Consider the following 115343-nt stretch of genomic DNA (forward strand, 5'->3'; position numbering starts at 1 on the left):
GAATCTTTTCAATAAAATTGCCACACCTGCCAATAAGCAACTTTGTCTACTGTTTTCAAGTGTTCGTTCACAGTTTTTCCACAGTCTGCGGTAATTTTCCAACCAAGCAAAAGTTCGCTCTACGATCCAGCGTTTGGGTAACACAACAAACTTGTGAAGTTCCGAGCGTTTGATAATTTCAACTGAACAATGAATCGTTTCTTTTATCGATTGTGCAAATGATGGGCCCGTATATCCACCATCACAAAGTATATTTGTCACTTTGTCCAATGATTTTTTATGCTTTTCACACATTTGGATAGCACCTTCTCGATCTGTTATATTCGCAGTTGTTACTTCAATCGCATGAATGAGACCATTGGTGTCTACAGCGATATGTCGTTTGATTCCTGATACTTTCTTTCCCGCATCGTAGCCTTTTTCACTCGCTATCCATGTGTTTTTTACACTTTGTGCATCTACGATGCAGAAGCTTGTCTGTTTTTTTCGACCCTCTTGTTCACGATAGGTTTCGATCAATTTTTTTATGCACTTTTTCAAGAAGACTTATGCCATTCTCGTCTACTTTCCGCCAAATCTGGTAGTAGGAATAGACGGTTTTCCAGTTTGGAAAGTCCCTTGGCAGATTACGCCATTGACAACCTGTCGTAAGCAAATATAGTACACCGCAGAATACCTCGTACAAATCAACTGTGCGTGGGCGCGTCGTTTTCCGTGCATTTTCTAAATCTTCACGAATCAGTTCAAACTGTTTACGAGTAATATTACTGGTATAATCATGTATCATTAGGAAACATCCTTTTTTGTATAGATTATATCATAGATTTCAGACAGGTTCTAAGGTAAAGATATATTTTGTAACAGTTGATATAAAAATGAAGAAATAGGTACGTTTTTGTTTGTCTGACTATTTTAAATATACGAAAAACAAGACTGGTTTGAGTTTTGACGAAGTTAAATTCTAGGTGAGATGTCAATAATGATTAATTAGGTTTAATAAAGAGGTACCTTATACGCAAAAGCGTTTATATTAGTAACCTAAGGAGCTTGCTTTTATGAAAACTACTGATTCAAAAGGCCTATTAGGAAATAGGGTTTATTTACAAGTTTTCTCTGCCTATTCATTGCTTATGCTTGGTGTTTTTATTGATATGTTAGCGATTATGACTATAGTTGGGTTTGAATGGGAAGTAGATCCTACTATGATTGGATTGATTCCTGTTGCATATGCACTTCCTGGAATTATTTTTGGCTCATGGGCAGGCGTTATTGCAGATCGTTTTAGAAAAATTCCAATTATGATGTTCTGTAATCTAATGGTTGGTCTAATAACAATTGCTCTTTTATTTGTACAAGATATCCACTGGCTCTTAGTGGCATTAATGATTCGTTCCATTTTTATTGTTTTCTATTATCCTGCACAGCAAACACTAACAAGACAGATTGTATCCCCGGACTTGCTTACTAAAGCAGTAAGTATCAACGGAATAGTAGAGCAGGGTACCAAGATAGTAGGCCCACTTATAGGGGGCATGTTGTTGAGCTGGTTTCAACCAGAGTTCTGCCTCATTATAAGAGCTATAAGTTGTTTATTAGCTACCTTAGTTCTCATACCCACAATAAAATTTAAAGAAACTATATCGAAAGAATTTGTTGAACAGCAAAAACAAAGTACTTGGACCGCTTGGGTACAAGGGTGGGGTTATGTGTTATCTAATCGGATAATATTATCAACCATGATTTTCGTTACAATAGCCATGGCAGTATTACAATTAGTAGACTCACAATTCCCAACTTTATTTAAGAGCTTATTCCCACATGATAAAAGTAAAATGGGATATATCATTTCTATTATTGGTCTTGGCGGAATACTTGGTGCATTACTAACTCAGAAATTAAAACAGTTTCAGTATGGCTGGGTAGTATGTGGAGGTATGGTTTTAATGGGAATTGGTTTTGGGGGGATTGGTTTGATAACGCCCGGTACGGTCTTCGTTTTAGCCTATTTAATTAGTTTTATCGCTGGTATTGGAAGTGGGCTGATGCTTGTATCTAATCAAGTCATATTACAAATAGAATCCGATCAAGATCAAGTAGGAAGAGTATTTGGTATTCAAAGCAGTTTAACAAACGCAGTTTTAATTATTTCTCCTGCTATGAGTGGCCCATTAGTACATTTGTTTGGAGTAACTCAACTCTATGTTTATGGAGGGATTGGGCTTGTTATTATTGGAGTAATTGGAGTTTCACTGCAGAAATATTTATGGGGTAAATATAAACACGAACCTATAAGAGCAAATAATTTTTGAAGGGAAGATTTTTATGACCAATGAGGAATGTTATCCATTAAGCCATCCGCAGCGAAGAATATGGTATACAGAAGTTATTCATTCTGATAAAGGAATATGTAATTTAAGATTTTTATTTAAACTTCATCGGAAAATGAATTATTCAAAATTAAACCAAGTTGTGAATCGCGTTATCAGTGAAAATGACGGTCTGTGCATTAGGTTAAAAGAAAATGGGCATCAGGAACCGAAACAATATTTTATTAAACATGAAGAACAAGAATTTGAGTTTTTTGATTTCAGTAATGTGGAGAATACAAATTTGCTTGAGGAATGGATTGAGCAGAAAACAAAAGAAATGTTTACATTATTTAATTCGAATTTATACTATTTCGCTTTAATAAAATTAAACGATAATGAATGTGCAGTCTTTGGAAATGTTCATCATATTATTATGGATGGTTTATCAATTCAAATATTTACTGAGCAGATTGCAAAATATTATTATGACATGCATAACGAGAATGAGGAAGGCGAAATTAAAAATTCATATGTTCAATTTCTGACTAATGAACAAACATACTTGAATAGTAGTCGCTTTCAAAAAGATCAAAAATTTTGGTTAGAGGAATTTAAAACACTGCCATCTGTGACTGGATTGAAGCCTTATAATACGTACCAAGTTAGTACCAAAGCATCACGCGAGACGTTTATATTAACGGAGCATTTGAAGAGAAAGATAGAGAGGTTTTCTGAAGATTACAAAATTAGTTTATACACCCTTTTTGTTGCTGCTTTCTCGTTGTCCATGTATCGGTGGACCTCATCGCTTGATATTGGTTTAGGAATGGCTTACGGCAACCGTATGACTAAAATGGAACGAAAATTGATTGGAATGATGGTGAGTACAGTTCCTTTAAGAATGGATATTGATCCAGAAGAAGAAGTACTTTCATTTATTAGTAGGGTGTCCAGAAAACAAAGTAAATCATTAAGACACCAGAAATATCCATTTGATTTGTTATTAAAGCAGATTAATAAAGAGAATAACAGTAATGTGAGACTTTTCGGAACTACGATTGATTATAGGGATCGTGATGAAAGTGGTGACTCACTATGGATTCCAAACCGTGAAGAGGTACAAGATTTTGCAGTGCATATTGAAAATCTAATTGATATAGACTCTATACATGTACATATTGATTATCGTGAGGAGCTATTTTCTAAGGAAGAGATAGAACGATTCTTTAACGTTATGTTAGTGATACTGGAAAATACTTTTGAAAACCCAAAGCAGAAGGTGGCTGAAATAGAAATCATTTCTGAGGAAGATAAAAGAATAAGTTTAGTTGAGTTCAACAATCCTAAACTGGATGTCCCACCTCAAGTAACTATTCATGAAATGTTCGAACGGCAAGCGATGATTTATCCAAATACTATTGCAGTTACGTATGAAAAAGAAAAAATTACTTATAAGGAGCTTAATGAACGTGCAAACCAGTTAGCTCATTATTTGCAGAAAAAGGGAGTAGGACCTGATACTTTAGTTGGAATATGCTTTGAACGTTCCCTCGAAATGATTGTAGGTATTTTAGGGGTTTTGAAGGCTGGTGGGGCTTATGTTCCACTGGATCCAACATATCCAGAGCAGCGACTTCAATATATTTTAGAAGATGCTAGCATTCAGTTATTCGTAACGCAAGAAAGTTTAAAAGAATTGAAATGGTTACCAGAAAATGTTGAGTCGATTTGCCTGGATTGTGATCAAGATGAAATTGGGAAAGAAAGTAAGACTTTGCCGGTTTCTAATGTTGGTCCAAAAAATCTGGCATATGTAATCTATACTTCGGGTTCAACGGGAAATCCAAAGGGCGTTATGATAGAGCATCACAATGTCATTCGGTTATTTAAATCAACGGATTGTTGGTATCAGTTTAATGAAAAAGATACTTGGACGCTTTTTCATTCGTATGCATTTGATTTCTCAGTATGGGAAATTTTGGGAGCATTATTATATGGTGGAAAATTAGTTGTTGTTCCGTACTGGATTAGTCGATCACCTAAGGATTTTTATCAATTATTGGTGGAGGAAGAAGTCACAGTTCTAAATCAGACACCTTCCGCATTTAGACAATTAATACGAGTGTGTGAACAGGAAGATAAGAATAAAAATTTGCAGCTGCGTTACGTAATATTTGGCGGAGAAGCGTTAGAACCTATTAGCTTGTTACCGTGGTTTAAAAGGTATGGGGAGAAAAAACCACAGTTAATTAATATGTATGGAATTACAGAAACTACAGTTCATGTTACATATTATCCAATTACTTTAGATGATGTGCAGCATGCTTCAAGAAGTAATATTGGAAAGCGGATTCCCGATTTAGAAGTGTATATACTAGATGCTTATCAACAACCTGTTCCTATAGGTGTTGATGGTGAACTTTATATTGGTGGAGCAGGATTGGCACGTGGGTATTTAAATAGACCTGAATTAACAGCAGAGCGTTTTATATCTCATCCATTTAGTAGTGATCTGAAAGCAAGATTATACCGGACAGGAGACTTAGCGAGGTATTTGCCAGATGGGAATCTAGATTATCGTGGAAGAATTGATCATCAGGTTAAAATACGTGGTTTCCGAATTGAGATTGGGGAAATTGAGTCTACTTTAAATACATATGCATATGTAAAAGAGGCAGTTGTAATTGTAAGAGAAGATCAGCCGGGCGATAAACGATTAGTAGCATATGTTGTAGGAGATGGAAATGTAGATGCGTGGAGAGAGTATCTTAAAGCGAAACTACCAAGTTATATGGTTCCTTCGGGATTTGTGGCGATGGAAGCTATTCCACTTACAGCTAACGGTAAAGTTGATCGTGAGGCCTTACCTATGTCGGAGGAAAAGCAGATTAATAGTGAATGTGTTGGCCCTCGGAATAGTAACGAACAGATACTAACTACCATTTGGAAGAGAGTATTAGGTGTTAAAAAGGTGGGAATCTATGATAATTTCTTTGAAATTGGTGGCGACTCAATTCTCAGTATTCAAATTATATCTCAAGCAAGTCAAGTGGGGTTAAAACTTACTCCAAAGCAAATGTTTGAATGCCCAACTATCGCTGAGCTGGCACAAGTGGCTATAGAAACGCAGGGAGTACAAGCGGAGCAGGGAATTGTGATAGGTGATGTGCCTCTTACTCCAATTCAGTGCTGGTTCTTCGAGCAAGAACATCCACATACAGAGCATTGGAATCAATCAATGCTTTTAAGAGTAAAAGAAAGATTGGATGTGAAATTACTAGAGGGAGCGATATTAAATTTACTGAAACATCATGATGCTTTACGTTTCCGGTACGAACAGTTACCAAACGGAACGTGGAGGCAGAGAAATGAAGGGACTGATGAGCTGTCAGTACTCCATGTTGTAAAACGGAATCAAGTTAATGAAAAAGAGTGGAATAAAATAATACAAGAAGAGATGAATATTCATCAAGCTAGTTTCAATTTAATTACTGGTCCGTTAATGAAAGTAGTGTACTTTGAAGATAACTTGACTGAAAATGATCGAATATTCTGGGTGATACATCATTTAGTAGTAGATGGAGTGTCATGGAGGATTCTATTGGAAGATTTACAGGTGGTATATAACCAGATGAAACAAGGTCAAGAAATTCGCTTACCTGCGAAAAGTACATCTTTTAAAGAATGGTCTGAACGACTTCAGACATACAGTGATTCGGGTATTTCAAAAGAAGTAAAGGATTATTGGAATGAACAAGTAGAAAAAGAAACGATGAAAATTCCCATGGACTATCCAATACAAGAAACGACAGAAGAATCGATTGATCAAGTGACGAGGACTTTAGGAATAGAAGAAACACAAGCATTGTTACACAAAGTTCTAGTCACTCATAAGACAAGGATTGATGAGGTACTATTAACGGCATTAGGACAAGCTATCGTCGATTGTACAAATCAGCAAACCGTTTCTATTCATCTAGAAGGACACGGAAGAGAAGAGATGATTGAAGGTATTGATTTATCAAGGACAGTGGGCTGGTTCACGAGTATTTATCCCGTTCATCTCAATTTTCAAGGAACTCAGACACCTATTGAAGGGTTAAAGGCAGTCAAAGAACAATTGCGTCGAATCCCAAATCGCGGAGTAGACTATGGTATTTTACGTTACTTGAATAAAGGATTACTTCCGTTTTATCAGCAAAAGCCTTCAATAAGCTTTAACTATTTGGGCCAATTTGATCAGGTGTTTTCAAGGGACTCTTTGTTTATGCAAGAGACAGGATTTACATTTTTAGATCATGCTCCAGATTCCAAACCATCTCATCTAATTGATGTTATCGGAATGTTGAAGGATGAAAAGTTACATTTTATTTGGCTGTATAGTAGGGAACAGTTTTCTAAATTAAAAATTCAAGTGATAGCAGATGGTATGTTGAGGCATCTTCGTCAACTTATAAATAAACCAACAACAGAGTCTGCTTTTACGGTATCAGATTTTGCTGATGCAGAGGATCTTACGGAAGAAAGCTTGAGCAAAGTATTACTTAAATTAACAAAGAAGAGGGTGTAAAAATGGGAGACGTTATTGATATATATGGTTTATCACCTTTGCAAAAAGGAATACTGTTTCATACTTTATACGATCAAGATGATGAATATTCTTTTTCCTATATTGTACAAGTAGGTTTCTTGCTCGGGGGGCAATTGGATGTTGCTACTTTTGAAAAAGCTTGGGAATATGTTATTCAACGACATGAGGTTCTGCGCTCAGTATTTGTTTGGGAGGAAGTAGAAAAACCTCTACAAGCAGTTTACGAACGTCTTCCTTTTACTATTCATCAAGAGGATTGGAGTACCCATTCGCATGAGGAGAAGGAGAAGGAGAAGAAATTACACCAGTTTTTGACTGCAGATCGTAGCAAAGGATTTTTATTGGATGAAGCACCATTGATGAGAGTCACTGCGATTAAAGAAGCAGAAAGGGAAACGAGAATTATTTGGACACATCATCATATTTTGCTAGATGGATGGAGTGTGTCATTGGTCTTTAGTGAAGTGATGGAAGTTTATCTCAAGATGATAAAGGGAGAATTGTTGAATCTTCCTAAATCTCTTCCTTATAAAAAATATATCCAATGGATAAATAAACAAGATCAAAGTCAAGCAGAGGAATTTTGGAAAGAAGAATTAAAAGGGTTCTATGCACCTACTCCATTAGCAATGGAAAGAAAGGATCAAGGACAAGAGAAGGGTTATGGGGAGTTTGCTTATCAAGTATCTGAGGAACTTACTGAGAATTTACAAGAGTGGGTACGAAATAGTCGATTAACGTTGAATACGTTAGTACAAGGTGCATGGGCTTATTTGATGAGTAGGTATAGCGGTGACAGTGACGTCGTATTTGGCGTAACTAGCGCTGGACGTCCTACTGATTTAATAGGAGCAGAGAATATGGTGGGGCTATTTATTAACACATTACCTACCAGAATTCGATTAACGGATAATACATCAGTAGTAGATTGGCTTCGTAAAATACAAATGAAAGAAATGGAACGAAGACAGTATGAGTATAATTCGTTGATAGATATTCAAGGCTGGAGTGAGGTTCCGCGAAATAGCTCCTTATTTCATACCTTGTATGTGTTCGAAAATTATCCAATTCAAGGTGAGAGAAATGATGATTTAAGATTACTAGATGTTAAAAGCACGGAACAAACAAATTATCCTTTAACACTCATTGTAATGCCCGGTAAGAAAATTACTTTAAAGTTGATGTATGATCGAAGCTATTTTAATGAAGAAACAATAAATCGGATTCAGAATCACTTATTGCAAATATTAATTCAGATGACGAAGAGCCTAGATTCAAAACTATTTGAAATTACTCATTTAACAGAAGAAGAACAGATACAGTTACTAGAGGAATGGAATCATACTCAAGTTAATTATTCGGCTGAAGGCATGATTCATACGATGTTTGAGGAGCAAGTTAAAAAAACACCGGAAGCAATCGCGGCTAGTTACGAAAATGAACAAATTACCTATAAAGAGTTGGAGAAGCGTGCAAATCAGCTAGCTCATTATTTACAAAAGCATGGTGTAGGCCCAGAGTCTCTAGTTGGGGTATATATGGAACGTTCATTACAAATGATGATAGCGTTATTAGGTATTCTAAAATCAGGAGCAGCGTATGTTCCACTTGACCCTACTTATCCAGAGAGTCGACTTCGATATATATTAGAGGATGCTGGAATCGAAGTACTAGTGACGGAAGAGAATTCTAAAAATTTGTTTGTATCTGAAAATATTGAAACGATTTGTATGAATAAAGATTATACTGCAATTGAAAAAGAAGAAACAACCCCATGTATAAGTGGTGTAACAGGAGAAAATTTAGCGTATGTTATGTATACTTCAGGATCTACAGGGAATCCAAAGGGAGTAATGATTGAGCATCATTCAGTAATTAATTATCTAGAATGGATGCAACATAAATATCCGCTCTCTGAAAAGGATGTGGTCTTGCAGAAAACGCCATTCTCATTTGATGTCTCTGTTTGGGAATTGTTTTGGGGCATTCACGTTGGTGCAAGTGTATCTTTCCTACCTCCAGGTGGAGAAAAAGATCCTTCTATTATAGCTGAAGTGATTAAACAACATCAGGTTACTATAGTTCAATTTGTACCTTCGATGTTATCTGTTTTCTTAGATCACTTCAATCATATTGAAATGAACATGAATTGTTCGTCCGTACGCCATGTATTTTCTGGTGGAGAAGAACTAAGTTCAGGGTTAGTTAGACGATTTCAACAGAAATGGAATTATAGTGGACAAGTGAAATTAACCAACTTTTATGGACCAACTGAAGCCACTATTTATGTGAATGCATTTGATATTCAGCCTAATCAAGAATTTGTTTCTATTGGGCAGCCAATACAGAACACGCAATTATATGTATTAGACCAAAATCAACGCTTGCAATCAATAGGAACTGAGGGTGAGTTATATATTGGTGGTGCTGGTTTAGCGCGTGGATACTTAAATCGTCAGAATCTTACTACTGAAAAATTCATTTCGCACCCATTTCGATTGGGGGAACGACTATATCGAACAGGAGATTCAGTAAGATATCTAACTGATGGAAATATAGAATTTATAGGTAGAATGGATCATCAAGTCAAAATGCGTGGTTTTAGGATTGAATTAGGAGAAATTGAAGCCACTTTAGAAAAATGTTCGTTTATTAAAGAGGCTGTCGTATTAGTTAGAGAAGATCGTCCAGGTGATCAACGATTGGTTGCATATGTAATAAGCGATGGAAATACCGAGGAGTGGAGAGAGTATTTACAAAACCAATTACCGAATCATATGATTCCAGCGCACTTTATAGAGTTAGAACACTTCCCGCTTACTCCGAATGGGAAAATTGACCGAAAGGCCTTGCCAGCACCTGATGAGCAAGCTATTGAAGATTTAAATGTGCTACCTCGGACGCCATCGGAAGAGCTTATTGCCTCGGTTTGGAGCCAAGTGTTAGGAACAGAAAATATTGGTATTCAAGATTCCTTCTTTGAACGTGGTGGGCACTCACTACTTGCTACTCAAATTGTCTCTCGATTGCAAGAACTGTTCCAAATTAAAATTCCATTACGTGAACTTTTCAAGCACGATACAGTGGAAGCATTGGCGAAACGGGTGGATCAGTTACGAAAAGAAGATAAAAAACGAGAGGTTGCTCCCCTTGTACCTATGAAACGAGAAGAAATTATCCCACTTTCCTATGCGCAGAAACGTCTATGGTTTATTGATCAATTAATGCCAAATAGTGCTATGTACAATATTCATGCAGCGTGTCGCTTAACAGGTGAATGGTCAATTGAAGCATTGGAGGCCGGATGGAATCAATTGTTGGAGCGTCATGAATCATTAAGGACGATAATTCTAGAACAAGAGGGTGAACCTTTTCAACAAGTTCAATCTCATGTATTCAGACATATTCCTCAAACGAATCTAACAGATCTCTCTTTGGAAGATAGGGAAAGAGAAATGAAACGGCTCATTCAAAACGAAGCTGAGGAACCATTTCATTTTGGACAAGATCCTCTGATTCGAACACGAATATTGAAAGTGGACAGGGAAGAATGGATTCTCATTTGTACGATGCATCATATTATTTCAGATGGATGGTCAATGGGAATCTTACTTGAAGAATGGATGGCTTTTTATGAAGGAGCATTAAGCGGCAAACCGGCGGAATTGAAGGAATTATCTATCCAATATGCAGATTTTGTCATGTGGCAGAAGGAATGGCAAAAAGAAGAAAATTTGAATCAGCACCTTCAATATTGGAAGGAAGAATTATCTGGGGAACTACCGGTTTTACAATTACCGATGGATCGTCCTCGACCTGCAGTTCAAACCCATCGTGGTGCAAGTCAGTCCTTAATAGTAGCGAATTCCCTACAGGAAAAGCTCAAAGATTTAAGTCTGCAAGAAGGATGCACTTTATTTATGACACTGATGGCAGCGTATCAAAGCTTCCTTTCTCGTTATACAGGACAGGATGACATCTTGGTTGGAAGCCCAATCGCTAATCGAAATGTGAAAGAGATTGAGGGATTAATAGGTTTCTTTGCAAATACGTTGGTTTATCGAGCTGATTTCAGTGAAAATCCGTCGTTCCAAGAACTTTTGTCGCAGGTAAGAAAAAAAGCACTAAAAGCATACGAGTATCAGGACATCCCATTTGAGAAAGTGGTAGAATCCGTAAAACCTGAACGGAATACAAGTCATTCACCAATATTCCAAACTATGTTTACTTTACAGAATACGAAACAAGAGTTTCTTCAGCTATCTGAAAGACAAATGGAACTCATGGAAAGCCATGTTTCTGTTGCCAAATTTGATTTGAGTTTATTTGCTTCTGAGACGGAAGAAGGATTATCACTAACCTTTGAATATAATACTGATTTGTTTAATGATACAACCATTGAACGTATGGCAAGTCATTTTAAACATTGGTTAAATCAAATTGTCTCTCATCCAAAATGTGTATTATCAGAACTGGATATGTTATCGAAAGTAGAATATAAGCAACTACTAGAGGAATGGAATAAATCGCGTGTTATAGATATGGAAGAAAGTACGATTCATACAATGTTTGAAGAACAGGTGAAAAAAACACCAGAAGCAATTGCAGTAGTGTGCGAAGATGAAGAACTAACATATCGAGAGTTGGACGAACGCTCGAATCAGTTGGCACATTATTTACAAAAAAATGGTGTAACATGCGAATCATTGGTTGGGATTTGCGTTACACGTTCATCCGAGATGATTGTCGGTCTCTTAGGAATTATGAAGGCGGGAGGAGCATATGTCCCAATTGATCCAGCGTATCCAGAAAGTCGACTGCAGTACATTTTAAAAGATGCTCAAATAAAGGTACTGGTGACACAGGAAAAGTTACGACAAAAAATGGTTATACCTAAATTCGTTGACGTGATTTGTATTGATTGTAATCGAGCAGAAATAGAACAAGAAGTAACTACGGTATGTATGAGTGAAGTAACGGGCGATAACTTAGCCTATATTATCTATACTTCAGGTTCCACTGGAAATCCAAAGGGAGTAATGATTGAGCACAGGAATACAGTAACAATGATTCATTGGGCGCATCATACGTATTCCCGAAAGGAATTAGCGGGAGTGTTAGCTTCAACTTCGCTATCTTTTGATTTATCCGTTTTTGAAGTATTTGTTCCCTTAACGATGGGTGGTAAGGTGATTGTCACTGAAAATGCTCTACATCTAGAGAAGTTGTCTATCAAAGGTGTAACTTTGGTTAATACTGTACCATCGGCAGCGAAGGAACTGGTTCGAGCAAAAACAATCCCTTCTTCGGTAAAGGTGATGAATTTGGCTGGAGAACCATTGCCATATTCGCTTGTTCAAGATTTATACGAGAGAAGTACGATCGAAAAGGTGTACAACCTATATGGACCGTCCGAAGATACTACGTATTCCACGTATATGGAATTAGAAAAGTGTGACATGCATAGGGTACCACCAATTGGTAAACCAATATTCAATACAGAAGTATATGTACTGAGTGCCGAACAAAAAATGGTTCCAATTGGTGTAGTTGGTGAGCTATACATTGGTGGATCAGGGTTAGCGCGTGGATATTTAAACCGCCCTGACTTAACGCAAGATCGTTTTATACCGCATCCGTTTAAAGAAGGAGAGCGAGTATACCGGACTGGAGATCTAGTAAGGTATTTACCAGATGGAAATTTGGAGTATGTTGGACGAATCGATCATCAAGTGAAAATTCGTGGGTTCCGGATTGAACTAGGAGAAATTGAAGCGATATTACAAAGGCATACACTAGTTAACGAAGTTATTGTGATGGTGCAGGAAGATTATCCTGGCGATCCGCGTTTGATCGCCTATGTTGTAGGAGACGGGGATGCTCAAAAGTGGCGTGATTATCTCAAGGATCAACTACCAAATTATATGATTCCAGCCTATTTTGTTGGATTAAATGCATTTCCACTCACTCCTAATGGGAAAATTGATAGGAAGGCCTTACCAGTACCAGAGAGACAGGAGATAGCGAGTTGTTATATTGCTCCTCGTACGTCTACGGAAAAAACAATCGTTTCGATATGGCATGAAGTTTTAGGTATGGAAAACATCGGAATTCAAGATTCATTTTTTGAAATTGGTGGCCATTCATTACTTGCTACGCAAGCTGTTTCCAATCTTAAAGAGGCTTTTAGAATCGAGATACCATTGCATGATTTATTTATGTTTCATACGGTGCAGCAATTGGCAGAACAGATTGATCAATTGCTCGATAACAAAAATCAAGAAATGCAGAATGATAGTAAGGAGAATGTAAGTCTTCAAGACTATGTTCAAAAAGAAGCAGAAGTGAGTAATGATGAAGAATTATTGGAACTACTTAAGCAATTAGAGGAGCTATCAGAGGAAGAAGCACAAGGGATATTCGAGAGTAATTTGATTGAGGAAGGGGTAAAAAAATGAGAAGTGATTTACTTGCAAAGCTGAGTTCACTTTCTCCTGAGAAGAGAGCATGGCTTCAGAAGCAAATGCAAAAAAAGGAGAATAAAGAAGCACTCCCGTTGTCTTATGCACAACAACGCTTGTGGTTTATGGACAGATTTAATCCAAACAGTTCTTTATATAATATTCCAACGGTTTGGCATCTAAAAGGAAATTGGATACCTGAAGCATTAGAAAAGGGATTCAATCGACTCATTGAACGCCATGAATCATTACGAACTGTTTTTAAAGAAATAGGAGAACAACCTGTGCAACAAATTGTCGAATTCCTTCCTAGAGCATTACCTGTAAGAGATTACTCTCAACTTCCTCTAGAAGTAAAAGAAAAAGAGGTAGATAGTTTAATTGCGAGAGAAGCGCAAGAACCATTTGATTTAATGAATGGTCCTTTAATTCGTAATCAGCTTGTTCAATTAGAGAAGGATGAATGGTTATTACTGTGTACGATGCATCATATTATTTCTGATGCTTGGTCCATTGGTATATTCATGAATGAATTACTTGCTTTCTATGAAGAAGAAATGGGTGGAAATCCTGCTAAATTAAGTTCATTATCCATTCAATATGCAGACTTTGCGAAGTGGCAAAAGGAGTGGTTGCAAGGTGATGTGCTAAATCGTCAGCTTACGTATTGGCAGGAAGAATTGTCTGGGGAGCTTCCTATCTTACAACTGCCAGTGGATCGACCTCGGCCGGTTAAGCAGACTTACTCTGGGGCTACGCATCATGTGATTTTTCCTTATAAATTGCTCAGTCAATTGAAGGATATAAGTCGACAAGAAGGATCTACTTTATTTATGACTTTAATGGCCGCATACCAGAGCTTTCTTGCTCGTTATACGGGACAAAAAGATATTCTAGTTGGTAGTCCGATTGCAAATCGAAACCATAAGGGAGTAGAAGGATTAATTGGTTTCTTTGTTAATACGTTGGTTTACCGATCAGATTTGAGTGGCACCCCTACTTTTCGAGAGATTTTGAACCAAACAAAGAAAAAGGCGTTAAAAGCTTACGAATATCAAGATATACCATTTGAAAAAATAGTAGAAGCTGTGCAACCTGAACGAAGCATGAGTCATTCCCCTATATTTCAGACCATGTTTACGCTACAGAATATAAAACAAGAACGACTAGATTTGCCTGATAGAAGTATTGAAATGGTAGAAAGTAATATGTCTATTGCTAAATTTGATTTGAGCTTAACTGCCTATGAAGTGGAAGAAGGTCTATTCGTCTCATTTGAATACAACACGGATTTATTTGATAGTAGTACCATTGCACGTATGGCAGGACATTTTGAGAACTGGCTAAATGAAATCACGTATCATCCAGATGAATCATATGCAAAGCTGTCAATGTTATCGGATAATGAGCAAAAACAACTCCTAGAAGAATGGAATGATACGGACGTAGTTTATGGTCACGATTGTATGATTCATGAGCTATTTGAGCAGCAAGTTGCACGGACACCTGATGCAGTGGCGGTAGTTTATGAGGGGGGAAAGCTAACGTATCAAGAACTTAATGAAAAATCGAATCAATTGGCACATTTTCTACAAAAACGAGGTATCGGACCTGAATCATTGGTTGGTATATGTATTGAACGTTCTCCTGATATGATTATCGGTCTCTTTGGGATTTTGAAGGCAGGTGGGGCTTATGTCCCACTGGACCCAAGTTATCCCGAAAACCGCCTGAGATATATTTTGGAGAATTCACAAATTCAAGTGCTGTTAACAAAAGAAACACTACAGGACTGGTTACCTAAAGATATTCAAGCAATTTGTTTAGACCGGGATCAAGTGATGATTTCTAAAGAGAGTAATTTAGCTCCGGTAAGTGGAGTAACAGCAAATAACTTAGCCTATATCATATACACTTCGGGTTCGACGGGAAATCCAAAGGGGGTAATGATTGAACATCATTCCGTTATCAACCGTCTACAGTGGATGCAGAAAAAATACCCATTGTCCGAGGAGGATACAATCCTACAAAAGACACCGTTCTCATTTGATGTTTCTGTCTGGGAATTATTTTGGTGGTCATTTGTAGGAGCACGTGTTTGTTTACTTCCACCAGGAGGAGAGAAAGATCCTGCGGTGATTGAGGAGTATATTGAACGATATCGTGTGTCCACCATGCACTTTGTTCCGTCGATGTTATCTACTTTTTTAGATTATATGGAACTATATAATTCGAAAAGGGATGTATCGTCTTTAATTCAAGTTTTTACTAGTGGAGAAGCGTTAAACACTGAGCAGGTTCGCCGGTTTAAGGGGATCTTTTACAATGTTCAGCAAACAAAGTTAATTAACTTGTATGGTCCTACTGAAGCAACTGTGGATGTGACTTATTATGATTGTGATTTAGAAAAAGAAGCAATGCTTATTCCAATTGGTCGTCCGATTGATAATACAGAGTTGCATGTGCTAGATCAATATCAACAATTGGTCCCGATTGGTGTGGCAGGGGAACTTTACCTTGGAGGAGTAGGATTGGCACGTGGCTACTTCAATCGACCGGATTTAACTACTGAACGTTTTATTCCGCATCCTTTTAAGGACGGGGAACGATTATATCGAACGGGTGACTTGGTGAGATATATGAATGATCGTAACTTAGAATATATTGGAAGAATAGATAACCAAGTTAAAATTAGAGGATTCCGAATTGAATTGGGAGAAATTGAAGCAGCTTTACATGATCACTCATCTGTAAAAGAGGCAGTCGTGTTGGTGAAGGAAGATCGACCAGGAGATAAGCAGTTAGTAGCTTATGTAGTGGGTGAAGGGGATACTGGAGAGTGGCGTGAATATCTCAAGAAGCAACTGCCACATTATATGGTTCCGGCATACTTTTTCAAAATTGAAGGTATGCCACTCACTCCAAATGGTAAGGTGAATCGGAAAGCCTTACTGGAATTAGAAGAACAGTTCATAAGTGAAGATATTACGTCATCACGAACACCAGTGGAGGAGCTTATCGTTTCCGTTTGGAGTCAAGTGTTAGGAATAAAAAATATTAGTGTTCAGGATTCCTTTTTTGAAATCGGTGGTCATTCACTACTAGCTACTCAAGTAGTGTCACGTTTACAGGGAATTTTTCAAATTGAATTACCAGTACGTGAACTATTTGAATATACAACGGTGGAGTCACTGGCAAAGCGATTAGATCAGTTACGTAAAGGAGATAAAAAACGAGAGATTCCGCCGCTAATACCAATGAAACGAGGAGAAGCTATCCCACTATCTTATGCCCAACAACGCTTATGGTTCATTGATCAATTTACACCTAATAGTGCCCTTTACAATATGCCAATGGTATGTCGCCTTACAGGGAATTGGCTACTTGAAGCATTGGAAACGGGATGGAATCAACTAATAGAACGTCATGAATCACTGCGGACGGTCTTTCACGAAGTGAACGGTCAACCCGTACAGCAAATTGAACCGTATGCTTTTCAATCAATTCCGAAAACGGATTTAACTATGCTTTCTTCTGAAGATCAAGAAGAAGAAGTTAAACGTTTAATTCAACAAGAAACAGAAGTGCCATTTGATTTAACAGAGGGTCCATTAATCAGGACAAGTATTTTGCATGTGGGAGAGGAAGAATGGATACTCCTTTGTACTCTACATCATATCATTTCAGATGGATGGTCAATGGGAATCCTACTTGAAGAATGGATGGCATTTTATGAGAAAGCAACGGATGGAAAGGTAGTGGAACTTGAACCATTACCGGTTCAATATGCAGACTTTGCTCAGTGGCAAAAAGGATGGCTAAAGGAGGAGGTGCTTAATCAACAACTCCAATATTGGAGGGAAGAATTGTCTGGGGAGCTTCCTGTACTCCAACTTCCTATGGATCGCCCGCGTCCCGCAATACAAACTCATCACGGGTCGACATACACTCTGGTTCTGCCAAGCAGGCTACATGATAAATTGAATGAACTTAGTCGAAAAGAAGGGGCTACACTCTTCATGACGCTTTTAGCTGCATATCAAAGTTTTCTATCTCGTTATACGGGACAAGAAGATATTCTGGTCGGAAGCCCAATTGCGAATCGGAATTATAGAGAAATTGAAGGACTAATTGGTTTCTTCGTTAACACGCTGATTTATCGAGCTAATTTGAGTGGTAGGCCGACATTTCAAGATGTACTATATCAGGTTCGTCAAAAGGCATTGAAGGCGTATGAATATCAAGATATTCCATTTGAAAAAATTGTAGAAGTTGTGCAACCGGAACGAAGTACAAGTCATTCGCCAATCTTCCAGACTATGTTCATCTTGCAAAATATGAAACAAGAATTACCGGTGTTGTCTAGTAGAAGTATTGAAATGATAGAAAGCCATAGTCCAATTGCAAAGTTTGATTTAAGTGTAATGGCAGCTGAGACGGAAGAGGGATTACTTTTTACTTTTGAGTACAATAAGGATTTATTCAATGCTACTACTATTGAACGGATGGCAGGACACTTTGAGAAATGGCTACATGAAGTTTCTCATCGCCCACAAAATCCGTTGCATGACCTGAGCATGCTATCAGAACCCGAGCGTACTTTGTTATTAGAAACATGGAATGACACTGTAATGGAAATGTCTCATCAGGGTCTTATTTGCGACAGATTTGAGGAGCAAGTAGCAAGGCGTCCGGATGCGATTGCGGTAGTTGATCAAACAAAACAGTGGACTTATGGTGAACTGGATGCACAAGCAAATCAGTTGGCAAATGTTTTACAGCGAAAGGGAGTAGCCCCAAAGTCAGTGGTAGGAGTTTATCTTCCGAGGTCAGCTGAGCTGATGGCAAGTTTACTAGGCATTTTAAAAGCTGGTGGAGCTTATGTCGTTTTAGATCCGTTGTATCCAAAATCAAGGTTAGAATACATGATTGAAGATGCAGGAATTCAATTTGTAGTGACGGCGGAAGGACAAGAAGGACATTTCGCACACGTCGAAATGGTGAGGTTAGAAGAATTAACGGTGGAAAGCGTAATCGCACCTACACGTCAAATAAATCCAGAGAACTTAGCCTATATTGTCTATACCTCTGGTTCTACAGGAAAACCGAAGGGTGTCATGGTTGAATATCGCTCATTAATGAATATGGTTTCTTGGCATCAGGAAGTTTATCATATTTCAGCAGAGGATCGTGCGACTCAGATTGCAGGGGTTGCTTTTGATTCGGCTGTTCAGGAGATTTGGCCGTATCTAACTGCTGGTGCAGCACTCTACTTGTCAACAGAGGAACTGAGAGTTAATCCAGAAGCACTAAGGGACTGGCTCATTAATTCACGAATAACAGCTAGCTTTGCACCTACGCCTATTCTGGAAAGGCTCTTGAAATTATCTTGGCCAGATAAAACGGATCTTCGTTTTATCATTACTGGTGGGGATCAATTAACACAGTATCCATCTAACGATATTCCTTTTGCGGTAATTAATCAGTATGGTCCATCGGAAAATACAGTCGTTACCACAGATAGTTATGTACCTATAGGAGTGACAACAGGTACGCCATCGATTGGTCGACCGATTGCGAATACAGAAGTTTATGTATTAGATTCTCATCTTCAGCTAGTACCAATTGGGGTAATTGGAAATCTCTATATTGGAGGGAAGAGTCTTGCACGTGGATATGTTAATCGTCCGGATCTTACAAAGGAAAAATTTATTCCACATCCTTTCAAGTCAGGAGAACGTCTCTATTACACAGGAGACAAAGCAAGTTATCTTTCTGATGGTAATCTCCAGTTCCATGGTCGTATAGATGACCAAGTGAAAATTCGTGGTTTCCGGATTGAATTGGGAGAAATAGAAGCTGTTTTGCAGTCACATTCCTCTGTAAAAGAAGCAGTTGTATTGGTACGAGAGGATAATCAAGGTGATAAGAGATTAGTAGCTTATGTAGTTGGTGAAGGAAGTGTCCATGAATGGCGAGAACATCTACAAACACATTTACCAAATTACATGGTTCCAACAAACTTTATTGAGATGGAATTTTTACCACTTACACCGAATGGAAAACTTGATTTGAAGGCATTACCTATACTTAGTGAACAATCCGCTGAAAATACTGTATACCCACGAACTCCGCTGGAAGAACTTATCGCTTCAGTGTGGAGTCAAGTGCTAGGAATAGGAGACATTGGTGTTCAGGATTCTTTCTTTGAGCTTGGTGGTCACTCTCTACTTGCTACACAAGTGGTCTCACGCTTACAGGAAGTCTTTCAAATCAAATTGCCAGTACGTGAACTGTTCGAATATTCAACGATCGAGGCATTAGCGAAACGAATGGATCAGTTACGTAAGGGGAATGAAAAACGAGAAATTCCACCATTGGTGCCGATGGAACGCGGAAATAATATTCCACTATCTTATGCCCAACAGCGCTTATGGTTTATTGATCAATTTGCACCTAATAGTGCCCTTTATAATATGCCAATGGTATGCCGCCTTACAGGGAATTGGTTACCTGAAGCATTGGAGTTGGGATGGAATCAGTTGATAGAGCGTCATGAATCTTTGCGGACGGTATTTTATGAAGAGGATGGCCATCCTGTGCAGCAGATTCAACCGTATATTTTCCGTTCTCTGCCACAAATGGACTTAACTAAGCTTTCATTAGAGGAGAGAGAAAGAAAGTTGGAGCAATGGATTCAAACTGAAGTCGAATCTCCATTTGATTTAGAACAAGGGCCATTGTTCCGTGGACAAATTATAAGAATTTCAGAAGAAGAATGGGTTCTTCTGTGTAATATGCATCATATTATCTCAGATGGATGGTCGATGGAAATCTTACTTCAAGAATGGATGGCATTTTATGAGAATACGATTGGTGAAAAACAAGCAGAACTGGAACCACTACCAGTTCAATATGCCGATTTTGCTCAGTGGCAAAGAGAATGGTTGAAAGATGAAGTACTATATCAACAACTTGCATATTGGAAGGAAGAATTATCTGGTGAGTTACCAGTCTTAATGTTACCAATGGATCGTCCGCGTCCGCCAGTGCAAACCCACCATGGATTAACTCATAATGTTTTGTTATCGCGCCCATTACTGGATAAATTAAACGAACTAAGTCGTCAAGAAGGGGCCACACTTTTCATGACCTTATTGGCATCGTATCAAAGTTTCCTTGCTCGTTATACGGGACAAACGGATATTATTGTTGGCAGCCCAATTGCAAATCGAAATTATCGAGAAATTGAAGGGCTGATTGGTTTCTTTGTCAATACATTGGTTTATCGAGCTGATTTAAGTAATGCACCGGCATTTCAAGAGTTGTTGTCTCAAGTGCGGATAAAAGCATTGAAGGCGTATGAGTATCAAGATGTTCCGTTTGAGAAAATTGTAGAGGTTATCCAACCTGAACGAAATACAAGCCATTCTCCGATTTTCCAAACCATGTTTACTTTGCAAAATACGGGACAGAAGCAACCAGAACTACATGGAAGAAATATAGAAGTAATGGAAAGTAATGCTCCAATCGCTAAGTTTGATTTAAGTTTAACAGCTGCAGAAGTGGAAGAGGGTTTATTACTTACTTTTGTTTATAGAACTGATTTATTTGACAGCGTAACTATTGAATCCATGGCTGAACATTTTGGAAACTGGTTGAATGTAATCGTGGAGAATCCTGATAAATCATTGGCTAAGTTGCCTATAGTATCAGGATTACAGCAAAAACAGTTGAAAGATTGGAATAATAATGCTGTAGCATATCTACGGGAAAGTACGATTCATCAGATGTTTGAAGAGCAAGTAAATCGTACACCTGATGCGGTAGCAGTGGTAGATGAAAAACAGCAGTTAACATATCGAGAGCTTAATGAAAAAGCTAATCAATTGGCCCACTATCTTCAGCAATGTGGGATTAGGAATGAATCATTAGTTGGAATTTGCTTTGAGCGTTCAGTTGAGATGATTGTTAGTATTATGGGAATCTGGAAGGCTGGAGCAGCATACGTTCCATTGGACCCATCATATCCAGAAAGTCGCATACGATATATTTTGGAGGACACTGAAATTCAAGTATTAGTTACGAATGAGTCATTAGAAGGTTGGATACCCAAAGAAGTCAAGGCAGTTTGTCTAGATAGGGATCAGGCAATGATTTCAAAAGAAAGCATTCTTTCACCAAAATGTGAAGTAACAGGAGAAAACCTAGCGTATGTTATCTATACTTCGGGATCGACGGGGAACCCAAAGGGTGTCTTGATACAGCATCATTCTGTAATAAACTTGTCGCATGGTTTACAAAAAGAGGTTTTCGAACATGAGATACCATCTAACATGCATGTCGGTTTAAATGCTTCAATTGCCTTTGATGCATCTATTCAGCAATTACAAATGTTGCTTTATGGTTCAAGTTTGTATATTATTCCAAGCGAAGTACGAAGTGATCCGGAGCAGTTTGTAGCTTATATTAGGGAGAACAAGTTAGAAATCTTTGATATAACACCTTCATTGCTTCAATTACTTATAGATGTCGGATTGTTAGAAACGTGCGATGGCGTTCATGTTCCAAGTAAGGTACTGGTTGGTGGTGAAGCAATTATGCCGTCATTATGGGAACAGCTAGTAGAGACTGATAAAATCCAGTTTTATAATGTATATGGTCCTACAGAATGTACGGTTGATGCAACATGCTATCATATCAAAAAAGATAGTAGGAGAGTAACAATTGGGCGTCCATTGCCTAACATCCAAACTTATGTATTAGATAGAAATAGGTTGCCAGTTCCAGTTGGTGTGATGGGGGAACTTTATATCGGAGGAGCAGGTCTAGCAAGGGGGTACTTGAATCGTCCAGAGTTAACATCCGAACGATTTATTTCTCATCCATTCAAAGAAGGCGAGAGGTTATATAGAACAGGTGATCTTGTGAGATATCTTCCTGATGGTAATATAGACTACTTAGGAAGAATGGATAATCAAGTGAAGATTAGAGGATTTCGAATTGAACTTGGAGAGATTGAGTCGACTTTACAAGAGCATGACTTGGTAAAAGAGGCAGTTGTAATGGTTAGGGAAAATCAGTCGGGAGATAAGAGGCTGGTAGCTTATGTAGTGGGCGAAGGCAGTTTAGAAGAATGGCGAGAGTATCTTAAAACAAAACTGCCAATCCATATGATACCTTCCTACTTTGTCGAAATGAAAGAATTACCGCTAACCATAAATGGAAAGATTGATCGGAAATCCTTACCTATACCAGATTATCAAGGAACACAAGAAGGATACGTGGCCCCAAGAAATGAACGTGAACATAAGCTTTCTATCATTTGGGAACGTGTGCTAGGTTCAAAACGTATTGGTATGAATGATAACTTCTTTGAAATTGGTGGAGATTCAATTCTTAGCATTCAGATTGTCGCGCGCGCGAAGCAAGCTGGTTTACAATTGACACCAAAACAAATATTTGAACACCAAACGATTGCTGAGTTGGCGCAAGTAGTCAAAGAAGAACAAGGTGTACAAGCTGAACAGGGAATTATAACTGGAGAGACGATACTTACACCTATTCAGCAAAGGTTTTTTGCACAAAATCATCCTAACCCACATCATTGGAATCAATCCATGTTCTTTAGAACGAAAGAGAAATTGGACATAGGATCACTGGAAAAGGCGGCAGGTAACCTTCTACTTCATCATGATGCTCTGCGTTTAAGATATGAACGTTTACCTAATGGGGTTTGGAAACAGTGGAATGAAGGAATAGAAGAACAATTGATGCTTACTGTCATTTCATTAGACGAAGTGACGGAAGCGGATTGGCATCAGGTTATTCAAAAAGAGATTAATGTTGCACAAGAAAGTTTGAATTTACATGATGGTCCGCTAATGAGAATGGTGTATTTTGATGAAGGTGAGCACGCTGGCCGATTATTTTGGACAATTCATCATTTAGCCGTGGATGGTGTTTCTTGGCGAATTTTATTGGAAGATTTGCAAACAGCATATACGCAAGTAGTCCAAGGGCAGAAAATTCAATTACCTATGAAGAGTACATCTTTTAAAGAATGGTCGGAGAAATTACATCATTACGCTGAAACTGGACTATCAAAAGAAGTGCTACATTACTGGGAGGAGCAGGCTGAACAAGACGTAGTTAAATTGCCGGTAGATGGTACTATAAGTAATCCAGTAAGCGCAGTAACTGAGGAAATTACTGTGGTGTTAAATGAGAATGAGACCCGTATGTTATTGCAAGAGACTTTAAGCACTCACCGTGTCCAAATCAATGAAGTATTATTAGCAGCATTAGTACAAGCTACGGCAGCATGTACGGGGCAGCCAATATTGAGCGTAGATTTAGAGGGACATGGTCGAGAAGAGATTATTGAAGATGTTGATTTATCGAGAACTGTGGGATGGTTTACAAGTATTTACCCAGTTCATTTAAATATTACTAGTGCTCATACGCCAATTGCAGCATTAAAAGCAGTTAAAGAACAAGTTCGCAAAATTCCTAATAAGGGTGTTGATTATGGGGTGTTGCGTTACATGAACGCAACAATGTGTGAGCAATTAAGCTCCCAATATACACCGTCTATTAGTTTTAACTATCTTGGACAATTTGACCAAATGTTTTCTAGCGATGCAATGTTTATTCCGGAGAACGAATTTAAGCGTTTAGATCATGCTGCCGGTTCCAAGCGATCGCATGTAATTGATGTAATTGGGGTTGTAACGGATGGAAAACTTCAGTTCACTTGGGTATACAATGTTGGACAATTTGCCAAATCAACGATTCAAAGTATTGCACAGAATATGCTATATCAACTGAGTACATTGATTCAATTTTCAGATAGAGAATCTGCACTGACCATTTCGGATTTTGCAATGACTAATCTTAGCCAAGAAGGTTTGACAAATGTACTAAACAAAATGCATCGCGGAAAGAACAATCAGATTACTGATTTATATCCACTATCACCTTTGCAAGAAGGTATGATTTTCCACACATTGCATGACCAAGGGGATGAACATGTTGCACCGTATATAGTGCAATTGAGTTTTATGATTCGAGGAAAAATGAATATTCCTACATTTGAGCAGGCGTGGAAATCTGTAATTCAGCGGCATGAAATTTTTCGTACAGCATTTGTATGGGACGAAATTGAAGAACCTGTACAAGTGGTGTATGAAAATATCCCATTTAAAGTGAACAAAGAAGACTGGCGTACAATGACAAGTGAAGAGATAGAGGAAAAAAGAAAAGTCTTTTTGGCATTAGATCGAAAACAAGCCTTCCAATTTGATGAAGCACCATTGATGCGGGTAACAGTCATTCAAGAAGGTGAGGAAGAATATCGGATTGTTTGGACCCATCACCATATTTTACTGGATGGATGGAGTTTACCATTAGTATTTAATGAATTACTTACAGTCTATCAGAAGAGAATGAATGGAGAAGCTGTGAAATTACCTAAGTCCTCACCATATAAGAAATATATCCAATGGTTAAGAGAGCAGGATAAGGAGCAGGCGGAACAATTCTGGAGAGAGAAGCTAAAAGGTTTTACTGCGCCAACTTTGCTGGGCTTAGAAAGTAAAGAGGAAGAAAAAGGTTACACAGAGAAGGTTACGTATTTATCAGAAGAGCAGACTCAAGCGTTACAAGGATGGGCGAAACGCAATAAACTTACTTTGAGTACAGTAATTCAAGGTGCATGGGCATATCTCATGAGCCGATATAGTGGAGAAAATGACATTGTTTTTGGTGTAACAAGCTCAGGGCGTTCTACGGAGATTATTGATGTTGAAAACATCGTAGGTCCTTTCATTACAACGTCACCGACGCGAATTCAATTGATGGATGATATAAAATTAATAGATTGGTTGCAGAAGATACAAGAGGAAGAGATAGAAAGAAGACAATATGAGTATGCTTCTTTGACAGAGATTCAGGGGTGGAGTGAAGTTCCTAGAGGAATACCGCTATTCAATAGTTTATATGTGTTTGAAAATTATCCAGTGAAAGAGGAGTCTTCAGAAAATCTGGAAATTGGTGAATTGGAAGGGGTAGAACAAACCCACTACCCATTAGGGTTAGCTGTAGTTCCAGGAATCCAGTTATCGTTAAAGTTAATGTATGACCGTAGTAAGTTTAATAGAGTAACCATTGAACGAATGCTGGGTCATTTACACCAAGTGTTAATGCAAATGCTCAAAAACATTGATCAAAATCTATCGGAGCTAGTATATATTACGGAAGCTGAACAAAGAAAGCTATTGGAAGAATGGAATAATAATACTATATCCTATCCACGTGAGAATGCAATCCATCAACTATTCGAAGAGCAAGTAAATCGTACGCCTGACGCGTTGGCAGTGGTAGATGAAAAACAGCAACTAACATATCGAGAGCTGAATGAAAGAGCTAATCAATTAGCCCATCATTTACAGAAATGTGGAATTGGGACAGAGTCATTAGTTGGCCTTTGCTTTGAGCGTTCAGTTGAGATGGTTGTTGGTCTCATGGGAATTTGGAAGGCTGGAGCAGCCTATGTTCCATTAGATCCATCGAATCCGGAAAGCCGCCTACAATATATTTTAGAAGACACAGGAATTAAAGTGTTAGTTACAAATGAAGTATTACTAGGCTGGATACCTAAAGACATCAAGACAGTTTGCCTAGATAGGGACCAAGCAATGCTTTCTCAAGAAAGCAAACTTTCACCAATATGTGAGGTAACAGGGGAAAACTTAGCGTATGTTATCTATACTTCTGGTTCGACAGGGAATCCAAAGGGGGCTTTAGTACAGCACAATTGTGTAATAAACCTATCCTATGGTTTACAAAAAGAAGTTTTCTCACATGAGATACCTAATAATATGCGCGTCGGTTTGAATGCGTCAATTGCCTTTGATGTATCTATTCAGCAATTACAAATGTTGCTTTATGGTTCAAGTTTATATATTATCCCAAGTGAAGTTCGCACTAATCCGGAACAATTTGTGTCCTATATTAGGGAGAATAAATTGGAAATGTTTGATATGACACCTTCATTACTTCAATTACTAATAGATGGAGGATTGCTAGAAATAAGTGCTGATGTTCATGTACCAAGTAAGATATTAGTCGGTGGTGAAGCAATTATGCCGTCATTATGGGAACAGCTAGTAGAGACTGAAAAAATTGATTTTTATAACGTATACGGTCCTACAGAATGTACGGTTGATGCAACGTGTTATCATATCCAAACAGATAGTAAGAGAATAACAATTGGGCGCCCATTGCCAAACGTTCAAACTTATGTATTGGATAAAAATTTGTTACCTGTCCCAGTTGGTGTAACAGGTGAGCTATATATTGGTGGTGCAGGTATAGCGAGAGGATACTTGAATCGTCCAGAATTAACAGCAGAGAGATTCATCCGTCATCCATTTAATGAAGAAGAGCGTTTATATCGTACGGGAGATTTGGTTCGTTATTTACCTGATGGTAATTTAGATTACTTGAGAAGAATTGATAATCAAGTGAAAATTAGGGGCTTTCGTATTGAACTTGAAGAGATTGAAGCGAGTATAGAGAGGCATCCATTGGTAAAAGAGGCAGTAGTTTTGGTAACAGAGGATAAATTAGGAGAGCAGAGATTGGTTGCTTATGTAGTTGGAGATGGTAGTATGCATGATTGGCGTGAATATCTCAAGACACAAGTACCGAATTATATGGTTCCCGCACACTTTATTAAGGTAGACGAGATTCCTCTTACAACGAATGGAAAAGTTGATCGAAAGGCATTGAACAATTTAACTATTCTGAGAGAAAATAACGTTTCTACACCAATCATTCCAAGGGATGAAATTGAATATCAGTTGATTAAAATCTGGCAGGATGTGTTACAGATAGAAGATGTCTATGTAAATGATGATTTCTTTAATAGAGGAGGACACTCTCTCCTTGTAATTAAATTAGTTTCAAAAATTAAGGAGAAGTTTGGAAAAGAGATTAAGGTGTCTACATTGATTAAGAATCCAACAGTGGAAGGAATCGCATGCCTTATTCGTGATAAGCATGATATGACGAAATCAGTAGCAGCGCTAGTTCCACTACAAGAATCAGAGAAAAGATCTTTCTTCTGCGTTCATCCGTTTATGGGGAATGTATTCTGTTACATTCAACTAGCAAGATTGCTTAAGAACCATTGTTCATTTTATGGTTTACAGAATCCTCTTATAGAAAAGAAAGAAATTGACGAGTTAACTTTGCCGGAAGTAATTCAACTTTACATCGAAGAAATAAAACGTGTTCAGCCAGAAGGTCCATATCGTCTTGGAGGATGGTCTTTAGGCGGTGCAATTGCTTATAAAATCGCAACTGTACTAAAGAATCAAGGTGAGGAAGTTGAGTTGTTGATACTAATGGATACTAAAGTACCTTCAGAGCAGGACTATAAAACAACGGAGGATATGCTCTCATATATATATGAGCATTTCATTCCTAGAGATTTTACTGAGCAGGGGGAAGGCCTCTTCCATGAACAAGATATGCTTGTAGAGCGATTAATTATGGAGGGAGTACTCCCGCCTGATGCAGATCTTATGAATTTGAAGCAAGTTATCAATGCTCATAGGAAATGTCTGAACTTAATGGCAGAGCATGATTTAATACCATACTCTGGAGAAGTTCTCTACTTTAGTGCTGAGGAAGGAAAAGAGTTGTTTACAGATTGGGGACCGTTATTAAAAGGTAGAGTAAATAGGTATTTAGTCCCTGGATCACATGAGGAAATAGTAGACTTCCCCGCAGTTGAAAAGATAGCTAAGTATCTATTAAATGAATTTGAAGGGATAAAAGAAACATCCCTTTCATTAACTGAAAAGTAGAGAGTGCAAAAGATGCAACGCAATGAACGAAAAGGGGAGACCAATACCTGCATATCAAGTGTAGGGAATAATGAATATATTAAGAGCATTACTTTTTAAGGGGATAATGTAAAAAGTAATTGGTAGAGACATAGAAATCTTTGTAATAGAAGCGAATGCCTGATGATATTACTGAGGGAAGGTGCATATTTTCATTGATATGTAAATATGCACCTTTTCTATTGTATATGCAATTTAATAAAGTTAATTTGAGTTTCTGTAACGTTCATATATGAAGTAATTCTTTAAAAAAGGAAGTGATTTATTATACAAATTCAAGCTGTGAAAATACCAAAGAATATTGAAAGTCATTTGCTTAAGCAACTTAGTAACTTAGTTTCAAATGAGAAGAAAGAACGAATGAAGCGTTTATTAAATTCATGCGACATTAATAGAACTCTGATAGGAGATTTACTAATTCGATCTCTAATCTGCCAAAAGTATAAAATTAATAATGAAGAAATTAGATTTAGATATAATGAGTATGGAAAACCTTTTGTTGAAAAATTTTCTGACTTTCATTTTAATGTGTCACATTCAGGAGAATGGGTGGTTTGTGCTACTGCTAATTTTAATGTGGGTATTGATATAGAAAAAGTTTCAGAAATAGAGGCTTTTAAATTAGCACATGAATTTTTTTCAGCGGATGAATTTTATGATATATCTAATATGAATTCTGATGAACAAATTAATTATTTTTATGATTTATGGACATTAAAAGAAAGTTATATCAAAACGATTGGAAAAGGACTTTATATCCCGTTAAATTCATTCTCTATAAAAAAAGAGTCACGAACTTTAATTTCATACAAGAATATACCTAAAAACTTTTACTTTAAACAATATAACATTGATCCAAATTATAAGTTATCTGTTTGTGCAACAAGAGATGAATTTCCACAAGAGATAATAATTAAAGACATTTATACAATTTGCCAAAATATATACAAATTTGAAAGTAAGGAGAAAATCAATGCAGAAGACTAAACTTTTTTGTTTTCCACATGCTGGGGGATCTGCGTTTAGTTACGCAAAATGGAAAAATTACTTTAATCCATATATTGAGATAGTGCCGATAGAGTTAGCTGGTAGAGGATATAGAATTGAAGAAAATTTGTACGGAAGTATGGAAGAAGCGGTAAATGATGTCTATAATAATATCGTTATGCAGATAGATGATTCGCCATATATTTTATTTGGGCATAGTATGGGAAGTTTGATTGCCTATGAAGTAGCTAGAAAAATACAAGATTCTAAAAGCGTATTGCCTAAATTTCTTGTTTTATCCGGTAGAAATCATCCAAATAGTAAAATAAAAAATATCCGACATAATCTTTCTAACGAACAATTTAAAAGAGAAGTTATTGCAATGGGAGGTACACCATCTGGGGTACTGCAATCAGAAGAATTAATGGAGATCTTTCTCCCTATTCTAAGAGCAGATTTTAAAATCGTTGAGACGTATATTCATGACAAAAATACACAACCATGTGATATTGATTTTCTTATATTTAATGGGGAAAATGATGAATTTACTACATATGATCAAGTAATAAAATGGGAACGATACACAAGTAAAACGTGTACTTTTCATTCTTTTGAAGGTAATCATTTCTTTCTAAATGAAAATATTGAAGAAATAGCAAAGAGTATTATAGGAAAGTTAGATTCTAAAAGATTATCGACTAGTTTTTAGGATTTTTCAAAGTATGCTCATGCCTAAGAAACAAAAATATTAATGATGAAAAATACAGGCATTGCTGAAATTTTATTGAATATATGCATAGAAGCCTAAACGAACTGTTTAAATGCAGAAACTCTAAGCAAAATGTATATGAATTGACTTTAGTTTAAGCTTACCTATAATACCATCTAGATTCTTTATTATACTTAATACAAAGTACATAACAGTTAGGGATGCAATATGTGAAGTAAAAAGGCCGACTCTTATAATTATGAGTGGGCCTTTTGGTTTTATGGATATCAAATTAGTGAGCAACATTTCAAAGGGTATCTTGTGATATAACTAAGTAGAATTTTTTAAACAAGGGGATGATGAGATGAATAAATTGAAGGGGAAAATTGCATTAGTAACAGGGGCTAGTAGAGGGATAGGCCGAAGTATTGCCTTACATTTGGCACAGGCTGGTGCGTTAGTCGTTGTTCACTATAGTAAAAGAAAAGAAGAAGCAGAAAGTGTAGTGGATCAAATTAAACAAGATGGCGGTTCCGCGTTTGCGATTAGTGCAGACTTAAGTACTTTTAATGGCATTAATAAATTGTATGCAATGATGGTCAATCTCTTCAAAAATATATAGGTGATACTACATTTGATATCCTTGTAAACAACGCTGGGATTGGGCAGGTGTTAACGTTAGAGGAATCTACGTTTTTTTAGTAGGCTCTTTCTAGCTAATGATAAGGTACCAGCAAATAAAAAGTTTACATAACGTTTTTCTGGTAAACAATTCTGAGTCAAATAGTGTGATCAATTAAGTTATTTAGTGTGTCTTTCATCATAAATATCTAAAACTACATATTTATGAAATTTTCACACTATATTTAGTCCTAAATCATACGATTTTAATACAAAATACTATAATTTGATTAATAATAGTAGTGAAAAAAATATTAAATATATCTAAGTTTTAAAGCTAATGTTAGAAGCTGGTGTACCGCATTCTTATTTCAATAGCACATATGCAAGTATTAAAGTCCAGAACTCATCTGGTAGCGTTATGTACAATAAGGAAATTATGGGAAATAGACAACAAAATGCTGAAACCCAAACAGTACCTGTAAAAGAGGGAGATTATATAGAATTTACTCATATAGAAGGGGAAGCAGCAAAGGAAAAAACACGCACGACTTTAACTAACCTTGAGAATGGAAAACAGGAACATATCGGGTTACATCTACAGGATTAATTAGACAATAAACGTATAAAAAAGTTGGGGAAATCCCCAACTTTTTTATCATTTTAGTCAAGAAGGTTCCTTCTTCAAGGAATGCGAAGCGAGTAGGTAGAGATAAATTGGCTTCGAATAAGGAATGGCAGGAAGCTTTATCAATAAGTATGCAAATATTTTAAAAACTAATTTTTATACAAAAAGTGTATACTTACGACGAAAAAGTTTACCTTAACCAACAATTTTGTTTTTAGTAAATTTAAGGTGCGTAATTAATATGCATTTTCCGAAGAAAATGCATAATTATGTCAAATTATCTTCATTTACATGACTGTGAACGTGGTATAAAAATGAAGCATATCCAAAATTATTAAAGGGGCTGAAAAAATGATTAAAAAACTTATTATTGGTTCTATTGTTTTAGGAACAGCAATAGGAGTAAGTAAACCTACATTTGCTTCAACAAATGATTCTCCATCACAGTTTCAAGATAGGGGAGATGCCCAAGTTCAATCAATACCATCGCAATGGCAGTATTTGGGGCAAACCTCTAGGGAACTTCAAATTAAAACTAAGGATCCAAAAGTGCTTGCTTTTGAATTAGCAAAAGAAGCTCCATTTTACGAAGATGAATTAGTGGATGTGTGTTTTGCAATCTTAAGAGAAAATGTAGATGTAGTATATTGGACAAGTAAGGAATGGGCTAGATTTGAAGTAGGAAATTACGAGTTTAAACATGAAATGAAAATTTATAGAGATAAAGAACGTCAGCAATTAATTACTTCAATAGAATCATAAAAAAAGAAGCTATCTTTAGTAAGATATGCATCCAATAATGTAGACAGGAAAAGAGAGCACATAAAACTGTTGCGATATTGGAAAGTAAACTAAAAAAACAAGTATAATTACTTGTTTTTTTAGTTACAGTAATTATTTAAAAGGCTTAGCTTGTATATGGTCACATACATTTATTGGATAACCATAATCCTCTCTATACTATGATTGGGATACAAAAGCTAGAAAGGTATTAATCCATTTATTCTTAAATGGAATTAACATTCCTCCGTCATGGTAGGTTTCGTTATATTTTGAAAAAACACTTCACAAACAATATGTATTACTCTATGGGAACATTATTAAATTTGAACGACATTAACAATGCTTTGTTGATAATTAGCTAAAAAAGTATTGTACGATTAAATGCATTGTGTTACATTTGTGTTACAAGATTGTTGCGAAATATTATAATCATTTCTATGTCATTTCCTTTTTGTTTCCTTAATGTTACGAAAGGTATAGATGTTTTATGTGTATAGGAGTGTGTGTAGTAAAGAGTCTGAGTTGAAAATACGTGCACACTTTAAATTTCCTTTCTGTCTGAATGAAGAAGACTACCAACTAATTAAAGGGTTTAAAGTAACAACTTTAAATAAAATGTGCTTCCTTTCCCACACACAATTTAGTACATATTTAAAGTACAGCCTAGTTGCTACACAGACTCTTGTACATATAAACATTAAGGTGAAATAGAGATAAAGATTTATTACATAATAAGCATTACTTAGCTAAACGTAAAAATATTATCTGTGCATTTTTATGAAATGTCTAGATGATATTTTTTGAAGATTTCTTGGATATGTTTATGAATAACAATTGCTAATACTTAATGATTCTCTACTACTAAGATATCTGATAATTTATGTAATCGGATTTATAGGATGTATGTACATTCACTTATATAGGGAAAATGAGGTTTTTCATATGAAGTATAGTTACAAAGTGTTTATATTTATTTGGACAATTATTTTATTGTTTTTTCTACTTTATTATGGTTACAGTGAAATTTCCGAAACCGAGCAAGTGCCAGTCATAACAATCAAACAATAAAAATAAGAGATACTAAAAAAGCAAAATATAATAAAAATAGATACCCTAAAATGTTTAAGAACAGGAACAATTACATACATAAACAACCTTACGATTTCCATGCATACCCCGCGTCATTTGGGCAATAGGGGGAAAAGTATTATTATTTGGCGTGCGCAATCTTCCGTCACTAGTAGAAACGGAAATTTCCTTATCCCTGCTGAAGGAGGAAGATGTCTACCTGCCAGGGATCGGATCTATTCTGCATCTAGAAACATTGGAATTAAAATTGTAGAAAACAAATAGTGAAAAGGGAACATATCTTGTGTTTCCTTTTTTATTCTTGTAGATAAGTCTGGAGAGAAAAAGGGGATTTCTGCACGAAACATAGATCTTATTGATATACTAATTGTGCTTTACGTATAGCTGGGAGTGGATGTGATGGCATTTGCAATTGCTGCGAGATTCCGTCATTCTTTTCATGAAATTGAATTATTAGACATTCCAAATATATTGTTTCCGAGTCCTTGCGGATTTTCATATTTCCAAGGCCGTTGCTTCGCTATTCTTGTTAACTGTTTATCATGATGAACACCGCAGGACTCTTTGTAAAGGCGGAAATTGATTATAGGACCATATGTACAAGTTGAAGGGGAATGGTAAATTGTTCAAAATAATGGTTATAGAGTACAAATAAACATTAAGCAGTATAAAGACTTTCTTAGCGTCTTTGCCTCAAATTCTAACTTAATTGAAAAGAGCCTCCATTACTTTATTGGAGGCTCTTATTTTTCACTTCAGTACAGAAGGTGATATTTTTTCTAACCAGAGAATGCCATCATATTGTTCTGTCGGAATCATGATTTCTTCTTTTAATTTATTTCCCCAATAACTTGCTGCAGTAGGAGTAAACATCCATGAAGTTTCTGGTCGGTTACTTTCTCCTTTTAAGTTAACGAAAACATGGGGACTTCCTACCGGGCTGATGATTTTTTCAACGCTTGGTTCTTCATGTTCATTATGTACAGGAATAACATCTTCATTAACATCATCCCAACTGCTGCCACTATACGCAAATACACCAATTGTGTCCATTTGGTCTTTGATACGCTGTGGAAGATAATCCATCATATTTGGGCCAACATAATTGTATTGCTGCATCTTCGTAAAGTCTAATATCATTTTTGAAATATGTTTTATTTTTATTGTAATACCTATCCAGTTCAATCAACTCTGACACTGCTGTATCAAATTCACTCTTTACTTCAGGATTTACTTTTTGCAACCATTCTTTTGCATAAGAGCGGAATGAAGATTTATAAAACAAATTCATATCAAAACCAGCTAATGTGAGTGGCTTTCCTTTTTCTTTTTGTTCTTTCATATAGGTAAATAATTGTTCAAGTTCCTCAGTTTTCCATACAGAGTATAAGGATTGTTTCATCGCTTCTGTAGCGGTTGAGTTATCAAAATTTTGCTGAACAGCTGCTGCTTCCCAAAGCCCTGTTTCAAATGCAATCACATCATATTCCAGGTGTAACAGCTTGAGAGGAAGTGCTGGAAGACGGGATCCCTAAGAAAGCAAAAAAACTAGGTGTGAAATAATCAGTTATTTGTGATGGTGGATTCTCCTAGGTGGAGGGTTCGCCGTTTTTTATTATATGTTATGTTGTGGTTTTTATATAAAGCATATTGAAAAGATGGATTAAATCTTCTGGAATGATGTCTCCATAATTAATAACTTGTACAATAACCTTTCAATTATCACTAAATCCATTCATATCAACAAGTTGTCCCATATATCCCTTTGTAGCAATATCTTTTAAAGTACGCTAAAAATACCCTTTATTTTATCTTTATTTTATCTTTATCTTATCTTTACCTTATCTTTAAATTTTTATATTAAACTTGAAACCTTAAAGTATTGATATATGAGTCTAAAAAGGGCGGGAGATAGATGTTCATTACATAGTTTGTATATAACCAATTACCTTTGAAAAATTGAATTTCTTATACGAGGAGGAATATATGAAGGATACAAGTAAAAAACAAATTATAAAAGTGTTCCTTATTAGTATTTTAGGCTTAGGAACAATACTTGGAATGCTATATTTTAATCATAAAACCAATATTCAACAAAATAAAGCGCAAGCCACCGAAAAACGTGTATTGCAATATGAGTCTACCTTAAAAAAAGAATTAGAAAAATATAATTTAGGAGAGAAAACACCAATTTTATTAGGAATTATGTATCAAGAGAGTAGAGGTGAGGGAAACGATCCTATGAAGTCATCTGAATCACTTGGATTAAAGCCAAATGAAATTCAAGAGACAAGCTTGAGCATTGAACAGGGGGTAAAGCACTTTGCTAAAATGTACAAATATGGAACGGACAAGGATGTTAGCATGGATACAATTATTCAAAGTTATAATATGGGCCCAGGGTATATTGATTTTATTGCTAGTCAAGAAGTTAAACAACACTCGGAGGATTCGGCCAAAAAATTTTCTAAGATGAAAGTTGATCAAAATCCAGCGATGTATACTTGTGGTGGAAATAAAAATAATTTTAGGTATCCATATTGTTATGGTGATTTCACATATGCCACAAAGGTAAATGAAAAAACAAAACTTATTGAAGAACTTCTTCGAAATGTACATAGCTTTTCTAAATAAGTTGCAGAATGAAATATAATGATACCATCAGTTATTAACAATAATATCTAAGAAAAAACTACTTTCTTTCTTAATTAACATAATTTTCAAAAACAAATCCCGTGGATGTTAATATTTGTTATATAATATATTTGTCAAAGCATTATCCCTAAAGTTTCTAAAGTCAAGCTGTAAGATAGTTTGTTTGGCCCGTATTTTCACCTTAAAAGTGGAGTTTAAATATAGTTGCAATTTTTTGAGGGGGGAAAAGTAAATGTTTATAAAAACAGAAAGATTATTAATACGAAAATTTGAGTTCAAAGATTGGCAAGCTGTTCATGAGTATACATCAGATATCAATGTTATGAAATACATACCTGAAGGGGTTTTTACTGAAGAAAATACAAGAAACTTTGTGAATGAAAACATTGGTGAAAACGCTAAAAACTTTCCTGTAGTATTAATTGATAAAGATATTCTGATTGGTCATATAGTTTTTCATAAATATTTTGGTGAGCATACATATGAGATTGGCTGGGTGTTCAATCCTAAATATTTCAATAAAGGATATGCTTCTGAAGCAGCACAAGCTACATTGAAATATGGCTTTAAGGAAATGAAATTACATAGGATTATAGCTACATGTCAGCCACAAAATACCCCATCATATCGAGTAATGGAGAAGATTGGAATGAGAAGAGAAGGCTATTTCAGGAAGTGTATACCACATGGGAATGAATGGTGGGATGAATATTATTACGCTATTTTAGAAGAAGAGTAGTGCCTTGGAACGCATCATTTAAATTGACACTCCTATTCCTAAATAGGTAAGTTGACTATCTTTATTGGAGATTCTTGCTACTAAAGGCGAAGTTTATTTCCGGTATCGCTGACGTGCAAAACTTTGTATAATCTGATCTTATCTCTAAATCACAACTGTTACCCCATCACCATCAAGTTAAAGTTTCATTTTATTTTGCTAACTTGAGGGTGATGTGACGTAACCTTAATTATTTAAAAATTTTAAAAAGGCCCCTTAGCCATGTTAAAGGGACCTTGATCACGCAAATGATCTGTAAGCCAATTCATTTTTGATATACAGATCATTTGTATGATAATTTTTATAAATAATTGCTAAATAGTGAATTTACATAAATGCTTTTAGAAGTTCTTGAATTAATGGGATTGCTCCACCTATAAATTTTAAAACTGCCATTGCGATTTCCATATTATTCTCTCCTCTTTTTCGTATTAAAATGTAATAAATCTTTATAACCTTATTATAGTAAGCGCTTACAATAATAACAATACATTTCCGTATGCAATATTGCATATTTATACATTAGATCTCTATTATTCATTTTTTAATGGTACTATAGCGAGGTGAGAGTCTTTAAGGGTTCTCTTTAATAGGAGGAAATATGGAAAGAGTGCAAGCGATTTACAGTAATCAAAAATTTAAGAGTTGGGTTAAACAGGTATTAGCTGTAGGAGGAGTAATAGGGTGCTGTTATTTGGTGTTATATGTTTTCTGTTTCTTAGTTATCATGTAAATAGTATACAACTAAACTAGTAGAGTCTTGCCTAGAGAGGTAAGGCTCTTTATTGTAGTACCTGGAGATGAGCAAACTACATACAATATCTCTCAGGTTTTTCAGATCACTTTGTAGGATTCCTTGTTTAGAACACTAATTCATATCATTGAAAACAGAATTCTATGGATAAAAAATATGTTTTTACTAGATACATACTAAAAAGATAAGCATAAATTATATTAGATTTTGGCAAAATCTTTTTGAATTGGAAAAGGATTTAAATCTTACTTATAGATTTGATTCCTTTTTATATACCATAATCCTTATATTGATACGTAAATATAATACAGTAATAATAAATTAAAAGCAAGAATTTTAGTAGCGGTACGTTCACACATCCATCAACTTAAGATTTTCAAACAAAAAATTCTTTTTTTAATTGATTAATAGTAAACGAGAAAGATTGGCAAATTAACAACTAAAGAGATTTCTTCAGGTAAAATCTATCAAAAGGTCCTTTACAAAATTTATACATAAGTCAATTATAAAATCATGTAAATATTATGTATTTTTGTAAAAGAACTTCATTGACACTTGTGTATATAAGTAACTATACTCGTTACATCAAATTGAATGCGTGATAATACGATTTTATTATTATTACAAACATGTAAATATAAAAATAGAAAATCTCAATTTGATAAATACAATGGTAAAGGTGTTTATTTTAATGAAGCACAAATTAATTGCAACAGGTATCCTTGCAGGAGCTATATTATCCTATTCTTCTAATATTTTAGCAGATACTCATAAATTCCCTGATGTTCCTACATGGGCTGATAAATCAGTTAACTATTTAGTTGATAAACAGGTATTAAATGGTTATCCAGATGGAACTTTTGGTTCAAATGACTCTTTAGACAGAGCTTCGGCTACAAAAATTATGACAAAAGTTTTAGGTATAAAAATTGATCCTAATGCAAAACCATCTTTTACAGATTCACAAAACCACTGGGCTACTCCTTATATTGCTGCTGCTGAAAAAGCTGGTATTGTTAAAGGTGAAGGGAATGGAATCTTTAATCCATCCGGAAAAGTAACTCGTGCTGCTATGGCTACCATGCTAGTAAATGCATATAAACTACAAAGCACAGCAAATCATAACGAGCAGGTTAGATTTGAAGATTTAAAAGGGCATTGGGGAGAAAAACATGCCAATATTTTAATAGATTTAAAAATTTCTAATGGTACCGAGAACGGTTGGCAACCAAATAGATTTATAACACGTGCTGAAGCTGCTCAACTTACTGCAAAAACAGATATGTTACAACAAAATTTAAACGATGAAAAAGAGGTTATTACTGCTACCTCATATGAAGATTTAAATTTAACAGTGGCTTCGAAAATTACAGCTCAAGAGATTGATAGTTTTATTGCAAAATATCATTCAGATAGTCCCTTAGTTGGACATGGGCAAGATTTTATCAATGCGCAAAATCAATATGGCGTGAGTGCTCATTATTTAGCAGCGCATGCGATTTTAGAATCTGGATACGGAAAATCAGAAATCGCATATCAAAAACATAATTTATTCGGTCTACGTGCATATGATGGAGATCCGTTTAAATATGCGAAATATTTACCAAGCTACGGCGATAGTATTGCTTATAATGCTAATTATGTACGAGAAAGATATTTAGAAGAAAGTGGTATGTATTATAACGGGTCAACATTAACTGGCATGAACGTGAAATATGCATCAGATAAAGGCTGGGCTAAGAAAATTGCGGGTATTATGGAACGTATTAAACCGTTTCGTGTAGAAGACTATACATATGCAAAAAAATTACCAAAGAATCCTGAAACATTAGATGTCGACGCGTTATCTAATGAAATTCCATATAAAATGTATGCAGACGGTTCAAGCTCAAATGTTGTATCATCAGCTACTTACTATCAGGTACCTTATCCATTTAATTTAAAAATTAAAAGTAGACCAGATGTAGCTGTCGAGGAGAATAAAGTTGGTACAGTAACTCCTGGAACAACCATCTTTATTTATCGTGAAGATCCGAATGGATGGGTAGAATTCTCTTTTGAAGCTAATGGAGAAAAATATTGGACATTAAAAAATAAATTAAGTATGTAATTAAAAAGATCTATTTCACTAGTTTTAAAAGTATGGGATTGTACAATTGATTCTCTAGATTGGAAATACAATAAATTACCCGTTGATGTAGCAGCTGCAAAGATTATTCAAAATGTCTTAGCAGGTGCTACATCCGCATACTTTTTTTGGAAAATGTTGCGCAAAGTAGGTTCATTTTCAGCACTATCTCCTGGTTTACCGTAATCTTCAAGGATGTAATATTCCTTATCTTAAATGTATATATTGAATATATGAATATATTGTGTTATGATGTGAATTAGAAACTCGCGTGTTTCAAATACAACATTTTTATCTTATTGATGACCTCTTATCTTTCCGTAAGAGGTCCTTTTTTATCCCTCCGTATTGCATAGCCGCTAAAATACTATGAAAAGATACTAGAGACTACTACAATGTGATATTCTCTAGTATTTTTTCTTTATCCATATTATCTATTGTTGGGTAATCGATGAATTATTAATTTTTGTATAATTTTCACAAAATAACTTTGAACCATTATTTATTTCAATATAAAATAATAAAGGAGTATATATGAATAGGTATGTCCTTTTTATGTGATGATAATGCGGATTGAAGCGTAATACTGAAACGGTAAATGAGAAGAATCAGGGCCGAAACAGATAGTAAGGAAAGTAAAACAGTAACAGCAGACAATACTTATAATGAAAACGTTCATAATGGACTGTCTATGGATGGAGAAAAAATACGAAAAGATAAAAGGGGCAAATGAATATGAACAGAGCCTTTAAAGGTACCGTATTAGCAGGGATAAGTGTGGGTTTCTTGCCAGCTGGTTGTACAAGAGAAACATATGTCCTAACGCAGTCCAGAATATAAGCAAGTAGATTAAGTATTCTAAGCAGATAAATGAAGACTATAGCGATGAAGAAATTGAAAGACAACTAAGAGGTATAGCATCCTGACTTTCTAAATAACATGAGTGTTTCTATAGAATGAATCCTTAGGAGGGCTATTGTGGAACCTTTAATCAATGCTATTTTATACTTTGTATTTTTATTTGGAGCACTGTTTCTTATACTGGGTACTGCATTGGTTTTATTAATCGCGGCTGCATTACCAGTAATCTGGAAGAAGAATCTATCATTCCTAATGATTAGCTTAGGTATAAATATACTTGTCATTCCATTGTCTTTTTTTATTGGCGGGATGGCAACAGATTCCCCTGGTAGTACGATACACGATTTTTGGGAAGTATTTTTGTTTATTCAGATATTTCCGTTTCCCCTAGTACTGCTATCTTTAGTTTGGTGGCTTGTGCGTCGAAAAAAAGCAAAAGTTCATGTGTAGCGTTTTTAATGCAAATAAGCTGTCCGTTTGGGCAGCTTATTATATTTATTACTAAGCGTGATTATTTCCAAAATGAATGCAATACCACTATACAGTTAAATTGAAGGTGAACCATATTGAAATCTTATCAAACTTTAGCCCACTTGTATGCATTAGGACTAGGCTGCGGACTTTGGAATAGAGAGGAGGTTATTTCATGGTGCGATAGGTTGATTGAAGCAAATGATCACCCGCCATATGAAATTATGGAGATATCTTTAATGTCTAAAGCAAAGCTGATATATATAGAATCGGCTTTACTGTCATATAGCCGCATAGTTGATGAAAACCCCTCGGTAAACATCCTTCTTTCAGTCTTAAATGAAAAGTTAGTAGCTCAGAAATGGAATATTAAACAAGCTATTACTTGCTCTACTCGATTACTAGTAAATAGAGGCCTGTATTGGGAAGAAGAATATTTTGATTTATACAGCCTTAATGATAGCTATGACTTAGCACAGGAAGGTATCCATTTTAATGAAAAAGATGTGATTTCTGCTTATATCGATACATTAGGTGTTTTTCGCGTCCATTTTAACGAGTTTGAAGATCTCTATTTACAAGTCATGAAACAGAAGTGGCAAGGGTAGAAGGCAGGAAAAAGAATCATTGAATCGTAAGAGTTACTTCCTGTATTTATCACCAAATTTATCTAGCCAAGACAAATCTGTCTTCGTGTTGATGAATTTTTGTCTCTTAATAACTTAATGCTATCGTTTTTAATTTTTCCGACAGCAAGCAAAGTTAGCATGTTTAATGCATAATGAGACGCCTGTAAATGAGCATTACTATTTAAATTTTTACCAGAGAGTAATTTAGTTAATTAGTAGAAAAAGGAAGGGGCCTATTTGGCTCCTTCCTTTTTCTCATACATACATAACGCTTGTTGACAACTTATGAAATAATAGCATTCATCGCTATTAAAATATAACATTAAAAGCAATTAATTAGATATGTAATTTTGCATATATTGTACTATTTCATGAATAGGAACAAAACTATTTATCTCTTTCTGTATGGAGACAAATAGATTTAGGTTTACTTAAGGTAAGAAGACCTGATCATTGATTACTGGTTAAACCATATTTCTACGTATTTGAAAAAAATATTTTACTGGATTGCATGTTAAAGAGAGTGAGGACTTTATGAAATGTAGGTTGTTCCTTGATTTCTTACTCGTGATTTTACTAGGAGGATGCATTGGAAAAGAAGTTACGTTATATACAATTTCAAAAGGGGATATTAGTCAGTGTATCCAAAGATGCGCTCCGCTTCCTGTTTCCTATCTTACTAAATTACCATTCCAAGCAAATTCCTTCTCTTTCAAACAATTCATCCATTGAATAAAGATAATTTGGCCATACGTATCGGAGGACATGAAACCTTTTCAATAAGATTTGGAATATATTTCAATATAATTCCGATACTATAACAGATCGAAAATTTCTCTATTGGAGGTATATAATGGCATATCCATTTCGTAACTTAGTATTTGAAGGTGGCGGGGTAAAGGGAAGCGCTTATATAGGTGCCATCCGTGCACTAAATGAAGAAGGGATTTTACCAGAAATACAACGATTTGGGGGTACTTCAGCAGGAGCGATTACTGCATTACTTTTAGGTCTTTCTATTCCATTCGCAGATCTTGTAAAAATCCACAAAGACATGAATTTCAAAGCGTTTAAAGATGATGATTTTTCGATTGTACAAGATAACATTCGTTTATTTTTTGATGGTTTTGGTATCTATAAAGGGGATTTCTTCACTGAGTGGGTAGGAAAGATTGTTGAAAAGTGGACAGGGAGTAAGGACACAACTTTTCAGCAGTTGTATGACAAAACAGGAAAAGACGTGTTTTTCCAAGGAACGAACGTTTCTACACACGAGCTTCGTACGTTTTCTCGCGAAACGACACCTGATGTCCCGTTAGTAGTTGCTGTGCGGATTTCGATGTCCATCCCATTCTTTTTTAAATCTGTGGAATGGGATAAAGATTATTATGTAGACGGAGGTGTACTCGATAACTACCCAATTCGTTTATTTGATCGGAAAAGTTTTGTGAATAAGGAAGAACACTTCACGACCACAGATACGATTGACGAGGTTAATAAATTGATAAGCAATATGGAGGATCATTCTACACTAAGTAGCTTACACACGAAATACAATGCATCTTTCTTTGATCCTACAGATGAAATTGTCTACAACAAAGAAACACTAGGTTTCCGTTTAGAATCCCAGGCCGAGGTTGCCATGTTAAAACATATCGCAACTTCAACAGAACATCATATTGGCCATTCTCTTATTCATTTTGCATGGAATTTGTCTCAAACGATGATCAAAGGTCATGAGAGTGGAAAAACAACCAAAGAAGATGCTGCCCGCACTGTATTTATCAATACATTCTTTACGCCGTCATTTAATTTCGATATCACAGAAGAAGAAAAGAAAACACTCATGAATTCAGGCTATACTTCTACTAAAGACTATCTACATCAGTTTAATACGTCTGAAGTAAAAATGTTTAATCGACCATAAAGCCGAGTGTAATGCACTTGGCTTTTTTTAATCGTCCTGTAAATTTTTTTAGTAGCTAATAAAAATTCAAATAGACTATGCATAGAACAAGAGAGAGGAGATAACAGAAAGTAATAAATATAAGTTTTGATGACCTCTTATTTTGTAAAACTAGGGTGTAGAAAGGGTGAAACAGGTGGAGGAAAAACGAATTATGATTTATAAAATTTTTCGGCTAACACAGTACAAAAGAGAATCCTAAAACCGTGGATGGGAATGTATCAAAAAATGAATAGAGTAAAAAGACGGATTTCTTGTGAAAGTAGGGATTTACTTTTTCTTTCTACTGATAATAAAGCGTTATGTAGACTGGAAATGTATAAGGTATTCATTGCTATTCCTTCAAAATGCTAATGTTACATCATATTAAAATAACCTCTAATTTAAGTATTGAAATTCTCTAAATCTCGATGTATTATATTCTTGTATTTTCTCACTTTGCAAATCCGAGAAAACATCATCACTTCTGAAAGAACCCGAACTCCAGCGGGTTCTTTGGATTTACTTGAACTTATTTTTGAATCATTGTATTATATTTTCGAGTCTTACTTATATAAATCATTATCAGGAGAATCTGCAAATTTGCAGGTTCTTTTTTTATTTTATTGAAAGTAAACTTTTAGCCAGTCGTTTATTTTCATATTATTGGTTTTTATACGTGTTTGGTAAAAAATCAATGAGTTGCAAAAACATCTCTATTTTTATTCCATAACTTTCTAAATTTTGTTCGCGATAGTTTGATATTGTAAAAAAAGAAAATATGTGGCACGATATCACTTTGTTTTTTATACAGCTTTGTAATTAAACTATAATATTGTATTTTTTCTTCATTATTGAAATTAGTAATAATAAAATGTATTATTGAAAAGCACAATTTATAATTCAAGTAATCAAGCATATGTACCCATAATAATTCGAACGTTCAGAAATTATAATATTGTCTAAAAACGAGGTGATATTCATAGAAACAGTACATATTAAGTGGTATGGCATGTATAGTATAAATGACTTTTATAATAGGGAAGAAGCTTCTAAGAAGGGGATATTTGCAATCTCTAGAGTATATGCTAAGAATGTAACATTGCTCTATATAGGACAAACCAAAAGAAGCTTTATACAAAAGATAAGAGAACTTAATAAAGAGTGGACTTTTGATGAGAGCGAATTAAAGATTACATTAGGAATAATAGAATTTCCTAGTGGTGAAATTTACTCTGAAAAGAAGGTAAAAGAGATAAAATCTCTTTTGATTTTACGACATACCCCATTAGAAAACGAAACATCTTTATTATACTATAGAGGGAAATTTAATTTAAAAATTATAAATAAGGGAAGAAGAGGCTTAATTGTTAAAAAGCTTTCTACAGGAGATCTAATGTGGACGTAATTGGAATCATCTTTGAATAAAATTGAAGGTTTCTTAAGTGCAGAAGCTTATCAATTTTTAATGTATTAAACTATTTTGAATAACATATGTCAGATACTTGAAAAAACACAAATTATATTATGATATGAAATCCTGTATGGAAAGTGTAGTTTATTTCTATTGTTTAATAAAAATATTAAGAATTTTAGGGATAATACATAAAGAGTAGAGGAGAAAGTAAACACGGAGGTTTGAAGAATGGGACAAGTAAGCAGATTTCAAGAAAAACAACAGAATCGTCGTCAAAAGGCAATTTTTAATATTGCATTTACTTTGGTATTAGTGACAGTTGGTATAGTGACATACCAATTGTTTACCCCTTCTAATACATCAACGAAAGCAATTGCTCAAGAAAAGAAAGTAACAAAGATAGAAAAGAAGAAAACTGAAGATAAAGAAACAGCAAAGATAGAAGAGAAGAAAACTGAAGATAAAGAAGCAGCACAGTTAGAAGGGAAACAAAGAGTAGAAAAATCGGTAAAAACGAACGGAAATGAAAATAAAGAGGAAGAAAAAACGGTATCTCAAGAAAAGGATCCTCAAACTAATCCTTCATGGAAGCCAATTGGTACAGAGCAAGGAGCNTCGCCAGTAAAGCATTTAAACGTCAGTTAGGGTAAGAAACGTGATAAACGAAACCTTCAGGAATAATATATATTTAGAAAAGCACGGGAGATTTTTCGTGCTTTTATTATTTATCATGCTCTCATTGTAGTAAATGAAATGGTATTTAAAAATAGGATAATTATCCAGTGATAAAGCTTAATATTTGAGGCTCACTGCTTATGGAATGTATAAGCACACTCGTTTTTGTAAATCTGCTAATACTTCATCGGGTATTTCTTGGATTTTAATGTCCTTCCCTAGAAAAAGCAGCCAATTTATTATTTCCGTCACTTCGTCGGAATTGTTAACATTGATAAAAGTTTTTAAAATAGCTGTAGATTGGTAAGGATTAGTATAAGATATTGAAATTTTTAAAGGATGGTATTTTTTGAACTGTGCAATTGCTGTCGGACCAAGTTCAAGTACAAGGTTAATTGCTTCAGCCTTCTTACCTAGTTTTTCTAAAATCTTTTTCTTATTGAGTCTTTTATTCGTCGTGTATGGTTCGATATTGATGAGATCATCGACAGGAAACATCAACTTCTTTTCTTCTTTTAAGTCAAATCCTTCAATAATCCAATGGCTTTTTTCTTGATAAAGGTGTAATAGATAAATTGGATAAGACTTGATTTCTTCATCTTCTTTAATGGTAATCAATAAATGGTTATTCAAAAGAAGGATTTGAATGAGTTTTTCTAACATCGGATGGGGGAGGTCAGAAAGCTCAAGTAGATCAGGGTTATGTGGGTTAGTCCCTTGGAAAAGCAAGAGTTGATTTAAAAGAACAAGGTCATCTTGCTGGGTTTCTGAGATGAGTCCTAGTAGTTTTTCGGCTAAAGATTGACGACTCTTTAGGTAGGGAAGTTGTTGATTTCTTGTAGCCATAAAGGCAATAAATAGAGCTTTCACTTCGTTATCAGTAAAGCGAACAACGGGTAAGATAGAGTTATGCATAACACAATATCCACCAGCTCTTCCGACTTCTGCCACAAGTGGCATCCCCATAGCTTCAATTTCTCTAATGTCTCTAACAGCTGTCGATCGTGATATGTTGAATTCTCGTATGATTTCTGAAATTGTAAAGTGGGAGCGGTTGTTGATATACCGCATAATTGTATTAATCCGTTCAACTTTTTTCATTTTGGTCTCCTAAACAGTGTCACTTTTTGACAGGGTTTAAAGATATTATAAACGTATCAGATGAAAAGATAAATCGTTTGATTAATAAAAAAAGAGGCAGGTTTTGCATATGAAAAATTATACTATAGAAGAAAAAGATAGCTTTATTGTGTTAGGTATTGGAACTGAAATTAAGAGTGAATACACAGACTTTGCTGGAATAAATAAAGAAAAGGAAGACTTTTGGTCGGCTGTTAAAGAAGATGGAAGGCTGGACACTTTAAAAGCTTTAGCGACAAATGAATACATTTTTTCCGTGAGCGAAGCGGTGAATAACAAAATGATGTATTATGCGGGTGTCATGACAGAAGCACAAATAGAAGAAGAATCTAGAGTAATCCAGTTTCCGAGGGGAGAATACTTAGTAGTGAAAGGGGAGGACAAAACGGCTGAAGAGCTAAGTAATAAGTTGACTGGTATCGCCTTCGGTCAAGCTTTACCAGATGCAAATGAGTTTGCTTATGTTGGTGGACCAAATACGACGGTTGAGATGGGGAAAAGAAACGGCTTAGTGTTTGGTGAAATGTGGATTCCAGTTGTTAGGAAGTAAAGTGATAAAAGGTACGAATATGGGAAGTAGAGGCTAACAATCTTGGATTGTTGGCCTTTTTAACATGAATATAATATTCATATGCTGCTCCATAGTATGTTCTGATAAAATGGAATAAAAGGGGATTACTGTAAGGTGGTGGTGGGGTGAATAAAAAAAGGCTATTTGAGCTATTTATAGTAACGTTTGTTTTTCTATTCCTTCATGTAAGTACATTTACAAATGAGAAGTTTAACGATAAATTGGGTGCTTTTACTTACATTGTTTTATTTCTTATGCTTACTATCAACGCTATATTTATAGAAAGGTATTTTGGTGATATACAAAAGTGGATTCGAAATATTACATGTTGCTTTGCTTTATTCGTAGTGGTTTTAGTAGCTCTATGGATAGGTTATTTTTAGTCCTTACTTAAGAGAATGAGAAATATGTGATTACACTACATTCGATCCGATAATATTACTTAGCTGCATCGGTTTATATTAATCTTTTCTCTCCTCAATCATGATAAAATGTACAATAGGAAATTTTATGTAACATAAAGGGGGAAGGTTTATGGTCAGCTTGAGTACCTTGATAGCTTTTGCAATTGTTTCGCTTAGCATGGTTTGTTCACCTGGGCCTAATATGATTTATCTCATTTCCCGTTCCATTACGCAGGGACGTATGGCGGGATTTATTTCTTTATTGGGCATCATGCTCGGATTTGTAATCTATATAATCGCAACTATGTTTGGACTTACAGTTCTATTCCTTGCTGTTCCCGCTGTATATGAAGTAGTAAAGTGGGCAGGTGCTGCTTACTTACTCTGGCTAGCTTGGAATTCGATTAAACCGGGTGCTATATCTATTATGGAACCTCGTACGATTTCTAATGAACCACCACGGAAATTATTTTTAATGGGACTCATGACTAATCTTCTGAATCCAAAGATTGCTATTTTGTATGTATCACTTTTACCTCAATTTGAAGATCCAGAGAAGGGATCGTTGCTTTTTCAAGGTGCAGTTTTGGGGCTTACGCAAATCACTGTTAGCTTTATAGTTAACCTTCTAATTGTATGTACAGCAAGTAAAATTGCGAAATGGTTTGGCACACATCCAATGTGGCTGCGAGTGCAGCGTTGGCTTATGGCAAGCGTCTTGACAGGTCTTGCGGTACGTTTAGCTTTTGAACGTCGACAGTAAGAGTATCTAAAAAAATTGAAAATCTTTTTTTATGAAGAAATTAAATTTCATAGTGATGGTACAACAAGTACAGATGCGAATCTTACCCACGTATATGGAGAAAAAGGAGCATATACTGTGGAACTAACAGTGGAGGATAGTAAAGAACAAACAAAAGTTACTGTAAAACAAGATCCGCAAACAGGTGGATCCCTCGAAGAGGAGAAGGACTCCCCATAGGCTTGTAAAAGGGAATCTGATTACTCCTGATCAGACAGATGTTTATACGTTTGATGTTACAGTTCCGAAAGAAGTAGATATTTCTGTGAAAAATGAACAAAATATTGGGACGACATGGGTACTTTATCATGAATCAGACATGTAAAATTACGTAGCTTGTGGTAAAGATGAAGGAAATACTATAAAGGGAAAATTCGTAGCGAAACAAGGAAAATATTATTTGAATGTGTATAAATTCGATGATAAAAATGGTGAATATTCATAAAGTATACTTAATATCAGTAATTCATGTAATTAGGAGTGGTTTCTATATTTAGAGAAAATACAAAAAGGATACTTTTGTCATTAGTAACAAATCCAATACTAATAATTGTATACGGGATTTTTTGTTATGAGTTGGTCTTATACTGTAAGTACGGAAGAATGAATTATAATATTTACATTATGTTATTATGTATAGTACTTTTTATATCCATAACTACATTTACTACAATGCGATTGATAAAAAATAGAGAATATAAATCTAAAAAATTAACTAATTCAATAGCATGGAGATCCATTTCTATTATCATTATTGTTGCAATTACATCATTTTATGGGATGCAGATTTATAAAAGTGCAATAAATTACAATGGCAAATTGGCATGGTTTATAGAAAAGTTAAAACATGAAAGGTCAGTTAAACTTAAACATAATAATATATATAAATCTGGAGTAGAAGGTATTTTTGAAGATATAAATAAAAAATATCCTTTGCCAAAGAAATTGTATATGGCAACTGATTTTGATCTTACATTTCATTCAGATGGAACAATCACAGCGTTTGATACATTTGTTTATGGGAAAAATGTTGATGGGAAAGAAGAAACTTATTTAATCTCTTATAATAAGAAGAAATCAGAAGATATTACTATAATACGAGATGGATATGCAAAGCCTGATTATAATGATGATAAATTAGTAGAACCTTTAATTAAAACGGTTAAGGCGATCCCAGTTAAGCAAACGGTCAAAAAATGGAATGAAAGTAAGTATGGGTTGATTTATTATGGAAAAAGAAATTGGGGATCCAATACAGAGGGAATTATTAATATTACTGAGGATGGTAAGAGGCAGAGTGTTAAAGAAGCAACTTCTGATATCATTGGATATACTGTATCTATATTTGTCCCTGGAAAAGAGAAAGAGCTAGTCCCTGCTAGATATAATTTAATAAGTGACGCAAGTTGGAGTAAATCAAAGACGCCTCCAAAAGAAGATAGGCTTAAAGAGAAGGAACAACAAGATTTAAAGAATGAAAAAGAACAGTTTTTCCTATCGAAAGAAGTTGGTTATAAACTAAATATGACAGATAAAGCATTAGGGAGCGCCTTTTATTCATTAAGCAAGACTAGTGATGAAGGGAAAACATGGGAGGTTATCAATCCAGACCCATTTAATGGGGGGATTGGTAGTGTATCAGGAATCACTTTTATAAATGATAAACTTGGGTTTTTAGGAGCAATTAGGCCTTCTGGTAATGAAGGAGAGTTATATCGCACAGATGATGGGGGAGTATCTTTCAAAAAGGTAGAATATCCGCCGCATGAAGTGAAATTAGATCATACACAGTCCACAATAACTCCTTTTGATTCACCTAGTATGCCATATGAGAAAGATGGGGTTTTTAATATGTTAGTTGGACAAGGGGCAGATGGAGACTACAATGGCGATAGTAGTGCACTTTATCAATCAAAAGATAACGGAGAGACATGGGAATTTGTAGAAGAAGTGAAAAAGAAATAATCAGAATGTTTTTTAAAAAAATAAGATAACTACTGAGCTATACATTTCATTTAGAAGTTTGGTAAGGGGTATAATTCCAGCCATAAAGATAAAAATGGACCTATACCTCGCTGCCTTTCTTTGTTTTAAAGCTTTGCGTGTGGCAGGAAAAGGCCCAGACCGCTTCTATGCATGGCCAGTTCCTCTCGTCCATTTAAAAAGATGCTTTTCTGGCTTTTTTTCATAGAGGGGTTGAATAGTTACTAAAAGTAAATAATTTAAATCGAATCATAAGCTTGCTGGAAAATTTATGGTTCGATTTTTTTTAGGGCAAAGATATCGTTCTAAACGAGTATCGCCACATCGCTATCAAGCTAAAAAAAGAGGTCACCTCCAAAACGAAAAAAACATGTTAAATTCCCATGTATTATTATATTTAAAGGAGGGGATTCAAATTGGTTAAAAACTTATCTTTACTACATGCGGTTGTTGGCTTAACCAAGGGTGCTGCATTAGAATATACGAAAAAAAGAATTCGTATTAATGTACTCTGTCCTAGTGGTGTGAAAATAGCATTAACAACAAGTGTTGAAGCTCAGTTTGCGAAAGATGGGTACGCTCCAGAAGAATCTTCCCAATATGAGAATGGATCGTTATGCTGATCCAGAAGAACTCGCTGAAATGGTTGCTTACTTAGCATCAGATAAGGAAAGTTATATGATCGGTTCAATTGTTCTTGTGGATGGTGGGCTAACTTTATAGTCAATAAAAATATCGAGTAGGGTTCTTCCCATTTAATAATTAGGGACAGTTATGACTGTCCCTAATTTACTTTTTTAAACCTGACTCAATCATTCATGTGTGCCGTTAAAAGTTTAGCAAAGTTTTGTGCGGTTTGTGATAGGTAATGATTCTTCAGCTATATTAAGTTTGTCGATGCAACTAAAGCTAATTTCGCCCAACAAGTCGAACTCCATATCCTAAAACTTCTATAGAAGTCATAAGCATTAAAAATAAAAAGATACAAATTACTTTAAAAGTAATAAACTCCATAATCATACCCCTTAAGTTTCTATAAATACATAACTCAATAATTATATTAAAAATATTCAATATTTTCATTGAAATATAAATCAATTTCTATTTTATAATCAAAAACTATACTCCTTTATTTTGAATGATGGCATCACCTTTTATTAGAATTGTCCCTTGGTTTAGCAAATGTTTTTTTGTAAATAATATATTTGTTAAACCATTAATTAAGGGGGACTAGTATGCCGCAGGATCGAAAAGAAGAAGTGCAAAACGATACATATGAAGGAAAAGAGGTTATGCCAGATAATCCACAATATCTACCGTGTCACGTGCAAATGGAGCTGCCTCCCGAATTTTCTATAAATCCTCTTTTTGCCCGCAAAGGAGAATCAGTCGTTCCGCGCTTTCACATGCCTGATGAAGGCATGTTACCAGAAACAGCGTATCAAATCGTCCATGATGAAATGACTCTTGATGGCAATGCACGCTTGAATCTGGCAACATTCGTTAGTACATGGATGGAACCTACCGCAGAGCACTTATATGCTAAAGCATTTGATAAGAACATAATTGATAAGGACGAATATCCACAGACAGCTGAAATTGAGGAGCGGTGTGTCCGCATTTTAGCCAACCTCTGGCATTCCCCCAGCCCACTTACAACTATGGGCGTTTCAACAACTGGATCGTCGGAAGCCTGTATGCTCGGGGGGCTTGCGTTAAAGAGACGCTGGCAAAATGCACGAAAAAGAGAGGGTAAGCCGGTGGATCGGCCTAATATTGTGTTTAGTTCTGCTGTTCAAGTCGTTTGGGAAAAATTTGCGAACTATTGGGAGGTTGAACCACGCTATGTGAAGGTTAGCCCTGAGCATCCCCGATTAGATCCTCAAGGGGTCCTTGCAGCCGTGGATGAAAATACGATTGGTGTGGTACCGATTCTCGGTGAGACTTATACCGGACTTTACGAACCGGTTGCCGCCATTGCAAAAGCGTTGGACGATTTACAGGAGAGGACGGGACTCGACATTCCTATGCATGTAGATGCGGCTTCGGGCGGATTTATAGCACCGTTTCTTCAACCAGATTTAGTCTGGGATTTTCAGTTGCCGAGGGTGAAGTCCATCAATGTATCGGGACATAAATATGGATTAGTCTATCCTGGCTTGGGTTGGATAATTTGGCGGGAAGCTGATGATCTCCCCGATGATTTAATCTTCCGCGTCTCCTATTTAGGCGGAAACATGCCGACTTTTGCCCTGAATTTTTCACGTCCTGGCGCACAAGTGCTCCTACAATATTACAATTACCTGCGTTTGGGGAAAAGTGGGTACTATGATGTCCAAAGGGCTTCTCAGAAGGTCGCTCTTTTTCTTAGCAAGGCGATTCAGGAGATGGAACTGTTCGAACTTTTGTCCGATGGTTCGGATATTCCGGTTTTCGCTTGGCAACTGAAAAAAGGTTACACATTAAACTGGAACCTTTATGATTTATCTCGACAATTGCGTGTGTTCGGCTGGCAAGTACCCGCATATCCATTGCCTCCAGATCTAGAAGCATTGACGATTATGCGCGTTGTGGTTCGAAACGGATTTTCTATGGATCTCGCGCATTTATTTTTGAGGAACCTCAAACAGGCCGTTGCCTTTTTGGATTCTGTGGATGGGCCTATGCCACATGATACGAAATGTGATAATGGGTTTCATCACTAAATGAAAAAGCCTAATTTCTTCGCATTAAATTGAGAAGTTAGGCTTTTTCATATTGTTTTAGGTACTTTTTTATAATATAATCATATTGTAAAAAAGAGGAGGATATGAATGCCTAAAATAGTTGATCAAATACAAAGGAAAAATCAGATAGCCACTGCTACTTGGCGTGTAATATTAGAAAAAGGTATCGATAAAGCTTCCATACAACAAATCGCTGATGAAGCAAACATTTCGGTTGGACTTGTTCAGCATCATTTTTCGTCTAAAAATGAATTAATTCATTATGCGATGAATTTAGTATTGAATCGAATGAAAGAACGGGCAACTACTCGTACAAATGAATTTAAAGGAACGAAAGAAGAAGCACTTAGAAGATTAATGAAATTCATTATTCCTACTAATAAAGAAGAACTGTTGGAAGGTAAGGTTTGGATTACATTCTTGGGTATATCCTTTAGTTCTCCAGAGCTTATTGAACTTCGGAAGAAAATGGATTCCCATACGAGGTATCTTATGGGAATGATCTTAGATTTAATGAAGGAGTTAGGCTACGTCACACCAGGATACAATAGAGAGTTTGAATTGGAGATACTGTACGGATTTATCGATGGGCTAGTAATTCATGTCCTTCAAACACCAGAATCCTATCCAGAAGAGAAAGTAAATCAACTAATTGAGTATTATTTAAAAGAAAAAAAGAGGGATTGATCGCATGAATAAAGTTTTCATTATTATTCTTGTAGTCGTTATCGTATTGATTATTAGGCAGCTTATCCCTAAACAAGTAGATAGTTTTGATCTTCTTGGTATACCAATCATGGCTATAATTAGAACTTATATGGGTCTTCCAAATAGATTGGACTTTATTATTACAATTGAATTAATTAGTTTGCTTATATTAGGAGCGATAGTTGGTTACTGGCAAGCTAAGAGAGTGAAAGTTTTTCATCATAACAATCAATTATGTAGTGTTGGAGGCTATTCGTATATTATCGGATGGATTATGATGCTTTTAGGGAGAATTGTAATTTTATTATTATTCAACCTTAATTCTCTCGTATCGACATTTCATGACGAACAGGAACAATTTACGAGTGAAATAATTAAAGTTCTTTCTCATGCTGGAGATTGGTTAATATGGTCTACTATTCTTGCATCTTCCATCATGTATACTGTTACTTTATATAAGAATCATCCAGATATCAGAAAAATTATACATGCTCGTTTTGAAGAAATAAAGCAACGAATAAAATATTAATGTAACTAATAAAAAACGTTATTCTTTCTAGTAATTTTGCTTATTTAGAAAGAATAACGTTTTTGTTTTTTAATACTCAAGTAATAGTTTACCTGCAGTTCCTATCATATAATTTATTGAATTTTAATATACGTTATGTATAACAGATATTTACCTTATAAAATAAGGGGGGAATATTATGACTGAGACAAACGAATCTTTAGAAGTTAATTTGAAAAAAGATGTGAAGTTTTCTATTATAATTCCTGCGCATAATGAAGAAAAGTACATTAGAAAATGTTTAGATTCAATTGCAAAGGCATCAGAGGCATATAAAGAGCAAACGGAAGTTATAGTTGTTTTAAATCGTTGCACAGATCAAACAGAGGAAATAGCAAAATCTTATAATTGTGTTACATTGAAAAATAACGATAAAAACTTATCTAAANCAGACCGAGAGGGTGCCATCCAAATGTGTAAAAGGCATACAAAAGCATTGGACAAAGTGACCAATATACTTTGTGATGGTGGATATACGGGGCCATCCTTTGCACAATCGATAAAAGAAGCGATTGATTGCTCGGTTGAAATCATCAAACGCTCTGAACTTCACAAATTTGTCGTGTTACCGAAACGCTGGATTGTGGAACGAACCTTTGCTTGGTTGGAAAATTACCGCAGACTTTGGAAGAACTGTGAGCGAACGCTTGAAAATAGTAGACAAAGTTGCTTATTGGCAGGTGTGGCGATTTTATTAAAAAGATTTTAGACAGGTTCTTAGAATAGAAAAATGTTTCTTCTGAAAGTAGCCATTTCTAATCTTACCCTGATAACAATTTGGCGAGACCTTTGTATAGACAGTAATAAAATTACCGCCCTATTTTAATAAAAATAGAATAATGTCCTATTCTTTATTTTTTTTACTGCATAAGATGTACTAATCTAGTAAATCATTTTAACTTGCTAAGATTAATATAAAAAGAAATGAGGAAAAAAATGGGATCGTTATATAGAAATAAACTGAACCAAAATAAAGGGAATTTTAACAATAAAAATAGTTCCTGTAGTTGTTCGAAAAATCGCTGTCAACAATGCCAATGTTGCCAATGTTCATCCTGTGACAATATCTGTGGAGAAGGTCTTATTCAAATTAATATTTATGGATTTAATACATCTGGTTTCAGTTATGTTATTAGTCAGGGTGGGAAAGGTATAGAACGTGCAGTTTCTTTTAGTGCTTTTGGGATCAATTTTAATCCTGAAAATCCTTTCGTTCCAAACCCTCGTACAATCTCTGGAATAATTAGAAGAGATGGGACAATTCCTCCAGAATCAGAAGGATTTACTGTTTCCCATGTCCCAAATACGGGGACATATAGAGTTACTTTTACTAAACAGTTTTCCATTGTATCTCCTGATCAAGAGCCTACTGTGGAAATTATACCCGATCCAGTAAATGCACAAGTGTGTTGCAATAATGTAGGGATAACTGAAGATGTTTCTGATGTTATTTCAGGGTTAATTAGTAGTGAAGGGGTTATTATAGATGGAACACTCCTTGAAAATAGTCAGGAATATGCATTTACAGTAGTTAAGGATATTAATCAGACAGGGTATTATAGAGTAAGATTTAGACCAGAATTGCATGTAAAAACGTTACTTAGAGCTGGAATTGAAATTAACGTAATTGATATACAAAATCAATCATGTGGACGCAATTCTAATAACTGTTCATGTAACTGCAAATGTACATGTAACTGTCCTTGTTTTGGAGAAGTATATAGTCAAGGAGTGGAGTTACCTTTTGTTGATAGAAGTGGCTTCGTTTATAGACCTTACCAAATGACAGACGTTGGGAAAGTTTACGCGGATTTACCAGTTTCTTTTTCTGCTTTAGTTATCAGAGAAGAAACAAATTGTTAAATACTAACCTAATGAAAAATTGAATTAGGTTAGTATTATCATTTTTAAAAGGACCGAGGAGAATTCCGTAGTATGTTTGGATAAAGGTCAAGATTGTATATTTTACCTAATTTTAACGTAGGGGTACACATTTCATATGAAAGTTCTCCAAATAACAGGGAAAAATCTTTTTCTAGTTGACTTTAAGTGATGTATATTTCAGATTATGATTTATTGGTTGATTCCCCTACTTAAAAGTTGTCTATGTAAGCAATCAAAATAAAATCGATATACATTTATATGAAGTAAATATAATATATCGTTGTAGGCAGTATTTAAAAGATCTCACTTCTTATCCTTTTTCAGATAAGAAGTGAGATCTTTTGTTTTGAATTATTTATCGGATTTCTTGCGTAGTGATTCCCATCGGCATTAAGTAAAAAAATTTATAGCGCAACCCAGAACGAAATTTTTAAAATTTCTTATAACAAAGAAGCATATTGTATCGTTGTTTGGGTAATATGTTTTCTTATCTTGATAGCGATGTGATGCTACCCTTGAGTGGTGAAATTTTCAACTAATAAATTAATTTTTTTAAAAGAATGCTATTTAAATCAATAAGGAAGATACCATATATAACCCAAAATGGCTAAGCAAATAATTCCAAGTATAATTAATAAATATCTAAGGATTATAATGGCTGCTTTCATCGTCTACCACCTAAATTTTTAGTTGTTTTAGATATATAGTTAGGTATTTATCTATGAAAAAACATTTTTAGGGAAAATTCATGCTACAAAGAGTGCTGTATAAATTTTTTTGCAAGGAGTTCTTATGAGAAAAAAGGGTTTGATATTTATAATAGATCCTCTCTTTTAAGTAATGACAACCTTACTTAAATAAAAAGAGCTGCTAGCAAAGATTAACTATTCAGTTCCAAAGGAAAACCATGAAAGAGAAGGGATGCTTTAGTGAGTTCTGGCTTATCGCCCATGTATAATATGTGTTTAATAGTAAGAAATATTCAGGTATATTACAAAAAAGAGTACCTTCGAACAGTACTCTTTTTCGGCGTTATTTATATGTCTATGAAGGTGAACTACCCTCTCAAAATAATATATGTGCCACGAATTAAAAGTTGCCTGTATATAAAAAGCTAACTCTATCTTACTCATAAGGTAGAGTTAGCTTTTTATATACAGTGCATCACTACAGAGTTTTAAAAAAATTCATGTTAGATTACCTAATTACGCAATATTCTTAAAGAAAACTTCGTTATTTTCGCAAGTAATTAGTGCACTTTTATTTTCTCCCACTCAAAATCATTGCATTTCCTAATACTTTTTTATTCAATAAAAGCTTTGGTAACTTCATTTCTTCAGCAAGTTTGTAGCTATTCAATTTAGATATATCAAGTTTCTTTAGGTCATTTAAAAGCTCTTCTGTATTCCCGAATATTTTTTCATCCATAAACAAATCTAAGAAGATGAATTCGCCACCAGGTTTTAAGACTCTAAAAGCCTCTTGAATTACTTCTGTTTTATTTCTCGTATCTTTAACTTCATGAAATGTTAGACAACTTACAACTATATCAAATTCATCATCCTGCAAAGGAAGATTGGCGGCACTTGCTTTTATAAAATCAATTTTATCAGATACACCTTCTATCTCAGCATTCTGTTGGCATTGCTCCCGTGAATATTCCCAATTCTCCCCCCAATAATCAATTCCAGTTAAAAAGGATTCAGGAAAAGCTATCGCAAGCTTAATAATCAATGATCCACTACCTGTTCCAATATCTAATATTTTTCCTTGCCCATTCCAATTCGCTTTTTTTACCATTAAATCATGTATTCTCGATTGGTAATACCCTCCAAATGCTGCGAATTGATAAGTAGAGTAAGAAAGTATAAACGTTATATAAATAAAAGGTACCGCTATAAGCCCTGATAGGACTCGGAGATATAAAGTAATTGGCAATAATGTTATTAATAGAAGAACTATTGAGCTTATCAAAAATATAATCAGTTTTTTCATTCGAATCCATGTTTGATATTTTGCTTTTTTTCTCATCTTTTTAATCCTTTTCTACAAGATTAATCTTTTCATTATTAATAAATAGTTGGTTATAGGTTTTTAAGCAATCCTTAAGCCACTTCACTTCGTTTTCATAGCTCCATATACCATGCTTCAATGTTTTTTCCAAAAGAAATTTTTCTCGGTCACTATGGGCGTATTTAAAATATATCTTACATTGTTCAGACTTGAGTATGTGTTGCAGACCAATAATTATTTACAGAACCATCAAACATTTTCCATAGATCATAACCAGAAAAAACTCTCATATTGAGAAGCCACAGAGTAGTGTGTTTTAAAGACATCTCTAATTCTCCTTACTAAGACATTCTATATAAAATACCATTCCATCTTACTAATATCAATACTTATTTAAATACAAAATTAATTTCCTAAATATAGGTTAAACACTTCTCAACTGTTAAGTCCCCCTTTTTATATGCTCACCTAATACAACACCATTTACAGAAGGAGAGGAAAATCTATGGATGTCGTAAAACAGTTTTCTTCTTGTTTTAAACAAGAGAAGAAAAGTGAGAACACTATTAGGGGATACACATCAGTTATTAGACAGTGCATAAAATGGTTAGAAGGTTAATGTGACAGAAAATTAAAGAAAATGCACCGGCAAAATATTTTAGAATACATTAGTTATTTAAATAACGTCAAAATGTTGAACGCCAAAACTATCAATCACAAGATTAGTAACCTTGCTAAATTTAATGAATTACTAATACAGAAAGAAAGCCAACAAGATCAGAGGATTTTAAAAGCAGACATGATAAAAGTTCAAACTGCGTATACTTCTTCAATCCAAATTGTTGAATTAGATGTAAAAAAAATTTACGAAGTGTGTTAAAAGATAATAACAAAGGTAATTATGCAATTGTTACTCTCCTGGCATACACTGGAATACGTATTTTAGAGGTATTCTCTACCAAAATGAGTGACTTCAATTTACAGACTGGAGAATGTATGATTTCTAGTGAAAAAGGAGATAAACAATGAATTGTATTACTAAATAATAAGGTATGTCGTGCTATTAAAGATTATCTCATCAATCGAAAAACGTGCAGTACATGAATCCTCTTATCTTTCTATTAGTAAAAAGCGAGAAATTAGAAGGAGTAGATATTAGTCAAGGAAAACTATATGCTGAGCGATTGGATAGAGGAATCTAGAAGAAGCAAAGTATTTAGTAAATTTCTTCGTAGTATGTTACCCAGAATAAAGCTTACTGATTTACTATTAGAAGTGACAAGTTGGGATGGATATCATAATCAATTTATCCACGCCTCCACTGATTAAGAGAAACAGAATATTGTATTAGCTACTTTGATGGCAATGGGGGCAAATATAGGTCTTACAAAAATGGTGGAAGCTACTCCTAGAATCTTCTACAGACAAATGGTAAATGCTGCGCAATGGAGAATGTATGATATTGCACTGGCTCGCGCTTAATCTGTTCTCGTGAATTTCCAAAAGGAACAAAAGTTATTATCTTATTGGGAGATGGAACAACTTCCTCTTTTGATTGAATACGTCTACCCATTGCTTCACGTTCTTAATATGCAGATGCCAATCCACACCATGGGACAGGAAAAGGTAGAACGATATATCGATTAGTAAGCGATCAAATATTCGCTTACTATGTGAAAGTCATTACTGCAAATGCATGAGATGCTCTTCATGTATTAGATGGGGCTTCTTCATTGAGAAACAGATTTAAAAATTTATGAACATTACACAGATACAGCAGGCTATACTGATCAAGTATTTGGCTTAACACATCTATTTGGTTTTCGTTTTGCTCCTCGTATTAGTGATTTGGCAGATACTAAGCTTTTTTCTATACCTGGTGGAGAAGAATATGCAAATGCTCAGGCACTATCCTACTTAAGGTTAATTCTTTTTCTAATTTCATTTCTGTTAATTGAGGCTCTGCCTAGTATGTATTATCTATAATGGTATTTTTTAATTTCATGTATGTTAAGTATTCCATTGTATATCGATATGTATTACCTTTCCATTAGTCATTACTATTCTTACCACGTACATTTTATATACATAATGTACACAATAAGAAATAATGACCTTTCTATATAATTATAAGTTCTAATCAAGTGAGAAAAATACATCTAATTTAAAATTTGTTATCTATTCCTTATTTTCTCACATTGTTATCATACTAAAAAGAATGGAGGTTCTATGATTATGAAATCGAAATTACCAAACCTTAAGAGTATATGGAAAAAAAGAATGTTTATATCTTTTCTGATTGTTTTCGGACTAATTGTTGCAGGAATTAGTTATTGGAATTTTTCTCCAAAACCAAAAGCGTTTCTTATAAAAAAGGCGTTTGAAGGTGGAATGTTTGTTCAATCTGATAATTATAAGAATGCTATAAACGAAACACAAATTGTTAGGGATATTAGTTATCATTCTAAATTTCCTGATGGTACATTAGATATTATTTATCCAAAAATTTATAATGAAAAAACACCTGTTATTTTTTGGGTGCATGGGGGTGGGTTTGTTGGTGGAGATAAGTCCGATATTACTGGCTATGCAGTAGAATTAGCAGCTAAGGGTTATACAGTGATTAATATAAATTATGCTCTGGCTCCTAAAAGGAAGTATCCTACACCAGTACTCCAACTTGGTGAGGCTTACGAATATATAAAAGAAAATACGAAAAAATATCATTTAAAATTAGATCGCGTATATTTTGCAGGAGATTCTGCTGGAGCACAAATATCTGGACAATTCGTTAATATTCAAACCTCTCCTAGGTATGCCAATTTAACTAAAATTGATCCTATTGTTGAACCTTCAACAATTAAAGGCATATTACTATTTTGTGGTCCGTATGATATGCCTGCATTAGCAAAAATGGAAACAACTAAAGAAGTGCAAGACTTTATGCGTACCACTGGCTGGGCTTATTTTGGGAAAAAGGATTTTGAAAACTTACCTGAAATAGAAATTGCTTCAATCTTTAAACATATAACAAAAGATTATCCACCAACGTTTATTACAGATGGAAATATAGCATCATTTGAAGAACAAGCTAAAGCAATGGCTTCCGCATTAGAAAGTAAGGGGGTACCTGTAGATAAACTCTTTTTTGATAAAAATATTTCTGGAGAGTTAGCACATGAATTTCAATTTAAAATGAATACACCTGCAGGTCAAGAAACTTTTAACAAAGCTCTTGAGTTTTTAAATACATACAAATAATATTTCTAACGTTGGTTAACAAATAAATAAGTTAAGTCTTTCTTTAAAAAATAAAGTGGATTTGTATGTCTATATTTGATGAATTACAATTAATTGCACAAGGGATTTATAATTTTTCATCCTAAAATGCCTTACTAAATCTAGCTGAAAATGTTGTTTTTTTCAATGAAGAAGTAAATTTGGAGCGAAAGACTTATTGGTTATATTATGTTTTTGTTAATTTAAAACCTAACTCATATCTCATAATTGCCGTTATTTAACCGATTAGTATTTAAGGCTGTGTTCGACTGGCCAATCGAGTTAAATAATTCATCTGTTAGAGCTATCCGTAAAGAGGGATAGCTTTTTTCTAGTATATATTTCATTCTACTAACAGAACCTAACTACAACCTATTGAAAGGAAAGTTAAGTGAGTGGAATTAGAACTCTGAAATCGATGGGACAAACGGTTGGACTTGTAATTAGAGAAGTGGCGGTGAATATAGGGATTGTAGATTCGCTCTTAGTATTATTGTTTTAGTTATTTCGATTAGTTTTAGATTGTATGGAATCAGTTTAGACCTTATTACACTTACGACTCAAATAATAAATTTAAAAGTGTTGGTATTCCTTATACAACTCCTATTATTCCTGCATTTTTTAAGATTGAAAAGAAGAATTTATTCGTCTATCAAAAACGATATTGACAGATGAATCAGATTAATTGTGAATGAAAGATTTTATAATAAATCTAGAGAAGCAAAAGTAATTGAAATCATTTGAGCATAAAGATGAAAAACTTAGATATTGGGGACTTGGTTTTGAGGTATCTAAAACTAATATTGATATAGGTGCGTTATCTATGTCTCGAGATAATGCAATACAAGTTTTTTTCAGACGGTGGGATTATTTTGATTACATTAATATGAGCTTTGTTGTGTTAACGCCTTTACTAGTTTTCATTGTGTATAAGATAAAATAAAGGAATGGTGAAAATGAAATTTCTTCTTAAAATTATAACAATTGGGCTTATAGCTGGAACTATCAGCGGTTGCTCTGAGTTAGCAGAGATAGAAGAAAGAGGATTTGTAGTAGGTGCGGCTTACGATATTGTTAAGGAAAAGAAATCAAATTCAATTATGAAAGGGACGTATCAGATGGTACTTCCTAGTAAGTTAACGCAGCAAGGTGGAAAAGGGACAGGGAATAATTATATTAATGTGAGTGCAAAAGCAGATAGTGTATTTGAACAAATCCGAATTATAGCTAAAAAAATTAGTCGTACATTATTTTTTCCGCATATACAAGTGATTATTTTTTCTGAAGAATTACTCTTGAATCCGAATAGTTTACAAAATACACTAGATGTATATATTCGCGATCATGAAATGAGACGAAATATCCGTCTATTTGTTTCTGAGAAAAATGCAGAAGCTGTCTTGAGACAAAATGCAAAACCAGAAAATTTACCGGCACAGTATATTGATATGCTAGCCGAACATCCTCCGAAAAATGCTCAAATGGTTGAGGCAGCAAGAATTGGTGACGTGCAGGAAAAGATAATTTCAAAACGAAGTTTTGTCCTACCTGTTTTAAGGCCAACAAAACAAGGAATAGAAATGAATGGGGCTGCGTTGTTTCGTGGGAAGGATAACAAGTGTGTTGGAATGTTAAACGGAGAACAGACAGTAGGAATGAATTTTGTAATTGGTGAAAAATTAGGAGGTTATTTTACTATACGTAAAAAGAATCAGCTTATTACATATGAAATTCATAAGCTACACCGAAAAATAAAGGTATTTACTGAAAATACTACAAAACCGAAGTTTAATATTCATCTATTTCTCGAAGGTACTTTGGCAGAGGTGCATTTTAATGATCATAAAAAATTCATGAATGAAAAACGCTTAACGAAGGATATTTCAAAAGAGATGGAGCAAAGGATTCAAAAATCAATAAAGCTTGTTCAAAAAAAATATAAGGTGGATGTATTAGCGTTAGGAGAAGTATATAAGCGGAATAATTATAAAGAATGGAAGAAAATAAGTAAGAATTGGGATCAAGGTGAGAATTATTTTAGTAATGCCAAAATTAATGTTCATGTTCATCCGGTAATTGAACATTCAGGATCAGCTTTGCCGAAGAGAGTGAAATAACCCCTTACAATTTTGCAATAGCATCTCAATATTATTAATAAATACTTATAATATCTAAAACATAAGGGATATGTTTTGAATTCTGTGTAATTATAAACATCTCATAATTTAATCAAGTACTTAGCGGTACCTAAAAAATTTAAAAATAGAATATCACTTGAAATTCCAATAGTGTATTAAAATAAGGGAANAAATAAAGAGGAAGAAAAAACGGTATCTCAAGAAAAGGATCTTCAAACTAATCCTTCATGGAAGCCAATTGGTACAGAGCAAGGAGCAAAACCTGAAATGAAATTTAAAGAAGGAACAGTAGATTGGAGTGAGATGAAAAAAGCAATCTCTTATGCTGTTGATGTTCCAGAGAGCCAATTGATTTTCGATTTTATTGGAAATAATGGTAATAATAAAGCCTACGGTAATGTACGAGATAAACAAAATAATAAAAAATATAAGGTTAATATTGATTGGGTAGAGAATCAGGGGTGGAAACCAGCATCTGTACAAGTGGTAAAATAAATAATTGAGATTAAAAAATCCAATATCCTTGAACTTTTAATTATTCCAGTAAAAGGCTAGAGATTAACTATTGAAATAGATAGTCTCCAGCCTTTTTTTATTAGTGGGGAGAAAAGGGTTTTATAAGGAGTGCTTAATATTCAATTATTTGTTAAATTATTATTCGAAATATATAATTAAATCTTATGGAAAAGTTGTGATATAAAGCACATAATATTTTTTTGAAATTCATTAATTTTAATATGAGGTGTAGAGAATGGGAAAATCTCGCGAACAAACAATTGAAAATATTTTAGAAGCGGCTAAGAAAAAATTTGGAGAGGGTGGATATGATGGTACAAGTATCCAAGAAATTGCAAAAGAAGCAAAGGTGAATGTTGCTATGGCTTCGTATTATTTTAACGGAAAAGAGAACCTTTACTTAGAGGTATTTAAAAAATATGGTTTTGCAAAAAAACTACCAAATTTTCTTGAAGAAACGCAGCATAATCCTAAAACTGCTCTAAGACAATATTTAACTTTCTTTATTGCACATATAAAACAACATCCTGAAATTGGAACGCTTGCATATGAGGCAATTATCAAAGAAAGTTCACAATTAGAAAAAATAAAACCATATATTATTGGGAATTTTGGACAATTAAAAGAAATCTTATTGGAAGGGAAAGAACAAGGAGTTTTTCATTTCTTTTCGACAAGCCATGCTATTTATTGGATTACCTCCATAGTCTTATTTCCGAAATTTAAAAAGTTTATTGATTCGATGAATCAAAGTGACTCCGACGATATGCAAACAGAGTGGATAACAGATGATCTTGTAAACAGAATTATTTCTTCATTAATACATAATCCTACATTATAAAATATCCCTTATTTAAAAATGAATCGACAACTGATTCAATTTCCCGATTCATGAAATTACTAAAAAGTATTTGGAGTTATACCCACTGGTATTTCACATCCTTAAATAATTGTAAGTGCCATTATTTAGAATGTATCGGTATAAAAGTACATAATTCTTTTTTTAGATGATAAAAAATTAAAAACTGCTAGTGCCATATGTATGTGTTGAATAGGATTAGTTACGTTATAATTTGTAAGTTTATAAATTACATAGATAGAATTTTTAAACATTTTACATTTCTAAATAAAGTTAAAAATCCACATCTACAGAGGTATTGGTGGGTGTGGATTTTTTAATTTTTTAGAGTAAGTGACTAAGATTTCTATGTCATAGGAGGGCTCTTAATACAGTATGCAAATCGTGAATTGTTTGTATACAAACATGAGGTAGTATCTCACTATATAGATATGCGATTAGGTATATTTTATTTGATGAATTATAACTATTATCTCCAAATATCTAACGAGACCTTACTAGAGATATTGGATTCGTATAACGAATATGTAAATAAAAAATAAAAAAATTAAATAATTCATATGAAAGGATGGGAAGAAGAAAGTAATTTAATAATGTTACTCCTTGAATTATATTATCTATAAATACATGTAATGTAATATGAAATATTACATATTTAAATAATTACTGTATGTAAAATGTTATATTCTTTGATGGAATATATAATTGGAGGAAACATTATGAATAAGAATTTAAAATTTACTCAAATGATGATTGGGATTAGTACGGTGGCATTATCATTTGGAAGTATTCAAACACAGGTATCAGCAGAAGAAAAAGTACCCTATAATATCTTACAGATAAAACCAATTGGGACAGAAACTTCAAAAGATGAAATCGTACATGCTACAAAAACTGACGAAACATTGACTTTTGAAGAGCGTTTAAAAGTAGGCGATTTTTCACAACGTCCTACTCTGGTTATGAAACGTGATGAAATTCAATTAAAGCAAAGCTACTCTCTGGCAGAACTGAATAAAATGCCTGATAACGAACTCATTGACACACTCTCAAAAATTTCTTGGAATCAAATTACTGATTTATTTCAATTTAATCAAGATACGAAAGCATTTTATCAGAATAAAGAACGCATGAACGTTATCATTAATGAATTAGGACAACGAGGAAAATCGTTTACTAAAGAGGACTCAAAGGGCATTGAAACATTTGTTGAAGTACTACGTTCTGCTTTTTATGTGGGATATTATAATAATGAATTAAGTTACTTAAAAGAGAGAAGCTTCCATGACAAATGTTTACCAGCATTAAAAGCAATTGCAAGAAATCCCAACTTTGCATTAGGTACAGCCGAGCAAGATAGGGTAATAGCTGCGTATGGAAAATTAATTAGTAATGCTTCTAGTGATACTGAAACAGTGCAGTATGCGGTAAATATTTTAAAACACTATAATGATAACCTTTCTACGTATGTAAGTAATTATGCAAAAGGACAAGCTGTATATGAAATTGTAAAAGGAATTGATTATGATATACAGTCTTATTTACAGGATACGAATAAGAAACCTAATGAAACAATGTGGTATGGAAAGATTGATAACTTTATAAATGAGGTTAGTAGAATTGCTCTCGTGGGGAATATAACAAATGAAAATAGTTGGTTAATTAATAATGGCATTTATTATGCAGGACGTTTAGGGAAATTTCATAGTAATCCAAACAAAGGATTGGAAGTTATTACACAAGCGATGAACTTGTATCCTCGTTTAAGTGGAGCTTATTTTGTAGCAGTAGAACAAATGAAAACAAACTATGGTGGAAAAGATTATAGTGGAAATGCAGTAGATTTACAGAAAATACGTGAAGAAGGGAAACAACAATACTTACCTAAAACATATACATTTGATGACGGATCTATTGTCTTTAAGACGGGAGATAAAGTAACAGAAGAAAAAATTAAGAGATTATATTGGGCAGCCAAGGAAGTAAAAGCACAATATCACCGTGTAATTGGAAATGATAAAGCACTAGAACCAGGTAATGCTGATGATGTACTAACAATAGTAATTTATAATAATCCAGATGAATATCAATTAAATAGACAATTATATGGATATGAAACAAACAACGGTGGAATTTATATTGAAGAGAAGGGGACTTTCTTTACATATGAGCGTACGCCAAAGCAGAGTATTTATAGTTTAGAAGAGTTGTTCCGTCATGAATTCACTCACTATTTACAAGGAAGATATGAGGTTCCTGGTTTATTTGGAAGCGGAGAAATGTATCAAAATGAACGATTAACTTGGTTTCAAGAAGGGAATGCAGAATTTTTTGCAGGATCTACACGTACAAATAATGTTGTTCCGCGTAAAAGTATGATAAGTGGCTTATCATCTAATCCAGCAAGCCGTTATACAGCAAAGCAGACTTTGTTCTCAAAATATGGATCATGGGACTTTTATAAGTATTCCTTTGCACTACAGTCATATTTGTATAATCATCAATTTGAAACATTTGATAAGCTTCAAGATTTAATCCGTACAAACGATGTGAAAAATTATGACTCATATCGTGAATCATTGAGCAACAATACACAATTGAATGCAGAATATCAAGCGTATATGCAGCAGTTGATTGATAATCAAGATAAATATAATGTACCGCAAGTAACAAATGATTATTTAATTCAACACGCACCAAAGCCGCTAGCTGAAGTGAAAAACGAAATTGTGGATGTAGCAAATATAAAAGGTGCCAAAATTACAAAATATGAGTCGCAATTCTTTAATACATTTACCGTGGAAGGCAAGTACACAGGTGGTACATCAAAAGGTGAGTCTGAAGATTGGAAAGCGATGAGTAAACAAGTAAACCAAACTTTAGAGCAGTTATCCCAAAAAGGTTGGAGTGGTTATAAAACAGTTACAGCCTATTTCGTAAACTATCGTGTGAATGCAGCTAACCAGTTTGAATATGATATTGTTTTTCATGGTGTTGCAACAGAGGAAAAGGAAAAAACGACTACTATAGTAAATATGAATGGACCATACAGCGGGATAGTAAATGAAGAGATTCAATTTCATAGCGATGGTACAAAAAGTGAAAATGGAAAAGTTATTTCTTATCTATGGAACTTTGGAGATGGTACTACAAGTACAGAAGCAAATCCTACCCATGTATATGGAGAAAAAGGAACATACACTGTGGAACTAACAGTAAAAGATAGTAGAGGAAAAGAAAGCAAAGAACAAACAAAAGTTACTGTAAAACAAGATCCGCAAACAGGTGAATCTTATGAAGAGGAGAAGGTACTCCCGTTTAATACGCTTGTAAAAGGAAATCTGATTACTCCTGATCAAACAGATGTTTATACGTTTAATGTTACAGATCCAAAAGAAGTAGAGATTTCTGTGGTAAATGAACAAAATATTGGGATGACATGGGTACTTTATCATGAATCAGACATGCAAAATTACGTAGCTTGTGGTGAAGATGAAGGAAATACTATAAAGGGAAAATTCGTAGCGAAACCAGGGAAATATTATCTGAATGTGTATAAATTTGATGATAAAAATGGTGAATATTCACTATTAGTAAAATAAATTCATTTCCGATATGTATACGAGAGTTGTATTTTAGGAGGAGTCTGTCACGATAGGCTCCCCCTATTTTTTTATTTATAAGGATGAAACTAAGCTTCCAACCTGTGTTCCGATTGGGAGGCATACAGGTGACACTCCAGGATTTAGTACTTTTGCTGAAGTACACTTGACGGAGAACGCATGCTTGTTATCAGGTTTGAGTAATACGAAAAGCGCTAACAGTCAGGATTCTTCTTCCATTTGGTGAAAAAGAAAAAATTTCCACGGAACAATAATTTCTCAAGTAGAATATTTTGTTATGTGGAAAATAAAGTAAAATGAATATTTACGTTATAGAAGAAGTGCTGTAAAATATTGTTTATATTAAGATTTTTGTATATTTCAATAATTAATTCTATTGGCTTTCATTCCAATCAAAAAACTGTCATAAAAAAAGAGGGGGGAAGACATTATTTGCTAAAATTTGTTTGTAAAAGCTTTTAACCTGTTAAGAGCAATCCTAAGGTAGACTATTAATTTCTTTAATAATTTTTGCTTTCCTTTAGTACTTGGCATAATGCATTAAAAAGTTTAAATTTTGAAAGGAGAATTTGACATTTTATATATATAGTATTTTTTATTGTATTCCTAACCATTCAAAGAGAAGGGGATGTGATTAAGGTGAATAATACATATAATGAAAAGACGCATACATTGATTAAACAATTATTAAAAAAGTTTTCACCAAAAGTTCCTGGCTTTGCATATATGGCCAGTTTTGATAGCGGAGTAACGTATAAAGGTGCAGTTGGCTTAGCTTCTATAGAGGAAAATCTACCGATAACCACAAAGAGCGTTTTTAATATCGCTTCAGTTTCTAAACAATTTACAGCGTTTTCTATATTACTCTTAGAACAAGAGGGAAGATTGAGTTTAGATGATTCAATTGTAAAGTTTGTCCCTTCTATAGGAACATATGCTGAACCAGTAACATTGAGGCATCTAATTCATCATACTGGCGGACTAGTTGATTATATGGAATTGGCTCAAGCAGAAAATATTAAATTTACTGATATATTAACTGTGGAACAATCGCTAAAACACCTTAATGGTCATCAAATTGCAAGGTTCCCTGTTGGCACAAAATTTGAGTATAGCAATACAGGATATTTTTTATTGTCATTGGTGGTAGAGAAGGTAAGCGGGAAGTCTTTACGTCAGTTTGCAAAAGAACGTATTTTTGATTCTTTAAATATGAAAGACACAACAATTGTAGATTGCTACCCAACTACTATATCAATTGCTAGGGGGTATTCAAAGAATGAACAAGGAGCATATATGGTCTATGAAAGCCCTTGGGAACATACAGGTGATGGGGCAGTTCATGCAACAGTCGAAGACCTGGTAAAGTGGGGAGAAAATTTAACTACAGGTACCGTTGGCCGAAAAGAACTTGTTAAAAGAATGAGCGAAATAGGTCCGGAAATTTCTCCAACTGGGGAAACAATTATTGACAATGAAGATTATGCTTTTGGGCTAAGGCTTGCAGAAGGTTTTAACTGTCGATACTTGGAACATTCAGGTAGCTGGGCAGGTTATCGTTCATACTTCATGCGGTTTCCAAAAGAATATTTGACTGTTGTAGTACTAAGTAACTATGATGGATTTGACTCTAAAAAATATGCTAATGAAATAGCAGGAATTATTTTAGAAAAGTAAAAAATAGGGTGTAGAAGAGTATCTGGATTTGGTTAACCACACGTTGTTTTAGGTGTAATTGATTTTGGGAACGGAAGGCAGGCATATATTTATGCCTGCTTTTTTGTATTAAAATGAACATAGATATTAATTTTTTTGTAAATATGGAACAATGTCATTACTTACAATGTCTATTAAGCGTTGAAACATTTTTTATTTAATAAATTAAGAAAGGAATAATGATTTTTAATTAAGGGAGAAGATTGAATTGAAAAAATTATGGATGCTGTTTTTCATTTGTTTCGCAGTTATGTTGGTAGGATGTAATAAAAACGAACCGCCAAAACAAGCATTTGAAGAATATATTAATTTATGGAATGATAAAAAGTTTGCAAATATGTATGATCGTTTATCAGATCATGCCAAAAAATCGATTTCTAAAAAAGAATTCACAGAAAAATATCAAAAAATCTATGAGGGGATTGGAGCTAATAATTTAAAAGTTAAAATGAAAGGAGAGAATACGAAAGATAAAGAGGTTTTTCTTTTTGAAGTTAAGATGGATACGGATGTAGGACCAGTTTCATTCATCCATGAAGCAAAACTTGTGAAAGATAAAGAGTCTTGGAAAATAGATTGGACACCAGACTTCATCTTCCCAGGTATGAAAAAAGATTACAAAGTACGTATGCAAATAGAGCAAGGAAAACGCGGAGAAATATATGATCGAAATGGAAAAGGGCTTGCAACGAATGGTAAAGCAACTGAGGTTGGAATTATTCCAGAGAAACTAGGCGAAACAGCAGCGCAAACGAAAGAAATAGTAGCACAATTACTTGATATGTCTACAGAAGAGGTCGAACAAAAACTCACAGCAAAATGGATAAAACGAGACTCCTTTGTACCAATTGGTATTTTAAAAGAGGGAACCAGACAGAATGATTATATTGAATTAGAAGGAGTTTCATCTCGCCCAGTAAATATTCGTACGTATCCATTAGGTGAAGCAGCGGCACACTTAACTGGATATATAGGAAAGGTGAATGCGGAGGAGTTAAAATCACTTCAAAAACAAGGTTATCAAGCAGATGATTTAGTAGGTAAGACCGGTTTAGAGAAAGTGTTAGAAAATAAATTGCGTGGTGAAAAGGGTGGACGCGTATTTATAGAAGATGAGAATGGGAAAGAGATTAAAAACGTAGCAAAAAAAGAAGCAAAAGAAGGAGAAAATGTTACGTTAACAATTGATGCTGCAATTCAAGAAAAAATCTTTAATGAGATGAAAACTGAAGCAGGGTCTAGTGCAGCGATTAATCCTAAAACAGGTGAAACAATCGCACTTGTAAGTAGCCCTGCTTATAATCCAAATATAATAGTTAGAGGAGCATCGAAAGCCCAACGAGAAGCATGGAGTAACGACTCGAAACTACCAATGACGAATCGCTTTACACAAGCAATTGTACCAGGTTCCGTATTTAAAACGATCACAGGTGCAATTGGTTTGGAAACAAACACAATAAATCCGAAGGAAGAATTTAAAATTCAAGGATTGAAGTGGACAAAAGATTCAACTTGGGGAAATTACTATGTAACGCGTGTGAAGGATGCAAGTCCAATTGATTTTGATAAGGCAATGAAGTACTCTGATAATATTTATTTTGCTCAACAAGCTTTAAAAATGGGAAAAGATCAGTATGTAAATGAATTTAAAAAGTACGGATTTCATGAAAAATTACCAATCGAATACGAACTTCCTATTTCAATCATTGCAAAAGATGGGATAAAAAACGATATTCAACTAGCAGACACGGGCTATGGGCAAGGACAAGTATTAATGACACCACTTCATTTAGCATTAACATATGCACCGATTGTAAATGAAGGGAATATTCCGTCGCCACATCTCTTAAAAGAAGCAAAAGTAGCAGGGAATTGGAAAGAAAATGTGGTTTCTAAAAAGAATCAAGACATATTAAAGAGTGCATTAATCAAAGTCATTAATGACCCTGATGGCGCAGGGAGAATTGCAAAGGTTGATGGTATGACGCTTGCTGGTAAAACTGGTACAGCAGAACTGAAAGAGTCGAAAGAAGCAGACGGAAAAGAACTGGGATGGTTCGCAGCTTTCGATGCAAATGCGCCAGACATGATTGTTACCATGATGATTGAAGATGTAAAAGGAAGAGGAGGAAGTAACGTTCCAGGTGAAAAAATAAAACATGTATTTCAGAAATAATACTGAATTATAAGGTAAATTTTTTGACTACATTTATTACATGTTTGCTTAACTCAAAGATATAAATTGGGGGAAATATAGAACAATTAAATTTCAAAAAAGCATTCTTTCTAATCGAGAATGCTTTTTTGCTGTCATTCTAGAAAAGTTGACATTGTTAATGGTAAATAGAAGGGAATAGCAAATTGAAATGGACAAGTGGAGTGTTACGTTAAATTTAAAAAATAGATTACTGTAAGTGGATTTTTATCATTTTATGCTTTACTTGTTTTTTAGTAGTATTATTCTGCCTGAAAAAGATAAACAATGGAACAAATGAAACTTGTATCTTGTCTATATATTGAAACCATAATAAAAGTGAGGGCAGTTTTATGTTTATTCAAATAAGTTTGAGGTGTGGAAATGGAACAGACGTTTATTGAAAAGTATAATCATGATGAGCTGGACGATGTTATAAAAGACTATTGGCAAGATGTATGGAATTATTCATTTATTATTACGAAAGATCCACACTTATCAGATGATATTACGCAAGATGTATTTATAAAGGTATTTAAAAATTGGAATTCATTTCGAAAGGAGTCATCTATTAAAACGTGGATATTAAAAATCACAAGAAATACGGCAATAAACTATTTGAAATCATCTTATTTTAAAAGAATATCTTTAATAGGTTTTTTTAGTGACGATAAGCAATCCCAGTCGGCAGAACAAGAATTTTTTAAGCAAGAAGAAATGAATGATGTGTGGAAAGTTGTATTAAAGCTACCTAAAAAGCACCGTGAAATAATCATATTGGATGCAAAATATGAATTATCTTATGAAGAAATGGCTGAAACGTTAGGAGTATCCATTGGAACTGTAAAATCGAGATTAAGTAGAGCGAGAAGTAAGGTTTCAAAATTAATAGGGGAGGGTAGTAGTGATGAACAATAAACAAAATCCTGACTGGTATAGAAAAATAAAAAAAGGCCCAATGGAGAATCGTAAAGATGAAGAAGAATTTATTTCTAAAATAAAGCAGTCTATATACGAAAATAATGAAGTGGATTTTGTAAAACATAAAAGACCATTTCGTAAAAAAGCATTACCTATTGTAGTTGTTTTAGTTTGTACAATGTTATTTTTCATTGTTCAACAACCTTGGCTTGATGATAATAAATCACCAGTACAAAGTAGTACACAAATTAAGCCTAAAACAAAAGATGAGTCTGCTCAAGATCCATCATTAAAACAATTTATGAATGAACTATATCAAAGTACGAACTCAAAAAATGAAAATAACCTGTACAAAGCGTTAAATGATGAAGTTCTATTTAAAGGGAAGAGTTATAAGAAGGCTGAACTGAAGTTTGATGAAGATATTTTTCATGAGTTGCAAGTCGCCCTTACAATGGGGGGAGAGTTTGCAAATGATACAAAGCAAATATATAAAGTACCAAGTGGATTGACGGAAAGTAACCAACGAAAGCAAGCACATTTTATATATGCAACTGTTACTGGAAATAAAACAAAAATTTTAGCAGAACCAAAGCGAGAATCACAAGTTTTATATGAAGTATCTAATGAAATGGTAAAAGCTTGGATTCCAGAAAAAGTGCAGAATGATGGATATATAAAAATATCGACAATTAACGGTAATACTGGATATGTACAGAAAGAGTACGTTTTAACTGATATTAAATATTCATTTATGTTCGAAAAGAATAATGAAGGTATATGGAAAATAATAAATATAGATTCTATATGGTAAAAGAGGAAGGTTCACTTTAATGAACCTTCCTCTTTGTTTTTATTCTCTTTTTGAAGAGTATTCCAGTACTCTAAAATTTCTGATGTAACGAGAGCGGCAATGTTTTTTTCGGAATTACTACCAGGAATAACGACAGAAATAGCAATTTGTGGATCTTCAGTAGGAGCATATGCAATGAAAAGAGAATGATTTATCATTCTTTCTTGCTCATTTGGAAAACCTGTAATACCTGTTTTACCTGCGACGTCAAAGGGCAACTTTTTAATTTCCTCTATATTTTGACTCATTCCACCTTGCACGACACTCCAAAAGTTCATCGGGTAACGATTTGAACTTTCTAAAATGGGTTTAAACTTTTTTGTTTCCTTACCATCTTGACCAATAATCGCACTTACGATTTGAGGTTTATATTTATCACCTTTACTTGCCAATGTTGCTGCATATTGAGCGAGTTGAAGAGGAGTATGCACTTCATTTCCTCCCCAAGAGGCATTTAATAAAGCAGAAATCCCATTTTCAAATTTATTAGATGGATGGAATTCATATTGTCCGTCTTCTTCAAAGGGCAAATCAATCCCGGTTTTAGAACGTAGGCCGAATTGCATTAAATAATCTGTCCATATATGTGCCACTTTTTCTATATTTCCATTATTCTGGTTGAATAAGGGCAGAGCTACTTTTGCTGTCATAAATGTGTTAGATGAATTAATGATAGCCTGCCTCGGTGTAATCTCACCTGTTGGTGTTCCAGGTGCATTCGTAATGTTATTTTGATTATCATACTGAAAAGTACCTTTATCTAAATAAGTATCTTCGGGTTGAAAAAGTTTTTCGTTTAATCCAATTAAAATAGTAAGTGGTTTTATAGTAGAAGCCATATTTACATAAGATTCACCATACTTTAATTTTTGAATCGCTTTATTTTGCGAAAGAGATTTAATATTTTCTTTTCGAGAAGATACATGTGTATTTAATATATTTGGATCAAAAACTGCCGAGTTGACCATAGTTAAAATCGCGCCAGTTTTTGCATCGCTCACTACAGCATAACCAGCTTTAGCATCAGGTGTTTTCTTAATTTGCAATCTTAATGCTTCTTCTGCCTTTTGCTGCAACTCAGAGTCTAAAGCTAGCCGTACATCTTTTCCTTTTTGTACTTTTTGAATGTTCCATAAGAACTTTTTATTTTTCAATTTAAAAATAAGAGTTTTACCTGGTTTTCCTTTTAAATCATTTTCATATTGCAGCTCAATCCCGCTTTTTCCAACAGCCATATGCTTTGAATTCAGGGCATTTTCTACATACCCAATTACCTGTGAACCAATTTCGTGTTTAGGATAATATCGAATCCATTCATCTTTAATTATTACATTATTGGGTTTGTTTTTGTTTATAAATGCAAGTTCATTCTCAGTTATATCAGAGTATAACGGTATACCATTCATAGTCTGCTTTTTACAAGATTGTTGTAATTGAGATTTTATGTTCTCTGTAGAAATATCATGTTGAAACTCGCTTGAAAATTGATTGAAAAAAGCTAATGTGCTTGATGTATCTTGTTTCGATAGCTTTTCATCATTAGAAGTGCAATATAGAGACTTAACTTTCTTATTTGTAGCTAGTATTGCACCATTTTGATCAAAAATCTTTCCTCTTTCAGCTGAAGAAGTTGCGATAGTAATTGAAATGAAGTTGATTTTTAATAAAATTAGTAAAATCAAACCTACAATAGAAAGAACCGCAAATAATCTCCATCTTTTTGTATGTAACATATAACCCTCCCTTATGTAGCCTACTTCATCTTATATTTAATTATTTTTTTTGTAAATGTGGAACAACTGTATTGTTTAGGTTGTCTATTAAGTATTACAGCATGAAGAAAGGAATAATTAGCATGAAAAATTACTAGCACGTTTATATGTAAGTTTAATAAGAGTCATTATACAGTTTAGCGCTTCTAATGCAAGCAGCAAAAAAATAGAGAGAAAACAGGAAGGGAGAGTTATTAATTCCGTAGCTAAACGAAAAGGAATGGATGCTTACAAGGATTAAGTAAAAAATTGAGGCGATATTTATAACCGATTATCGGATCTAATATAGAAGGAATGCTTTTAGTATTTATAGCAATTCCCGAAAGGATTAAATGGAGGATTTATGAAAGAACAAAAAAGCAAGAAGCAGAAGACATATATATCTATTCGATTAAATATAATGTTCCTTTGCATATTTTTACTATTCTCAGCTATTATTATGCAGCTAGGAAAAGTACAAATCGTTGAGGGAGAGGCTTATAAGAACCAAGTGGAAAATAGTCAAAATGCAATAACTAGTATTCCAGTTCCACGTGGACAAATTTTAGATCGAGAAGGGAAAACAGTTGTTAATAATAAATCTCTTCGCACAATTACGTATACAAGGGTGAAGGGAATTACGAGTGAAGATATTTTAAAAACAGCAAAAGACTTGGCGAAAGTACTTGAAATGCCCGAACAAGATATAAATAAATTAACAGATATCGATAAAAAAGATTTTTGGATGCAGTTGAATTCGAAACGTGCGGAGACAAAGATTACTAAGAAAGATATAGAAAAGTTTAAAGAAAAGGGTATAGAGGGAAAAGAGTTAGATAAAAAAATAGAAGACTTAAGAAGGGGTCGTGTTACAGAGGTAGAATTAGCAGAATTAACAGCAGAAGATTTAAAGGTGTTAGCTATTAAAAGTAAAATGAGTTCAGGTTATCAACTAACACCACAAATCATTAAAAAAGATGTAACAGATGAAGAGTATGCGCGGATAAGCGAAAATCTTGCGAATTTTCCAGGAGTAGATGCAACTGTTGATTGGGAACGTAATTATGTAAACGGTAATTTATTTCGTTCTGTATTAGGAAATATTACGAGTAGTGAAGAAGGATTACCGAAAGAAAATTTAGATTCTTATTTAGTACGTGGATATAACCGTAATGATCGTGTTGGAAAAAGTTATATTGAACAACGATATGAAGATGTATTACACGGCACAAAAGAAGAAGTGAAAAATATTACTGATAAATCAGGAAACATTGTTAGCGCAGAAATAATCTCTAAAGGAAAAAGTGGTAATAGTTTAACATTAACGATTGATATGGAATTACAAAAGAAAGTTGAAGAAAGTATAGAGAAAAACTTGAGAGCTTTTAAGAGTTCAGAGCCACTGCTCGATCGAGCTTTTGTTGTCATGACAAATCCAAATAACGGACAAATTTTATCTATGGCAGGCAAAAAGATTGTAGAAAAAGAAGGGAAAATAGAGGTTGAGGATTTGGCATTAGGAAACATGACAACTTCGTATGAGCTAGGGTCAGCTGTAAAAGGTGCTACTTTATTAACTGGATATGAGACAGGGGCAATACATCCAGGAGATCAATTTTATGACGCGCCGATGAAATTTAAAGGTACACAAGCTAAGAAATCGTGGAATGTATCCGGATTTGGTAATATTAATGATTTACGGGCTTTACAAGTATCTTCGAATGTATACATGTTCCAGACAGCATTAAAAATTGCGGGAGTCAATTACGTACCAAATGGCTCATTGGATATTAAACAAGGAGCATTTGATACGATGCGCTATTATTTCAAGCAATTTGGTTTAGGTGTCCCAACAGGTATTGATTTACCGAATGAAATAATTGGACAAACGAGAAAAGTAGATAGTCAACCTGGGTTTTTACTAGATTTTTCTATCGGTCAGTATGATACGTATACGCCGTTGCAATTAGCGCAATATATTTCAACGATTGCGAATGGTGGTTATAGAATGCAACCTCAAATTGTACAAGAAATACGAGAACAATCAATAAAAGAAGAGGTTGGCAAAGTTATACGTTCCATAGAGCCTGTCGTATTAAATCGAATTGATATGAAGAAAGAACATATTGATCGGATAAAAGAAGGGTTTAGATGGGTATTCCAAGAAGGTGATGGAACTGGCGTGAAATATTTCAAAAACGCGCCATATAAACCAGCAGGGAAGACAGGAACAGCCCAAACTGTATATGGTGGAGATGACCCGATTGGCAGAAATGCAAAAGGAGAACGTATGGAATGTTACAACTTAACGTTAGTTGGATATGCTCCATATGATAATCCGGAAGTAGCATTTTCCGTAGTAGTTCCATGGCTTCATGATGATAAAAATGGAATTAATTCTATAATTGGAAAGGAAGTTTTAGATGTATACTTTGATTTGAAACAGCAACGTATACATGCTGAATCTACTAGTACAGGTAGTTCTAAGCAAAATTAGAATACTTTTCTCAGGGAAGAGAACCTGTTTATATAAAGCCATTTATAAGTAAAAAATGAAATATGAAATAAGAGATAGTGGCGATCATAGCTACTATCTCTTATTTTGTTAATAATTCTCATACTAGCTATAAATTTTTTTCAGTTTGTGGAACAAATTTGGTTCGGTGATTGTCTATTATGTGTACGTATAAAAAGGTGCTAAAAATTTGGAAGGAATGATGATTTTGAAAAATAAGAGGATGCTAAAAATAGGAATATGCGTTGGTATATTAGGTTTAAGTATTACAAGCCTAGAAGCTTTTACAGGAGGGGCATTGCAAGTTGAAGCGAAAGAAAAGACTGGACAAGTGAAACATAAAAATCAGGAAACGTATAAAGAGTTCTCTCAACTGGAGAAAAAATTTGATGCTCGATTAGGTGTATATGCGATTGATACTGGTACAAATCAAACAATCTCTTATCGACCTAACGAAAGATTTGCCTTTGCATCAACCTACAAGGCTTTAGCAGCAGGAGTATTACTACAGCAAAACTCAATTGATTCATTAAATGAAGTAATCACCTATACGAAAGAAGACTTAGTGGATTATTCACCTGTTACAGAGAAACATGTAGATAATGGAATGAAACTAGGAGAAATTGCTGAGGCAGCTGTTCGTTCAAGTGATAATACTGCAGGGAACATTTTATTTAATAAAATAGGAGGACCTAAAGGATATGAAAAAGCGCTTAGGCATATGGGGGATCGGATTACTATGTCTGATCGCTTTGAAACAGAATTAAACGAAGCTATTCCAGGAGACATTCGTGACACTAGTACAGCGAAAGCTATTGCTACGAATCTTAAAGCTTTTACGGTCGGAAATGCACTTCCTGTTGAAAAACGTAAAATTCTTACAGAGTGGATGAAAGGAAATGCTACAGGAGACAAACTTATTCGTGCAGGCGTACCAACTGACTGGGTAGTTGGAGATAAATCAGGTGCTGGCAGTTACGGGACAAGAAATGATATTGCTATCGTTTGGCCTCCAAATAGAGCACCAATTATCATCGCAATTTTATCTAGTAAAGATGAGAAAGAGGCAACTTATGATAATCAACTCATTGCAGAGGCAACTAAAGTTATAGTTAAGGCTCTTAGGTAATAGTATTTTAGTTTTCGCATTTTTAACATGAAAGTATTAAAAGTATAAAGTTAGAAAACGACTCTTTTCGTGTGATAAGAGTCGTTTTTGTATTCTTATTATTAAAAAGGTAAAAGTAAAAATATAACGAATATATATGACATATCTCATATGAAATTTCATGTACTGTATTATTTTATTAATTTAAATAAATTTCAAGAAAGTATAATATAATTCAGTTAGCATATAGAAGTGTTTGATGAGAATGTAAAGGAGAAAATATGAAAAAGAAGATTAATAGAATTGTAATGATTATTTGTATATTAGTAGGTTTTACAATCTTTTTATATTTACAGAATAATTTAATAAGTATAACTGAGATTAAAATAACCTCTAGTAAAATACCATCCTCTTTTAAAGGGTATAAAATTCTACAAATTTCAGACTTACACAATAAAAAATTTGGTGATAATCAAGATGTGTTAATTCAAAAAATGAAAAGTATAGACCCAGATATTATTGCAATTACGGGTGATTTAATTGACAGTAAATCATACGATGCAGAAGTTAGTATGCAATTAATACGAGAAATGGTAAAGAAGTATCCTGTATATTTTGTGACAGGAAACCATGAACAATGGTCTGGAAAGTATAACAGTTTAGAAAAAGAGTTGAAGAAATATGGTGTCAATGTTTTAAGGAATGAACATGTAGGCATTCGAAAGGGTGAGCAAGAGATAAACTTGCTAGGTATTGATGATCCAGAGTTTGGTACTGGAAACCGTGATGAAGGAAATATTATAATAGATGAAATTAAAAAAGCAAAAATTGAAATGCAGTCAGATAGATATAATGTATTATTATCCCACAGGCCTGAATTTATAAAGGAATATACGAATGAGAGGTTGGATTTGGTTTTATCGGGACATGCTCATGGAGGGCAAGTTAGATTGCCATTTATCGGAGGATTAGTTGCGCCAAATCAAGGTGTTTTACCTAAATATACAGCAGGTTTATATGTAGAACAAAATACATCAATGGTAGTGAGTAGAGGATTAGGAAATAGTATCATTCCGCAAAGGATTTTGAATAGGCCAGAAATTGTAGTCGTGCAGCTAAATTAAGCTGTACGATTTTTTTTATACAAAAATGAGTAAAGGGGCTTTCTGTATTTTGCAGGAGTAAACATTACAATTTTGTTAAAAATTTTCTACGTTACATAAAGTAACAAAATTTGACCCTCAGTGTTTGTTATAGTGTAAATAATCAAAAAACTTAAAATTTGTCGAGTGAAAATTGTGATAAGTAATTCATATAAAAAACTTAAAGGGGTGTACACATGCATAAAGAATATGAAATTGAAGAATACACGGCGATTGAGGAACAAATCCATTATTATTGTAAATGTTTATTAGTAAGTCATCCTGATCAAATAATAAAGTATTTAGAAAAAAGGTTAGAAAAATATGCAGAAACATTACAATATGCACATTTATATCCTGACACAGTTATTTTACCGTTACAGCAATTAGTTATCGAATATTCTTTAGACGTTGCTAGAATTCGGAAGTATATGAATTTAAAAACGTAAAGTGAAATTTATAGTTTAAATGAAACAGAGTCGACTTTAGGAAATGAAATTCTAATGTCGACTCTGTTTCATTGTTTAATATCGGTGATTGAACATACATACTAATCAACGAAGTTTGACATATAATTAAGCAAGAGTAAAATAAAAGTGAGTACTCACTCATTTTTATTGGAAAAGGAGGATGAAACGTGCAACAACCTTCAATTATTTTACGGACTGTATCAAAAAGTTTTGGAAAAAAAGAAGTGTTACACAATCTTTCATTGCAAGTTGAAAAAGCAGAGATTTTTGGTTTTGTTGGACCTTCTGGATCGGGGAAAACAACGCTCATTAAAATGATTGCAGGTATTAATGAGGCAACGAAAGGTGAAGTGCTTGTTAATAATACTAATATGCCTAATTTAAATGAAATGAAACGAATTGGTTATATGGCCCAGGCGGATGCATTATATGAAGAATTGTCAGCATATGAAAATGCAGATTTTATAGCAACGATGTATGGATTAAAGGGAAAAAGTAAAAAGACAAGAATTGCAGAGGTTTTTGAACTTGTACAATTGTCACAGTATATGAAAAAGCAAGTACAACAATTTTCAGGTGGAATGAAAAAACGCTTATCATTAGCAATAGCACTCCTCCATGAACCAGAAATATTAATTTTAGATGAGCCTACAGTGGGGATAGATCCGCTTCTTAGGAAAACGATTTGGGAAAAATTTTATGATCTTAAAAAGAAAGGCACAACGATTATTGTAACGACGCACATTATGGATGAAGCTGAATTTTGTGAGCGTCTAGGATTAATTAGAGAAGGGAAACTAGTTGCGGTTGGAACAACTGAAGAATTGAAAAAACGCGTGTCATCTGGACGGATTGAAGATGTCTTTTTGTTGGAAGAGGTGGTGTCATCATGAGAGTTACTGGTGTAATCATTCGTATTATTCGCCAATTTTTTCGAGATAAGCGTTCGTTAGCGATGATGTTTGGGGCACCAATGTTATTACTTTGGCTATTATCGCTAGTGTTTACACAAAAAGACTATATACCGCAAATTGCTGTTGTTGATATGCCCGCTCAAATAGTAAAAGTGATGAAAAATCAAGAAGCGTCAATTTATGAATACAGTAAAGAAAACGCGATTTCTGAGTTAGAAAAACAAAAGGTAGATGCAATACTTCGAATAGAGAATGGAAAAATGAAACTTCTGTTGGAAGGTAGTGATTCGTCAAAAAATCGTGCTGTACTTCAAGTATTGCAAAAAAGCACAGAGAAGAATGATGTATCGATTATGAAACCTGAAGTAAATTATTTACATGGCTCTAAAGACTTTACGATGTTTGATGGGCTTGGTCCTGTATTAATTGGTTTCTTTACATTTTTCTTTGTATTTATATTATCAGGTGTATCTTTCGTAAGAGAACGTTTAAGTGGTACGCTAGAAAGGTTATTATCCACCCCAGTAAGAAGATGGGAAATAGTCGCAGGGTATATTATTGGTTTTGGAATCTTTGCCTTTATACAATCCATTATTATCGTAAGTTTTTCCGTTTATATTTTAGATTTATACGTAGCTGGCTCCATATGGCTAACGTTACTTATTACATGTATGCTCTCTTTAACTGCACTAACATTAGGTACGTTTTTATCGGCATACGCAAATAATGAATTTCAAATGATTCAATTTATACCGCTTGTTATTGTGCCACAAATCTTCTTTTCTGGATTGTTTCCAATGGAATCTATGAATAAGTGGCTACAAATGTTAGGGAAAGTATTTCCACTCACATACGGCGCTGACGCAATGAGACAAGTGATGATTCGGAATCAAGGGTTTACAGAGATTGCATTAGATCTTACTGTATTATTACTTTTTTCACTATTATTTGCAGTAGGAAATGTATTTGCTTTAAAGAAACATCGCAAAATATAATAATGACAAAAAGGAGCTTTATAAATGCAGAAGGATTGGCTGGAGGAATTAATAGCTGCAACTAATACGGATAAACGAAATGAACGTCAAATGCGAATATTAGAGGCGGCTGTTGATATGTTTGGAGAAAAAGGATACGCTTCAACTTCAACAAGTGAAATTGCAAAACGGGCTGGTGTAGCGGAAGGAACCATCTTCCGCTACTATAAGACGAAAAAAGATTTATTACTAGCGGTCGTAATGCCAACTTTAACTAAGTTCGCTGCACCATTTTTCGTTCAAACCTTTGCAAAAGAAATATTTAAATCAGAGTATGAATCGTATGAAGGACTTTTAAGGGTTGTAATTCATAATAGATTTAAATTTGCTCAAAAACACTTTCCTATGATAAAAATATTAATTCAAGAAGTACCATTTCAACCAGAACTAAAAAATGAAATACAGCAATTAATAGAAACAGAACTTTTTTCACATTTCAAAAAATTGATTGTGAAATTTCAAGAAGAAGGAGAGATTATTGAAATACCGTCATCTTCCGTATTACGTCTTACTTTATCAGCTGTATTAGGTTTATTATTAACACGATTTTCATTATATATTTTTGATAAATAAGTACTTGTTTACTAAAAACATTCTAAATCAGCGTGTTTCTTTGTCTCTTTTTCTAAGACCTAATAATCCTGCTAGTCCTAATAAGCCAAGCCCAATTATTATTTCTATCACGATTATCATTTAAATCATTTGTTGTATTAACATTTCGAGTTCTTACATCATTATTAACTCTGTCTAAGTTATTGTCATTTACTCGAGTTGAAATATCAGTGTTATTAACTCTATTCATATTATTTCCATCGTATTCAGCTTGCGCAGATGTACCTAAAAACATAATAGATAGTGCTAAAACACTTAAAATAGATGATAATTTCTTTTTCATTAAAATCCCTCCTTTCTTAATCATTAATTTCTCCGAAGCATGTGTGTATTATTCATTTCATAATATCTAAACCTTCATTAATTGGGCGCACATTTATAGAAAATAGAGTTGAATGATTGTTAATATATCATTGGATATATATTTCTCATAAAAATAAAGGAATCAAACTTTGCTTAAAATGTTAATCTTAGTACAATTTATATTATACGGACTAGCACTAAGGAGGTAATGAGATGCGACAATTTGCAAAACCTACAATCGTCGTAAGTAAATGTTTAGAATTTGATGCTTGTCGTTATAATGGAGAGATGATTCCAGATGTAACAATACGAAATTTGCAGCCATTTGTTACATTTATACCTGTTTGTCCAGAAGTGGAGATTGGATTGGGAACTCCTCGTGAAACGATACGAATTGTAGAAGAAAATGGTATGAATAGACTTGTGCAACCGTCGACACGAGAAGACGTTACTGAAAAAATGGAGCAGTTTTCAAATGACTTTTTACAAACGATATCGGATGTGGATGGTTTTATTTTAAAGAATCGTTCACCAAGTTGTGGTACGCGTGATGTGAAAATTTATTCTGGTTTTGAAAAAGCACCAGCAAAGGGAAAAGGAGCTGGCTTATTTGGCGGAGCAGTAGTAAAAAATTTTTCGCATCTTCCTATTGAAGAGGAAGGCAGATTGTCGAATTTTATTATTAGAGAGCATTTCTTTACAAGGCTATTTACAATCGCATATTACAAAATGATTAAACATAATAAAAATATGAAAGACCTTGTATCGTTTCAGTCGGACAATAAATATTTATTTATGGCATATAATCAGGTGAAACAAAAGGAATTAGGGCGTATAATTGCAAATCACAAAAATGAAAAGATTGAAGTGGTATTTGAAAACTATGAGAAGACTTTATATGAATTATTTATGCGTACGCCTCGTTATACATCGAATGTAAATGTATGCGAGCACATTTTTGGATATTTTAAAACAAAGCTAAAAAAACAAGAAAAAGATCATTTTATAGAACTGTTACAAAAGTATGCAGAAAAGAAAATACCACTTAGTAGTTTACTTACAATTTTAAAATCATGGGCCATTCGATTTGATGAAAAGTATTTATTAAGACAAACGTATTTCGAACCATACCCTGAAGCATTAGTAGAAATTTCGGATTCGGGAAAAGGTAGAGATTATTAAACAATAAATTACATAATTCGACACAAAATCTCCTATGTTGTTGTAGAACAATGTAGGAATTTTTTTGTGCATTAGTACAGAATCTGTTTTAAAATTAAGTTATGACAGAATTATAGCAATTGTCTAACTAATATTCTTGTCTTTTAAGTTGTTATGTTTGTAGTAGAAACTCGCACGCTGTCGAAACTCAATATTCGATAAGGGGTGTGTAGCGGAATGGAATTTACTCTAACTCGCGAAAAACAAATGATTAAAGAAATGGTACGTGACTTTGCTGAAAAGGAAATCGCACCGAAAGCTGTATATTATGACAAAACTGCAGAGTTTCCATATGAAACATTTCAAAAAATGGGCGAACTAGGATTATTAGGCATCCCATTCCCAGAAGAGTATGGAGGTTCAGGTGGCGATACGGTATCGTATGCGTTAGCAGTTGAAGAAATTGGTCGCGCTTGTGGTGGCACCGGTTTAAGCTATGCTGCAACAATTTCATTAGGTGCTTCTCCAATTTATTATTTCGGTACAGAAGAACAAAAACAAAAGTATTTAGTTCCAATGGCATCAGGTAAAACATTAGGTGCCTTCGGATTAACGGAGCCGAATGCTGGATCAGATGCAGGTGGTACTCAAACGAAAGCGGTATTAGATGGTGATGAGTATGTAATCAGTGGTGAGAAGTGTTGGATTACAAACGCAGAGTATGCAAATACAATTATTGTAACCGCTGTCAACGGTGTTGAAGAGAATGGTAGAAAACGTATTTCTGCATTTATCGTGCCTACTACGAGTGAAGGATTAACGATTTCAAGTCCTTACGATAAGATGGGTGTTCGTGCTTCTAATACTTGTGAAATCGTACTTGATGGTGTTCGTGTACCGAAAGAAAATATTCTTGGTGATGTAAATAAAGGTTTTAAACAATTTTTATATACACTTGATGGAGGGCGTATTTCAATCGCAGCATTGGCAGTTGGTATTGCGCAATCAGCCTTTGAACGTGCATTGCAATATGCGAAAGAACGTCAACAATTTGGAAAGTCAATCTCTAATTTCCAAGCGATTCAATTTAAATTAGCTGATATGGCGACTGAAGTAGAGTTAGCTCGTAATTTAGTACATAAAGCAGCTTGGTTAAAAGATAACGATAAACCTTTCGGCAAAGAAGCGGCAATGGCAAAACTATTTGCATCGGAAGCGGCAAGCCGTATTGCTAATCATGCAGTACAGATTCATGGTGGATATGGCTATATGCGTGAATATGAAGTTGAACGACATATTCGTGATGCGAAACTATTAGAAATTGGTGAAGGAACTTCTGAAATTCAACGTCTCGTAATTGCTAGACATTTAGGATGTAGATAAAAGGGAGGAATCACTATGTTTCAAAAAATATTAATTGCGAATCGCGGGGAAATCGCTGTTCGTATTATGAAAACTTGTCAAAAACTTGGTATTCGCACTGTTGCTATTTATTCTGAAGCAGATGAAAATGCCCTTCATGTGAAAATGGCAAATGAAGCTTACTTAGTAGGTGGACCGCGTGTCCAAGAAAGCTATTTAAACCTTGAAAAAATTATTGAAATAGCTAAGAAGACAAATGCAGAAGCAATTCATCCGGGTTATGGTTTATTATCAGAGAATCCGTCTTTTCCGGTTCGCTGCAAAGAAGAAGGAATCGTATTTATCGGTCCTTCAGAAGAAATCATTACGAAGATGGGAAGTAAAATCGAATCACGTATCGCAATGCAAGCAGCAGATGTCCCAGTAGTCCCAGGTATTACTACAAATATTGAAACTGCTGAAGAAGCAATTGAAATTGCAAAACAAATTGGTTATCCATTAATGCTTAAGGCATCCGCAGGCGGCGGAGGCATTGGTATGCAGTTGATGGAAACTGAGCAAACGCTCACCAAAGCGTTTGAAAGTAATAAAACAAGAGCGCAAAACTTCTTCGGTAACGGAGAAATGTATTTAGAGCGATATATAGCAGATGCGCATCATATTGAAATTCAGCTTTTAGCAGATACACATGGTAACACAGTGTATTTATGGGAGCGTGAATGTTCGGTACAGCGCCGAAATCAAAAAGTAATCGAAGAAGCACCTTCACCATTTTTAGATGAAGGTACACGAAAGGCGATGGGAGAAGTTGCTGTACAAGCTGCCAAAGCACTTGGCTATACAAATGCAGGTACAGTTGAGTTTCTTGTAGATGATCAGAAAAATTTCTATTTCTTAGAAATGAATACGAGATTACAAGTAGAGCATCCAGTGACAGAAGAAATTACGGGATTAGACCTTGTAGAACAGCAACTCCTTATCGCAAGTGGAGAGAAACTATCATTTACTCAGGATGATGTAAAACGTAGTGGTCATGCCATTGAAGCTCGTATTTATGCAGAGGATCCGAAAACATTCTTCCCATCACCTGGGAAAATTACAGATTTAACATTACCGTCAAATGTACGGATTGATCACTTCTTAGAAAATCATGTAACGATTACACCTTTCTATGATCCAATGATTGCGAAAGTCATTGCACATGGCGAGACTCGTGAAGAAGCAATTTCGAAATTACATGATGCTCTAGAAGAATTAAAAGTAGAAGGTATTAAAACGAACACGCCAATGCTACTGCAAGTTTTGGAAGACGAGGTGTTCAAAGAGGGTATTTATACAACGGGTTTTGTAACGAAACAACTCGTTAAAAAATAAGATTTAACAATATTAAGGGGGAAAAATGATGACGAAAGTATACGCATCGATGGCAGGAAACGTTTGGAAGATTGTTGTAGGAGTAGGAGATACAGTAGAGGAAGAGCAGGATGTCGTCATTTTAGAATCTATGAAAATGGAAATTCCAATCATTTCAGAAGAAGCTGGCACAGTTATGAAAATTAATGTGCAAGAAGGCGATTTTGTAAATGAAGGAGATGTATTATTAGAAATTGAATAGGGAGATATAGGGGGAAGCGAATTGAAACTACCTAATTTTGCTGTCATTAAAGAAGTCGGGCCACGTGATGGCTTACAAAATGAAAAAAAGATTGTTGGCACAAAAGATAAAGTAAAATGGATTCAACTACTTACAGAAGCAGGATTGTCGTATGTTGAAGTTTCCTCATTCGTTCACCCAAAATGGGTCCCTGCATTAGCAGATGCAAATGATGTATTTTCTGAGCTGAAAAGGGATCCAAATGTTACATATGCTGCGCTTGTTCCGAATCAAAATGGTTTGGAACGAGCTTTTTTGCAAAATGTAGATGAGGTGAATGTTTTTTTATCAGCAAGTGAATCTCATAATAAAAGTAATATTAATAAATCGATTAAAGAAGCGTTAGTTGTAATCGCAGATATAACAAAACAGGCATTATTCGAAGGGAAAAAGGTAAGAGGCTATGTTTCTACTGTATTTGGATGTCCTTATGAAGGGGATATAAGTGTCACAGCAGTTGACGAATTATGTAATCAACTATTTTCATACGGCATTTATGAAGTTTCTCTTGGGGATACAATCGGTGTAGCGAATCCATTACAAGTAGAACAAGTATTAGAACATCTATTAAAGAAGTATGATGCTTCGCAGTTTGCCATGCATTTTCATAATACGTATGGAATGGCTCTAGCAAATGTAGTTAAATCATTAGAATACGGTATTACAACATTTGATAGTTCTTGTGGTGGACTCGGGGGCTGCCCTTATGCACCAGGAGCATCAGGTAATGTTGCTACTGATGACCTAGTACATATGCTCCATAAATTAGGAGTTCAAACGAATATAGACGAAGAAAAGTTATTGCGAGCTAGTCAATTTATTCAAAGTAAGCTAAATATCCAATTACCGAGTCATGTGTATAGAGCGCTTCAACATAAAACGATAAGTAGGTGAGAAGATGCTACAATTACAAAACATTTCAGTTGATTATGTAACACCTCACGTTGTAAAGATTTCGTTATATCGTGAAAGACAAGCAAACTCATTATCTTTAGCGTTATTAGAAGAGTTACAAAACATATTAACTCAAATAAGTGAAGAGTCCAATACGCGTGTAGTTATTCTAACAGGTGCTGGTGAAAAAGCATTTTGTGCTGGTGCTGATTTAAAAGAACGTGCTGGTATGAATGAGGAACAAGTTCGCCATGCTGTTAGTATGATTCGCACGACTATGGAGATGGTTGAACAATTACCACAGCCAGTTATTGCTGCTATAAATGGAATCGCACTTGGTGGTGGTACGGAATTAAGTTTAGCTTGTGATTTTAGAATTGCTGCTGAATCTGCAAGTCTTGGTCTTACTGAAACGACACTTGCAATTATACCAGGAGCGGGTGGTACACAGCGCTTACCGAGATTAATTGGTGTTGGTAGAGCGAAAGAATTAATTTATACAGGTAGACGTATTTCAGCGCAAGAAGCAAAAGAATATGGTTTAGTAGAATTTGTTGTACCAGCTAATTTACTTGAAGAGAAAGCGATTGAAATAGCAGAGAAAATTGCTAGTAATGGACCTATTGCTGTTCGATTAGCAAAAGAGGCAATTTCAAATGGTATTCAAGTTGATTTACATACCGGATTACAAATGGAAAAACAAGCGTATGAAGGTGTAATCCATACGAAAGATAGATTAGAAGGATTACAAGCATTCAAGGAAAAACGCACACCAACGTATAAGGGGGAGTAAATATGTTAGATCAAAAACAACAATCTAATTCATTTGAAGAACGAGTTGAAACGATTAAACAAGGCGGCGCACCAAAGTATCATGAACAAAATAAAGCAAAAGGAAAATTATTTGTTCGAGATCGTTTAGCGCTTCTATTTGATAATGGCGAATATGTAGAAGATGCATTATTTGCTAACTGTGAACAAACAGGCTTACCTGCGGACGGCGTTGTAACGGCAACGGGTAAAATACATGGTCGTACTGCGTGTGTAATGGCCAATGATTCTACTGTAAAAGCTGGATCATGGGGATCACGCACAGTTGAAAAGATTTTACGTATTCAAGAAACAGCTGAAAAACTACGTGTTCCGTTATTTTATTTAGTTGACTCTGCTGGAGCGCGTATTACAGATCAAGTAGAAATGTTCCCAGGACGCCGTGGTGCAGGAAGAATCTTCTATAATCAAGTGAAATTATCAGGTAAAGTTCCTCAAGTATGCTTATTATTTGGACCTTCTGCAGCTGGTGGTGCCTATATTCCAGCCTTTTGCGACGTTGTAATGATGGTAGAAGGAAATGCATCTATGTATTTAGGATCTCCTCGTATGGCTGAGATGGTTATCGGTGAGAAGGTAACTTTAGAAGAGATGGGCGGAGCTCGTATGCATTGCTCTGTATCAGGATGCGGAGATGTTTTATGTAAGACAGAAGAAGATGCGATTACACAAGCAAGACAATACATTTCATATTTTCCAAACAACTACTTAGAAAAGACTCCATTGGTTACACCTCAAGAACCGAAACAATTCGATAAAACGTTAGAACAAATCATTCCAGAAAATCAAAATGCTCCTTTCAATATGAAAGATCTCATTAATAGAGTTATTGATGAAGGTTCATTCTATGAAGTGAAAAAATTATTTGCTCAAGAGCTAATTACAGGCTTAGCACGTATTGATGGTAAGCCAGTTGGTATTATTGCAAATCAGCCGCGTATGAAGGGCGGCGTATTATTCCACGATTCAGCTGATAAAGCTGCTAAATTTATTAATTTATGCGATGCATATCATATTCCATTATTATTCCTTGCGGATGTACCAGGATTTATGATTGGTACAAAAGTAGAGCGTGCCGGTATTATTCGCCACGGTGCAAAAATGATTTCTGCAATGAGTGAAGCAACTGTACCGAAGATTTCTATCGTTGTTCGTAAAGCATATGGCGCTGGTTTATATGCGATGGCAGGTCCAGCATTTGAACCAGATTGCTGTCTGGCATTACCGACAGCCTCTATTGCGGTAATGGGTCCAGAAGCTGCGGTTAATGCTGTATATGCAAATAAAATTGCAGCTTTACCAGAAGAAGAGCGTGCTAGCTTCATTGCTGAAAAACGTGAAGAGTATAAGAAAGATATTGATATTTATCATTTAGCATCAGAGATGGTGATTGATGGTATTGTTCATCCAAACAATTTACGTGAAGAGTTAAAAGGACGTTTCGAAATGTATATGAGTAAATATCAAGTATTCACAGATCGTAAACATCCTGTATATCCAGTTTAAAAGCCCTATTTAGGGCTTTCTTGCTCAAAAAGTTAAGGAGGGGAAAACATTGAAACAAGCAGTTTGGTTTCCAACAGAAGAGTACAAGGAAAAAACACGTTTATATGGTTGGATGAAATCATTGGGATATGAAGACTATGAAACTTTTTATAATAAATCTATTGAGGAAACAGCTTGGTTTTGGGGAGAGGCAGAAAAAGCAGTAGGCTATCAATGGATGAAACCTTATACAGAAGTGTTAGACTTAGAAAATGGTACACCGTTTGCACAGTGGTATAATGGCGGAACATGTAACGTTGTAGAATCAGCTTTATCCCGCTGGCTTGCGGATGAAGAGACGAGAATACAGCCAGCACTTCAGTACGAAGGGGAAAATGGAACTTCAAAATCATTTACATATGAAGAGCTTGACAACTGGGTAAGCCGTGTTGCGAATGGTTTGAAACACGCGGGTATTGAGAAAGGTGATCGTGTAACAATTTATATGCCGATGATTCCAGAAACAGTTGTTGCGATGCTAGCTGTAATGAAAATCGGAGCAATTATTTCACCAATATTCTCAGGCTTTGCGTCTGATGCAGTCATGACACGTGTGCAAGCGGCAGGTTCAAAAATGATTATTACCGCAGATGGATTTTCACGCCGAGGTAAAATTGTTTCTTTAAAAGATGAAGTAGATAAAGCTTGTGAACATTGCCCAACTGTTGAAAAAGTTGTTATCGTTCGTCATGCAGGAAATGATTTTACACCACATAACTATGACTTTTCGTGGAGTACGCTAGAAAAAGAAAAACCATTCATACATGCCGAGGAAATGCAAAGTGATGATCCATTAATGCTCATTTATACATCAGGAACGACTGGTAAGCCGAAAGGAACAGTACACACGCATGCAGGATTTCCTTTGAAAGCAGCTTTTGATGCAGGATTTGGAATGAATATTAAACAAGGTGATCGTGTATTATGGGTAACTGATATGGGCTGGATGATGGGGCCGTTTCTATTATTCGGTTCACTCATTAATGGAGCAACGATGGTTATGTACGAAGGTGTTCCAGACTTCCCAGAAGCAGACCGGTTATGGGAGACAGTTGATAAATATGAGATTACTCATCTAGGTATTTCGCCAACGTTAATCCGAGCATTGATGGCAAAAGGTGATGAGTATGTCAATAAACATTCTTTAAAGAGTTTGGAAGTATTCGCATCAACAGGAGAACCTTGGAATCCTGATCCATGGATGTGGCTGTTTGAAACAGTTGGAAAAGGAAATGTCCCAATCTGTAACTACTCAGGTGGAACTGAAATCTCTGGTGGGATTTTCGGTAATGTTCTTATTAAGCCAATAGCACCGATTAGTTTTAACGCATCTTTACCAGGAATGGCAGCTGTCGTACTGGATGATCAAGGTAAACCAATTCGAGATGAAGTCGGAGAATTATGCTTAGAGAAACCTTGGGTAGGTATGACGAAAAGCTTCTGGGAAGATGATGAACGTTACGTAAACACATATTGGTCGCGTTTTGAAAATAAATGGGTCCACGGTGACTGGGTCATTTACGATGGTGAACAATATATCATCACAGGGCGTTCAGACGATACGTTAAATATTGCAGGTAAACGTATTGGACCTGCTGAATATGAATCTATTCTTGTGAAACATAACGATGTAATCGAAGCTGCTGCAATTGGTGTACCTGACGAAGTAAAAGGTGAAGTTTGTCATTGTTTTGTAGTGTTAAGAGACCATGTAACATTCACAGGGGAATTAAAGAAAGAATTAATGAGTTTAGTAAACTCTCATATTGGAAAAGCGTTGTGTCCTAAAGACATCCACGTTGTAGAAGATTTACCGAAAACACGTAATTCTAAAGTAATGCGCCGTGTTATTAAAGCAGCTTACTTAGGAAAAGAATTAGGTGATTTATCATCGCTTGTAAATCCTGAAGTAGTTCCGTTTATTCAGGGTTTACAGTCTAGTAAATTATAAAATTAGAAAGGATCTCTATATAAATAGAGCTCCTTTTTTATGTTTATAAAAAGAGAAGAAGTGAAGTTGATGAAGAAGAAAAATTCTACTATTAGTGTTAAGTATGTTTTTTAGTTTTTATCAAAATACGATATTATGGAATGTCTATTCAATGGAGAAATACTAATTTACAACAACAAGGTGATGACAAAGCGTGACTGCTTATATGTCTGTTTAAACCTTTACGTGTTAATATATAAAAAGCTGACTATAAGCAGTCAGCTTTTTATATATTACATTCTAGTATTTATCTCGCTATTTGCCGGGCAGTAATGCCCCCACCTAAAAATTCAGCGAAAGCAAGGAAGTAGGTGAGGGATCAACTTTCCGGAAAAGCCCGATTGGTTCCAAAAGACATATTCTTTCCTTTACGTTGACATTAAAAATATTACCAATTTTTTCTTTTACAATGGCAACAAATAAAGAAACATTTACAACGACACTTATTTCGTTTAGAACTCCAATCATCATCACGATGACACTTTTCTTTAGATTTCCACCAATCATCATTACAATGTTTTTCCTGAGAACTCCAATCGTCATCACAATGACACTTTTCTTTAGATTTCCACCAATCATCACAACAATGCTTTTTCTGAGAACTCCAGCAATCATTTTTCCAGGACATTTATTTCTACCTCCTTTCAATAGTGTTCATATTATTCTATGTTTTAATAAAAAAATGGCTTGTTTATTAACCTACTATTTTATCTTTATATGATAGAGTGTCTTCTACTCGATATAGAATTCATACAAACTATGCTAATTTTTAAGAGAAAGTGGAGAGAACTACTACTAGTTATGGTATTTTTCAATAAACACTTGTTGAAGAAAATGTTCTGATTACAAATAATATCTTATTTTCAAGTACGCTTTTTAAATGTATATTTCACAATGAAAAATGGGAAATCCACAAATAAAGTCTATGTATATGTGAGTTAATGGGAAAATCTAGTGTGTTTTTAAGGGGCGTCTTATTTAAAAGAAAAAAGGTTTGTTTTAGAAAGTGGTGTCTAAACATTAAATGGAGTAGGACTAAATTCACGGCTGCTCATTAAAAAGCTTTTAATTAGGAGAAGTCTGTTTTTATAATGAATAATGAAAAGAAAGTTTGGTACAATTGTTTGTTTTTTTCTTTTTATGTGTTTGCCTCGTACCCTTTTAAGCTAGTGGACATACTTTACTAATAGAAAGGATTAGGGGGTGAGGTATTGGGTTCTCGATTTAATAATTGTAAAAAGAAGTGTACATGTAAACAAGATGATTGTTGGGAAGTATTCGAAGAGTGTAAAAAAGAACAGCATGAGAAATGTGATAATTCTTGTGTACAAGGAATTAGAGATGAACTTAAGAAATTAATTAATCGAACAGTTCAAATTAATACAGAGGGACGTACTTATGTAGGTACTGTTTCGTCTGTAAGTTGTGATGTAGTTAGGCTTGCGGCTATTCCTGGATCGGTTGGAGTAATTATTTCCATTTGCAAAATTGAAGCAATTTTCCCACCGGTTACAACGGTTACTGCTGACTTTGATTTTAATGGTATTGATGTAGCAAACAAAGCATAATTATGCTGCCTTTTTGTAAAGCCATTCACATGAATGGCTTTATTTTAATTTTATATAAAAGGAGAATATATTCTTTATATAGAAATAAGTTTGAGGTTATAAAGCATGATGTACGAAAGGAGCAAGGAAGTGATTAAACTAGAAAGCTTTAAGAAATCTGATTTTAAACAATTAATAAATTGGATTAATTCCGAAGAATTTCTAATACAATGGTCAGGAAATGCATTCACATTTCCTTTAGACGAACAGCAATTAGAGAAGTATATAGAAAGTGCAAATACACTCGCTTTCAAAGTGGTAGATGAAGAGACTTCAGACGTTATTGGACATATTTCGCTTGGGCAAATAGATAATATTAATAAGTCCGCTAGAATTGGAAAAGTATTAGTTGGTAATACGAAGATGAGAGGACGTTCTATAGGAAAACATATGATGAAAGCAGTACTTCATATTGCTTTTGACGAATTAAAACTACATAGAGTAACTCTTGGTGTGTATGATTTTAATACATCGGCCATTTCATGTTACGAAAAAATAGGGTTTGTAAAAGAAGGCTTATTAAGAGAGTCAAAAAGAGTAGGAGAAACGTATTGGAATTTATGGGAAATGAGTATGCTAGAATATGAATGGAAGAAGTAGCAACGATAGTAATTTATAATTATATTATGTTAATAAAGGGGTTTGGTGGGTATAGTGGATAATAAAACAAAAATAATTTCAATTGCAGCTGTTTCGGGAGGAGGTAAAACTACAATTACAGAAAGATTAAAGCATAAGTTTAAAAACTCAAAAGCTCTATATTTTGATAGTTATACATTTGATAACTCTCCTGCTGATATTTGTAAATGGATTGATGATGGGGCGAATTACGACGAGTGGGTATTAACACCATTAATTCATGATATTGAGCAACTTATACAAAATAATACCTTAGACTATATTATTGTAGATTATCCTTTTGCATACTTAAATAGTGAGATGCGAAAATTCATTGATGTAACTATATTTATTGATACGCCTTTAGATATTGCGATGGCTAGAAGGATTTTGCGAGATTTTAAGGAAGGTACAATAGATGAAATACATAATGATTTGGAACATTACATGACATATGCGAGAAAAGCTTATTTAGAGGCAATTCATACTGTTAAGCCGAATTCAGATATCATATTGGATGGTTCTTTATCTGTAAGTGAAATAATTAATCACGCTGTAGAGGAACTTGGCCGAAGAGAAGTGATTGTCAATGGTTAAATGTATAGAGGAATATATACAAGTTGCTGATTTTAAAATGTATACGAAAATATTCCAAGGAAAGAAGAAGCAGCCTGTTATTATATTGGAATCAGGCTATGGTGATTATTCGAAGGCATGGAATCAAACTGCTGAAGAACTGACGGAATATGGTACGGTACTTACATACGATCGGGCTGGATTAGGCAAAAGCGGGAAGAGTTCCAAGAAACGTATTAGTTCTGAAATGGTAAAAGATTTGAGAACATGCTTAAATCTTTTACAACTGAAGCCACCTTATATTTTTGTAGGACATTCTTTTGGTGGTATAAATGCACGTTTATTTACTGATTTTTATCCTGAAGATATGTTGGGAATAGTTTTGGTTGATTCGACACCAGAAAATTATAAAGAAGCATTTTTGCCAATCATGTCTCCAGAATTTCAAGAAGCTTACTATAAACAATTTGTACATGAAAGTTCTTATGAAGAGTTTATGTTTAGTCTGGGTGAAGCAGATAAATATTGTCAGTCGACGAGAGATATTCCACTCGTCGTGTTAGCTGCTGGTAAAAAAGCTTTTTATTCGCAAGATGCACAAATAAAATGGTTACAATTGCAAGAAGAATTATTAAGATTATCAAACAAAAATAAACTAATAATTGCAGAACAAAGTGGTCATTATATTCAAAAAGATGAACCACATTATATAACAGATGCTGTTAGGTGGATAATTGAAGTAAGGGAGAGAGAAATGTGTACACTTTATTTCAATATAATTGGCAAGTAAGAGATGATTGGTTTAAGTGGTGTGAACAACTTTGAGAGGAAGATTTACTTTGCAAACTGGGGGTATGTTAGAAACATGATTTCAAGTATAGTTGGATTAGTGCTCTTCAAGGAGAAGAAGATAGCGAACCGCAATTTAAAGATTATCAATCGATTCAAAAAGTGAAAGCGTTATCTGATTTATATAAACGAGAACTTGAAGTTTTTTTTGCAGTCATGATCATCTAGCCTAGAATGCTAGCACACTTAAAATAAGCCGTATAAAAAGTTAATCATTGGTGCTTTGATTATATAACGTCTGCGAAATAAATAGTGTGAAGGACAGCTATTCTAACAAGTATTTTATGTAACGTTCGTATATTTAAATTTTTTTGTAATTAATCGAATTCTAATTTTTTAGAAACGGATAATGAGGTATGGGTGGTGCTCTTTTTATTGAATAAAATGAGTTTATTTTTCGGAATTTCCTTACAATATAAAAATTAAAATTTTATTTGTTGTTAAGAAAATATATGAGGAAAATAAAAAAAGAGGGCTAATGCCCTCTTTTTCTTTTAATTTGGTAATTAATCACAGATTGGTATCCCAAGCACTCTTAGAGCTAATGCTACTTGAAGGGAAATCTCTAATCTAGCAATTTCAATACCAGCTACTGAAAGAACTAAAAAAGGTTGTCCGTTTACAAATACAACGCAACTATCCATAGTTAAGCCTCCTTTCTAGTAATCTACTATAGTATATGAGTAGAACTTTAAAGTGTAATAGTTCAATTGTTGGATTTAATAGAATTAATAGATTAACCCATTTAAACTAAACAAACGAACACAACGAAAGGAAACAGAGATGGATGTATGCCTCAAAAAACATAGGTTTTAAGACATGTAATGGGATATTAAATTTATCATATTGGTCAGCTATCTATATGGGCGAGAGAGTTAAGCTTGCAACCAGTTTCAGCAAATTTGCTTGGAAGAGGATGATAGAATTAAAAACCGACTTGCATCTCAAGCGCAAGTCGGTTTTATATATATAAGAAGATTTCTTAATTGAAATCCTCGGATTTTTTCTGACGTATATGTAAAAACATTAAGGTGGTAATGATTAAAAAAATCATTATAGTTTGTATAATTAAATTTTTAAACTGAAGCAATATTGTCCAAGATGTAAGGGCGTCTTTAAAAGCTTGGAGTGCAGAGTACGAGGAAGGATCAAAACCATACTGGAGCAACTTTTTTGTTTCAATAAATGAAATGTTTTCTTCATCTGCATCTAATATTACTGAAATTAGTCTAGTATCTCCAAGTTTTGCTGTACTGACAAAACTATAATTACCGTTAGTTGAAAAACTAGTTTGTAAGCCATCAACACCTTGAAGTTTAATGTTTTCATTAAGGGAATATATCATTTTATTCGTATTGAAAACCTGGGAATCTTTGAAGGTAAATTGGTAAGAGGTTAGTTTCGTAATATTCAATACATCTGGAAAATCTTTTACTAATCGTGCTGCTAGTTTAGCTGCGTCTATCGCTGTTGTAGTTGATTGTTTATTTGTATTATTATTAATTCCAGTAGAGTTTAGAAATGGAGATGGTTGTAATAACTTGAGTTCTTTTGCTTTTTTATTCATTAATACTGTAAAGTTATCTTCATTTCCAGCAATGTGTTCTGCTAGGGCGAGTGCAGAACGATTATTCCCTGCCAGTAGCAATGCATGAAGTAAATCACGAACCGTTGTTTTATCATTCGATGTTACTTGTATAGGGCTTGTTTCTACTCGGAAAACTTCGTTACTTATTTGTACGAAGTCATCTAACTGTATTTTTCTATCATTTAGTTGCTCCAATACGATATATTCTGTCATTAATTTAGATAAAGCAGCTGATTGTACTGGAGTTTCTTCATTTTTTTTATAAACAATTTCACCTGAATTAGCATTTATTAAAATAGCTGATTTAGCTTGAATAATCGGACCATTTACATAAAGATAAAAATATAAAACGATAAGTGCAGTAATAAAAAAAGATAATAATAAAATAGCGAATTTCTTTAAGAATTGCATAAGCGATCCTCCTATTATGACATCAATAATAGGATTGTAAAAAGGAATGCTTAATTAGGAAGAAAGAAAAGGTAAAGAATTTCTAAAGAATTATAAAGGATTATTAAATTTAGGGTAATTATGGAAAAAGTTCAATTTCTTATATGGTAAGAAATTGAACTTTTTATTTGTAATATTAACATTTGTATGGGAGTAGTTTTACAGTGAATGTTGTTTTTTCGTCATCACTATATACTTCAATTGTTCCTTTATGCAATTCGACTATACTTTTTGCAATTGCTAATCCAAGTCCAGATCCACCAGTGTTTGTAGAGCGAGATTTCTCAACGCGATAAAAACGTTCAAAAATATGAGGTAAATCCGTACTAGGAATAGGTTGTCCGTAATTTGTTATATCAATTGTAATCATATTATTGCTTTCATAAGCAGTAAGGTCAATATAGCGACCTTCGCTTCCATAAGCGATAGCGTTTATAATAAGATTTTCAAACACACGCACTAATTTGTCACCATCAGCTAATACCATGAGCTTTTGAGACGGGAAAGAAGGCCGACATTCTATATTAGCTTCTTGAAATTGTATACGGAATTGAACAGTTAATTGTCCAAGTAACTCTACAATATCAATAGGAACAGAATACAAGCTTAATTCTTTATTTTGAACACGTGTATATTCGAACAAGTCATTCATTAATGCATTAAGACGAGTTACCTTATCGTAAATGACTTGAATATAGTATCGCAATTCCACTTCATCTCTATAATTATCATGATGGATTAAATTTACGTATCCAACTATAGAGGTAAGGGGAGTGCGTAAGTCATGTGATACATTTGTAATAAGTTCACTTTTTGCTTGTTCAGCTTGTCTTTCTTCATCAATGGAGACTTTTAATTGTTCAACAATTTCATTGACCCCGATTGCTAATTCTTCTAGATAATTATGATTTACAATAGAAACTTTATGATTGAAGTTTCCATTTGCAATATAACGAATTTCTTCTATCATTTTTTTTATACAAGTTTCATAATAAAGTTTTTTCTCGTGACGATAAAAAATGTAAAGATAGGATGAAAAAATAGAAAATAAAAACAAATAAGATACAATCATCATCCATAAAGACTCTTTAATCCCTTTATACTTTTCATAACCAAAAATTCGAATGAATTCTTTACCGAGTTCGGTTAGAGTAAGTGAACTTTCAATTACACTCGTAACGAGGCGATAAATAATTAATTCAGTAATAGGAGTGAGTGTGATAGCTAATAAAAGCCAAAAAATAAGTTTCCATTTAGGAATATCTTTTAATATATCAAATGCTTCATTTCTCAATTTTATAGCCAACTCCCCAAACAGTATGAATAAATTTTTCTCCATTTATTACTGTTTCAAGTTTATCTCGTAAGTTGCTAATATGGACCATTACCGTCTTATTTGAACCATAACCATCTTCATTCCAAACGCGTTCGAAAATTTCTTCTGAACTAAATACTCTTCCTGTATTACTCGCAAGTAAATATAAAATATCGAATTCAATAGAGGTTAGTTTAATGTACTCTCCATTTACTTTAACTGTATGATTATGTTTGTGTATTTCAACAGAGCGAATACGAATAATACCATCTTCATTCTTTTGCGAAGTAGCATTTTGGAAAGAGGATCTTCGTAATAAAGCTTTCACTCTAGCTACTAATTCTAATGGATTGAATGGTTTGATCATATAATCATCGGCACCTGTCATAAGGCCTAATATTTTATCCATATCTTCTGCTTTTGCACTAAGCATTAGAATTGGTACAGTATTATTTTCACGCACTTCCTGACAAACTTCTAATCCGTTTCGTTTTGGCATCATAATATCCAAAATCATAAGGTCAACTTCATATGTAGAAACCTTTTGCAATGCTTCATCGCCATCATAAGCTTTATAAATGTTATAGCCTTCATTTCGCAAATAAACAGCAAGTAATTCAACAATTTCTTTATCATCATCAATAATTAATATGTTTTTATTCATTGTGTAGTTCCTTTCCTTACAAATCATCAACATTACTATAATATCAAACATTTATGTACTTGTAGCGATGATTCTGTATAAAATTTCATATAACGTATTAAAAAGGAGTAAAAAGATTAATATCGAATATAAAATAACAAAGATATTTAGATTCTACATTATAATGAAAGGTAGTTATAAGGGGGATTTTCTATGTTATGTAATGATAAATATTCATTTACTCCAACTGGAAAAATAGAAAATGATATTAAAGCTTTTCTACTAAAATATAATAAAGAGTTTACATATAAACATTCAATTCGTGTGGCAAATGAGGCAAAAAAGATTGCAGAAAAGTTTCACGTAGATAAAGAAAAAGCAGCAATTGCAGGATATTTACATGATATTAGTGGCATTTTTCCAAACGAGGAGCGGATTGCAGTTGCTGAAGAATTTGGTGTAGAAATAGTGGAAGCGGAAAGAAAGTTTCCTATGATTATTCATCAAAAATTATCGAGGGTAATCGCAAAAGAAATATTTAAAGTCGAAGATGAAGAGATTTTAAATGCAATTTGTTGCCATACAACGTTGCGTAAACATGCAACGAAGATGGATTTAGTATTATTTGTTGCAGATAAAATAGAATGGGATCAAAAAGGGACACCACCATATTTAATAGAAATAAAAAAAGGATTGGGAAAATCTTTGGAAAAAGCAGCTTTTGTATATATTTCATATTTGTGGGAAAGGAAAGATACATTGAAAGTTATACACCCGTGGCTAGAAGAAGCATATTGGGATTTAAAAAGAATTGTACAGTAGAAAGGACAAGGAAATGCAATTAAAAGAATATATGAATCAAACATTTCCAGAAGTTACATTAGGACCCTACTTATTATCTCAGTGGGAAAATCATTTGCATTTTGATTTCGGAAAAGATAAATATCAAATTGTAGAAGGAACCAACGATTTAAATATGGAATACTTTTCTCAACTATATACATATAATAAATTCTTATTTGAAGACATATTTTCAAAAGAAGATGTAGTGTTTGTAGTGACAAATGTTTATAGATTTAAAAAGGAAAACATAAAAACTCCACAGAAAATAAATGTATACAATAAATATATTAAGAAAAGAGATTTAAGATTTCATATAAGACAAGAAACATTACCGTTTCTATTTGAAGATGAAGAAGCAGATTTATATTGTACATATCAATTTTCTTTAAAATGTCTCGTAGAAGATATTAAGTATGAATCGCTTATACAAGCTGCTAATCATGAGGATTTTTCTGATTTGTATCCTCGATTTGGACGAAAAAAAGAAATTTTTTATCCAGATGTATTTCTCATTAATGCAACGAAAGATATTGTCATGTTTATGTATGATGATAGAGGATGTGAAGTAATTGCGAAGAATAAAGAAATAATACGAGATTTATATAAGAAATACAAAGAATGGATTCCAGATTATGAACGAGAAAGTATAGATAACATATTTAAATGACAATAGGGGAAGTGAAGCGTGTAATGAAACGTATTGCAATAGTATCTGCATGGGAACCAGAACTGACGTATTTGCATCAACATTATCCGAGTGAACGTGTTGAAAAAAGAGCAGCTTGGGAATTTCATTTTCATACTATTAATGAGCTGGAAATTATATCAGTTGTTACTGGTGTCGGTAAAGTAAGCTGCGCTAGTTGTGTACAATTGTTAATTAGTGAGTTTCAGCCAGATGAGTTGTTTATGACAGGAATATGCGGAAGTTTATCAAACAAGGTGAAAAACGGTCATATTGTAGTCGCACTAAACGCAATACAACATGATGTTACTGCTGCTGGTTCAGGGGAAGATGTTTTTAATTTATATAACGGTAGAACAGCACCTATTGAAACAACAAAATCACTTGTAAGAAGAATAAAAAAAATACGATCGTATGATCCGATACATTTCGGTACATTTTTATCAGGAGATCAACGTATTCGTAGTTCGGAAATGAGATATTTACTCCATACTGTATATGGAGCATTGGCAGTTGATCAAGAAGTAGCAGCTTTCGCCTATGTATGCCAAATAAATAAAAAACCATTTCTCTGTTTAAAAGCTGCTTCAGATCAAGCAAATGATAAAACGAAAGAAGAACAAAAAATCTTTAAAATGCTAGCATGTGAAAGAGCATGTGAGCATTTAATTGCTTTTTTACGTGTTTATGAGGTTAATGTAGTAAATAATAGATAGTTTGTTATAAAACAAATCAATAGTGAGTTATATGTAGGGAAATGTCCGCTTATTTCAAATTAAGAGCTGAAATTTATAATAGATGGAATATATTATATGGGTACACGTTGAGTTTAATATAAGCAGTTGGAGGGCAATTTTATATGATTCAATATAAAAGGTGTAGTGAAGTAAATATTGATTTAGTATATGAAGCTTTTAAAGATGGATTTTCAGATTACATTATTAAGATGGAGGTTTCAAAAGAGGATTTTATACAACGTTTTTTGGGACCAGAAGGTAATTTGCTAGAACATTCTTTTCTTGCTTTAGAAGAAGGCAAACCTGTTGGCGTAATACTAGGTGGTATAAAGGATTATGAAAGTATAAAGACTATGCGCTGTGGAACATTAGCGGTTCATCCTAATTACCGCGGTATTGGTGTAAGTCAAAAATTATTTGAACTGCATAAAGAAGAGGCGATTCAACATGGATGTAAGCAACTTTTTCTCGAAGTCATTGTAGGAAATGACCGAGCGATTCATTTTTATAATAAGTTGGGCTATGAAAAAGTGTACGATCTTTCTTATTATAATTTAAATGATTTGACTAAAATAATGAATAAAGATTGTAAGGATAGTGAAGTAAAACAATTAGAATTTCCAATTTTTAAAGATGAAATTCAGAAATGGTTAAACTTCCATATAAATTGGCAAAATGATATTGATTATATCAAAAAAACAAATAATGTATTTTATGGTGCATATGTCGATAATGACTTAAAAGGCTCTCTATGTGTAAATAAACAAGGTAAAATTAGTTTTATTTTCGTAGACAAAGATTATAGAAATATTGGTGTTGGGATGAAATTATTACAAGTAGCAAGAGAAGAATTAAATTTATCAAGTTTATCAATTGGGTTTCCTAACAATAATTTACTGGAAGGTTTTCTTAAGAAATGTGGATTTGAAAAGAATTCTTTAGCGCAATATGAAATGTATTTATTACTCTAAGAGCGGAAAGATTTATTCTTTTCGCTTTTTATTTTGCTGTTATGTTGGTAAATGCTCCGCAACTATAATTTATAATGAGAGGGATTTTGTTTATCCTTAAGTTATTTTTTAAATTGTCAATTTCATGCTAATAATTTTCTTTGTATAATATTCTAATTTTATGTAGAATAGATACGATGGGAGGGGATGAAATGAATAATGGATTAAAGTTTAAGATTTTTGAATTGCATTGTCTCGTTCAAAAGACTTATTCTGATATTAAAATAGCGTGTAATATTGCTATTTATCAAGAAAACACTTCTAAATATTTAATTTCATTAGGATTTTTAAATAAATCATATATGACTTATATAGAAGCAAAAAGATTCTATCGCGAAAATGAAGAGCTTGTAAGTGTAGAATTTGATAATTTCTTTGATATGTATGATAAATTAGAAAACGAATTAAAACAAGTTATTTCAACTGAAGATAAAAATCCTTCATTGCTACATAGCAGACTTGATCAGTTTCAACAGAAAGTTGAAAATATAAATGACCTAATAAAAGTATTGCAAAATGCTCGTTAATGAATGCTTTTTTCTTTTTTGTATAGAAATTATGTATTAAAAACATTTTAGGGATATTACATATTAAAGAGGTGGCTTTTGTTGATTACAAAAGTCATCTTTTTATGTTAGGAATAGATTGTATACATTTTAGCAGTTTTATATAAATAATAGAAATTTATACGAGGTAAATATCATGGGAAATAAAAAAGAAATAGCTATAGTTGCATTAACTACAGGATTCGTTTTAACAAGTGTAACACTATATGGAGTAGGTCATGCAGAGGAACCTGGTCAAATGCAAGTTGAAATTCAAGAGGATTCGTTCGGTACAGGTAATCTGACACAACCATCAAAAAAGGCACCAGAGAATGTAGTGAAAGATGCACTTAAGGAAAATACGGAGCATGCTTTGTCTCCAAAACAAGTTAGTGCAGAAACAGGAGTAGATTACAAAGTTCTTCAAAAACGTGGTTCTTATGATGGAACTACACTTGTGCGCATGCAACAAATATATGAAGGAAAAGAAGTATATGCCCACCAGTTGACTGCTCACGTAGATAAAAAAGGTATTATTAAAAGCATTTCAGGAGCTAGCGCACAAAATTTAACACAAGAAGATTTAAAGAAACCTATTAATTTATCAAAAGAAGAAGCAAAACAATATATTTATAAAAAGTACGGAAACGATACTAAATTTATTTCTGAGCCAGAAGTTAAGGCAGTTATTTTTGTTGATGAAAATCATGGGGAGGCTAGCAATGCATATCAAGTTACATTTGCTGCTACAACACCAAATTATGTATCTGGAACTTATTTAGTGAATGCTCATAATGGTGAAATGTTAAAAGATATGGTACAAGAATCAAGTTTGAAAATAAGTGAAGAGTATGTTGAATCCGTTAAGGAAAATAAAACTAGCAATTTCACATCATTAACTGGAACAGGAAAAGATGATTTAGGCGTAACTCGTACATTTGGTATTTCTAAACAGACCAGTGGGAATTATGCACTTGCTGATTACACAAGAGGACAAGGAATTGAGACATATGATGTAAATTATAGAGATATTACAAATGAAGAAAGTTATTATCCTGGTATACTAGCAACTAGTGTTTCAACAACATTTAATGATCCAAAGGCGGTAAGCGCTCATTTCTTAGCAACAAAGGTATACGATTTTTATAAAGAAAAATATAAGCGTAATAGTTTTGATAATAAAGGAAGAAAAGTAGTTTCAGTTGTACATGCATGGGATTCTGGAGGAACAAATGATCCTGAAAATTGGGAGAATGCATTTAGTACTAATATTAATAACATTAGTATGCTTTTATATGGAGATCCTATGGTAAAAGCATTCGATATAGCGGGTCATGAATTTACACATGCAGTTACATCAAGTGAATCTAACCTTGAATTTTCAGGAGAATCTGGGGCAATTAACGAGGCATTATCGGATATTATGGGAACGGCTATAGAGAAATACATAAATAATGGGGAATTTAACTGGACAATAGGAGAACAAACTGGATCGACTTTTCGTAATATGAAAAATCCAACTGCAATTAATTTTTCAGAAGGACTACCGTATCCTGATGATTATAGTAAATATAATGATTTAAATGGAGAGGATTATGGAGGCGTTCATTTTAACTCAAGTATTATTAATAAAGTTGCGTATTTAATTGCACAAGGTGGTACTCATAACGGTGTAAATGTAAATGGTATTGGTGAAGATAGAATGTTTGATATTTTCTATTATGCAAATACTGATGAATTAAATATGACTTCTAATTTCTCTGAATTGAAATTGGCATGCCTTAAAGTGGCAACTAATAAATATGGAGCGAACTCAATTGAAGTTCAAGCAGTCCAAAATGCTTTTGATGCGGCAAAAATTACAGGAACGGTGAAAGAAAATGAAAAAACAGCAGAAAACCAAGCTCCAGAGTTAACTGTACCGTTTACGATTACACTACGTGTAGGTGATACGTTTGATCCAATGAGAAATGTAAAAGCTGTTGATAAAGAAGAGGGTGATTTAACAAATAAAGTAAAGCATAAAGGCGATGTAGATACTTCAAAACCAGGTACATACATTGTGGAATACTTGGTCGTTGATTCCCAAGGGAGAAATACAACGGCTAGACAGACTGTAATTGTAGAGGGAAATGGAGAAACATCAGATTTAGAACCTAAATTAACAGTGCCTGTTGGAGCGACAATTCATGTAGGAGATTCATTTGTTCCAATGGCAGAAGTATTAGCTATCGATAAAGAAGACGGTGATCTCACTTCTAAAATCAAAGTTGATGGTGAAGTAGATACAACTAAAGCCGGTACTTACGTATTAACGTACACGGTTACAGATTCTAAAGGTCATGAAGTAACGGCGAAGCAAACTGTAACGGTCAAAGTTAGAGAAGAAGTTAAAAATGATAAACCAATACTAAAAGTACCTGCTACAACTTCAATTACTGAGGGTGATCAATTTGATCCATTGGTAGGGGTATCAGCTACTGATAAAGAGGACGGTGACCTTATTTCTAAAGTAGCGTATGAAGGAACTATAGATACAACTAAAGCTGGTACTTATGAAATAATATATAGTGTTAGAGATTCCGTGGGTAATGAGGTAAATGCAATACAAAAAGTATTAGTGAAAGATAAAGAAACTAGCAAAGCTAATGGCCTTGCTAATAAGGAAAATAAGAGTAATATCTCAAACAACAGTAATAGCGATAAAAAAGAATATACATATAAGGAGCTTCCAAAGACGGGTGTAAGTACAACTAACAGTGCAGCAATCGGCATATTGATGATTATTACAGGCACAGTACTCACTTTTGTTCGCAAATTTAGAAAGATACAAAAATAATAGTAGGGATCATTCGTTTGAAGAAAAGAGTTCATTATTCAAAAGAAATAAAATAGAAAGTAAGTAAAACAAAATATGGATTTTTTACTTAATAAGATTTTAGTAGTTAAGCGGTGCATTTGGCTTCTATAAAAATTTGTAGTTGGATCATGTTCTGTCTACAAAACTACATTACATAAAAAACACGTTACTATTCTCATTAAAATAAAAGAATAGTAACGTGTTTTTTGGTTTGGAAAAAGCATAAATCCTATAGTTCATGAATCTGGGAGTGCTTCTAATCTGCCATTGATGAGTTACTGAAAACATTTTGTTTTAATGGAAGTTTCACTCTAAATGACAACATGAGATTTTCGATATTTACCAGGTGTTTCATTGGTGAATTTTTTAAAAATTTTAGTGAAATAACTTTGATCGCTAAAATTAAGCGAAGCGCATATGTCTGATAAAGGATAGGTGGTGAAAGTTAATAATTTCTTTGCTTCTTCGATTCGTTCACGTTGAATGTACTCAATTAATGAAATACCGACTTCTTTTTTAAATAATATAGATAAATAATCTGAATTCACATTTGCAAATTTAGCAAGTTGTTTAACAGATATTGGATTGTAAATATTTTTAAAAATGTAGTTTTTACAAATAGCAATAGTCTGTGAATATTGCTGTGTTTTTTGTGCCTTTACACGGTCTGCAAAGGTACAAAAAGCATTTTTTAATAAATCCCAAACAGATTCTTTGTCTTTTGAATCTTCTGTTCTTTGAATATGTAAATCATAAATTTTGTAAGCAATCCCAGATGGAAGTCCCCCTTTTATCGCATATCTAGTAGCGAGCGTGATGGATGAAATACAAATGTTTTTATGACGTCTTAATTGATGGAATGAAGATAAAGATGAAAGAGTCTCTTGTTGGAATTCGTAATAATATTTGAGTACGGTTTCTTTATCCCCTTCTTCTATAGAACTAAGTAGTTGCTGCTCTATATATAAATTATGATAAATAGATTCGTCTTTTTGCATTGAAATATATACATCTTCGTTTAAGATGCTGCTATGACTTATATGAAGTGAGTCACTGTTATTTGAAAAGGTGCTTACATCTGAATTTTTTTTATAGAGAATGTTATAGAACAATATCGCTATATTTACAAAGAAATTTTGATCTTTGACTGACAATGAAAAATAATGGTCTCTTGTTCTTTTATAATTTGGAATAAAATTAAGGTTACTATCCGCTTTACTTGTAGAAAAATTTACATGTGTCAAGGGCCCAATAATAACAGTACCGTTCACCATATAATCGCTCTTTATGTGAATTAAAATAAAGTGCCCTAGATATTCGTGAGTTCTGAAGATGGGGGAATTATATGTATCATTTCTCTGAAAAAGCATATGTAACTGTTCTATTTTTGATGTATATAACGAATGTGAATCATTTTTTGATTTAAATTCTAAAAGAATATTTTTGTTACAATCTAAAAAACAAACTGGAATTTCGAAAGATTGAAAAAACATATTGCAAATGTACTCTATCTCAACTAGACTGAGTTTTTTAGTCATATTCTTCCTCCTTACAGTTATGCGTAATAGTTAAATAAACATATATTCCTTTTTCATAAGTAGATACGGAAAACCTTTATCAATAAAAAATATAAATAAAAGTTATAAACTTCTAAGAATAATACCATAATTTAACATGAATAGCACATATTATTTGAATATACAGGTAATAGTTTTGGACAATAACGTAAAATATGAATCGTCACACTTATTTGTTGGTTATTACTTATATGTATTAAAAAATGATTAAGATTGGATTTTAAATAGGGATAGGAAGTGAGAAATGAATAGATTGACAGTAAGTGACTAGTCGAAATTAGCAGTGAAAGCTATTATGTAACAAATGTAATGATTCTTGAAATAGGGATATACGTGTAATTTAGGGGAGAAAATTACATATATCATGTGGAGAGACAACGTAATAATAGAAGATAAGAAAAGTGAATAAGTGATTGTAAACAATGGATTGTTGGACGACTATGTTTTATGTTATTCGTTTAAATCTGATACTTGGCACACTATTGCTTTTAAGAAGGTAATAGTAATAAAGAAATTTTTAAAATGATAGAAGTAGTAAAGTCTAGTGGTAATAAGTCAAGAGTAAAACAAGACTGATTTTTTCTAGGTGCGATTTTTTCAGCATACGGAAATAGACCCGACCAAAAATGAAATTTTTTCGGGCCGTTTCCAAGATTGCGTCAATAACAAAGTGTTATTTTTCTATCACGCTCCTTGGTGGCGTGTAGAGTTGATGGTTACGTAGTAGCGTATCCACCAGACGCACAAATTTTCTTGCGGTTAAGACGATGGCTCTTTTGTGTTGATGTTTGGGTGTTTCTTTGTATTTCTTTTGATAAAATGCTTGATATTCAGGCAAATATCTTCTTACTGAATTGGCAGCCTCAACTAAGTAATAGCGAAGATAACGATTGCCTTGTTTGGTTAAGGGCGTATTTTCAGACTGATAATTTCCAGATTNGCTTCGATACTATGGGATTTCCCAGAAGCTCATTGCGTAACCACAACCTCGCCTACGAGAATACAATGACAACTTTTGGGGGCTACCTTTTGAACTACTATCCAAAAGCCCAATCAGTTATCGAAACAGCTAGTGTGTTGGTAGTGATAGCAATGGCTCGGGTAACAGACTTTTTATCGTAGACAGAGCTACAGGGGAAATGAGCAAATTCCCGATGGATCCTTTCCATACATCCATTGTATCTGGGAAATTCAATAATATCGAAACAAATTCCGTAAGGAATCTTGTTATCTATTTTTTTTAAAATCAGGGTAATTAGAAAGCAGAAATACTGATCTAAACTATATTCTACGAGGGGATAAGAGAAATGAAAAAAATATTTAGTGTGCTTTTAGTGTTATTCTTAACATTTTCTACATGGTCTAGTGTATTAGTAAAGGCAGATTCACCATCTAAAGGTACTTTAACGATTCATAAGTATGAACAAGAAAAAGATGGAGCGCAGGGACTAGAAGGTGACGGTTCTGCAAATCAAGAGGTGCCAAAAGATGTGAAACCATTAAAAGGTGTAACGTTTGAAGTGAAAAGGGTTGCTTCTTTTGAAAAAATTTCAAACGATGGGAAAATCGTAAAAGAAGACGTGAAACCTGTAATGGGAGCCACTCCAAATCAAGTAGTAACAGATGATAACGGACAAGCTGTATTAAAAGATCTTCCGCTAGGACGTTATGAGGTGAAAGAAGTGGCAGGACCTCCACATGTTAATCTAAATCCCAATACGTATACAGTGGATATCCCATTAACGAATAAAGAGGGTAAGGTGCTAAACTATGATGTTCACATGTATCCCAAAAATGAGATTAAACGTGGTGCAGTGGATTTAATAAAAACTGGTGTAAATGAAAAAGCATTAGCAGGTGCAGTATTCTCTTTATTTAAAAAAGACGGTACAGAAGTGAAAAAAGAGTTAGCAACAGATGCTAATGGCCATATCCGAGTGCAAGGATTGGAGTATGGAGAATACTATTTCCAAGAAACAAAAGCTCCGAAAGGCTATGTAATAGATCCAACTAAACGTGAGTTTTTTGTTAAGAACTCCGGAACAATTAATGAAGATGGAACTATTACTTCTGGTACAGTAGTTAAAATAGAAGTGAAAAACTATGAAGAACCAACAATTGATAAAAAAATTAACGGAAAATTGGAAGCGTTACCAATAAATCCGTTAACTAATTATAATTATGATATTAAAACATTAATTCCAGAAGACATTAAGGAATACAAAAAATATGTGGTAACAGATACTTTGGATAATCGTTTAGTGATTCAAGGAAAGCCAATCGTGAAAATTGATGGAGCAGAAGTAAATGCAAACGTTGTTGAGGTAGCTATAGAAGGTCAAAAAGTAACAGCTACAGTAAAAGATTTCACAAAATTAGATGGTAAAAAAGAATTTCATTTGCAAATTAAATCCCAAGTAAAAGAAGGAGTACCATCTGGTTCGGAAATTTTAAATACAGCAAAAATACATTTTACAAATAAAAATGATGTAATTGGAGAAAAGGAATCTAAACCTGTAGTTGTTATTCCGACAACTGGAATAATTGAGTTAACAAAAATTGATAGTGCTAATAAGAATAAATTAAAAGGTGCAGAGTTTGTACTTAAAGATAATAATGGAAAAATAGTTGTCGTAGCAGGAAAAGAAGTAACAGGTGTATCAGATGAAAATGGTGTTATTAAATGGTCTAACATTCCATATGGAGATTATCAAATTTTTGAAACGAAAGCACCGACATATACAAAAGAAGATGGTACAAAAGCTTCTTATCAATTATTAAAAGACCCCATTGATGTAAAGATTAGCGAAAATAATCAAACGGTTAAATTAACGATAGAAAATAATAAAAGTGGATGGATTCTTCCGGTAACGGGTGGTATAGGAACGACTCTTTTTACTGTAATAGGCCTTACTTTAATGCTTACAGCGGCATTTGTTTTCTTTAGAAAAAAGTTTGCTAGAAATTAAGATTTTAGGAACATGTAACTATGGGAAAAGGGGAGAAGCAAAATGCTTCCCTCTTTTCGATATTTAAGCATATACAGAGGTGGAAATATGAAACGAAATCTTGTTTTGGGAGGTATTTTTTTATTTGGATTAGGTATTTTTTTATATCCTACTATTAGTAATTGGTTGGCGACCCGTGCACATTATTCTGAGATTAGCTCTTACGATAAGAAGATTAAAGCATTACAAAAGAAAGAAGTCGAACGTAGGGAAAAAGAAGCAGCCGAATATAATAAACAAGTTCAAACTTCTGCGAAAACATTTACAGATCCATTTTCTGAAAAAAAAAGTAATCATCAAGCGTATGCTGATGCGTTAAATTTAGGAGATGTAATGGGGTATATTGAAATATCGAAAATTAATATAAAACTGCCAATCTATCAAGGGACCTCTGAGGAAGTATTGAGTCGCGGGATAGGTCATTTAGATTTTTCTTCGCTCCCGGTAGGTGGAGAAAATACGCACACTATTTTAACAGGGCATCGTGGTTTACCATCAGCAAAATTATTTACAGATTTAGATAAGTTGAGAAAAGGAGATCTTTTTTATATTCATTCTTTAGACAAAGTTCTTGCTTATAAAGTAGATCAAATTAAAGTAGTGTTACCACACGAAACGGACGATCTACAAATTGTACAAAATAAAGATTATACAACTTTAATTACGTGTATGCCTTATGGAGTAAACACCAATAGATTGCTAGTTCGAGGTGAGCGTGTGGAGTTAAACGAGAAAGAAAAACAAAAAGTGAGTACAGAGATAGTTATATTTAATAAGTGGACTGTAATAGTTACAATCCTATTGTTATGTGTGTTTCTAGTCGAAATTTATAAGAAAAGGTTTACTTGATAGAATGTATTTATTTATCCTGCATTAATGGGAAGTGGGACCGGAAATTCAAAGATAAGTAAAGAAGGTATATAGGAGATGAAGTAAATCATCATTAATAAAAATTTCATTTTATTCGACTATAGAAAAAATACGGTAAAGGTGGGAACAAAGGAATTGAGGCTACGATTAAAGCTGGTAAGTATTCATTTTATTGTTTTGTTAATGTTAAGTGTAAGTTTTGTCGTATATGTACCAAAAGAAGCATATGGATCCACGACTAACTTAGAAGGTCTAGGAGATATATCGCGTTATAATGCTGTTGTTTTTGGTAACCATAAAGCAGTAGGTGGCGACATTGAAGGGGCAATTGCAGTTCAAGGTGACATGGATGCATCGGGGTATACGATTGTAGGTGCTGCAGCGGGAACATCTAATATAGTAGGTGAAAAATGGGTTGATGAGGGATATCCGTCTTTGTTATTGTCTGGAAAATTTAAGAAATCAAGAGAAGAATCTTTTATCATTCAAAACGGAATAGTTGTAATGACAAAAGAGAGTGATCCAGATCGCATCATACAATCTTCTTATGATCGTATCGTTTATAAAGAAAAACTAGAAATTGACGCGAAATTTAATGAATTTCGCAATATAGTGAACCAAGTCAGTAAAAATGCAGGTCAATATAAAACGAATACCCCAATTCCAAATATGAGTCATGGAATCGGAAAAGATATAAACAATCCTAATATTTATGTTTCATCAGAATTGACAGGGAAAATCAATTTAGATATAAGAGATGTATTTTTACCGAGTGCTAAGGACAAAGATTTTATTGTTATGTATTCGGATGCGATAGAGGTTACATTTAAAAATGGGGCTATTCTATATGACAAGAACAATATTGGAAGGGCTACGGATATAATTCCCACATCACAACCCTATTCTCCTAATTCACCATTTACTGAGCTATACAGTAAAATGATTTGGGTTTTTCCTAATGCGAAAAAGATCACAACAGAAGGATATGGTGTTGTTGGAAGTGTGTTTGCTCCCAATGCTGTATTAGAAACAAAAGGCGGTTCGATTAATGGACAAGCATTTGTCGGTGCGGTACAACAAACTGGTGGATTTGAGTTTCACAATTTCAAATTTAACTGGAAACATTGGAACAAGCCGAGTACAGGAAAAGTAAAAATAAAAAAGGTTGATAGTAATAATGATAATAAAAAATTGGTGGGAGCAAAGTTTAAAATTGAAGATTTAAATGGGAAAATAGTTGGAGAACTAGTAACAAATGAAGAAGGAGAAGCGATATCAAAAGACTTACCAATAGGAAACTATACTTTAGTGGAAAAAGAAGCACCTAAAGGTTACGAATTATTAAAAGATAAAATAGCTGTAAAAGTAGAGAAAGATGCAGAAGTAGAAATTAAAATAGGAAATAAGAAATTGCCAGATCCAATGGGGAAAATGAAGCTTGTGAAAGTAGACATAAGTGATAAAAATAAAAAGCTAGCAGGAGCAAAGTTTAAAATTGAAGATTCAAAAGGAAAAATAGTTGGAGAACTAGTAACAAATGAAGAAGGAGAAGCGATATCAAAAGACTTACCAATAGGAAACTATACCGTAGTGGAAGTAGAAGCACCTAAAGGTTACGAATTATTAAAAGATAAAATAGCTGTAAAAATAGAAAAAGATACAGTAGTAGAAATTAAAATAGGAAATAAGAAATTGCCAGATCCGAATGGGCAATTTGAAATTGAAAAAGTTGATGATACGGATAGTGAATTAAAGCTAAAAGGCGCTGTATTTCAAGTGTTAGATAAAGAAGGGAAAGAAGTTAGTAGATTAATAACGGATGAAAAAGGAAAGGTAATTTCCAACCAATTAGCAATTGGAAAGTATACGATTAAAGAAATAAAAGCACCGAACGGATACATGTTACTTAGAGATCCAATAGAAATAGAAATTACAGAAGCAGTAAAGACACAAAAAATAACAGTGAAAAATG

The 115343-nt window shown here is 34.0% G+C and carries 69 protein-coding genes and 19 pseudogenes (2 of these 88 only partly in view); 71 read left to right on the top strand and 17 right to left on the bottom strand.

Features of this window, described 5'->3' with window-relative positions; translation table 11 throughout:
- A protein-coding gene (locus V6946_RS12560; protein WP_372584424.1) for an IS5 family transposase occupies positions 1-787 on the bottom strand; the annotation gives its coding sequence in 2 pieces (ribosomal slippage) (positions 1-528 and positions 530-787; 789 coding nt in all) (it extends 3 nt beyond the left edge of the window).
- A 268-nt stretch (positions 788-1055) separates the two neighbouring features.
- On the opposite strand from V6946_RS12560, the gene V6946_RS12565 reads away from it, so the two are divergent.
- The 9 genes and pseudogenes from V6946_RS12565 (at position 1056) to V6946_RS12605 (ending at position 31983) form a co-directional block, all read left to right on the top strand.
- Positions 1056-2309 (top strand): MFS transporter, encoded by a 1254-nt coding sequence (locus tag V6946_RS12565; RefSeq protein ID WP_006918049.1) that lies wholly within the window; start codon positions 1056-1058, stop codon positions 2307-2309.
- A 13-nt stretch (positions 2310-2322) separates the two neighbouring features.
- Positions 2323-6879 carry an amino acid adenylation domain-containing protein gene (locus V6946_RS12570; RefSeq protein ID WP_406622323.1) on the top strand — a complete coding sequence of 1519 codons (4557 nt, stop codon included), beginning with the start codon at positions 2323-2325 and terminating at the stop codon, positions 6877-6879.
- Positions 6880-6881: 2 nt separating this feature from the next.
- The gene (locus V6946_RS12575; RefSeq protein WP_366981584.1) at positions 6882-13358 is read left to right on the top strand and encodes an amino acid adenylation domain-containing protein; all 6477 of its coding nucleotides are present in this window, start codon (positions 6882-6884) and stop codon (positions 13356-13358) included.
- A complete protein-coding gene (locus tag V6946_RS12580; protein WP_406622324.1) occupies positions 13355-28237 on the top strand; it encodes a non-ribosomal peptide synthase/polyketide synthase in 14883 nt (4960 codons plus the stop codon). Before V6946_RS12575 ends, V6946_RS12580 begins: the two co-directional genes overlap by 4 nt.
- 321 nt (positions 28238-28558) lie before the next feature.
- The gene (locus tag V6946_RS12585; RefSeq protein WP_042866929.1) at positions 28559-29263 is read left to right on the top strand and encodes a 4'-phosphopantetheinyl transferase superfamily protein; all 705 of its coding nucleotides are present in this window, start codon (positions 28559-28561) and stop codon (positions 29261-29263) included.
- The gene (locus V6946_RS12590; RefSeq protein ID WP_006918054.1) at positions 29250-29972 is read left to right on the top strand and encodes a thioesterase II family protein; all 723 of its coding nucleotides are present in this window, start codon (positions 29250-29252) and stop codon (positions 29970-29972) included. The genes V6946_RS12585 and V6946_RS12590 overlap by 14 nt, the downstream gene beginning before the upstream one ends.
- Positions 29973-30336: 364 nt before the next feature.
- Positions 30337-30665 (top strand): annotated as a pseudogene (locus V6946_RS12595) (SDR family NAD(P)-dependent oxidoreductase); the annotation flags it as partial.
- 259 nt (positions 30666-30924) lie between these two features.
- Positions 30925-31214, top strand: a pseudogene (locus V6946_RS12600) (putative mucin/carbohydrate-binding domain-containing protein); the annotation flags it as partial.
- A 358-nt stretch (positions 31215-31572) separates the two neighbouring features.
- Positions 31573-31983, top strand: coding sequence for a hypothetical protein (locus V6946_RS12605; protein WP_006929303.1), 411 nt, complete (start codon positions 31573-31575; stop codon positions 31981-31983).
- Between the two features lie 198 nt (positions 31984-32181).
- Here the strand turns inward: V6946_RS12605 and V6946_RS12610 are convergent.
- Positions 32182-32268, bottom strand: a pseudogene (locus V6946_RS12610) (DUF2278 domain-containing protein); the annotation flags it as partial.
- Between the two features lie 1224 nt (positions 32269-33492).
- On the opposite strand from V6946_RS12610, the gene V6946_RS12615 reads away from it, so the two are divergent.
- Positions 33493-33639: a hypothetical protein gene (locus V6946_RS12615; RefSeq protein WP_006929300.1), complete on the top strand. Its 147-nt coding sequence runs from the start codon at positions 33493-33495 to the stop codon at positions 33637-33639.
- 204 nt (positions 33640-33843) lie between these two features.
- Here the strand turns inward: V6946_RS12615 and V6946_RS12620 are convergent.
- Both V6946_RS12620 and V6946_RS12625 read right to left on the bottom strand, forming a co-directional pair.
- A pseudogene (locus tag V6946_RS12620) lies at positions 33844-34600 on the bottom strand (erythromycin esterase family protein); the annotation flags it as partial.
- A 133-nt stretch (positions 34601-34733) separates the two neighbouring features.
- Positions 34734-34856: pseudogene (locus V6946_RS12625) on the bottom strand (vancomycin resistance histidine kinase VanS); the annotation flags it as partial.
- Between the two features lie 223 nt (positions 34857-35079).
- Here V6946_RS12625 and V6946_RS12630 point away from each other — a divergent pair.
- Entirely contained in the window at positions 35080-35727 is a 648-nt protein-coding gene (locus tag V6946_RS12630) for a lysozyme family protein (protein WP_366981582.1), read from the top strand.
- A gap of 253 nt (positions 35728-35980) precedes the next feature.
- Positions 35981-36487, top strand: a complete 507-nt coding sequence (locus tag V6946_RS12635) for a GNAT family N-acetyltransferase (RefSeq protein ID WP_000470146.1) — start codon at positions 35981-35983, stop codon at positions 36485-36487.
- Positions 36488-36853: 366 nt separating this feature from the next.
- Here the strand turns inward: V6946_RS12635 and V6946_RS12640 are convergent, their stop codons facing one another.
- Positions 36854-37039: a hypothetical protein gene (locus tag V6946_RS12640; protein WP_001987408.1), complete on the bottom strand. Its 186-nt coding sequence runs from the start codon at positions 37037-37039 to the stop codon at positions 36854-36856.
- 932 nt (positions 37040-37971) lie between these two features.
- On the opposite strand from V6946_RS12640, the gene V6946_RS12645 reads away from it, so the two are divergent.
- Together V6946_RS12645 and V6946_RS12650 are read left to right on the top strand one after the other, a co-directional pair.
- Complete coding sequence (locus V6946_RS12645; RefSeq protein ID WP_000680975.1) at positions 37972-39390, top strand: S-layer homology domain-containing protein; 1419 nt, start codon at positions 37972-37974, stop codon at positions 39388-39390.
- A 24-nt stretch (positions 39391-39414) separates the two neighbouring features.
- Positions 39415-39528, top strand: a pseudogene (locus tag V6946_RS12650) (polysaccharide deacetylase); the annotation flags it as partial.
- Here the strand turns inward: V6946_RS12650 and V6946_RS12655 are convergent.
- Positions 39516-39608, bottom strand: a pseudogene (locus V6946_RS12655) (peptidase M56); the annotation flags it as partial. The pseudogenes V6946_RS12650 and V6946_RS12655 overlap by 13 nt on opposite strands.
- 778 nt (positions 39609-40386) lie before the next feature.
- Between V6946_RS12655 and V6946_RS12660 the strand changes: the two are divergent.
- The 5 genes and pseudogenes from V6946_RS12660 to V6946_RS12680 all read left to right on the top strand — a co-directional run.
- Positions 40387-40719 carry a hypothetical protein gene (locus tag V6946_RS12660; protein ID WP_006920377.1) on the top strand — a complete coding sequence of 111 codons (333 nt, stop codon included), beginning with the start codon at positions 40387-40389 and terminating at the stop codon, positions 40717-40719.
- A 116-nt stretch (positions 40720-40835) separates the two neighbouring features.
- Positions 40836-41348 (top strand): hypothetical protein, encoded by a 513-nt coding sequence (locus V6946_RS12665; RefSeq protein ID WP_000844534.1) that lies wholly within the window; start codon positions 40836-40838, stop codon positions 41346-41348.
- Between the two features lie 874 nt (positions 41349-42222).
- Positions 42223-43296, top strand: coding sequence for a patatin-like phospholipase family protein (locus V6946_RS12670; protein WP_000331135.1), 1074 nt, complete (start codon positions 42223-42225; stop codon positions 43294-43296).
- 991 nt (positions 43297-44287) lie between these two features.
- The gene (locus V6946_RS12675; protein ID WP_197235412.1) at positions 44288-44722 is read left to right on the top strand and encodes a sodium:proton symporter; all 435 of its coding nucleotides are present in this window, start codon (positions 44288-44290) and stop codon (positions 44720-44722) included.
- 237 nt (positions 44723-44959) lie between these two features.
- A pseudogene (locus tag V6946_RS12680) lies at positions 44960-45352 on the top strand (FMN-dependent NADH-azoreductase); the annotation flags it as partial.
- 192 nt (positions 45353-45544) lie between these two features.
- Here the strand turns inward: V6946_RS12680 and V6946_RS12685 are convergent.
- Positions 45545-46507, bottom strand: a complete 963-nt coding sequence (locus V6946_RS12685) for an HTH domain-containing protein (RefSeq protein WP_366982007.1) — start codon at positions 46505-46507, stop codon at positions 45545-45547.
- A gap of 109 nt (positions 46508-46616) precedes the next feature.
- On the opposite strand from V6946_RS12685, the gene V6946_RS12690 reads away from it, so the two are divergent.
- The 12 genes and pseudogenes from V6946_RS12690 (at position 46617) to V6946_RS12745 (ending at position 56171) form a co-directional block, all read left to right on the top strand.
- Complete coding sequence (locus V6946_RS12690; RefSeq protein WP_000801038.1) at positions 46617-47096, top strand: GyrI-like domain-containing protein; 480 nt, start codon at positions 46617-46619, stop codon at positions 47094-47096.
- 146 nt (positions 47097-47242) lie between these two features.
- Positions 47243-47500 (top strand): DUF3963 domain-containing protein, encoded by a 258-nt coding sequence (locus V6946_RS12695; protein WP_001036206.1) that lies wholly within the window; start codon positions 47243-47245, stop codon positions 47498-47500.
- 151 nt (positions 47501-47651) lie between these two features.
- The gene (locus V6946_RS12700; protein ID WP_000254106.1) at positions 47652-48284 is read left to right on the top strand and encodes a LysE family translocator; all 633 of its coding nucleotides are present in this window, start codon (positions 47652-47654) and stop codon (positions 48282-48284) included.
- A 33-nt stretch (positions 48285-48317) separates the two neighbouring features.
- Positions 48318-48768: pseudogene (locus V6946_RS12705) on the top strand (pre-peptidase C-terminal domain-containing protein); the annotation flags it as partial.
- Positions 48769-48803: 35 nt separating this feature from the next.
- Entirely contained in the window at positions 48804-50288 is a 1485-nt protein-coding gene (locus V6946_RS12710) for a glycosyl hydrolase (RefSeq protein ID WP_366982370.1), read from the top strand.
- Positions 50289-50746: 458 nt separating this feature from the next.
- Positions 50747-51029, top strand: a pseudogene (locus tag V6946_RS12715) (SDR family oxidoreductase); the annotation flags it as partial.
- Between the two features lie 512 nt (positions 51030-51541).
- Entirely contained in the window at positions 51542-53011 is a 1470-nt protein-coding gene (locus tag V6946_RS12720; protein WP_366982369.1) for a glutamate decarboxylase, read from the top strand.
- A gap of 108 nt (positions 53012-53119) precedes the next feature.
- Positions 53120-53719 (top strand): TetR/AcrR family transcriptional regulator, encoded by a 600-nt coding sequence (locus V6946_RS12725; protein ID WP_006929426.1) that lies wholly within the window; start codon positions 53120-53122, stop codon positions 53717-53719.
- Positions 53720-53723: 4 nt separating this feature from the next.
- On the top strand, positions 53724-54269 hold the full coding sequence (locus tag V6946_RS12730; protein WP_016123079.1) for a hypothetical protein: 546 nt from the start codon (positions 53724-53726) through the stop codon (positions 54267-54269).
- A 178-nt stretch (positions 54270-54447) separates the two neighbouring features.
- A pseudogene (locus V6946_RS12735) lies at positions 54448-54714 on the top strand (glycosyltransferase); the annotation flags it as partial.
- Positions 54715-54756: 42 nt separating this feature from the next.
- Positions 54757-55017: pseudogene (locus tag V6946_RS12740) on the top strand (transposase); the annotation flags it as partial.
- 227 nt (positions 55018-55244) lie between these two features.
- On the top strand, positions 55245-56171 hold the full coding sequence (locus V6946_RS12745) for a hypothetical protein (RefSeq protein WP_366982220.1): 927 nt from the start codon (positions 55245-55247) through the stop codon (positions 56169-56171).
- A 1281-nt stretch (positions 56172-57452) separates the two neighbouring features.
- Here the strand turns inward: V6946_RS12745 and V6946_RS12750 are convergent.
- Positions 57453-58223, bottom strand: coding sequence for a class I SAM-dependent methyltransferase (locus V6946_RS12750; protein ID WP_366982219.1), 771 nt, complete (start codon positions 58221-58223; stop codon positions 57453-57455).
- Positions 58224-59329: 1106 nt separating this feature from the next.
- Here V6946_RS12750 and V6946_RS12755 point away from each other — a divergent pair.
- The 10 genes and pseudogenes from V6946_RS12755 to V6946_RS12800 form a co-directional block, all read left to right on the top strand.
- Positions 59330-60116 (top strand): annotated as a pseudogene (locus tag V6946_RS12755) (Tn3 family transposase); the annotation flags it as partial.
- Between the two features lie 324 nt (positions 60117-60440).
- Positions 60441-61466: an alpha/beta hydrolase gene (locus tag V6946_RS12760; protein WP_366982218.1), complete on the top strand. Its 1026-nt coding sequence runs from the start codon at positions 60441-60443 to the stop codon at positions 61464-61466.
- A 974-nt stretch (positions 61467-62440) separates the two neighbouring features.
- Positions 62441-63601 (top strand): Ger(x)C family spore germination protein, encoded by a 1161-nt coding sequence (locus V6946_RS12765; protein ID WP_366982217.1) that lies wholly within the window; start codon positions 62441-62443, stop codon positions 63599-63601.
- A 180-nt stretch (positions 63602-63781) separates the two neighbouring features.
- Positions 63782-64117: pseudogene (locus tag V6946_RS12770) on the top strand (YrrS family protein); the annotation flags it as partial.
- 256 nt (positions 64118-64373) lie between these two features.
- Positions 64374-64979: a TetR/AcrR family transcriptional regulator gene (locus V6946_RS12775; RefSeq protein WP_006921926.1), complete on the top strand. Its 606-nt coding sequence runs from the start codon at positions 64374-64376 to the stop codon at positions 64977-64979.
- Positions 64980-65716: 737 nt separating this feature from the next.
- A complete protein-coding gene (colA, locus tag V6946_RS12780) occupies positions 65717-68599 on the top strand; it encodes a collagenase ColA (protein WP_006921928.1) in 2883 nt (960 codons plus the stop codon).
- A gap of 660 nt (positions 68600-69259) precedes the next feature.
- A complete protein-coding gene (locus V6946_RS12785) occupies positions 69260-70297 on the top strand; it encodes a serine hydrolase (protein ID WP_086412086.1) in 1038 nt (345 codons plus the stop codon).
- Positions 70298-70544: 247 nt separating this feature from the next.
- Entirely contained in the window at positions 70545-72512 is a 1968-nt protein-coding gene (locus tag V6946_RS12790; protein WP_366981581.1) for a penicillin-binding transpeptidase domain-containing protein, read from the top strand.
- 402 nt (positions 72513-72914) lie between these two features.
- The gene (locus V6946_RS12795) at positions 72915-73448 is read left to right on the top strand and encodes an RNA polymerase sigma factor (protein ID WP_000438340.1); all 534 of its coding nucleotides are present in this window, start codon (positions 72915-72917) and stop codon (positions 73446-73448) included.
- On the top strand, positions 73438-74265 hold the full coding sequence (locus tag V6946_RS12800; RefSeq protein WP_006920817.1) for an SH3 domain-containing protein: 828 nt from the start codon (positions 73438-73440) through the stop codon (positions 74263-74265). The genes V6946_RS12795 and V6946_RS12800 overlap by 11 nt, the downstream gene beginning before the upstream one ends.
- Positions 74266-74276: 11 nt before the next feature.
- Here the strand turns inward: V6946_RS12800 and V6946_RS12805 are convergent, their stop codons facing one another.
- On the bottom strand, positions 74277-76037 hold the full coding sequence (locus tag V6946_RS12805; RefSeq protein WP_006920816.1) for a penicillin-binding protein 2: 1761 nt from the start codon (positions 76035-76037) through the stop codon (positions 74277-74279).
- A gap of 382 nt (positions 76038-76419) precedes the next feature.
- Here V6946_RS12805 and V6946_RS12810 point away from each other — a divergent pair, with 382 nt between their 5' ends.
- The 7 genes and pseudogenes from V6946_RS12810 to V6946_RS12840 form a co-directional block, all read left to right on the top strand.
- Positions 76420-78552 carry a penicillin-binding protein 2 gene (locus V6946_RS12810; RefSeq protein ID WP_006920814.1) on the top strand — a complete coding sequence of 711 codons (2133 nt, stop codon included), beginning with the start codon at positions 76420-76422 and terminating at the stop codon, positions 78550-78552.
- A gap of 220 nt (positions 78553-78772) precedes the next feature.
- Positions 78773-79699: a class A beta-lactamase Bla1 gene (gene bla, locus V6946_RS12815; protein ID WP_033692231.1), complete on the top strand. Its 927-nt coding sequence runs from the start codon at positions 78773-78775 to the stop codon at positions 79697-79699.
- Positions 79700-79959: 260 nt separating this feature from the next.
- The gene (locus tag V6946_RS12820) at positions 79960-80802 is read left to right on the top strand and encodes a metallophosphoesterase (RefSeq protein ID WP_069604103.1); all 843 of its coding nucleotides are present in this window, start codon (positions 79960-79962) and stop codon (positions 80800-80802) included.
- Between the two features lie 215 nt (positions 80803-81017).
- Entirely contained in the window at positions 81018-81269 is a 252-nt protein-coding gene (locus V6946_RS12825) for a hypothetical protein (protein ID WP_000548621.1), read from the top strand.
- A 188-nt stretch (positions 81270-81457) separates the two neighbouring features.
- Positions 81458-82183 carry an ABC transporter ATP-binding protein gene (locus tag V6946_RS12830; RefSeq protein ID WP_001187075.1) on the top strand — a complete coding sequence of 242 codons (726 nt, stop codon included), beginning with the start codon at positions 81458-81460 and terminating at the stop codon, positions 82181-82183.
- A complete protein-coding gene (locus V6946_RS12835) occupies positions 82180-83199 on the top strand; it encodes an ABC transporter permease (RefSeq protein WP_006928521.1) in 1020 nt (339 codons plus the stop codon). Before V6946_RS12830 ends, V6946_RS12835 begins: the two co-directional genes overlap by 4 nt.
- Before the next feature lie 24 nt (positions 83200-83223).
- A pseudogene (locus V6946_RS12840) lies at positions 83224-83793 on the top strand (TetR/AcrR family transcriptional regulator); the annotation flags it as partial.
- 45 nt (positions 83794-83838) lie between these two features.
- Here the strand turns inward: V6946_RS12840 and V6946_RS12845 are convergent.
- Positions 83839-84133 (bottom strand): annotated as a pseudogene (locus tag V6946_RS12845) (WGxxGxxG family protein).
- 233 nt (positions 84134-84366) lie between these two features.
- On the opposite strand from V6946_RS12845, the gene V6946_RS12850 reads away from it, so the two are divergent.
- The 8 genes from V6946_RS12850 to V6946_RS12885 all read left to right on the top strand — a co-directional run bounded on the left by V6946_RS12850 (position 84367) and on the right by V6946_RS12885 (position 93551).
- A complete protein-coding gene (locus V6946_RS12850) occupies positions 84367-85335 on the top strand; it encodes a DUF523 and DUF1722 domain-containing protein (RefSeq protein ID WP_006928516.1) in 969 nt (322 codons plus the stop codon).
- Positions 85336-85551: 216 nt separating this feature from the next.
- Complete coding sequence (locus tag V6946_RS12855; RefSeq protein ID WP_006928512.1) at positions 85552-86697, top strand: acyl-CoA dehydrogenase; 1146 nt, start codon at positions 85552-85554, stop codon at positions 86695-86697.
- A 15-nt stretch (positions 86698-86712) separates the two neighbouring features.
- On the top strand, positions 86713-88050 hold the full coding sequence (locus V6946_RS12860; protein WP_000486742.1) for an acetyl-CoA carboxylase biotin carboxylase subunit: 1338 nt from the start codon (positions 86713-86715) through the stop codon (positions 88048-88050).
- 25 nt (positions 88051-88075) lie between these two features.
- Positions 88076-88291, top strand: a complete 216-nt coding sequence (locus V6946_RS12865) for an acetyl-CoA carboxylase biotin carboxyl carrier protein subunit (protein WP_001987345.1) — start codon at positions 88076-88078, stop codon at positions 88289-88291.
- A gap of 21 nt (positions 88292-88312) precedes the next feature.
- Entirely contained in the window at positions 88313-89224 is a 912-nt protein-coding gene (mvaB, locus tag V6946_RS12870; RefSeq protein ID WP_006928511.1) for a hydroxymethylglutaryl-CoA lyase, read from the top strand.
- A 4-nt stretch (positions 89225-89228) separates the two neighbouring features.
- Positions 89229-90017 (top strand): enoyl-CoA hydratase, encoded by a 789-nt coding sequence (locus V6946_RS12875; protein WP_000939818.1) that lies wholly within the window; start codon positions 89229-89231, stop codon positions 90015-90017.
- A 2-nt stretch (positions 90018-90019) separates the two neighbouring features.
- Positions 90020-91561 carry an acyl-CoA carboxylase subunit beta gene (locus V6946_RS12880; protein WP_000886744.1) on the top strand — a complete coding sequence of 514 codons (1542 nt, stop codon included), beginning with the start codon at positions 90020-90022 and terminating at the stop codon, positions 91559-91561.
- 49 nt (positions 91562-91610) lie between these two features.
- Positions 91611-93551, top strand: a complete 1941-nt coding sequence (locus V6946_RS12885) for an AMP-binding protein (protein ID WP_000806481.1) — start codon at positions 91611-91613, stop codon at positions 93549-93551.
- Between the two features lie 321 nt (positions 93552-93872).
- Here the strand turns inward: V6946_RS12885 and V6946_RS12890 are convergent, their stop codons facing one another.
- Positions 93873-94238: a hypothetical protein gene (locus tag V6946_RS12890; RefSeq protein WP_081631431.1), complete on the bottom strand. Its 366-nt coding sequence runs from the start codon at positions 94236-94238 to the stop codon at positions 93873-93875.
- A gap of 563 nt (positions 94239-94801) precedes the next feature.
- Here V6946_RS12890 and V6946_RS12895 point away from each other — a divergent pair.
- The 5 genes and pseudogenes from V6946_RS12895 to V6946_RS12915 all read left to right on the top strand — a co-directional run.
- A complete protein-coding gene (locus tag V6946_RS12895) occupies positions 94802-95158 on the top strand; it encodes a hypothetical protein (protein ID WP_000535577.1) in 357 nt (118 codons plus the stop codon).
- 105 nt (positions 95159-95263) lie between these two features.
- Positions 95264-95797: a GNAT family N-acetyltransferase gene (locus V6946_RS12900; RefSeq protein WP_000990082.1), complete on the top strand. Its 534-nt coding sequence runs from the start codon at positions 95264-95266 to the stop codon at positions 95795-95797.
- A gap of 45 nt (positions 95798-95842) precedes the next feature.
- Positions 95843-96412, top strand: a complete 570-nt coding sequence (locus V6946_RS12905; RefSeq protein ID WP_000513268.1) for an AAA family ATPase — start codon at positions 95843-95845, stop codon at positions 96410-96412.
- On the top strand, positions 96405-97181 hold the full coding sequence (locus V6946_RS12910; RefSeq protein ID WP_000237651.1) for an alpha/beta fold hydrolase: 777 nt from the start codon (positions 96405-96407) through the stop codon (positions 97179-97181). The genes V6946_RS12905 and V6946_RS12910 overlap by 8 nt, the downstream gene beginning before the upstream one ends.
- Positions 97148-97396 (top strand): annotated as a pseudogene (locus tag V6946_RS12915) (damage-inducible protein DinB); the annotation flags it as partial. The gene V6946_RS12910 and the pseudogene V6946_RS12915, both read left to right, overlap by 34 nt.
- 350 nt (positions 97397-97746) lie before the next feature.
- Here V6946_RS12915 and V6946_RS12920 read toward each other — a convergent pair.
- Positions 97747-97884: a DUF3956 domain-containing protein gene (locus V6946_RS12920; RefSeq protein ID WP_000376554.1), complete on the bottom strand. Its 138-nt coding sequence runs from the start codon at positions 97882-97884 to the stop codon at positions 97747-97749.
- Between the two features lie 165 nt (positions 97885-98049).
- Here V6946_RS12920 and V6946_RS12925 point away from each other — a divergent pair.
- Positions 98050-98160: pseudogene (locus tag V6946_RS12925) on the top strand (damage-inducible protein DinB); the annotation flags it as partial.
- A 62-nt stretch (positions 98161-98222) separates the two neighbouring features.
- Here V6946_RS12925 and V6946_RS12930 read toward each other — a convergent pair.
- The 3 genes from V6946_RS12930 to V6946_RS12940 all read right to left on the bottom strand — a co-directional run bounded on the left by V6946_RS12930 (position 98223) and on the right by V6946_RS12940 (position 101257).
- The gene (locus tag V6946_RS12930) at positions 98223-99239 is read right to left on the bottom strand and encodes a D-alanyl-D-alanine carboxypeptidase family protein (protein ID WP_006917594.1); all 1017 of its coding nucleotides are present in this window, start codon (positions 99237-99239) and stop codon (positions 98223-98225) included.
- Between the two features lie 175 nt (positions 99240-99414).
- Complete coding sequence (locus V6946_RS12935; RefSeq protein ID WP_001243307.1) at positions 99415-100572, bottom strand: cell wall metabolism sensor histidine kinase WalK; 1158 nt, start codon at positions 100570-100572, stop codon at positions 99415-99417.
- The gene (locus V6946_RS12940) at positions 100562-101257 is read right to left on the bottom strand and encodes a response regulator transcription factor (protein ID WP_001038807.1); all 696 of its coding nucleotides are present in this window, start codon (positions 101255-101257) and stop codon (positions 100562-100564) included. Before V6946_RS12940 ends, V6946_RS12935 begins: the two co-directional genes overlap by 11 nt.
- A gap of 192 nt (positions 101258-101449) precedes the next feature.
- Here V6946_RS12940 and yqeK point away from each other — a divergent pair, with 192 nt between their 5' ends.
- The 6 genes from yqeK to V6946_RS12970 all read left to right on the top strand — a co-directional run bounded on the left by yqeK (position 101450) and on the right by V6946_RS12970 (position 107895).
- Positions 101450-102058, top strand: coding sequence for a bis(5'-nucleosyl)-tetraphosphatase (symmetrical) YqeK (yqeK, locus tag V6946_RS12945; RefSeq protein ID WP_000882449.1), 609 nt, complete (start codon positions 101450-101452; stop codon positions 102056-102058).
- Between the two features lie 13 nt (positions 102059-102071).
- A complete protein-coding gene (locus V6946_RS12950; protein WP_001176116.1) occupies positions 102072-102746 on the top strand; it encodes a DUF3885 domain-containing protein in 675 nt (224 codons plus the stop codon).
- On the top strand, positions 102743-103480 hold the full coding sequence (gene mtnN, locus V6946_RS12955) for a 5'-methylthioadenosine/S-adenosylhomocysteine nucleosidase (protein ID WP_001987381.1): 738 nt from the start codon (positions 102743-102745) through the stop codon (positions 103478-103480). Before V6946_RS12950 ends, mtnN begins: the two co-directional genes overlap by 4 nt.
- A gap of 143 nt (positions 103481-103623) precedes the next feature.
- Positions 103624-104472: a GNAT family N-acetyltransferase gene (locus V6946_RS12960; protein WP_006917597.1), complete on the top strand. Its 849-nt coding sequence runs from the start codon at positions 103624-103626 to the stop codon at positions 104470-104472.
- 191 nt (positions 104473-104663) lie between these two features.
- Positions 104664-105038, top strand: coding sequence for a hypothetical protein (locus tag V6946_RS12965; RefSeq protein ID WP_001059025.1), 375 nt, complete (start codon positions 104664-104666; stop codon positions 105036-105038).
- Positions 105039-105213: 175 nt separating this feature from the next.
- A complete protein-coding gene (locus V6946_RS12970) occupies positions 105214-107895 on the top strand; it encodes a M4 family metallopeptidase (RefSeq protein ID WP_406622325.1) in 2682 nt (893 codons plus the stop codon).
- A gap of 332 nt (positions 107896-108227) precedes the next feature.
- Here the strand turns inward: V6946_RS12970 and V6946_RS12975 are convergent, their stop codons facing one another.
- Together V6946_RS12975 and V6946_RS12980 are read right to left on the bottom strand one after the other, a co-directional pair.
- Positions 108228-109454: an AraC family transcriptional regulator gene (locus V6946_RS12975; protein ID WP_000162835.1), complete on the bottom strand. Its 1227-nt coding sequence runs from the start codon at positions 109452-109454 to the stop codon at positions 108228-108230.
- Positions 109455-110166: 712 nt separating this feature from the next.
- Positions 110167-110430 (bottom strand): annotated as a pseudogene (locus V6946_RS12980) (transposase); the annotation flags it as partial.
- Positions 110431-110800: 370 nt separating this feature from the next.
- Here V6946_RS12980 and V6946_RS12985 point away from each other — a divergent pair.
- The 3 genes from V6946_RS12985 to V6946_RS12995 form a co-directional block, all read left to right on the top strand.
- On the top strand, positions 110801-112462 hold the full coding sequence (locus V6946_RS12985; RefSeq protein WP_000719304.1) for a SpaA isopeptide-forming pilin-related protein: 1662 nt from the start codon (positions 110801-110803) through the stop codon (positions 112460-112462).
- Between the two features lie 87 nt (positions 112463-112549).
- A complete protein-coding gene (locus V6946_RS12990) occupies positions 112550-113350 on the top strand; it encodes a class C sortase (protein WP_366981578.1) in 801 nt (266 codons plus the stop codon).
- A gap of 156 nt (positions 113351-113506) precedes the next feature.
- Positions 113507-115343: the 5' portion of a SpaA isopeptide-forming pilin-related protein gene (locus tag V6946_RS12995; protein ID WP_325826297.1), read on the top strand. It continues 119 nt past the right edge of the window; only the first 1837 of its 1956 coding nucleotides appear in the window; the start codon lies at positions 113507-113509; the stop codon falls past the right edge of the window.

The organism is Bacillus sp. PPSBB_2 (assembly GCF_045291115.1).
Lineage (GTDB): Bacteria > Bacillota > Bacilli > Bacillales > Bacillaceae_G > Bacillus_A > Bacillus_A cereus.

What these genes read in the sequence shown, in the direction of transcription:
- V6946_RS12725 (WP_006929426.1), top strand. Translation starts at nt 53,120, where the DNA reads ATGCCTAAAATAGTTGATCAAATACAAAGGAAAAATCAGATAGCCACT.
- V6946_RS12720 (WP_366982369.1), top strand. Translation starts at nt 51,542, where the DNA reads ATGCCGCAGGATCGAAAAGAAGAAGTGCAAAACGATACATATGAAGGA.
- V6946_RS12795 (WP_000438340.1), top strand. Translation starts at nt 72,915, where the DNA reads ATGGAACAGACGTTTATTGAAAAGTATAATCATGATGAGCTGGACGAT.
- V6946_RS12685 (WP_366982007.1), bottom strand. Translation starts at nt 46,507, where the DNA reads ATGAAAAAAGTTGAACGGATTAATACAATTATGCGGTATATCAACAAC.
- V6946_RS12775 (WP_006921926.1), top strand. Translation starts at nt 64,374, where the DNA reads ATGGGAAAATCTCGCGAACAAACAATTGAAAATATTTTAGAAGCGGCT.
- V6946_RS12565 (WP_006918049.1), top strand. Translation starts at nt 1,056, where the DNA reads ATGAAAACTACTGATTCAAAAGGCCTATTAGGAAATAGGGTTTATTTA.
- V6946_RS12875 (WP_000939818.1), top strand. Translation starts at nt 89,229, where the DNA reads ATGCTACAATTACAAAACATTTCAGTTGATTATGTAACACCTCACGTT.
- V6946_RS12800 (WP_006920817.1), top strand. Translation starts at nt 73,438, where the DNA reads ATGAACAATAAACAAAATCCTGACTGGTATAGAAAAATAAAAAAAGGC.
- V6946_RS12730 (WP_016123079.1), top strand. Translation starts at nt 53,724, where the DNA reads ATGAATAAAGTTTTCATTATTATTCTTGTAGTCGTTATCGTATTGATT.
- V6946_RS12590 (WP_006918054.1), top strand. Translation starts at nt 29,250, where the DNA reads ATGCAGAAGACTAAACTTTTTTGTTTTCCACATGCTGGGGGATCTGCG.
- V6946_RS12930 (WP_006917594.1), bottom strand. Translation starts at nt 99,239, where the DNA reads ATGCAATTCTTAAAGAAATTCGCTATTTTATTATTATCTTTTTTTATT.
- V6946_RS12810 (WP_006920814.1), top strand. Translation starts at nt 76,420, where the DNA reads ATGAAAGAACAAAAAAGCAAGAAGCAGAAGACATATATATCTATTCGA.
- V6946_RS12570 (WP_406622323.1), top strand. Translation starts at nt 2,323, where the DNA reads ATGACCAATGAGGAATGTTATCCATTAAGCCATCCGCAGCGAAGAATA.
- V6946_RS12865 (WP_001987345.1), top strand. Translation starts at nt 88,076, where the DNA reads ATGATGACGAAAGTATACGCATCGATGGCAGGAAACGTTTGGAAGATT.
- V6946_RS12640 (WP_001987408.1), bottom strand. Translation starts at nt 37,039, where the DNA reads ATGCAATATTGCATACGGAAATGTATTGTTATTATTGTAAGCGCTTAC.
- V6946_RS12750 (WP_366982219.1), bottom strand. Translation starts at nt 58,223, where the DNA reads ATGAGAAAAAAAGCAAAATATCAAACATGGATTCGAATGAAAAAACTG.
- V6946_RS12835 (WP_006928521.1), top strand. Translation starts at nt 82,180, where the DNA reads ATGAGAGTTACTGGTGTAATCATTCGTATTATTCGCCAATTTTTTCGA.
- V6946_RS12880 (WP_000886744.1), top strand. Translation starts at nt 90,020, where the DNA reads ATGTTAGATCAAAAACAACAATCTAATTCATTTGAAGAACGAGTTGAA.
- V6946_RS12900 (WP_000990082.1), top strand. Translation starts at nt 95,264, where the DNA reads ATGATGTACGAAAGGAGCAAGGAAGTGATTAAACTAGAAAGCTTTAAG.
- mtnN (WP_001987381.1), top strand. Translation starts at nt 102,743, where the DNA reads ATGACAATAGGGGAAGTGAAGCGTGTAATGAAACGTATTGCAATAGTA.
- V6946_RS12630 (WP_366981582.1), top strand. Translation starts at nt 35,080, where the DNA reads ATGAAGGATACAAGTAAAAAACAAATTATAAAAGTGTTCCTTATTAGT.
- V6946_RS12820 (WP_069604103.1), top strand. Translation starts at nt 79,960, where the DNA reads ATGAAAAAGAAGATTAATAGAATTGTAATGATTATTTGTATATTAGTA.
- V6946_RS12805 (WP_006920816.1), bottom strand. Translation starts at nt 76,037, where the DNA reads ATGTTACATACAAAAAGATGGAGATTATTTGCGGTTCTTTCTATTGTA.
- V6946_RS12760 (WP_366982218.1), top strand. Translation starts at nt 60,441, where the DNA reads ATGAAATCGAAATTACCAAACCTTAAGAGTATATGGAAAAAAAGAATG.
- V6946_RS12825 (WP_000548621.1), top strand. Translation starts at nt 81,018, where the DNA reads ATGCATAAAGAATATGAAATTGAAGAATACACGGCGATTGAGGAACAA.
- V6946_RS12580 (WP_406622324.1), top strand. Translation starts at nt 13,355, where the DNA reads ATGAGAAGTGATTTACTTGCAAAGCTGAGTTCACTTTCTCCTGAGAAG.
- V6946_RS12920 (WP_000376554.1), bottom strand. Translation starts at nt 97,884, where the DNA reads ATGGATAGTTGCGTTGTATTTGTAAACGGACAACCTTTTTTAGTTCTT.
- V6946_RS12645 (WP_000680975.1), top strand. Translation starts at nt 37,972, where the DNA reads ATGAAGCACAAATTAATTGCAACAGGTATCCTTGCAGGAGCTATATTA.
- V6946_RS12985 (WP_000719304.1), top strand. Translation starts at nt 110,801, where the DNA reads ATGAAAAAAATATTTAGTGTGCTTTTAGTGTTATTCTTAACATTTTCT.
- V6946_RS12965 (WP_001059025.1), top strand. Translation starts at nt 104,664, where the DNA reads ATGAATAATGGATTAAAGTTTAAGATTTTTGAATTGCATTGTCTCGTT.
- bla (WP_033692231.1), top strand. Translation starts at nt 78,773, where the DNA reads ATGATTTTGAAAAATAAGAGGATGCTAAAAATAGGAATATGCGTTGGT.
- V6946_RS12700 (WP_000254106.1), top strand. Translation starts at nt 47,652, where the DNA reads ATGGTCAGCTTGAGTACCTTGATAGCTTTTGCAATTGTTTCGCTTAGC.
- V6946_RS12940 (WP_001038807.1), bottom strand. Translation starts at nt 101,257, where the DNA reads ATGAATAAAAACATATTAATTATTGATGATGATAAAGAAATTGTTGAA.
- V6946_RS12745 (WP_366982220.1), top strand. Translation starts at nt 55,245, where the DNA reads ATGGGATCGTTATATAGAAATAAACTGAACCAAAATAAAGGGAATTTT.
- V6946_RS12910 (WP_000237651.1), top strand. Translation starts at nt 96,405, where the DNA reads ATGGTTAAATGTATAGAGGAATATATACAAGTTGCTGATTTTAAAATG.
- V6946_RS12635 (WP_000470146.1), top strand. Translation starts at nt 35,981, where the DNA reads ATGTTTATAAAAACAGAAAGATTATTAATACGAAAATTTGAGTTCAAA.
- V6946_RS12990 (WP_366981578.1), top strand. Translation starts at nt 112,550, where the DNA reads ATGAAACGAAATCTTGTTTTGGGAGGTATTTTTTTATTTGGATTAGGT.
- V6946_RS12960 (WP_006917597.1), top strand. Translation starts at nt 103,624, where the DNA reads ATGATTCAATATAAAAGGTGTAGTGAAGTAAATATTGATTTAGTATAT.
- V6946_RS12670 (WP_000331135.1), top strand. Translation starts at nt 42,223, where the DNA reads ATGGCATATCCATTTCGTAACTTAGTATTTGAAGGTGGCGGGGTAAAG.
- V6946_RS12855 (WP_006928512.1), top strand. Translation starts at nt 85,552, where the DNA reads ATGGAATTTACTCTAACTCGCGAAAAACAAATGATTAAAGAAATGGTA.
- V6946_RS12860 (WP_000486742.1), top strand. Translation starts at nt 86,713, where the DNA reads ATGTTTCAAAAAATATTAATTGCGAATCGCGGGGAAATCGCTGTTCGT.
- V6946_RS12690 (WP_000801038.1), top strand. Translation starts at nt 46,617, where the DNA reads ATGAAAAATTATACTATAGAAGAAAAAGATAGCTTTATTGTGTTAGGT.
- V6946_RS12575 (WP_366981584.1), top strand. Translation starts at nt 6,882, where the DNA reads ATGGGAGACGTTATTGATATATATGGTTTATCACCTTTGCAAAAAGGA.
- V6946_RS12605 (WP_006929303.1), top strand. Translation starts at nt 31,573, where the DNA reads ATGATTAAAAAACTTATTATTGGTTCTATTGTTTTAGGAACAGCAATA.
- V6946_RS12615 (WP_006929300.1), top strand. Translation starts at nt 33,493, where the DNA reads ATGGCATTTGCAATTGCTGCGAGATTCCGTCATTCTTTTCATGAAATT.
- colA (WP_006921928.1), top strand. Translation starts at nt 65,717, where the DNA reads ATGAATAAGAATTTAAAATTTACTCAAATGATGATTGGGATTAGTACG.
- V6946_RS12970 (WP_406622325.1), top strand. Translation starts at nt 105,214, where the DNA reads ATGGGAAATAAAAAAGAAATAGCTATAGTTGCATTAACTACAGGATTC.
- V6946_RS12975 (WP_000162835.1), bottom strand. Translation starts at nt 109,454, where the DNA reads ATGACTAAAAAACTCAGTCTAGTTGAGATAGAGTACATTTGCAATATG.
- V6946_RS12950 (WP_001176116.1), top strand. Translation starts at nt 102,072, where the DNA reads ATGCAATTAAAAGAATATATGAATCAAACATTTCCAGAAGTTACATTA.
- V6946_RS12850 (WP_006928516.1), top strand. Translation starts at nt 84,367, where the DNA reads ATGCGACAATTTGCAAAACCTACAATCGTCGTAAGTAAATGTTTAGAA.
- V6946_RS12765 (WP_366982217.1), top strand. Translation starts at nt 62,441, where the DNA reads ATGAAATTTCTTCTTAAAATTATAACAATTGGGCTTATAGCTGGAACT.
- yqeK (WP_000882449.1), top strand. Translation starts at nt 101,450, where the DNA reads ATGTTATGTAATGATAAATATTCATTTACTCCAACTGGAAAAATAGAA.